General features: G+C 52.0%; 116 protein-coding genes, 5 tRNA genes, 4 other RNA genes and 2 riboswitches (1 of these 127 cut by a window edge). Of the genes, 71 read left to right on the forward strand and 54 right to left on the reverse strand.

Annotation, left to right across the window (positions count from 1 at the left end):
- From FHP88_RS03775 to FHP88_RS03795, 5 genes are all read right to left on the reverse strand, one after another.
- Nucleotides 1-120, reverse strand: a 120-nt coding sequence (locus FHP88_RS03775) for a GTP-binding protein (RefSeq protein ID WP_260843183.1), incomplete at its 3' end; no start/stop codon positions are given.
- A 77-nt stretch (nt 121-197) separates the two neighbouring features.
- Nucleotides 198-273 (reverse strand) — tRNA-Thr (locus tag FHP88_RS03780).
- Between the two features lie 29 nt (nt 274-302).
- Nucleotides 303-376, reverse strand: a tRNA-Gly gene (locus FHP88_RS03785).
- A gap of 50 nt (nt 377-426) precedes the next feature.
- Nucleotides 427-559, reverse strand: a non-coding RNA gene (locus FHP88_RS03790) — RtT sRNA.
- Between the two features lie 46 nt (nt 560-605).
- Nucleotides 606-690: transfer RNA gene (locus tag FHP88_RS03795), tRNA-Tyr, on the reverse strand.
- 380 nt (nt 691-1070) lie between these two features.
- Here FHP88_RS03795 and FHP88_RS03800 point away from each other — a divergent pair.
- Entirely contained in the window at nt 1071-2324 is a 1254-nt protein-coding gene (locus tag FHP88_RS03800) for an OmpP1/FadL family transporter (protein ID WP_144357670.1), read from the forward strand.
- Nucleotides 2325-2405: 81 nt separating this feature from the next.
- Here FHP88_RS03800 and pth read toward each other — a convergent pair whose 3' ends face one another.
- The 3 genes from pth to FHP88_RS03815 all read right to left on the reverse strand — a co-directional run bounded on the left by pth (nt 2406) and on the right by FHP88_RS03815 (nt 4747).
- Nucleotides 2406-2999, reverse strand: coding sequence for an aminoacyl-tRNA hydrolase (gene pth / locus FHP88_RS03805; RefSeq protein ID WP_186297594.1), 594 nt, complete (start codon nt 2997-2999; stop codon nt 2406-2408).
- Nucleotides 3000-3092: 93 nt separating this feature from the next.
- Nucleotides 3093-3722 (reverse strand): 50S ribosomal protein L25/general stress protein Ctc, encoded by a 630-nt coding sequence (locus FHP88_RS03810; RefSeq protein WP_186297595.1) that lies wholly within the window; start codon nt 3720-3722, stop codon nt 3093-3095.
- A 71-nt stretch (nt 3723-3793) separates the two neighbouring features.
- The gene (locus FHP88_RS03815) at nt 3794-4747 is read right to left on the reverse strand and encodes a ribose-phosphate diphosphokinase (protein WP_144357672.1); all 954 of its coding nucleotides are present in this window, start codon (nt 4745-4747) and stop codon (nt 3794-3796) included.
- Between the two features lie 38 nt (nt 4748-4785).
- Here FHP88_RS03815 and FHP88_RS19090 point away from each other — a divergent pair, with 38 nt between their 5' ends.
- Nucleotides 4786-4962 (forward strand): hypothetical protein, encoded by a 177-nt coding sequence (locus FHP88_RS19090; RefSeq protein ID WP_186297596.1) that lies wholly within the window; start codon nt 4786-4788, stop codon nt 4960-4962.
- A 50-nt stretch (nt 4963-5012) separates the two neighbouring features.
- Here the strand turns inward: FHP88_RS19090 and FHP88_RS03820 are convergent.
- The 3 genes from FHP88_RS03820 to FHP88_RS03830 form a co-directional block, all read right to left on the reverse strand.
- Nucleotides 5013-5087, reverse strand: a tRNA-Gln gene (locus FHP88_RS03820).
- Complete coding sequence (gene ispE, locus FHP88_RS03825; protein WP_144357673.1) at nt 5066-5944, reverse strand: 4-(cytidine 5'-diphospho)-2-C-methyl-D-erythritol kinase; 879 nt, start codon at nt 5942-5944, stop codon at nt 5066-5068. The genes FHP88_RS03820 and ispE overlap by 22 nt, the downstream gene beginning before the upstream one ends.
- 84 nt (nt 5945-6028) lie before the next feature.
- Nucleotides 6029-7783, reverse strand: coding sequence for a tetratricopeptide repeat protein (locus FHP88_RS03830; RefSeq protein WP_144357674.1), 1755 nt, complete (start codon nt 7781-7783; stop codon nt 6029-6031).
- Between the two features lie 250 nt (nt 7784-8033).
- Here FHP88_RS03830 and hemA point away from each other — a divergent pair, with 250 nt between their 5' ends.
- The 7 genes from hemA to FHP88_RS03865 all read left to right on the forward strand — a co-directional run bounded on the left by hemA (nt 8034) and on the right by FHP88_RS03865 (nt 14016).
- A complete protein-coding gene (hemA, locus tag FHP88_RS03835) occupies nt 8034-9299 on the forward strand; it encodes a glutamyl-tRNA reductase (protein ID WP_144357675.1) in 1266 nt (421 codons plus the stop codon).
- The gene (gene prfA, locus FHP88_RS03840; RefSeq protein ID WP_144357676.1) at nt 9296-10381 is read left to right on the forward strand and encodes a peptide chain release factor 1; all 1086 of its coding nucleotides are present in this window, start codon (nt 9296-9298) and stop codon (nt 10379-10381) included. Before hemA ends, prfA begins: the two co-directional genes overlap by 4 nt.
- A gap of 26 nt (nt 10382-10407) precedes the next feature.
- A complete protein-coding gene (gene prmC / locus FHP88_RS03845) occupies nt 10408-11271 on the forward strand; it encodes a peptide chain release factor N(5)-glutamine methyltransferase (RefSeq protein ID WP_144357677.1) in 864 nt (287 codons plus the stop codon).
- 80 nt (nt 11272-11351) lie between these two features.
- Nucleotides 11352-11762 (forward strand): hypothetical protein, encoded by a 411-nt coding sequence (locus tag FHP88_RS03850; RefSeq protein WP_144357678.1) that lies wholly within the window; start codon nt 11352-11354, stop codon nt 11760-11762.
- Between the two features lie 95 nt (nt 11763-11857).
- Nucleotides 11858-12601, forward strand: a complete 744-nt coding sequence (locus FHP88_RS03855) for a HesA/MoeB/ThiF family protein (protein ID WP_144358222.1) — start codon at nt 11858-11860, stop codon at nt 12599-12601.
- Nucleotides 12602-12607: 6 nt separating this feature from the next.
- Nucleotides 12608-13219 carry a class I SAM-dependent methyltransferase gene (locus FHP88_RS03860; RefSeq protein ID WP_144357679.1) on the forward strand — a complete coding sequence of 204 codons (612 nt, stop codon included), beginning with the start codon at nt 12608-12610 and terminating at the stop codon, nt 13217-13219.
- A 176-nt stretch (nt 13220-13395) separates the two neighbouring features.
- Nucleotides 13396-14016, forward strand: a complete 621-nt coding sequence (locus tag FHP88_RS03865; protein ID WP_186297597.1) for an ANTAR domain-containing response regulator — start codon at nt 13396-13398, stop codon at nt 14014-14016.
- Between the two features lie 64 nt (nt 14017-14080).
- Here FHP88_RS03865 and gatB read toward each other — a convergent pair whose 3' ends face one another.
- From gatB to gatC, 3 genes are read right to left on the reverse strand one after another with little or no spacing between them, the layout of a single operon-like run.
- Nucleotides 14081-15523, reverse strand: a complete 1443-nt coding sequence (gene gatB / locus FHP88_RS03870) for an Asp-tRNA(Asn)/Glu-tRNA(Gln) amidotransferase subunit GatB (protein ID WP_144357681.1) — start codon at nt 15521-15523, stop codon at nt 14081-14083.
- A gap of 25 nt (nt 15524-15548) precedes the next feature.
- A complete protein-coding gene (gene gatA / locus FHP88_RS03875; RefSeq protein ID WP_144357682.1) occupies nt 15549-17003 on the reverse strand; it encodes an Asp-tRNA(Asn)/Glu-tRNA(Gln) amidotransferase subunit GatA in 1455 nt (484 codons plus the stop codon).
- Nucleotides 17004-17056: 53 nt separating this feature from the next.
- Complete coding sequence (gene gatC, locus FHP88_RS03880) at nt 17057-17344, reverse strand: Asp-tRNA(Asn)/Glu-tRNA(Gln) amidotransferase subunit GatC (RefSeq protein WP_144357683.1); 288 nt, start codon at nt 17342-17344, stop codon at nt 17057-17059.
- Nucleotides 17345-17668: 324 nt separating this feature from the next.
- Here gatC and FHP88_RS03885 point away from each other — a divergent pair, with 324 nt between their 5' ends.
- From FHP88_RS03885 to FHP88_RS03945, 13 genes are all read left to right on the forward strand, one after another.
- Nucleotides 17669-18718 (forward strand): rod shape-determining protein, encoded by a 1050-nt coding sequence (locus FHP88_RS03885; RefSeq protein WP_144357684.1) that lies wholly within the window; start codon nt 17669-17671, stop codon nt 18716-18718.
- A 52-nt stretch (nt 18719-18770) separates the two neighbouring features.
- Entirely contained in the window at nt 18771-19670 is a 900-nt protein-coding gene (gene mreC / locus FHP88_RS03890) for a rod shape-determining protein MreC (protein ID WP_260843184.1), read from the forward strand.
- Nucleotides 19667-20155: a rod shape-determining protein MreD gene (gene mreD / locus FHP88_RS03895; RefSeq protein ID WP_144357686.1), complete on the forward strand. Its 489-nt coding sequence runs from the start codon at nt 19667-19669 to the stop codon at nt 20153-20155. The genes mreC and mreD overlap by 4 nt, the downstream gene beginning before the upstream one ends.
- A 4-nt stretch (nt 20156-20159) precedes the next feature.
- Complete coding sequence (mrdA, locus tag FHP88_RS03900) at nt 20160-22004, forward strand: penicillin-binding protein 2 (RefSeq protein WP_144357687.1); 1845 nt, start codon at nt 20160-20162, stop codon at nt 22002-22004.
- A complete protein-coding gene (gene rodA, locus FHP88_RS03905; protein WP_144357688.1) occupies nt 22004-23140 on the forward strand; it encodes a rod shape-determining protein RodA in 1137 nt (378 codons plus the stop codon). Before mrdA ends, rodA begins: the two co-directional genes overlap by 1 nt.
- A 50-nt stretch (nt 23141-23190) precedes the next feature.
- A complete protein-coding gene (gene mltB / locus FHP88_RS03910) occupies nt 23191-24195 on the forward strand; it encodes a lytic murein transglycosylase B (protein ID WP_144357689.1) in 1005 nt (334 codons plus the stop codon).
- Nucleotides 24192-25037, forward strand: a complete 846-nt coding sequence (locus tag FHP88_RS03915; protein WP_260843155.1) for a septal ring lytic transglycosylase RlpA family protein — start codon at nt 24192-24194, stop codon at nt 25035-25037. The genes mltB and FHP88_RS03915 overlap by 4 nt, the downstream gene beginning before the upstream one ends.
- 167 nt (nt 25038-25204) lie before the next feature.
- The gene (locus FHP88_RS03920) at nt 25205-26359 is read left to right on the forward strand and encodes a D-alanyl-D-alanine carboxypeptidase family protein (protein WP_144357690.1); all 1155 of its coding nucleotides are present in this window, start codon (nt 25205-25207) and stop codon (nt 26357-26359) included.
- A 19-nt stretch (nt 26360-26378) separates the two neighbouring features.
- Nucleotides 26379-27254 carry a D-amino acid aminotransferase gene (locus tag FHP88_RS03925; RefSeq protein WP_144357691.1) on the forward strand — a complete coding sequence of 292 codons (876 nt, stop codon included), beginning with the start codon at nt 26379-26381 and terminating at the stop codon, nt 27252-27254.
- 4 nt (nt 27255-27258) lie between these two features.
- Entirely contained in the window at nt 27259-27531 is a 273-nt protein-coding gene (locus FHP88_RS03930; RefSeq protein ID WP_144357692.1) for a YbeD family protein, read from the forward strand.
- Entirely contained in the window at nt 27531-28190 is a 660-nt protein-coding gene (gene lipB, locus FHP88_RS03935) for a lipoyl(octanoyl) transferase LipB (protein ID WP_144357694.1), read from the forward strand. Before FHP88_RS03930 ends, lipB begins: the two co-directional genes overlap by 1 nt.
- The gene (gene lipA, locus FHP88_RS03940; protein ID WP_144357695.1) at nt 28187-29167 is read left to right on the forward strand and encodes a lipoyl synthase; all 981 of its coding nucleotides are present in this window, start codon (nt 28187-28189) and stop codon (nt 29165-29167) included. The genes lipB and lipA overlap by 4 nt, the downstream gene beginning before the upstream one ends.
- Before the next feature lie 9 nt (nt 29168-29176).
- A complete protein-coding gene (locus FHP88_RS03945; protein ID WP_144357696.1) occupies nt 29177-29935 on the forward strand; it encodes a YdcF family protein in 759 nt (252 codons plus the stop codon).
- A gap of 25 nt (nt 29936-29960) precedes the next feature.
- Here the strand turns inward: FHP88_RS03945 and murI are convergent, their stop codons facing one another.
- Nucleotides 29961-30791: a glutamate racemase gene (murI, locus tag FHP88_RS03950; protein WP_313957280.1), complete on the reverse strand. Its 831-nt coding sequence runs from the start codon at nt 30789-30791 to the stop codon at nt 29961-29963.
- Nucleotides 30766-31209 (reverse strand): FxsA family protein, encoded by a 444-nt coding sequence (locus FHP88_RS03955; RefSeq protein WP_144357697.1) that lies wholly within the window; start codon nt 31207-31209, stop codon nt 30766-30768. Before FHP88_RS03955 ends, murI begins: the two co-directional genes overlap by 26 nt.
- A 97-nt stretch (nt 31210-31306) precedes the next feature.
- On the opposite strand from FHP88_RS03955, the gene cutA reads away from it, so the two are divergent.
- The 13 genes from cutA to purD all read left to right on the forward strand — a co-directional run bounded on the left by cutA (nt 31307) and on the right by purD (nt 44344).
- Nucleotides 31307-31636 carry a divalent-cation tolerance protein CutA gene (gene cutA / locus FHP88_RS03960; RefSeq protein WP_144357699.1) on the forward strand — a complete coding sequence of 110 codons (330 nt, stop codon included), beginning with the start codon at nt 31307-31309 and terminating at the stop codon, nt 31634-31636.
- Entirely contained in the window at nt 31615-33933 is a 2319-nt protein-coding gene (locus FHP88_RS03965) for a protein-disulfide reductase DsbD (RefSeq protein WP_144357700.1), read from the forward strand. Before cutA ends, FHP88_RS03965 begins: the two co-directional genes overlap by 22 nt.
- Nucleotides 33930-34451, forward strand: a complete 522-nt coding sequence (locus tag FHP88_RS03970; RefSeq protein ID WP_144357702.1) for a TlpA family protein disulfide reductase — start codon at nt 33930-33932, stop codon at nt 34449-34451. Before FHP88_RS03965 ends, FHP88_RS03970 begins: the two co-directional genes overlap by 4 nt.
- 209 nt (nt 34452-34660) lie before the next feature.
- Nucleotides 34661-35101 carry a type II 3-dehydroquinate dehydratase gene (aroQ, locus tag FHP88_RS03975; RefSeq protein WP_144357704.1) on the forward strand — a complete coding sequence of 147 codons (441 nt, stop codon included), beginning with the start codon at nt 34661-34663 and terminating at the stop codon, nt 35099-35101.
- Nucleotides 35102-35129: 28 nt separating this feature from the next.
- A complete protein-coding gene (gene accB, locus FHP88_RS03980; protein WP_144357705.1) occupies nt 35130-35579 on the forward strand; it encodes an acetyl-CoA carboxylase biotin carboxyl carrier protein in 450 nt (149 codons plus the stop codon).
- A gap of 13 nt (nt 35580-35592) precedes the next feature.
- Complete coding sequence (accC, locus tag FHP88_RS03985) at nt 35593-36933, forward strand: acetyl-CoA carboxylase biotin carboxylase subunit (protein WP_144357707.1); 1341 nt, start codon at nt 35593-35595, stop codon at nt 36931-36933.
- Between the two features lie 50 nt (nt 36934-36983).
- The gene (gene prmA / locus FHP88_RS03990) at nt 36984-37862 is read left to right on the forward strand and encodes a 50S ribosomal protein L11 methyltransferase (RefSeq protein WP_144357708.1); all 879 of its coding nucleotides are present in this window, start codon (nt 36984-36986) and stop codon (nt 37860-37862) included.
- A gap of 12 nt (nt 37863-37874) precedes the next feature.
- Entirely contained in the window at nt 37875-39005 is a 1131-nt protein-coding gene (locus FHP88_RS03995) for a DUF3426 domain-containing protein (protein WP_144357710.1), read from the forward strand.
- Between the two features lie 236 nt (nt 39006-39241).
- Nucleotides 39242-40228, forward strand: coding sequence for a tRNA dihydrouridine synthase DusB (gene dusB, locus FHP88_RS04000; RefSeq protein ID WP_144357712.1), 987 nt, complete (start codon nt 39242-39244; stop codon nt 40226-40228).
- On the forward strand, nt 40225-40521 hold the full coding sequence (gene fis, locus FHP88_RS04005; protein ID WP_144357713.1) for a DNA-binding transcriptional regulator Fis: 297 nt from the start codon (nt 40225-40227) through the stop codon (nt 40519-40521). The genes dusB and fis overlap by 4 nt, the downstream gene beginning before the upstream one ends.
- Nucleotides 40522-40609: 88 nt before the next feature.
- Nucleotides 40610-42169 (forward strand): bifunctional phosphoribosylaminoimidazolecarboxamide formyltransferase/IMP cyclohydrolase, encoded by a 1560-nt coding sequence (purH, locus tag FHP88_RS04010; RefSeq protein WP_144357714.1) that lies wholly within the window; start codon nt 40610-40612, stop codon nt 42167-42169.
- Between the two features lie 59 nt (nt 42170-42228).
- Complete coding sequence (gene lpxA / locus FHP88_RS04015; protein ID WP_144357716.1) at nt 42229-43005, forward strand: acyl-ACP--UDP-N-acetylglucosamine O-acyltransferase; 777 nt, start codon at nt 42229-42231, stop codon at nt 43003-43005.
- Between the two features lie 46 nt (nt 43006-43051).
- Nucleotides 43052-44344, forward strand: coding sequence for a phosphoribosylamine--glycine ligase (gene purD, locus FHP88_RS04020; protein WP_144357717.1), 1293 nt, complete (start codon nt 43052-43054; stop codon nt 44342-44344).
- A 30-nt stretch (nt 44345-44374) separates the two neighbouring features.
- Here purD and FHP88_RS04025 read toward each other — a convergent pair whose 3' ends face one another.
- Nucleotides 44375-45358 (reverse strand): aminoglycoside phosphotransferase family protein, encoded by a 984-nt coding sequence (locus FHP88_RS04025; RefSeq protein ID WP_144357719.1) that lies wholly within the window; start codon nt 45356-45358, stop codon nt 44375-44377.
- 230 nt (nt 45359-45588) lie between these two features.
- On the opposite strand from FHP88_RS04025, the gene lptD reads away from it, so the two are divergent.
- The 3 genes from lptD to pdxA are packed head-to-tail and all read left to right on the forward strand — an operon-like array spanning nt 45589 to nt 50716.
- A complete protein-coding gene (gene lptD, locus FHP88_RS04030) occupies nt 45589-48378 on the forward strand; it encodes an LPS-assembly protein LptD (protein ID WP_144357721.1) in 2790 nt (929 codons plus the stop codon).
- Nucleotides 48379-48419: 41 nt separating this feature from the next.
- The gene (locus FHP88_RS04035; RefSeq protein ID WP_144358225.1) at nt 48420-49709 is read left to right on the forward strand and encodes a peptidylprolyl isomerase; all 1290 of its coding nucleotides are present in this window, start codon (nt 48420-48422) and stop codon (nt 49707-49709) included.
- Between the two features lie 14 nt (nt 49710-49723).
- The gene (gene pdxA, locus FHP88_RS04040) at nt 49724-50716 is read left to right on the forward strand and encodes a 4-hydroxythreonine-4-phosphate dehydrogenase PdxA (RefSeq protein ID WP_144357722.1); all 993 of its coding nucleotides are present in this window, start codon (nt 49724-49726) and stop codon (nt 50714-50716) included.
- 134 nt (nt 50717-50850) lie between these two features.
- Here pdxA and FHP88_RS04045 read toward each other — a convergent pair whose 3' ends face one another.
- Nucleotides 50851-51204, reverse strand: coding sequence for a TusE/DsrC/DsvC family sulfur relay protein (locus tag FHP88_RS04045; protein WP_144357724.1), 354 nt, complete (start codon nt 51202-51204; stop codon nt 50851-50853).
- A gap of 182 nt (nt 51205-51386) precedes the next feature.
- Here FHP88_RS04045 and cysB point away from each other — a divergent pair, with 182 nt between their 5' ends.
- Both cysB and FHP88_RS04055 read left to right on the forward strand, forming a co-directional pair.
- Entirely contained in the window at nt 51387-52361 is a 975-nt protein-coding gene (gene cysB, locus FHP88_RS04050; protein WP_144357725.1) for an HTH-type transcriptional regulator CysB, read from the forward strand.
- Nucleotides 52362-52608: 247 nt separating this feature from the next.
- Complete coding sequence (locus FHP88_RS04055) at nt 52609-52995, forward strand: hypothetical protein (RefSeq protein ID WP_144357727.1); 387 nt, start codon at nt 52609-52611, stop codon at nt 52993-52995.
- A gap of 88 nt (nt 52996-53083) precedes the next feature.
- Here the strand turns inward: FHP88_RS04055 and FHP88_RS04060 are convergent, their stop codons facing one another.
- The 4 genes from FHP88_RS04060 to FHP88_RS04070 form a co-directional block, all read right to left on the reverse strand.
- Nucleotides 53084-54199: a DegT/DnrJ/EryC1/StrS family aminotransferase gene (locus FHP88_RS04060; RefSeq protein WP_260843156.1), complete on the reverse strand. Its 1116-nt coding sequence runs from the start codon at nt 54197-54199 to the stop codon at nt 53084-53086.
- A gap of 98 nt (nt 54200-54297) precedes the next feature.
- Nucleotides 54298-55245 (reverse strand): Gfo/Idh/MocA family protein, encoded by a 948-nt coding sequence (locus FHP88_RS04065; RefSeq protein WP_144357729.1) that lies wholly within the window; start codon nt 55243-55245, stop codon nt 54298-54300.
- 103 nt (nt 55246-55348) lie between these two features.
- Nucleotides 55349-55513, reverse strand: a complete 165-nt coding sequence (locus tag FHP88_RS19095) for a hypothetical protein (RefSeq protein WP_186297598.1) — start codon at nt 55511-55513, stop codon at nt 55349-55351.
- Between the two features lie 207 nt (nt 55514-55720).
- Nucleotides 55721-56176: an ankyrin repeat domain-containing protein gene (locus tag FHP88_RS04070; RefSeq protein ID WP_186297599.1), complete on the reverse strand. Its 456-nt coding sequence runs from the start codon at nt 56174-56176 to the stop codon at nt 55721-55723.
- A gap of 149 nt (nt 56177-56325) precedes the next feature.
- On the opposite strand from FHP88_RS04070, the gene apaG reads away from it, so the two are divergent.
- Genes apaG through FHP88_RS04085 form a run of 3 tightly spaced genes read left to right on the forward strand, consistent with a single transcriptional unit; the run spans nt 56326 to nt 58193 of the window.
- On the forward strand, nt 56326-56709 hold the full coding sequence (apaG, locus tag FHP88_RS04075; RefSeq protein WP_144358227.1) for a Co2+/Mg2+ efflux protein ApaG: 384 nt from the start codon (nt 56326-56328) through the stop codon (nt 56707-56709).
- A gap of 11 nt (nt 56710-56720) precedes the next feature.
- A complete protein-coding gene (locus tag FHP88_RS04080; protein ID WP_144357731.1) occupies nt 56721-57344 on the forward strand; it encodes a DUF2238 domain-containing protein in 624 nt (207 codons plus the stop codon).
- Between the two features lie 15 nt (nt 57345-57359).
- Complete coding sequence (locus FHP88_RS04085; protein ID WP_144357733.1) at nt 57360-58193, forward strand: symmetrical bis(5'-nucleosyl)-tetraphosphatase; 834 nt, start codon at nt 57360-57362, stop codon at nt 58191-58193.
- A 71-nt stretch (nt 58194-58264) separates the two neighbouring features.
- Here the strand turns inward: FHP88_RS04085 and FHP88_RS04090 are convergent, their stop codons facing one another.
- Genes FHP88_RS04090 through lgt form a run of 3 tightly spaced genes read right to left on the reverse strand, consistent with a single transcriptional unit; the run spans nt 58265 to nt 60447 of the window.
- Nucleotides 58265-58768 (reverse strand): dihydrofolate reductase, encoded by a 504-nt coding sequence (locus FHP88_RS04090; RefSeq protein ID WP_144357734.1) that lies wholly within the window; start codon nt 58766-58768, stop codon nt 58265-58267.
- Between the two features lie 38 nt (nt 58769-58806).
- Complete coding sequence (locus FHP88_RS04095) at nt 58807-59601, reverse strand: thymidylate synthase (RefSeq protein WP_144357736.1); 795 nt, start codon at nt 59599-59601, stop codon at nt 58807-58809.
- A 3-nt stretch (nt 59602-59604) separates the two neighbouring features.
- Complete coding sequence (gene lgt, locus FHP88_RS04100; RefSeq protein ID WP_144357737.1) at nt 59605-60447, reverse strand: prolipoprotein diacylglyceryl transferase; 843 nt, start codon at nt 60445-60447, stop codon at nt 59605-59607.
- 123 nt (nt 60448-60570) lie between these two features.
- Between lgt and FHP88_RS04105 the strand changes: the two genes are divergently transcribed.
- Nucleotides 60571-60924 (forward strand): hypothetical protein, encoded by a 354-nt coding sequence (locus tag FHP88_RS04105; RefSeq protein ID WP_144357739.1) that lies wholly within the window; start codon nt 60571-60573, stop codon nt 60922-60924.
- 399 nt (nt 60925-61323) lie between these two features.
- Nucleotides 61324-61662, forward strand: a complete 339-nt coding sequence (locus tag FHP88_RS04110) for a helix-turn-helix domain-containing protein (protein ID WP_144357740.1) — start codon at nt 61324-61326, stop codon at nt 61660-61662.
- 43 nt (nt 61663-61705) lie between these two features.
- Here the strand turns inward: FHP88_RS04110 and FHP88_RS04115 are convergent, their stop codons facing one another.
- Nucleotides 61706-62902, reverse strand: coding sequence for a class I SAM-dependent rRNA methyltransferase (locus FHP88_RS04115; RefSeq protein WP_144357742.1), 1197 nt, complete (start codon nt 62900-62902; stop codon nt 61706-61708).
- A gap of 121 nt (nt 62903-63023) precedes the next feature.
- Here FHP88_RS04115 and FHP88_RS04120 point away from each other — a divergent pair, with 121 nt between their 5' ends.
- The 7 genes from FHP88_RS04120 to metA all read left to right on the forward strand — a co-directional run bounded on the left by FHP88_RS04120 (nt 63024) and on the right by metA (nt 71301).
- Nucleotides 63024-63569: a PadR family transcriptional regulator gene (locus FHP88_RS04120; RefSeq protein WP_144357743.1), complete on the forward strand. Its 546-nt coding sequence runs from the start codon at nt 63024-63026 to the stop codon at nt 63567-63569.
- Nucleotides 63566-64591, forward strand: a complete 1026-nt coding sequence (locus tag FHP88_RS04125) for an efflux RND transporter periplasmic adaptor subunit (protein ID WP_186297600.1) — start codon at nt 63566-63568, stop codon at nt 64589-64591. Before FHP88_RS04120 ends, FHP88_RS04125 begins: the two co-directional genes overlap by 4 nt.
- 1 nt (nt 64592) lies before the next feature.
- A complete protein-coding gene (locus FHP88_RS04130; protein WP_144357746.1) occupies nt 64593-67727 on the forward strand; it encodes an efflux RND transporter permease subunit in 3135 nt (1044 codons plus the stop codon).
- 81 nt (nt 67728-67808) lie between these two features.
- Complete coding sequence (locus FHP88_RS04135) at nt 67809-68144, forward strand: hypothetical protein (protein WP_144357748.1); 336 nt, start codon at nt 67809-67811, stop codon at nt 68142-68144.
- On the forward strand, nt 68145-69302 hold the full coding sequence (locus FHP88_RS04140; RefSeq protein WP_144357749.1) for an MFS transporter: 1158 nt from the start codon (nt 68145-68147) through the stop codon (nt 69300-69302).
- A 61-nt stretch (nt 69303-69363) separates the two neighbouring features.
- Nucleotides 69364-70218 carry an ATPase gene (locus tag FHP88_RS04145; RefSeq protein ID WP_144357750.1) on the forward strand — a complete coding sequence of 285 codons (855 nt, stop codon included), beginning with the start codon at nt 69364-69366 and terminating at the stop codon, nt 70216-70218.
- Between the two features lie 12 nt (nt 70219-70230).
- Complete coding sequence (metA, locus tag FHP88_RS04150; protein ID WP_144357752.1) at nt 70231-71301, forward strand: homoserine O-succinyltransferase MetA; 1071 nt, start codon at nt 70231-70233, stop codon at nt 71299-71301.
- On the opposite strand, the gene FHP88_RS04155 is transcribed toward metA, so the two are convergent.
- Nucleotides 71285-72397 (reverse strand): HD domain-containing phosphohydrolase, encoded by a 1113-nt coding sequence (locus FHP88_RS04155; protein WP_144357754.1) that lies wholly within the window; start codon nt 72395-72397, stop codon nt 71285-71287. The genes metA and FHP88_RS04155 overlap by 17 nt on opposite strands.
- A 347-nt stretch (nt 72398-72744) precedes the next feature.
- On the opposite strand from FHP88_RS04155, the gene FHP88_RS04160 reads away from it, so the two are divergent.
- From FHP88_RS04160 to FHP88_RS04175, 4 genes are all read left to right on the forward strand, one after another.
- Complete coding sequence (locus FHP88_RS04160; protein WP_144357756.1) at nt 72745-74865, forward strand: thioredoxin domain-containing protein; 2121 nt, start codon at nt 72745-72747, stop codon at nt 74863-74865.
- A 109-nt stretch (nt 74866-74974) separates the two neighbouring features.
- Nucleotides 74975-75520: an RNA polymerase sigma factor gene (locus FHP88_RS04165; protein WP_144357758.1), complete on the forward strand. Its 546-nt coding sequence runs from the start codon at nt 74975-74977 to the stop codon at nt 75518-75520.
- Entirely contained in the window at nt 75517-76227 is a 711-nt protein-coding gene (locus tag FHP88_RS04170; protein ID WP_144357760.1) for a hypothetical protein, read from the forward strand. The genes FHP88_RS04165 and FHP88_RS04170 overlap by 4 nt, the downstream gene beginning before the upstream one ends.
- An 89-nt stretch (nt 76228-76316) precedes the next feature.
- Nucleotides 76317-76754 carry a DsrE family protein gene (locus FHP88_RS04175; protein WP_144357761.1) on the forward strand — a complete coding sequence of 146 codons (438 nt, stop codon included), beginning with the start codon at nt 76317-76319 and terminating at the stop codon, nt 76752-76754.
- A 76-nt stretch (nt 76755-76830) separates the two neighbouring features.
- Here the strand turns inward: FHP88_RS04175 and FHP88_RS04180 are convergent, their stop codons facing one another.
- From FHP88_RS04180 to gcvT, 13 genes are all read right to left on the reverse strand, one after another.
- Complete coding sequence (locus FHP88_RS04180; protein ID WP_144357763.1) at nt 76831-77868, reverse strand: ACP S-malonyltransferase; 1038 nt, start codon at nt 77866-77868, stop codon at nt 76831-76833.
- A complete protein-coding gene (locus tag FHP88_RS04185; RefSeq protein WP_335341560.1) occupies nt 77865-80084 on the reverse strand; it encodes a thiamine pyrophosphate-dependent enzyme in 2220 nt (739 codons plus the stop codon). Before FHP88_RS04185 ends, FHP88_RS04180 begins: the two co-directional genes overlap by 4 nt.
- 37 nt (nt 80085-80121) lie before the next feature.
- Nucleotides 80122-80754, reverse strand: coding sequence for a LysE family translocator (locus FHP88_RS04190; RefSeq protein WP_144357764.1), 633 nt, complete (start codon nt 80752-80754; stop codon nt 80122-80124).
- Nucleotides 80751-81206, reverse strand: coding sequence for a molybdopterin synthase catalytic subunit MoaE (gene moaE / locus FHP88_RS04195; RefSeq protein WP_144357765.1), 456 nt, complete (start codon nt 81204-81206; stop codon nt 80751-80753). The genes FHP88_RS04190 and moaE overlap by 4 nt, the downstream gene beginning before the upstream one ends.
- Nucleotides 81207-81308: 102 nt before the next feature.
- The gene (gene moaD, locus FHP88_RS04200; protein ID WP_144357766.1) at nt 81309-81563 is read right to left on the reverse strand and encodes a molybdopterin converting factor subunit 1; all 255 of its coding nucleotides are present in this window, start codon (nt 81561-81563) and stop codon (nt 81309-81311) included.
- Entirely contained in the window at nt 81560-82807 is a 1248-nt protein-coding gene (glp, locus tag FHP88_RS04205; RefSeq protein ID WP_144357767.1) for a gephyrin-like molybdotransferase Glp, read from the reverse strand. Before glp ends, moaD begins: the two co-directional genes overlap by 4 nt.
- Before the next feature lie 38 nt (nt 82808-82845).
- Complete coding sequence (gene moaB, locus FHP88_RS04210; RefSeq protein ID WP_144357768.1) at nt 82846-83364, reverse strand: molybdenum cofactor biosynthesis protein B; 519 nt, start codon at nt 83362-83364, stop codon at nt 82846-82848.
- A gap of 23 nt (nt 83365-83387) precedes the next feature.
- Nucleotides 83388-84320, reverse strand: a complete 933-nt coding sequence (locus tag FHP88_RS04215; RefSeq protein WP_144357769.1) for a carbohydrate kinase family protein — start codon at nt 84318-84320, stop codon at nt 83388-83390.
- A 99-nt stretch (nt 84321-84419) separates the two neighbouring features.
- Complete coding sequence (locus FHP88_RS04220) at nt 84420-84782, reverse strand: diacylglycerol kinase (RefSeq protein WP_144357770.1); 363 nt, start codon at nt 84780-84782, stop codon at nt 84420-84422.
- Nucleotides 84783-86237, reverse strand: coding sequence for an aminomethyl-transferring glycine dehydrogenase subunit GcvPB (gene gcvPB / locus FHP88_RS04225; RefSeq protein WP_144357771.1), 1455 nt, complete (start codon nt 86235-86237; stop codon nt 84783-84785).
- Nucleotides 86238-86255: 18 nt separating this feature from the next.
- Nucleotides 86256-87653, reverse strand: a complete 1398-nt coding sequence (gene gcvPA, locus FHP88_RS04230) for an aminomethyl-transferring glycine dehydrogenase subunit GcvPA (RefSeq protein ID WP_144357772.1) — start codon at nt 87651-87653, stop codon at nt 86256-86258.
- Between the two features lie 16 nt (nt 87654-87669).
- On the reverse strand, nt 87670-88065 hold the full coding sequence (gcvH, locus tag FHP88_RS04235; RefSeq protein ID WP_144357773.1) for a glycine cleavage system protein GcvH: 396 nt from the start codon (nt 88063-88065) through the stop codon (nt 87670-87672).
- A gap of 48 nt (nt 88066-88113) precedes the next feature.
- Nucleotides 88114-89205 (reverse strand): glycine cleavage system aminomethyltransferase GcvT, encoded by a 1092-nt coding sequence (gcvT, locus tag FHP88_RS04240; RefSeq protein ID WP_144357774.1) that lies wholly within the window; start codon nt 89203-89205, stop codon nt 88114-88116.
- Nucleotides 89206-89260: 55 nt separating this feature from the next.
- Nucleotides 89261-89356, reverse strand: a riboswitch (glycine riboswitch).
- A 15-nt stretch (nt 89357-89371) separates the two neighbouring features.
- A riboswitch (glycine riboswitch) is annotated at nt 89372-89460 on the reverse strand.
- A 174-nt stretch (nt 89461-89634) separates the two neighbouring features.
- Between gcvT and FHP88_RS04245 the strand changes: the two genes are divergently transcribed.
- The 3 genes from FHP88_RS04245 to FHP88_RS04255 all read left to right on the forward strand — a co-directional run bounded on the left by FHP88_RS04245 (nt 89635) and on the right by FHP88_RS04255 (nt 93491).
- Complete coding sequence (locus FHP88_RS04245) at nt 89635-90651, forward strand: Fe(3+) ABC transporter substrate-binding protein (protein WP_144357775.1); 1017 nt, start codon at nt 89635-89637, stop codon at nt 90649-90651.
- Nucleotides 90652-90829: 178 nt separating this feature from the next.
- A complete protein-coding gene (locus FHP88_RS04250) occupies nt 90830-92446 on the forward strand; it encodes an ABC transporter permease (RefSeq protein ID WP_144358229.1) in 1617 nt (538 codons plus the stop codon).
- The gene (locus tag FHP88_RS04255) at nt 92430-93491 is read left to right on the forward strand and encodes an ABC transporter ATP-binding protein (RefSeq protein WP_144357776.1); all 1062 of its coding nucleotides are present in this window, start codon (nt 92430-92432) and stop codon (nt 93489-93491) included. The genes FHP88_RS04250 and FHP88_RS04255 overlap by 17 nt, the downstream gene beginning before the upstream one ends.
- 4 nt (nt 93492-93495) lie before the next feature.
- Here the strand turns inward: FHP88_RS04255 and pepP are convergent, their stop codons facing one another.
- Nucleotides 93496-94803 (reverse strand): Xaa-Pro aminopeptidase, encoded by a 1308-nt coding sequence (gene pepP / locus FHP88_RS04260; RefSeq protein ID WP_144357777.1) that lies wholly within the window; start codon nt 94801-94803, stop codon nt 93496-93498.
- The gene (locus tag FHP88_RS04265) at nt 94800-95354 is read right to left on the reverse strand and encodes a UPF0149 family protein (protein ID WP_144357778.1); all 555 of its coding nucleotides are present in this window, start codon (nt 95352-95354) and stop codon (nt 94800-94802) included. Before FHP88_RS04265 ends, pepP begins: the two co-directional genes overlap by 4 nt.
- A gap of 152 nt (nt 95355-95506) precedes the next feature.
- Between FHP88_RS04265 and FHP88_RS04270 the strand changes: the two genes are divergently transcribed.
- From FHP88_RS04270 to FHP88_RS19270, 5 genes are all read left to right on the forward strand, one after another.
- Nucleotides 95507-95737 (forward strand): TIGR02449 family protein, encoded by a 231-nt coding sequence (locus FHP88_RS04270; RefSeq protein ID WP_144357779.1) that lies wholly within the window; start codon nt 95507-95509, stop codon nt 95735-95737.
- 73 nt (nt 95738-95810) lie between these two features.
- Nucleotides 95811-96125 (forward strand): cell division protein ZapA, encoded by a 315-nt coding sequence (locus tag FHP88_RS04275; RefSeq protein WP_144357780.1) that lies wholly within the window; start codon nt 95811-95813, stop codon nt 96123-96125.
- A gap of 29 nt (nt 96126-96154) precedes the next feature.
- Nucleotides 96155-96338, forward strand: a non-coding RNA gene (gene ssrS / locus FHP88_RS04280) — 6S RNA.
- 21 nt (nt 96339-96359) lie between these two features.
- Nucleotides 96360-96953, forward strand: a complete 594-nt coding sequence (locus FHP88_RS04285; RefSeq protein ID WP_144357781.1) for a 5-formyltetrahydrofolate cyclo-ligase — start codon at nt 96360-96362, stop codon at nt 96951-96953.
- A gap of 181 nt (nt 96954-97134) precedes the next feature.
- Nucleotides 97135-97647 (forward strand): histidine biosynthesis protein HisIE, encoded by a 513-nt coding sequence (locus FHP88_RS19270; RefSeq protein ID WP_144357782.1) that lies wholly within the window; start codon nt 97135-97137, stop codon nt 97645-97647.
- Between the two features lie 102 nt (nt 97648-97749).
- Here FHP88_RS19270 and ilvA read toward each other — a convergent pair whose 3' ends face one another.
- Nucleotides 97750-99288 carry a threonine ammonia-lyase, biosynthetic gene (gene ilvA, locus FHP88_RS04295; protein WP_144357783.1) on the reverse strand — a complete coding sequence of 513 codons (1539 nt, stop codon included), beginning with the start codon at nt 99286-99288 and terminating at the stop codon, nt 97750-97752.
- A gap of 202 nt (nt 99289-99490) precedes the next feature.
- On the opposite strand from ilvA, the gene rpiA reads away from it, so the two are divergent.
- Nucleotides 99491-100144, forward strand: a complete 654-nt coding sequence (gene rpiA, locus FHP88_RS04300; RefSeq protein ID WP_144357784.1) for a ribose-5-phosphate isomerase RpiA — start codon at nt 99491-99493, stop codon at nt 100142-100144.
- A 198-nt stretch (nt 100145-100342) separates the two neighbouring features.
- The gene (locus tag FHP88_RS04305; protein ID WP_186297601.1) at nt 100343-101404 is read left to right on the forward strand and encodes a radical SAM protein; all 1062 of its coding nucleotides are present in this window, start codon (nt 100343-100345) and stop codon (nt 101402-101404) included.
- 155 nt (nt 101405-101559) lie between these two features.
- On the opposite strand, the gene FHP88_RS04310 is transcribed toward FHP88_RS04305, so the two are convergent.
- The 7 genes from FHP88_RS04310 to rplM form a co-directional block, all read right to left on the reverse strand.
- Nucleotides 101560-102501: a porin gene (locus FHP88_RS04310; RefSeq protein WP_144357786.1), complete on the reverse strand. Its 942-nt coding sequence runs from the start codon at nt 102499-102501 to the stop codon at nt 101560-101562.
- A gap of 580 nt (nt 102502-103081) precedes the next feature.
- Nucleotides 103082-104410 (reverse strand): Fic family protein, encoded by a 1329-nt coding sequence (locus tag FHP88_RS04315; RefSeq protein ID WP_186297602.1) that lies wholly within the window; start codon nt 104408-104410, stop codon nt 103082-103084.
- A gap of 233 nt (nt 104411-104643) precedes the next feature.
- Nucleotides 104644-104769: non-coding RNA, RtT sRNA (locus tag FHP88_RS04320), on the reverse strand.
- Between the two features lie 201 nt (nt 104770-104970).
- A non-coding RNA gene (locus FHP88_RS04325) (RtT sRNA) lies at nt 104971-105097 on the reverse strand.
- Between the two features lie 40 nt (nt 105098-105137).
- A tRNA-Gln gene (locus tag FHP88_RS04330) sits at nt 105138-105211 on the reverse strand.
- Nucleotides 105212-105245: 34 nt separating this feature from the next.
- Nucleotides 105246-105638, reverse strand: coding sequence for a 30S ribosomal protein S9 (gene rpsI, locus FHP88_RS04335; protein ID WP_144357788.1), 393 nt, complete (start codon nt 105636-105638; stop codon nt 105246-105248).
- 23 nt (nt 105639-105661) lie between these two features.
- Nucleotides 105662-106090 (reverse strand): 50S ribosomal protein L13, encoded by a 429-nt coding sequence (rplM, locus tag FHP88_RS04340; protein WP_144357789.1) that lies wholly within the window; start codon nt 106088-106090, stop codon nt 105662-105664.
- A 414-nt stretch (nt 106091-106504) separates the two neighbouring features.
- Here rplM and FHP88_RS04345 point away from each other — a divergent pair, with 414 nt between their 5' ends.
- The 3 genes from FHP88_RS04345 to nspC all read left to right on the forward strand — a co-directional run bounded on the left by FHP88_RS04345 (nt 106505) and on the right by nspC (nt 110248).
- Nucleotides 106505-107686: a (Fe-S)-binding protein gene (locus FHP88_RS04345; protein WP_186297603.1), complete on the forward strand. Its 1182-nt coding sequence runs from the start codon at nt 106505-106507 to the stop codon at nt 107684-107686.
- Nucleotides 107687-107885: 199 nt separating this feature from the next.
- Nucleotides 107886-109100 (forward strand): saccharopine dehydrogenase family protein, encoded by a 1215-nt coding sequence (locus tag FHP88_RS04350; protein ID WP_144357791.1) that lies wholly within the window; start codon nt 107886-107888, stop codon nt 109098-109100.
- A 17-nt stretch (nt 109101-109117) separates the two neighbouring features.
- Complete coding sequence (gene nspC / locus FHP88_RS04355; RefSeq protein WP_144357792.1) at nt 109118-110248, forward strand: carboxynorspermidine decarboxylase; 1131 nt, start codon at nt 109118-109120, stop codon at nt 110246-110248.
- Between the two features lie 118 nt (nt 110249-110366).
- Here the strand turns inward: nspC and FHP88_RS04360 are convergent, their stop codons facing one another.
- The gene (locus FHP88_RS04360; RefSeq protein ID WP_144357793.1) at nt 110367-110783 is read right to left on the reverse strand and encodes an OsmC family protein; all 417 of its coding nucleotides are present in this window, start codon (nt 110781-110783) and stop codon (nt 110367-110369) included.
- 117 nt (nt 110784-110900) lie between these two features.
- Between FHP88_RS04360 and crp the strand changes: the two genes are divergently transcribed.
- Nucleotides 110901-111554, forward strand: a complete 654-nt coding sequence (crp, locus tag FHP88_RS04365; protein WP_144357794.1) for a cAMP-activated global transcriptional regulator CRP — start codon at nt 110901-110903, stop codon at nt 111552-111554.
- Here the strand turns inward: crp and FHP88_RS04370 are convergent, their stop codons facing one another.
- From FHP88_RS04370 to FHP88_RS04380, 3 genes are all read right to left on the reverse strand, one after another.
- A complete protein-coding gene (locus tag FHP88_RS04370; protein WP_144357795.1) occupies nt 111555-112559 on the reverse strand; it encodes a hypothetical protein in 1005 nt (334 codons plus the stop codon). It lies immediately after the preceding gene.
- Between the two features lie 71 nt (nt 112560-112630).
- The gene (locus FHP88_RS04375; protein ID WP_144357796.1) at nt 112631-113077 is read right to left on the reverse strand and encodes an NfeD family protein; all 447 of its coding nucleotides are present in this window, start codon (nt 113075-113077) and stop codon (nt 112631-112633) included.
- Nucleotides 113077-114000 carry an SPFH domain-containing protein gene (locus tag FHP88_RS04380; protein ID WP_144357797.1) on the reverse strand — a complete coding sequence of 308 codons (924 nt, stop codon included), beginning with the start codon at nt 113998-114000 and terminating at the stop codon, nt 113077-113079. Before FHP88_RS04380 ends, FHP88_RS04375 begins: the two co-directional genes overlap by 1 nt.
- A gap of 277 nt (nt 114001-114277) precedes the next feature.
- On the opposite strand from FHP88_RS04380, the gene FHP88_RS04385 reads away from it, so the two are divergent.
- A protein-coding gene (locus FHP88_RS04385; RefSeq protein ID WP_144357798.1) for an efflux RND transporter periplasmic adaptor subunit crosses the window boundary here: on the forward strand, nt 114278-114955 show its 5' portion. 366 nt of this gene lie beyond the right edge of the window; 678 of the gene's 1044 nt are visible here — the first part of the coding sequence; it begins with the start codon at nt 114278-114280; the stop codon falls past the right edge of the window.

Raw genomic sequence — 114955 nt, forward strand, 5'->3', positions numbered from 1 at the left:
ACGCGCTTCTGCCATCACTTTCGTGATCGCCGCCGTCAACGTGGTCTTACCGTGGTCAACGTGACCAATGGTTCCCACGTTTACGTGGGGTTTTGTACGCTCGAATTTTTCCTTGGACATCGACTCAATCTCCGAAAGGCTCGCTTTTTAACTATTTAGAAAAATTAGCCTGCTCATCTTGAGCTAGACTCGATTAATGGAGCCCATGAGCAGATTTGAACTGCTGACCTCACCCTTACCAAGGGTGTGCTCTACCAACTGAGCTACATGGGCCTTACTACTTACTCGAAATTATCGAATAATGGAGCGGGTGATGGGAATCGAACCCACGTATTCAGCTTGGAAGGCTGAAGTTCTACCATTGAACTACACCCGCGCAACCAAGCGACGGATCGCTCACCAAAACCACATCAAAACAAAATAATATGATGGAGAGGGGAGGATTACTCAGGCCTGCGGCCTTTGCCCTCCGGGCCGTCGCGCTACGCGCAACGTTCGGGTCGCTACGCTCCCCGTCGAACCTCTTATCGGCTCGCCTCCTCCCCCACAATCAATGCAGGAGAGCCTTCCACTCACCACGCCACAGAGCGCGGTACAAATTAAGTTGGTGGAGGGGGGAGGATTCGAACCTCCGAAGGCGGAGCCGTCAGATTTACAGTCTGATCCCTTTGGCCACTCGGGAACCCCTCCACGAAGCCCGGCATTCTGCAAGATTGGCAGATTGCTGTCAACTAATTTTCTGGGGATTTACTCAACTTTATTCATCCACTTTCACTGCAAGCGAGGCAATCATAAACCACATCTCAATTGCCGCGCCTACCCGACAATGGCAACAACGCATTGTGGTAAACCATTAGACGCATAACCAAATACCAGCAAAATCTCATATAAATACAATAAGTACATAATATTCTAATATTTTTTCTAGTTGACATGGGCGCAATCCATACGCAATATTGCGATCACTGATCCCCATTAATAGAAATAAAGCAAATATTTATTCACAAAAAAATATTTATGCACAAGCGCATTTAATAGCGTCAGGCATATTTTCCGGAGGAATACAAAAGATGCATTTTAAAAAACAGTTGCTTGCCGCAGCAATCACAACACTCGCTAGCTCAGCCGTTTGGGCTACCAACGGTTATGCACCACATGGTATTGGGCAAAAGGCAAAGGGCATGGGCGGTGCTGGCGTTGCATTTACCCAAGACACACTCGCCGGTGGCATTAATCCCGCCGGGATGGTTCATCAAGGCAACAGCATGGATCTCGGCATTGAGCTGTTTCGCCCCATACGCAAAACAACCCTTAGTGGCACACCTGGCGGCTTCTCCGATGGGACATTCGACAGCGACGGAAAAAGACATTTCCTGATCCCTGAGTTTGGCTATAACCGCATGATCAATAGCAACATGTCATTCGGCGTATCCGTATTTGGAACGGGTGGAATGAACACCACCTACAAAGGAGGAATCCCTCTATTCAACGGAACTGGCACCAATGTCGGAATTGATCTTGCCCAGCTTTTTGTTGTTCCGACACTCTCTTACAAAATCAATGAAGACCACTCAGTAGGCGTCGGCCTCAATCTTGCCGCCCAGAGATTTATGGCGACCGGACTGGCGAATTTCGCGGGATCATCATCAGATGCAGCCCATCTGACTGACAAAGGAAAAGACTACTCCTACGGCGTAGGTCTCCGACTAGGCTGGATGGGGAAGGTTAGCGATGCAGTAACACTGGGTGCAACTTATCAGACTAAAACCCGCATGTCTGAATTCGATGAATACGCAGGTCTTTTTGCTGAGCAAGGTGATTTCGACATACCTGAAAACTATGCTCTCGGTATCGCGGTGCAAGCAACACCAAAGCTAACCATCGCTTTTGACGTAATGCGCATCAACTACAGCAGCGTAAACTCCGTCGGCAATCCACTTGCCAACCTGCTTTCAGGAAACCCTCTTGGCTCAAGCATGGGGCCTGGTTTCGGCTGGGAAGATCAGACCACATATAAGCTTGGCTTCGCCTATGATTACAGTGACAAACTAACGCTTCGCGCCGGCTGGAACCATGGTGACGCACCAATCCCTAGCTCCCAGACAATGTTCAATATCCTTGCCCCTGCAACTGTCGAAGATCATATTACTCTAGGCGCAAGCTGGGATCTTGGCGATGGAATGGAGGTCACTGCTACCTATATGCACGCACTGGAAAATAAAATTACCGGCCCCGGATCTATACCTGCCGGCTTTGGTGGCGGGAACGCAGACATAGAAATGTATCAAGATTCCTTTGGACTCGGGTTTTCCTGGGACATGTAATACAAATATTGCGCAAAACAATAAGGCGGTCATTTGACCGCCTTATTGTTAAGCCTCAATAGCATCATGGCTTGGGCTCATTTAGCTCACAACATGCAATCGATTCATTGCCCGCTGAAATTCTCCCTTTAGCAACTCTGGCAAGACCCGCTTACAATCATCGAGTAATCGCTCAATAGCCTCAGCCTCCTGCTTTGACGGCCTTCCTAAAACATAATTAACTACTTGAGCGGCGCTTCCTGGGTGATCGATACCTATCCTGAGACGCCAAAAATCCTTACTGCCCATGGCGCTTACGATATCCCGAAGGCCGTTATGCCCCGCATGGCCACCCCCAAATTTCAGTCGCGCAATGCCTGGAGCCATATCCAGCTCATCGTGCGCAACCAGAATTTGATCAAGGGGAATCTTGTAATACTTCGCAATACTTGAAACAGACTGGCCACTGCGATTCATAAAGGTTGAAGGCTTTAGTAGCCAACATTCGCGCCCCCCGACCAGGATACGCGCCACCTGTCCATGGAATTTTGAATCCACCTTAAACGTCACGCCATACTTTTCGGCCAAATGATCCAGAAACCAGAAACCCGCGTTATGACGAGTAGCGGCATAATCGGCACCAGGATTCCCCAGGCCGACGATCAGACGTATAGGCTGTGTTGGGTGCGTACTCATATCAGGCAATAATTTGCTATATGCACGACGCTAGCGAAAGGTAACAGCAGGGTCGGGCAGAGCGCCCGACCCAATTTAGGAATGCGGACCAAATTACTCCTCAGCCGCACCCTCATCTTCTTCATCAGCCACTTCTTCAGACTCCACATGCGGAGCATGAATTGAAACAACCTGCACGTCATTGACCTCATCCTGCATAAGTGCAGGCAGCTCAACACCTTTAGGTAGTGTAACTTCAGATAGCATGATCGCGTCACCCACGCCAAGGCCCGAAATATCAACGGAAATATATTCAGGCAGGTCGCCCGGTAGACAGCTGACCTCAACATCAGTCAGAAGATGTGAAACCACACCCCCTTCTTTAACACCTTTTGCCGCTTCTTCACCCACGAAGTGTAACGGGACATTGGTCTTCAACTTCTCTTTGGCGCTGACCCTGAGGAAATCTGCATGCATGATAATGGGCCGTGAGGGATGGCGCTGCAGATCTTTCAAGATCACCTGCTCTGACTTCCCATCAACCTTAAGTGTAAGGATGTGTGAATAAAATGCCTCATGCTCTAAGCGCTGAATCAGTTGATTCTGAACCATTGAGATCATGGCTGGATCCTTATGGGCACCATAAACAACACCCGGAACCAGGTTCGCATGACGCAGGCGGCGGCTCGCACCTTTCCCCGTGTCAGTGCGCTTCTGCGCTTCTACTGTAAAGATATCTTTCATGATTTTCTCCAAATCATCTGTTTAAATAATCACCACCACTCCGCGACCAGAAGGGTAGTGAAGGAATAAAATCACTCCATAAAGAGTGAAGTAACCGACTCATCCAGCGCAATCCTGCGCAAGGTTTCTGCCAATAATTCAGCGATGCAGATTTGTCGTATACGACTACACTGCCGCGCCTCTTCGTGCAGTTGGATCGTATTGGATACCACCAACTGATCCAGCACAGAATTCTCAATATTACTGATCGCCGGCCCAGACAGGACTGGGTGTGTACAGTATGCAATCACCTGCTCGGCACCACGTTCTTTGAGCGCCTGCGCCGCCTTACACAGGGTACCGGCTGTATCAACCATGTCATCAATCAAAACACAGGTACGGCCTTCGACATCACCAATGATATTCATCACCTGGGCGTCATTTGCCTTAGGACGACGTTTATCGATAATCGCCAAGTCAGCATCATCAAGCTGCTTGGCAAGTGCCCTGGCGCGTACCACGCCACCCACATCGGGAGATACCACCATCAGGTTTGGGTATTCCTGTCGCCAAACATCGCCCAGCAATACGGGTAGGGCATAGATGTTATCCACCGGTATATCAAAAAAGCCCTGAATCTGATCGGCATGCAGATCGACCGTCACCACTCTATTAGCACCGGCAGCCGCAATCTGCTTCGCCACCAGCCGCGCAGTAATGGGCACGCGAGCTGAACGCGGACGACGATCCTGCCGCGCATAGCCAAAATAGGGAATTACTGCCGTAATCCGCTCAGCGGACGCCCAGCGTAGCGCATCAATCAGGACAAGCAATTCCATGAGATTGTCATTCGTCGGCTGCGAAGTACTTTGAATGACGTAAACATCTCGCCCTCGAACACTCTCCTGGATTTCAGCCATGGCTTCACCATCACTGAAACAACCCACAATCGCCTTACCCATTCGCACATTGAGTCGGGAGACAATCTCGCTAACGAGGCCAGGATTGGAATTCCCGGAAAATACCATTACGCCACTATCTGGCATTGCGAGCCCTCTTTACCTTTAAATCAATGGGAACCAGCATGACTGCCCTGAAGATTCTGGCCTTTGCTGAGCAATACGTCCAAGCACTGCCCTGCGAAATATTCATAAATACAGCTCGGGCGGTAGAATTACTCCGGGCTTACGCCCTTCGCCCCTTCGGGGTCAGCGGCAAAGCCGCTGTTGGACTCGCTTTCGCTCATCACTCGAACCTGTAGGTTCTCACCCTTCCGCCCCGGCAAATGCCATGGGTATGCCTAAATTAATATGGCTGGGGCGGTAGGATTCGAACCTACGTATGCCTGGATCAAAACCAGGTGCCTAGCCGCTTGGCGACGCCCCAATATTCTGTTTAGAACTTAATAGCTGCATCAAAGGTGAATAATCCAACCCTTGAGCGACAAATGCCTGGAATTGTTCCGGCACTTGCATAAAAACATGGCGAGCAGCAATTTCACTCTCAAACGCAGCAAATACACAACCGCCTGTGCCTGTTAACTGGGCTGAAGCAAATAATGCCAGCCAATCAAAGGCTTCTTTAACCTGCCGATAGTGCTTGAGCACCACAGGAAGACAATCGTTTCCCTGTCTGCCCGCAAGAAAGTCGCGTATTGTCGTTCGAGGAGCGTTCCGTGTCAATTGCGGATCGCGAAAAACCTCAGCCGTTGAAACATGACAGTCCGGGACCAACACCACATACCATGCATCGGGCAATTGTATGGGTGTCAACTCCTCACCCACCCCCTCTGCCCAAGCGGCCTTGCCTTGTATAAAGACCGGAACGTCAGCACCCAACTCCAGACCCAGAGACACTAACTTATCAATGGGGTAATCGGCGCCCCAAAGATGATTAAGCGCCACCAGCACAGTCGCGGCATCAGAACTTCCCCCACCTAAACCACCACCCATGGGAATATTTTTCACTAGAGCGATATCGACGCCCTTCGCACACCCCGCTGCACGCTGAAGCAACTGAGCCGCACGAATGATGAGGTCATCTGATTCTACAATCGACTCATTGCCTGAGAGTCGCCGAATAATACCATCATGTCGGAGTTTAAAACCGAGCTGATCACTAAAATCTATAAAGCGAAATACTGTCTGTAGCAGATGGTATCCGTCCTGCCTACGACCGACGATCTTGAGCATCAGATTGAGCTTGGCCGGTGCCGGCCACCAATCAAAATCTTGGTGTTTCATAAAAACCGTGGTAGTTAGGATAGGAGTTCAAGGGCACTCGTAAGCCTTTGTTTATGTGGATATGCAGCAAAGAAGGCACAGCCATTACATCTTAAGCCGCTGCATGACCTCTAGAACATGCTTACTATCGGGCGTCTTTTCCAGTACATCCTGCCAAACCTTTTCCGCCTGCAGTCGATCCCCTGACACCCAAAGCACTTCACCCAAATGTGCGGCTATCTCGGCATCCGGTAGCTTGGCGAACGCTTGTTGTAAATACTTGATGGCCTCCTCATGACGCCCCATCCGGTAGAGCACCCACCCCATACTATCCATAATAGGAGCTGAGTCCGGCTTAAGTACCAGCGCTCGCTGGATATATTCCAAGGCCTCTTTAAACCTGTCAGTCTGATCAGCCAGTGTGTAGCCAAGCGCATTAAGCGCATCTGCATGTTTGGGATCACTGGCGATCACTTTCAGCATATCCTGCTCCAGAATATCCACTCGATTCTGCGAGGCCGCATAAAGTCCCCGCGCATAGAGCAACTCATTACTCTCCGGCATCGCCCCCAAGGCTGTATCGAACAACATCATCACCTGCTCGACGGTTCCGTGTTCACGTAGCAGTTCTGCTTCGATGAGATAGTATCGCGCAGCGTCGGCAGGATTTTGAATTCGCATTCGCTGAAGCCAGTCTTGCGCCTGACTGATATCACCCTCTGCTACCATCAGTCGAACAATGCGCGCCTCGGCCTCATCACTGAACTCACCGCTCGTAACCCGTTGATACCATTTTATGGCGCTTTCCGGCTGAGCTTTATTCTCCTCAATTCGACCCAGATAATAGGCTGCGGTGTCTACCTGCTTTCCAATACTAATCAACTGTAGAAAATGCTTTCTCGCCTCGTCATCCTTACCCAGTTCAAGGGCAATGAGTCCCAGCCAGTAGCCCGCCCCACCCATCTCTTTTTCGATTTCTTCGAGAAGGAGAAACTGCTCGTACGCCAGGGGCAATTCTTTATATTCAACCAACAAACGGGCATAGGCTGAAACAAGATGGGGATCTGACGGGAATTTTCTGACTGCATCAGCCAGGGTTTCTCTGGCCTTATCTCTCTTCTCCTCGGCGATATAGACCCGGCTTAAAACCAGATAACCCCGCGGCCATTCTGGATGCTCAGAAACCAGACCAGAGGCCTCCGCTTCAGCGTCGGCATACTTTTTATCAACCAAGGCTGCGATCGCCAGGGCGTAACGTCCCCGCGGATCCCCTGGAAACTCGGCGACTAACCGACGCATCAAATCTACGGCTGACTCTCTTTTTAACTCACGATTTACAGCAGCCATGACATTCAGGAAGCCATTCTCATCGTTGTCTTCGCTAATCTGTACGATAGCCTTGAGATGATCAAAGACCATGGCATCCTGATTCTTACGCAACATCAGCACGACAACCAACTGCCTGGCCGTCATATCCTCGGGTGCCAACTTCACCCACAGATGGGCCGCTTTCAGCGCGCGATCATCATCCTCCACATGAAGCGCCAAACGGGTTGCGCGCTCAGCAGACTGCGTATCACCCGACAACAACGCCGCTTGAAACTGGTATTCATAAGCATCTTTCAATGCCCCTCGTTGGGCGGCAACCTCGCCAGCCAACAGATTAAAGATGATATCTGAAGTCAACTCAGGAACTGTCGCCTGCCGGAAGGATGCTTGTGAGTGATCGCTGTTATTCGAAGAACCGGGTGTCACAGTCTGACTTTGAGACTCCAGAGGCTTCTTGACCCCAGAGGATTGGCAAGAAACAAGAAAACCGATAAGGGAGAACAGAAGCACCCGCTGTAACAACTGCCGCATCAATTTTACACCTAAAAATGCGCCCTTTATTGGGCCTGATATGAGAATAGATAATAACTGAGTTTACAGCCAACAGGCTTATTTTCGCACTATGCAAAAGCGATGCGACTTGTATTTAACCTTTTGATAATACAAAATTTCACTTTCGTAAGTCCTCCGCTCTGTGGCTTGTGTGTAAAATCGACCCAAACAGGAATCGAATTCACACCCACCTCACTAGTGGGACTACCCAATTACGCGATAAGTTCACATGGCACTAATCACACTCGGCCTTAATCACAAGACAGCACCCCTTGATATTCGCGAGCGCCTCACTTTTGGCCCCGATATCATTGTGGCAGCACTGCGCAGCCTGTCGGAAAAAACCGCCGTAGAAGAAGCCGTCATCCTGTCGACATGCAACCGCACTGAACTCTACTGCGCACACACCCATTCGGGTCGAGAGGAGATCTGTGCCTGGCTAGGGGAGTTTCATGGCCTTGAAGAAGAAACCATATCACCCTTCCTCTACAGCCATACCGATCAGGAGTGCGTGCGTCATCTTCTAAAGGTCGCCAGCGGCCTGGATTCAATGGTTCTCGGTGAACCGCAGATTCTTGGCCAGGTCAAGCAGTCGTTCCAAACGGCATCTGACGCCTCCACTACCGGCAAGTTTCTGGGGAAACTCTTCCAACACACATTCTCGGTCGCCAAACAGGTAAGAACCGATACGGCTATTGGCCATAGCCCAGTTTCTGTCGCTTTTGCTGCGGTAAGCCTAGCCCGCCAAATTTTCAGTGACCTCTCACAACAGACGGCACTCCTCATCGGCGCCGGGGAAACCATCGAGCTCGCAGCACGGCATCTGCACCAGCATGGTGTAGGACGCATTATTGTCGCCAACCGGACACTTGAAAAGGCCCATACGTTAGCCAATCAGTTCAATGGCTATGCCATTAGCCTGACGGAGATACCGACCCATCTCCCCGAAGCTGACATCGTGATTTCATCAACTGCCAGCCCCCTGCCGGTTGTTGGCAAAGGAACGGTTGAAAGTGCGCTCAAAAAGCGCAAACACCAACCGATCTTCATGGTGGATATTGCAGTACCCAGAGACATAGAGGCCGAAGTAAGTGAATTAAACGACGTCTACCTCTATACGGTCGATGACTTGCAAGAAGTCATACAAGAAAATCTACGCTCCCGGCAAGAAGCGGCGGAACAAGCTGTAGAGATCGTGGACCTGCATGTCGATGAATTCATGGGCTGGCTTCGCTCTCTGGATGCGGTGGGCATGATTCAGGATTACCGGAAGCAGGCAGAGCTCATGCGGGACGAAGTACTGGAACGCGCACTGAAGCAGATGCAGGCGGGTAAATCACCCGAGGAGAGCATGCGTTTTCTTGCCCACACATTGACCAACAAACTGCTTCATACCCCAAGCACACAGATACGACAGGCCGGTTTTGAAGGGCAGTCAGATCTATTGGAAGCAGCTAACACCCTTTTTCAGATCAACGAAAATAATTCTAAATGAAGGCATCCATACGCGGTAGGCTGGAGCAAATTGCTGAACGGTTTGAAGAGATTACCGCCCTCCTTGCGGAGCCTGAAATCCAGAACAATCAGAATAAGTTTCGCGAACTAAGTCGGGAATACGCCCTGATTGAGCCCGTAGTTGCATGCTTTAATCATTATCGCGAACTTGAGCAGGATGTTGTTAGCACACGAGAGATGCTCAACGACCCTGAGATGGCCGACCTGGCCAAAGAGGAACTGGCATTAGCAGAAAACCGGGCGCAGGAACTGGAGCCCGAACTCCAGCTGCTACTAATCCCGGCGGACCCGAATGATCAACGCAATATCTTCCTTGAGGTTCGGGCAGGTACGGGCGGTGCCGAAGCGGCCCTGTTCGCCGGCGATCTTCTGCGCATGTATCTTCGCTATGCTGAGCAGATGGGATGGCGCACTGAAACCATCAGTCAGACACTCGGCGAGCAGGGTGGGTACAAGGAGGTTGTTGTCCGTGTCTCAGGGCAGAACGTCTACTCTCGCCTCAAATTTGAATCAGGAACTCACCGCGTACAACGGGTACCCGAAACCGAGTCCCAGGGCAGGGTACACACCTCGGCCTGCACCGTGGCCATCTTACCCGAAGCGGCAGAAATCGATCACATTGAGATCGGTGCGAATGATCTGCGCATTGATACCTTTCGGGCCTCTGGTGCCGGCGGACAGCACGTCAATAAAACCGACTCTGCGGTTCGCATCACCCACCTCCCTACCGGGATTGTGGTGGAGTGCCAGGATGAGCGGTCACAACATAAAAACAAGGCGCGAGCACTCTCACTGCTACAGGCAAAACTGCTCTCAGGCGTCCAACAGAAACAGGCCAGTGAACGCGCAGAGTCCCGTAAACTCCAAGTCGGCAGCGGTGATCGCTCAGAGCGCATTCGCACCTACAACTTCCCACAAAATCGACTCACCGACCATCGAATCAATCTGACCCTGTATAAACTGGACGAAGTCATGACCGGGGCAATCGATCAGGTCGTTGATCCGCTAACACAAGAGCATCAGGCCGAGCAACTCTCTTCTCTAGCCAATAACGAAGGCTAATTACAGCACTGAGTTAGGCAGGTGACATGATATCTGACGCATCACAGACCATTGCGATGGCCCTGAGCGAGGCCAGCCAGGAGGCCAGGGCTTCCCGGCTTGAGGCGGAGGTGCTACTGGCACACACGCTAAATTGCAGCCGTAGCCATCTCTACACTTGGCCAGAACAGCATCTGACAGAACAGCAGTCGCAGACCTTTTCCAGTCTGATTGGGAGGCGCCTCGCGGGTGAACCTATCGCCTATATCACTGGCACCCGAGAATTCTGGTCACTCACATTGAGTGTGACGCCCGACACGCTCATCCCCCGCCCTGAAACCGAATTAATGGTGGAACGGTCCCTGGAGATCCTACAGACCAAACCCACCGCACGAATCGCAGACCTGGGGACGGGAAGTGGCGCAATTGCCGCCGCACTGGCCAGCGAGTTACCGGAAAGCCAGATCACGGCGACCGACAACTCAGTCAAAGCCCTTTCCGTTGCCCAGGCCAACTTTGAAGATCTGGGCCTGCAGAACATTCAGACCAGTCTTGGTCACTGGCTTACGGCACTCCCGAACGCCGAGCCCTTTGACCTGATACTTTGCAACCCACCTTATGTGGCTGAATATGACCCCCATCTTCAGGAAGACGGCTTACCCTGGGAACCGGCTTCAGCGCTCGTATCTGGAAAGGACGGCTTGGATGATATCAGACAGCTGATCAAGAACGCGCCACTGTGCCTCGCCCCGCAGGGCTGGCTGATTCTCGAACATGGATTTGACCAGGGAAGCGCCGTACGCCAGCTCTTTTCTGAGGCAGGATATCAAGAAGTTATCACTCATCATGATCTGGAACAGCGAGAACGATTGACTGAGGGCAGAAGACCGATAGATGATGGAAACTGCTGAAGAAAATAATAACCTTTAGATTCGCATTGAAATATCTGAAGATCTCTTGATAATTTCTGTATACCGTTTAGGATCAAGTTATGGAATCAGACGATAGCGATATCATAAAGCACCGTGAGATAGTCTTTACGGAACTACACCCCGATCCGCAGCAGGCCCATACAGCGGCAAGTGTGCTTCAGGACATTGAGGGCGTTGTTGAGGTCTTTGTCGAAAACCATCTTCATCTTAAAATACGCTATCACGTACTGAAGATTTCCCTTGAGCAGATCGAAAACGCCTTGATCGAGTGCGGATTCCATCTTAGCAGTAAACTCATCTACAAGATTTCACGCGCGCTCTATTACTACACTGAAGAGATACAGCGGGTGAATAATGGTTGCAGTGATGAGGATCACAACAGTACGCGCAAAATTTTCATCAATCGCTACGAAAATCGAACACATGGCTGCTCAGACACGCGACCTGAGCACTGGCGAAAATACCTGTAGCAGGATCCTACAGCAGATACTTCCCTTTCAGGGGGCACATTGGCAGGAGATGCCATTGCGGCCACGCCTGAGCAGAGATGAATGACCTGCACTTTATGAACGACGAGCAACTACTTCGTTACAGCCGACAAATCATGCTCCCCTCGATTGGTATCGAAGGACAAGAGAAACTCCTCAACTCCAGAGTACTCCTCTTTGGACTGGGCGGGCTGGGATCACCCATTGCTATGTATTTAGCGGCCGCCGGGATTGGCGAATTGGTGCTGGTCGATTTTGATCGGGTAGATATCACTAATCTGCAACGACAAATCATCCACACCACGGGATCGGTTGGCCAACTTAAAGTGGATTCAGCCAGACAAGCCCTGCGTGCAATCAACCCAGATTGCCGTATCGATACCGTCTCTTCCCGGCTTGAGGGCAGCGACCTCGAACGCGAAGTCAAGCGGGCTGACTTGGTCATTGATGGCACTGACAATTTCACCACCCGATTTGCCATCAATGATGCCTGCGTGGCTCACCAGAAACCCCTCGTATCCGGCGCTGCCATTCGCATGGAAGGACAGGTGTCTGTCTTCACAGGCCAACCAGACCAACCCTGTTACCGCTGCCTCTATGGCAGTGCTGCCGAACTGGACGAGACCTGTTCTTCGAATGGGGTACTCTCACCGTTGGTGGGTATCATTGGAAGTGTACAAGCCGTCGAAGCCATCAAAATATTGGCCCAAGCCGGCACCCCATTGATAGGCCGTCTGCTGGTACTTGATGCGTTAGAGATGCAGTGGCGAACCCTTAAACTCAAAAAAGACCCCGCCTGCAAGACATGCGGCCAGAAATAGAGACTTATGACAACACCTGCCATCTCTGCGGAAAAGGCCCGCTATCTAAACTCGCTTCGTCAGGACATCGCCTTCAGTGAGACCCTACGGGGAGAAATGCTACAGTTTCAGACCACTTGGGGACTCTTCTCGCCCAAATCCATCGACGAAGGGAGCCGGCTATTACTCGACTACATGGAAGTGGGGGAGAATGACGATACACTGGATCTCGGATGTGGCTATGGGCCACTGGGCCTCACACTGGCCCGCCTGGCACCTAACGGCACCAGTGTGCTGGTGGACAAAGACTATGTGGCGGTTGAATACAGTCGGAAAAATGCTGAACTGAACGGCATCAGAAATACAGAAATCTTTCTCAGCAATGGATTTTCCGAGGTAGGCAACAGACAATTTGATCTGATTGCCTCTAATTTACCCGCAAAAACCGGCAAAGAACTCTACTATCTCTACTTTTATGATGCCCTGATGCGCATGAAGCCTGGTGCCCGGTTTTATGTAGTGACGATCACAGGGCTGAGAAAATTTATCCAGAAGGCCTTCATCGAAGTTTTTGGAAACTACGAAAAACTTAAACAAGGCAAGACGTACACGGTTGCTGTGGCAACACTTGAAAAGTAGAAAGCGCCACCTCTTTAGCCCAAACACACCCAAGGTTTGGGCATTAAGCGAATATACTTTATAATCCTTACATGGACTGGCGGCCGACCGGGGGGACGGTTAATACTCTTCTGATACTGAGCCTGGCACACAAACAGAGCACAGGCCATTTATCAAGGACATATCTGTATATCCCTATGAATCCCTACAAAATCCTGGTTGCCGACGACGACATCTTTACCCTCACCAGCATTACAAGTGGTCTAAAAAAAGCGGGCTATGAGATACTATCCGCCCCAGATGGGGCGATTGCCGTGCAACTGGGCCTCCAGGAGCAACCAGATTTGGCTATCCTGGATATACGCATGCCAGGAATGAGTGGCATAGACGTCGCCCGAAAGCTACGGGCCGATGGTCGCATCAATACCCTGTTTTTAAGCGCCTATAGCGACAAAGATGTGGTTGAACTGGCCACCCAGGAGGGCGCGCTCGGCTATCTGGTCAAACCCATTAATATCCAACAGCTGGTCCCGGCCATAGAGGCCGCCCTGAAACGCTCTGCAGAACTTAATGAATTACAACAAAAAGAGGTAGACCTGACTGATGCTATTACTAGAAACCGGGAGATCAGTGTTGCCGTCGGTATTTATATGGAGCGTTTTTCGGTCAATGAACAGAGCGCCTTTGATGCCCTCCGCAACTACGCTCGACATGAAAGAATGAAGCTCGCATCCCTGTCCAAAGAACTTATACAGGAATCCGATTCACGGGACACACTATTCAAAGCGATCCACTGTCATCACCAAAAGGCTCACTAACCCCATTGAAAATAAACAAAAATGCCGGGGCATAGCCCGGCACCTTGCATACATTTTTTGCCGTTTAAGCGGAGAGTTTTTTCAGCAGCAGTTCATTCACCTGCTGTGGATTGGCCTTACCCTTGGACTGTTTCATCACTTGGCCGACAAAGAAGCCTAGCATTTTTGGGCGCTTCTTCTCATCAGCATTGCGATAGTTCTCCACCTGATCGACATTGGCTGCCAATACCTCATCCACAACACGCTCTATGGCACCCGTATCAGTAATCTGCTTGAGGCCTTTGGCCTCAATAATCTGATCGGCACCACCTTCACCAGCCAACATGGCTTCAAACACCTGTTTGGCAATCTTTCCAGAAATGGTGTTATCCACAATACGCAACAACATCTGCCCAAGCGCTTCAGCACTCACAGGACTCTCAGCAAGCCCGAGTCCCGCCTTATTCAGTGAACCCGACAGTTCACCCATCACCCAGTTGGCGGTCAGCTTCGCATCCCCCGCGACCTTTGCGGCCTGTTCAAAGTAATCTGCCAAATCCTTACCAGACGTCAGAAAGACAGCATCATACTCACTCAGACCGTAAGCTTCGGAGAATCTTTTCCGTTTCGCTTCTGGCAACTCTGGCATGGCCGCCCTGATTGATTCGATCAGATCCGCGTCCAGCTCCACGGGTAACAGATCCGGGTCTGGGAAATAACGATAATCATTGGCCTCCTCTTTGGAGCGCATGGAGCGGGTTTCATCCTTATCCGCATCATAGAGCCTCGTCTCCTGTACTACTTCACCGCCTGCCTCTATAAGATCAATCTGACGCTCGACCTCTATATTTATGGCACGCTCCAGAAATCGAAACGAATTGAGATTCTTTAGCTCAGCTCTCGTCCCCAATGGCCCACCGAATGGACGGACCGAAACATTAGCATCACAGCGGAACGATCCCTCTTGCATATTGCCGTCGCAGATACCGAGATATTGCACAAGTTGATGAATCTTCTTGGCATAGGCCACGGCCTCCTTGGCTGAACGCATATCGGGTTCTGAAACGATCTCAAGTAAAGGCGTACCCGCCCGATTCAGATCAACACCGGTCATGCCGTGAAAATCCTCATGCAGCGATTTACCTGCATCCTCTTCCAAGTGTGCACGGGTAACACCGATCGTTCTGCGCACCCCGTCATCCAACTCAATCTCAACTTCACCCTTACCAACGATTGGCAGCTCAAACTGACTGATTTGATAGCCTTTGGGGAGGTCAGGATAAAAATAGTTTTTACGCGCAAATACAGATCGCTCACCAATTTCCGCATTAATAGCCACGCCAAAGGTGACGGCCATCCGAACCGCCTCTCTATTAAGCACCGGCAACACACCTGGCATGCCCAGATCAACATTACAGGCCTGGGTATTCGGCGCAGAGCCAAAAGCGGTAGATGCCCCGGAAAAAATCTTCGACTTGGTGGCCAACTGGGCATGAATTTCAAGCCCGATCACTGTTTCCCATTGCATAATCTGTCTCTACATTCCCAATCTGTTATTCAAACCCGGCAGGGCTCGCACTGTGCCAATCGGTCTCTTGCTGCAGGCGATGCGCCACATTCAGCAGCTTGGCCTCTTCAAAATAGTTGCCTATCAGCTGCAGTCCCACAGGCATGCCACCCACCGGCTGAACCGGAATGGACATACCGGGCAAACCGGCTAGATTCACCGCAATGGTATAGATATCGGAGAGGTACATGGTAACGGGATCATCGGCCTTTTCACCAATCCCAAATGCAGTCGATGGTGCAGTCGGCCCCATGATCACATCCACCTGGTTGAAGGCGGCGCGGAAATCATCGGAAATGAGATGGCGAATCTTCTGCGCCTTGAGATAGTACGCGTCATAATAGCCGGCTGAGAGGGCATAGGTCCCGATCATAATGCGCCGCTTGACCTCAGCCCCAAAACCTTCACCTCGTGAACGCTTGTATAGATCCTCCAGATCCTTTGGCTCACTACAACGATGGCCAAAGCGAACACCATCGAAGCGTGACAAGTTGGAGGAGCACTCGGCAGGTGCTACCACATAATAGGTCGGCACACCCAGATGGGTATTCGGCAAGCTGATATCCACAAGCTCTGCACCCATGCTGACATATTCATTCAGAGCTAATTGAATGGAGGCCTCAATATTGGCGTCGAGCCCACCCCCGAAATACTCCTTAGGCACACCAATACGCAGCCCTCTCAGATCATCACCCAGCGTAGCTGAATAATCCGGAACAGCCGCTTCAGCACTGGTGGAATCCCGCCCATCAAAACCGGCCATCACCTGAAGCATGGCGGCGGCATCCTCCGCTGTTCGTGCCATGGGGCCGCCCTGATCCAATGACGATGCGAAGGCGATCATGCCATAACGCGAAACCCGACCATAAGTCGGCTTTAAGCCCGTGATACCACAGAATGAAGCCGGCTGACGAATGGACCCCCCGGTATCCGTACCCGTTGCAGCAACACACAATCTGGCCGCCACTGCAGCCGCCGAGCCACCCGATGAACCACCCGGCACGGCGCTTTCTTTCCAGGGGTTCCGGACCGGCCCATAGAAGCTGTTCTCATTGGAAGAGCCCATGGCAAACTCATCCATATTGGTCTTCCCCAGCATCACCGCCCCAGCCTGCTTGAACTGAGAGACCACGTGAGCATCGTAGGGCGCGACAAACTTATCCAGCATTTTCGAACCACAGCTGGTTTTAATCCCCTGGGTGCAGAAAATATCTTTGTGCGCTATTGGTATGCCTGCCAGCAACGACGTATGACCTCCTTTAAGCCGCTGATCAGCCAGTTCAGCCTCTTGCAGGGCCTGCTCTTCACAGACCGTAACGAAGCTATTAAGCCCTGAATTAAAACTGGAAACCCGCTTCAAGTAGGTGCGTGTCAGCTCAACACTGGAGAAGTCACCCGCGCGCAAACCCCGCGCCAGCTCAGAAATCGTTTTGTTATACATTCAATCAATCCATCAAAACAGGCAAATCAATTATCCCGAATTTATTCAGGCCACTACTCAATCACCCGGGGAACCAGATAGAGGCCATCCTCAGTAAAGGGCGCGATCGATTGGAACAGCTCTCGCTGATCCTGCTCAGTCACCCTATCTTCTCTGAGTCGCTGAACCATATGCAGCGGATGCGCCATTGGCTCAACACCTTCCGTGTCCGCCTGATCCATCTGTTCAACCAGATTCAAAATATTCGACAAATCAGAAGCGACTGCATCCAGTTCGTCATTGCTCACTGACAAGCGGGCCAAATGAGCTATCTTCTCAACATCGGATCGTTCCAGAGACATAGATTCCTCAAACTTACAGGTAATGGATTCGACGATATAGGGGTCAGGCGAATCCCGGGGAGACCACAAAAACGAATACCTTTTGCGGCTACTTTTCCAGGATATTTTTGTCTTTTGTTTCCAAGAGGGGGAAATTAACACATTTAACCGCATGCGTGCAGGTGCAGAAATGATAAACTACCCCTCAATTATGGATATTTTCAGGCAGAGTTCCTTGCCCAAGCCCCCCTGCGATTGCTAGATTACGTCTTTTCTCGGGGCATCAGGATGGAAGCGGCGCCCTGTAATAATTAACGACACACCGCATGGGATATCAATTTCGCAATGTTCAGACGTATACGCGGACTTTTCTCCAATGATCTGTCGATAGATCTTGGAACAGCAAACACCCTGATTTATGCACGAGGCAAAGGCATCGTGCTCAATGAACCCTCTGTTGTGGCCATCCGCACCGACAGAGGACCAGGCGGCGGCAAATCTGTTGCTGCCGTGGGTGAAGAAGCAAAACGAATGCTGGGTCGCACGCCCAACAACATCACCGCAATCAGGCCCATGAAAGATGGCGTCATTGCCGACTTCACTGTCACAGAAAAAATGTTACAGCACTTCATTCACAAGGTGCATGAAGCCAAACTTATTCGTCCAAGTCCGCGGGTGCTGGTCTGCGTTCCCTGCGGCTCGACCCAGGTGGAGCGCAGGGCGATCAGGGAATCCGCAGCAGGCGCAGGGGCTCGAGAGGTCTACCTGATTGAAGAACCGATGTCAGCCGCAATCGGCGCCGGTCTCCCGGTCAATGAGGCCAGGGGCTCCATGGTCCTGGATATTGGCGGCGGCACATCCGAAGTTGCCATCATCTCCCTCAACGGCATTGTCTATTCCAACTCCGTCCGTGTCGGCGGTGATCGCTTCGATGAGGCAATCATCAACTATGTGCGCCGTAACTACGGCACCCTGATTGGTGAAGCAACTGCCGAGCGTATTAAAAAAGAGATTGGCTCCGCCTTTCCTGGTAATGAAGTCAAGGAGATGGAGATCAAAGGCCGCAATCTGGCTGAAGGCATCCCGCGCAGCTTCACCCTGAGCAGCAACGAGATTCTTGAAGCAATGCAGGAGCCACTGTCAGGCATTGTAGGTGCTGTGAAGGCCGCTCTGGAGCAGACCCCCCCTGAACTGGGTGCCGATGTAGCCGAATGCGGTATCGTGCTAACAGGCGGTGGTGCACTGTTACGAGATATAGACCGTCTGCTGGAAGAGGAGACAGGCTTGCCCGTACTTATTGCGGAAGACCCCCTCACCTGCGTTGCCCGTGGCGGTGGCCGGGCACTGGAGATGTTGGATGAGCGGGGCGGCGAACTGCTGTTCTCACTGGAGTAATTGCCGTCAGGCGCTGATCAAGAGTCAAAGAGGCTGATCCCCCATTAAGCCGATCTTTACACAAGGTCCGTCGATTACCTTCCGCGTCATCTTAGCCGTGGTGTTTTCGCTCGTCTTGATGATCATCGATCACCGCCAACACCACCTGGAATCGGTCAGGTCGGCGCTCTCAACGGTGATCTACCCGCTGCAATATGTGGCCAATCTACCCCTCTCAATCGGTCACTGGGCCTCAGAAACATTTGCCACCCGCACCCGCCTCCAGGACGAGAACCGAAACCTTAAAAAAGAGAATCTTTTGCTCCAGGGGCGCCAGCAGAAGCTGGCCGCCCTGGAAGCTGAGAATATGCGCCTGCGGGATCTTTTGGACTCCTCATTCAAAATCGGCGACCGGGTTCTAATTGCGGAGTTGATCGCCGTAGACATGGACCCCTATCGTCAACTCGTGCTGTTGAACAAGGGGTCGAGTTCCGGCATTTTCAAGGGGCAGCCCGTGCTGCATGCCAATGCGGTGATGGGACAGGTCGTCCATGTCAATCGCTTCACCTCCTCCGTACTGATGATTACGGATGCCAGCCACGCCCTACCCATCCAGGTCAATCGCAATGGGTTACGTACCGTGGCAATAGGAAGTGGGCGCATCAACGAGCTGGAATTACCCAATCTGCCCAACAATGCTGACATAGAGGTGGGCGACCTGCTGGTAACCTCTGGTCTGGGTGGACGCTTTCCCTCCGGCTATCCAGTGGCCGTAGTCACCTCCATTATTCGAGAACCCGGGGAACCCTTTGCACGAATAAAGGCCCAGCCCAGCGCCCATCTGGAGCGAGCACGTGAGGCACTATTAGTATGGACCCTGACCCCACCAGAGCAGACTGACACCACTCCGCAACTGGAACCTGAAAAAGAGGTCGAATCCACAACTGAACCTGTGCCGAGGGATAACCCATGACGCTTTCCCCCAGACAAGGCACCATCGTCATTGTCGGCAGTTTCTTTGTCGCCTTGCTGCTGGCCATTCTGCCGCTACCCGACTGGGCACAAATGCTGAGACCCCAGTGGTATACCCTTGTACTGATTTATTGGGTGTTGGCCTTGCCACACCGAGTGGGTGTTGCTGTTGGTTGGGTGACCGGTATTACCGTGGATGTCCTGACAGGAACCCTACTGGGCCAACACGCCCTCTCACTGGCGCTGATTGCCTATATTGTCTTTGAGATGCACTTGCGCATTCGTCTTTTCCCTTTGTGGCAACAATCCTTGACCATCCTGGTACTGTTGCTATTGGAAAAACTGATCTCGCTGTGGGTAATCGGGGCCGTGGCACAACCCACGCCACCACTTACCTATTGGGCCCCGCCACTGGTCGGCATGCTTTTATGGCCCTGGATCTATATTATCCTGCGTGATTTACGACGCAAGTTCCAAGTAAGCTAACAAGATGTACCCGAGCACGCTTAAAGACTATCTGCGTGAAAGCCGGTTATTTCGATCGCGCGCCATTATTGCCGCACTGATTGTGCTCTTGCTACTGATACTGTTGGTTATGCACTTGGCAACGCTGCAGATAGTCGATCATACTCACTTCACCACCCTTTCGCGAGACAACCGGGTAAAGGTGGAACCACTCCCACCGACCCGCGGGCTGATCTATGATCGAAACGGCGTCATTTTGGCGCAAAACCTGCCTACTCATAGCCTCGAAATCACCCCCGAGCGGGTAAAAGATCTGGACAAAACCCTGGAAGAGCTGGGCAAGCTGGTTCCCATCAGTGATAACGACCTTAAACGCTTCAAACGACTTAAAAGTCATCAACGGCGCTTTGATAGCATTCCTATTCGGGTACAGCTAACCGACGAAGAGGTGGCACGCTTTGCGGTCAATCGTCACCTGTTTCCCGGGGTAGACATACAGGCCAAACTGCTACGGGACTACCCGCTGAAAGACATAACAGCCCATATCCTGGGTTATGTGGGCCGTATCAATAAAAAAGAGCTTCAGGAAATCGATAACTCAAGCTACTCCGGTACAACACATATCGGCAAAAACGGGGTGGAAAAATATTATGAAGAAGCCCTGCATGGAGAAGTCGGTTTACAGCAAGTAGAGGTCAATGCACTGGGGCGGGTCATTCGGGTGCTAGAGAATAAGCCTCCACAGCCCGGAAAGGACCTGCATCTTACACTGGATGCCACATTGCAGCGTGTCGCAATGCAAGCATTCGGTGAGGATAATGGCGCAGCCGTGGCCATCAATCCGGAAAATGGCGACATCCTTGCCATGGTGAGTAAGCCTGGCTTTGACCCCAATCTGTTTGTTGAGGGCATCTCCTCTGCTGACTATAACGCCCTACAGACATCAGAGGACAATCCACTGTTCAATCGCGCCATTCGGGGACAATATCCACCAGGATCTACCATCAAACCCTTTATTGGACTCGCCGGCCTGGAGAGTGGCGTGATCAGTGCCACACAGAAAAAATTCTGTCCCGGTTTTTTCCAACTGCCAAATCACAGCCATAAATACCGCGACTGGAAAAAGACCGGACATGGCGCTGTAGACCTGAATGACGCTATCACCCAATCCTGTGATGTGTACTATTACGATCTAGCGCTGCAACTAGGGATAGACAAACTTGCAGAATACCTTGCTCCTTTTGGGTTCGGTGAAAAAACCGGGGTCGACATTACCGGTGAGCTTGGCGGTTTATTGCCCTCGCGTGAATGGAAGAAGGCGGCAAAAAAGCAGCCGTGGTATCCAGGTGAAACGTTGATTACCGGGATAGGTCAAGGCTATTTCCTGACCACCCCGCTGCAACTGGCAAGCGCCACAGCAACGCTTGCAGAACAGGGAATACGCTTGCAACCCAGAATCGTAAAATCTATTGCACAAAGCAATGAGGCGACACCTACTGATCAGCCCGTAACCAGACATCCGCCCGTGACAAAACGCTCTGAATCCAATTGGGACGCCATGCTCTCCGCCATGTTGCAGGTCACGGAAGGACTGCGAGGAACGGCGAGAAACATTCGCAACGATCACTATCGAATTGCTGGCAAAACGGGAACTGCTCAAGTATTTACGGTCAAACAGGAAGAGAAATACGACGAAGATAAGATCGATAAGAAGATGCGAGACCATGCCCTGTTTATGGCGTTTGCCCCGGCGGAGAATCCGAAGATTGCAGTCGCAATCATTATTGAGAATGGCGGTCATGGTGGTTCCGTGGCCGCACCTATAGCGAAAGCCATCATGGACCACCATCTGCTACAGGGAAAGCAATAATGGCGCATTACAAACCGAGCGGCCTGCCAGAATCGAATCCTACCCGGGCCGAAGGCATTCTGGCCGATCTACATCTCGATCTTCCCCTGCTGACCGGACTGCTACTACTTTGCAGCTTTGGTCTGCTGGTGCTATACAGCGCTAGTGGTCAGGACATGGCGGTTATTGAACGCCAATTAATCCGCCTTGGCGTTGCCTTTGTTGTGATGATTGCCGTGGCCCAAGTCAGACCATCCACACTGAGACGCTGGGCGCCCTGGCTGTTCGCGGCAGGCATCTTAATGCTAATCGCCGTACTGGTCGCAGGCCAGGTGGGCAAGGGCGCACAGCGCTGGCTCAATCTTGGATTCTTTAGATTCCAACCCTCAGAGATGGTCAAACTGGCCGTCCCTATGATGATCGCCTGGTTTTTAGCGGAGAAATCACTGCCGCCCAAATGGAGTCGCCTCGCGATGGCCGGCGTGATGATTTTGATCCCGGTTATGTTGATTGCCCGACAGCCAGATCTTGGCACCTCCCTTCTGGTGGCCAGTGCAGGCATCTTTGTGCTCTTTATGGCGGGCTTGAGTTGGCGTTTTATGGGCGGAATGATTATCACGGCCATACCCGTTGCCTGGGTCCTCTGGGAGTGGGGCATGCGGGAATACCAGCGCAACCGGGTGCTGACCTTTCTGAATCCAGAACGTGACCCGCTGGGCACCGGCTATCACATCATTCAATCAAAAATCGCCATCGGCTCAGGCGGCCTTTATGGCAAGGGTTGGCTAAATGGCACGCAATCCTATCTTGAATTTCTTCCCGAAGGGACCACAGACTTCATCTTCGCCGTTTTGGCGGAAGAGTTCGGTTTCATAGGCATTTTGGCGCTGCTCGCCATCTACATATTCATCATCCTTCGCGGCCTCTATATCGCCGCCCAGGCCCAGGACACTTACAGCCGACTCCTGGGGGGTGCCATCACACTGGTGTTCTTTGTTTATCTCTTTGTAAACACCGGCATGGTTAGCGGAATCTTGCCAGTGGTCGGCGTGCCCCTCCCTCTGGTGAGTTATGGCGGCACCTCGTTGGTGACCATCATGGCCGGTTTCGGTATCCTGATGTCCATACACACACATCGGAAGCTACTACCGACATAGGATTCACACCGAACACCGGTTTGATTGCGAATAACATAAGGAAAGCAGGCATGTTTCACACCTTCTCAACCATCAGACTACTCATCGTCTTGCTTTTCATAAGCAGCGCCAGCCAGACTGCCAATGCCGGGAGTGAATACGATGAACTGATTCAGGAGCTGGTGGCCGAAAAAGGTTACGAGGCCGAAAATCTGAGAAAAATACTGGCTGATGCGAAACGCAGCCAACAGGTGATTGATAGCCTTAACCGACCGGCAGAAACCATCCACACATGGAAAACTTATCGCCGCATTTTCCTGAAACCCAATCGGATTGAAGAGGGTGTTGCCTATTGGAAGAAACATCGAGTCCATTTGGATAAAGCCGAGGAAATCTACGGCGTTGCACCCGAGATCATTGTAGCCATCATTGGCGTAGAAACCCTATACGGAAAGCGACCAGGCACGACCAGCATTCTGGATGCCCTATATACTCAAGCCTACCACTACCCCAAGCGCTACCAATTTGGCCGCGCGCAACTGAAGGCCTTTCTGCAAATTCTTATGGAAGAAGAGATGGACCCCTCCATGGCACTCGGCTCCTATGCCGGCGCAATGGGTACACCACAATTTATCCCGACGAGCTTTCTCAGTTTCGCAGTGGATTTTAACGGTGACAAGAAACGGGATATCTGGGGTAATGATGCAGACGTCATAGGCAGTGTGGCCAACTATTTTAACAAGCACCAGTGGCGCAAGGGTGAAGCCGTTGCATTCAGAACCGAAAGCATAGCGCCGACCCATCCACTCTACGTGGAATCAGCCCAAAGGGCCGCAAAACCGGATACACCACTCAGCACTATTAAAGAGGCCGGAATAGCAGCACCTGATCCTGCGGATGAGAGTACCCTGACAAAAATCATCCAGCTCAAAGGGGCAGAAGGTGATGAATTCTGGCTGGGCATGCACAATTTCTACGTCATCACTCGATATAATCACAGCAATCTATACGCCATGGCGGTGTATCAGCTGAGTCAGGAGATCCTGGCGCTTAAACACAGCCTGGAAAAACAGTGACACGAAATCAGTTCATCCATACGCTTTTACTCTGTCTGATCGGCGCCACGCTGATTACAGCCTGCTCAAGATCACCCATTATCCCGGGCTTTCCTGAGTCCGAAGACAGCGCACCCAGCAGGCGGCTCAATCCCGACACCATTGCCGACGCCACACCTCGCACAGAACCGCGAAGTCGACGTGGCAACCCGCAATCCTATGTGGTCAGAGGCCAGCGGTATTATACACTGGAGCACAGCCAGGGTTATGTGGAAAAGGGGATTGCTTCCTGGTATGGCACCAAGTTCCATGGCCGTTCAACCAGCAGTGGCGAACCCTATGACATGTACGCCATGACGGCGGCGCATAAAAGTCTGCCTCTGCCGACTTACGTTCGGGTGACTAATTTGCGCAACGGCCGATCAGCCATCGTCAAGGTGAACGACCGCGGCCCCTTCCATGACAATCGGATTATCGATCTCTCTTATGCTGCAGCCACAAAACTTGGCATACTCGGTCAAGGCACTGGCCTCGTTGAGGTTAAGGCGCTGGACCCCCGCCAACCACAGCAGCTCGCTTCATCGGCATCTCCCCATCCAGCCAGTATTCAGGCACAACGCACCAAAGAGCCTGATCTGTTTATTCAGGTGGGCGCATTCAGCAGCCGGCAAAATGCCAATCAGCTGAGCCATAGACTGACCAATTCTCTCGGAGAGCAGGTCCGTATCCAGGAGATTGAGAACCAGGGAAAGCGAATATTCCGGGTTCAAATCGGCCCTTTAGCCAGTGTCGAACAAGTGGACAGCCTCAGCCTCAATCTCCCCAAGCTGGGGATTGCAGAGACCCAGGTCATTATCGACTGAGTAGAGTTTAGGCTATACGACAACTGATTTGAGGTTCAATCTTGTAACAGTGTGGCAAAGACAGTTTTAGGGCATTTTTCAGGTTAGAATAAGCCGCTTTCGATAGAACTCTGCCTGTTGAGTGCTGTCTCTAGATACCTCAGGCTCAAGTAACCAAAAGGATTAAAATGTTCCAAAGCCCCATCAGAAAAAAGACCACCCCCCTCCTCACCCTCATCTGGTTCTGCCTGTTCGCCACTGCTGCGTCAGGGGCCCCCGTACCTGCACCGCCTACCGTTGCGGGCACAGGGCATCTGCTGATTGATTATGACAGTGGCCGCATTCTCTCTTCCAAGAACGCTGATCAACCCCTGGAACCCGCCAGTCTGACCAAAATCATGACGGCCTATGTGGTACTCAGGGAGATTCAGGGTGGACACGTTACGTTGCAAGACCAGGTTCTGGTAAGTAAAAAGGCCTGGCGCACACCAGGCTCCAGAATGTTTATTGAAGTAGGCAAGAAAGTGGCGCTGGAAACGCTATTAAAGGGGATGATCATTCAGTCGGGCAATGATGCAAGTGTGGCCTTGGCAGAACATGTCGCGGGCAGCGAAGAGACCTTCGCCAATTTAATGAATGAGCATGCCCAACGACTCGGCATGATAAACACCCATTTCGTTAATAGCACCGGTTTGCCGGCTGACAATCACCACACCACGGCACAGGATATTGCCCTCGTGACTGCTGCGACCATTAGAGAATACCCTGATTTTTATCAATGGTATGCGACCAAGGATTTTACCTTTAATGACATCACGCAGAAAAATCGCAACCGCCTGCTGTGGCGTGATGACGCGGTTGATGGCGTAAAAACCGGACATACTGATGCAGCAGGTTACTGCCTGGTCGCCTCAGGAAAGAAAGATGGCATGCGCCTTATCTCAGTTGTCATGGGCACCCAGAGTGAAGATGCCCGAGCCAAGGAGAGCCAGGCCCTACTCAATTATGGCTTCCGTTTTTTTGAAACCCATCGCCTATATGGCGCCGGCGACAAACTGACCACCACCCGTGTTTGGAAGGGCAGTCAGGAGCGATTAAGTCTAGGGGTTGAAAAAGATCTCTATATCACCATACCCAGACGACAATACAAAAACCTGGATGCCAGCATGACGATCAATCCAAAGCTGATAGCTCCTGTGGTCATGGGTGCTGCGTTTGGCAAGGTCAATATAGCTTTGGAAGGCGAAACTGTGCTGGAGGCTAATTTGGTAGCCCTGGAATCAATCCCAGAAGGGGGGATTCTGCAAAATATCAAAGACACTGTGCTGCTTTGGATGGAATAGAGAACCCAGAGAACATGTTATGAATGAAGCACAGCCTGACATCTACCTCAACGGCCAGTTTCTGAGACCAGAAGAGGGAAAAATTTCGGTCATGGACCGGGGATTTCTGTTCGGCGACGGTGTCTATGAGGTAATTCCTTGCTATGCGGGCCGGCTTTTCCGACTAGAACACCACCTGCAACGCCTGGATAGTAGCCTGCACGCTATTCACATGACCAACCCCTTGAGCACGGCGGAGTGGCAAGCGATTCTGCAACGATTGATCCAGCAGTTACCCGGCACCGATCAATCGGTCTATCTACAGATCACGCGCGGCTCCACAGGAAAGCGCGATCATGCGATCCCAAAAGAGATTCAGCCTACGCTGTTTGCCATGACGCAACCCGCCATCTACCCGGATGAAGCCAGCCTGACCAATGGCGTGAAGGCTATTACGCTCCAAGACAATCGCTGGCATCGATGCAACATAAAGGCCATCACACTCCTGGCGAACGTCTTACTTCGCAGTGAGGCCATGGATCATGGGGCCTCCGAAGCGATCCTGATCCGCGATGGGCAGGCCGTGGAGGGTGCTACGAGCAATATTTTCATTGTGAAAAAACAACGGATCATCACACCACCCAAGAGTGAACATTTACTCCCGGGAATTACTCGCGACCTGGTCCTTGAGCTTGCTGGACAACAGGGGATGCCATTTGAGGAGTCAGCGATCAGTGAGCAAGCGCTCAACGAAGCCGATGAGATCTGGCTTACCAGCTCAAGCAAGGAGGTGATGGCCGTCGTTGAACTGAACGGACAAAGGGTTGGAAATGGTAAACCTGGCCCCATTTATAGTCAGATAGCCAATCATTATCAGGCCTACAAAAACCTTCTACGAAAAGGCAGCACCCTTTAGAGCCATGAATCAAGAGAACCAGACACTACTTGAGTTCCCCTGTGAATTTTCCGTAAAGGCCATGGGGCTCTCCAGTCACCCCGATTTCGAGACACTAATCCTGGAGATTGTTTCGCTCCATGTACCAGATCTGACCGCGCAGAACTGCCGAACCAGGCAAAGCAAGAACGGGAAATACCTTTCTGTCTCCGTTACTTTCCAGGCCACCAGCAAGACCCAGTTGGATGCTATCTACTACGCCCTCACGGATCACACCGATGTCGTCATGAGCCTCTGATGGTTTACAGCCCCTCTCCACCCCTGATTAAACAGTTGGGCCTGCAGCCCTACGAACCAGTCTGGCAACAGATGCAGGCGTTCACCAATGAACGCAATGAAGACACCCCGGATGAGATCTGGCTAGTAGAACATCACCCTGTGTTTACCCTGGGACAAGCCGGCAAGCCAGAACATCTGCTCGACCCCGGTACTATTCCAGTAGTGCAAACCGATCGAGGAGGCCAGGTTACCTATCACGGGCCGGGCCAACTGGTCTGCTATTTAATGCTTAACCTGCGCAGACACAAACTGGGCGTACGTCAACTGGTCACACTGATTGAACAGAGCATCATCGACCTGTTGCAGGATTACAATATCAACTCCGCTGCTCGCCCAGACGCCCCCGGTGTCTATGTGAAACAAGAAAAGATTGCCGCCCTCGGCTTACGGGTCAGACACGGCTGTAGTTTTCATGGTCTGAGCCTTAATATCGACATGGATCTAGAGCCCTTCAGTCGCATCAATCCCTGTGGTTATCCCGACATGAAGGTGACCCAAATGCGTGATTTAACAGCCGGGGCAACCATTGCAACCGTCTCTGACGGGCTGCTCAAACATATTTTTCTGAGACTCGGTTACAATAACACTGATCTCACCACAGCCAGAGCCCCCTTATGAGCAACCCAAAGGATCACAACGCCCCGTCCCGCGCTACCCCGGAAACCCACCAGCGTGGCGAAGATAAGCTGGCGAGAATACCTATCAAGGTAGAGCAGACCAAGACCATGCCACGCAAGCCCTCCTGGATCAGGGTAAAAATGCCGAGCGGTGAGCGGGTCAATGAGATCAAGAAAATCCTTCGACAGAGCAAACTCAGTTCTGTCTGCGAAGAGGCCGCCTGCCCTAACTTGGGGGAATGCTTTAGTCACGGCACGGCTACTTTCATGATTATGGGAGACATCTGTACCCGGCGCTGCCCCTTCTGCGATGTGGCACACGGAAAGCCACTGCCACTGGATCCAGCTGAACCGACCGAACTGGCAGAAGCCGTTAAAGCAATGAAACTACGCTATGTAGTCATCACCTCAGTTGACCGGGATGACCTGCGAGACGGCGGTGCCGCACATTTTGTAAACTGCATCAGGGCACTGCGCGATACGAATCCGGAGACACAAGTCGAAATACTGGTTCCAGACTTCAGGGGACGCATCGGCGTTGCACTGGATGCGTTTGATGCCATCTTGCCAGACGTGTTCAATCACAATCTGGAGACCATCCCTCGACTCTACCGGCAGGCCAGACCGGGTGCCGATTACCAGGGCTCACTCGACCTACTGGCGCAATTCAAAGAGCGACATCCGAATGTCCAAACTAAATCTGGCCTGATGCTGGGATTGGGCGAAACCAATGACGAGGTACTTGCCGTTATGCAAGACCTGCGCAACCATAACGTCAACATGTTAACCTTGGGTCAGTACCTGCAACCCAGCAGGGATCATCTGGCGGTTGAGCGGTTCGTAACACCTGAAGAATTTGATCAGCTGCGCCAACAGGGGGAGGCTATGGGTTTTGCAAATGTCGCCAGTGGGCCCATGGTACGCTCGTCTTATCATGCTGACCTACAGGCCAATCCATTACTGAATACCCATAACTAGGAGTAACCAATGAATCAGGAGATCGTCTGGACCCTTAAAACCCTGATATTGCCACCAGGCATTCTGGTTATAATCGGTCTCCTTGGTTTCATTCTAGCCAGGCGTTTCATTGGCAAGCTGCTCCTGCTGATCACGCTCGCCGCACTCTATCTTTTCTCCACTCCCTACCTGTCAAAGCAGTTAATGGGCAGCCTGGAGATCGTCGCTGCGTTGACGGACGCACAGATACAAAGCAGCAAGGCACAAGCCATTGTGGTGCTCGGCGCGGGACGCCGGGAAGCCGCACCAGAATATGGCGGTGCCGATACGGTCAACTCCCTGCACCTTGAAAGACTTCGTTATGCCGCGTGGCTCTCAAAGAAGAGTCGGCTACCGCTGATTACCAGTGGAGGGACGCCAAGGAGTAACGGACCCAGCGAGGCCACAATGGCCCGTGATGTACTGGAAAAAGAGTTTGGCGCAACCGTACTGTTTGCAGAGGAGCAGAGTCGGACGACACGGGATCAAGCACTGATACTGAAAGACCTGCTGGAAAAACGAGGCATCCGTAAGATCCTTCTGGTCACCCACGCCTGGCATATGCTCCGTTCACTCGATGTGTTTGAAGCGGCCGGTATTGAGGTTACACCTGCACCCACCGCCTTTGCCCATACCCGATCGAGTAACGACACCTACTTCGACTGGCTCCCGACTGCCAAAGCATTCTACGACAGTTATTTCGCACTCCATGAACATCTGGGGCGGGTATGGTATCGGTTACTGGAATAAGGTGAGAGACCGACCAACACCCGGATCAACAGAAGCCCTCCGGCAACCGATCTACCGAAAGAGGCTGCGGCCATAGACGCCCAACCTGTGTGACCATCTGCGAGGGATCGCCGCTACTCCAGAAACGTATCGTACCTGAATTGTCTGCATCGCCCAGCAGTGACAACCTCTGTAAACGTCGCTGCAACTCTAACGCGATGGCCTGGCCGGTATCCACCAGTACGATCCCAGGACCCGTCACCTCACGGATGATGGGCGCCAAAAAAGGATAATGCGTACAACCCAACACCAAGGTATCTGCACCCTGCCGGAGCAGCGGCTCCACTGCGGCGCCGACCAGGGTGCGCGTCTGATCGGAAAACAAATCACCCTGCTCGATCTGCTCTACCCAGCCATGGCAGGGCTGTACAATAACCTGCTGTGATGCGCCGTGCTCGACCACTAACCGCTTGAACTTCTCACTCCCCAGCGTGCCTTCTGTGGCCAAGACCCCCACAATGCCGCTTCGACTCTGGCTGATCGCCGGCTTTACCCCGGGCTCAACACCAATCACAGGCAAGCTAAACTCATCTCTAAGCGCAACGATGGCCGCTGCAGTTGCAGTATTACAGGCAACGACTATAGCCTTGACGCCCTGATCAACCAAAAAACGGGCAATTATTCGCGCACGCTCGATAACATAGCTTGACGATCTTGGGCCATAGGGCAGATGACCGGTATCGGCGACATAAATGAGCGATTCAGACGGCAAATGCTGATGGATATGCCTCAGGACCGAGAGTCCTCCAATACCGGAGTCGAATACACCGATTGGCGTCGCACACGCCTGATCAATCATCATCCCGGTGATACTCACCCTCAATCACCCTATGTTCAGCGGATTTAGGTGGCACAGCACCTTCCGCAGGATGCAGGGCACCCGAACGCTTAAGAAAGCCGACAATCATCGCCCGCCTGATCGGTGGCACAAGGGCCAGGAAACCGAATAAATCTGTAAAAAATCCCGGTAAGAGCAGCAAAATACCACTTAACAACAGCACTACCCCCTCCAGCATCTCAACGGCGGGCACCTCACCCCGATCCATGCCCGCCCGTACCCGCATCGCGGTTGAAAAACCCTGAATACGCACGAGCAGCCCCCCCAGCACGGCGGTAAAGATGGTCAGGGTGATGGTGGGGAGCGCCCCGATCTGGGAACCCACCTCAATGAGGAAATAGAGTTCAACCAGCGGGATACCGACAAACAGGAGTAGAATAAGAGCAAGCGGATTCATGGACGCAGAGCTTACGCTCAGCAACCCTACGATTCAAGGGAGCATCCAGGCAACATTAGCTTTTGCGCGTTAACTAACATTGCTGTATCTTCCGCAAATGTCTGTGGACAAGCTTCTGATTTACTGTACCTGCCCAGACCGGGCAAGCGCCGACAGGATCGCCGGCCACCTGGTCACGAAACGACTTGCCGCATGCGTCAGCATCACGGCTCCGGTCACTTCGATTTATACATGGCAGGATAAGCTTGAGACGGCGGAAGAGCACCTGTTACTGATCAAGACAAGCCAATCGCGCTATGCTGAGCTGGAACAGGCCATCCTATCCGTCCATCCCTATGAACTTCCGGAGATCATCGCAGTCCCTATAGAACGGGGGCTACCGTCCTATCTCCACTGGATTGATGAATGTATAGAACAACAAGACTAACTCTAATTCGCCTCCTGCTACTCCTACTCCTGATCCCCGGTCTAGCGGCATCCCAATCTGAAAATGATTACCTGCTCCCACAAGAGGCCTTCCGACTTACAGCACAGGCCGAAGGCCCTGAGTTCGTTCAGATCACCTGGCAAATAGCCGAGGGATACTACCTTTATCGCAGCAAGATCAAACTCAGCAGCGAATCAGCCGATATCACACTGGGCGAAGCGACGTTCCCCAAAGGAAAAATAAAACAGGATCCATACTTTGGTGATATGGAGGTCTATCGAAACAGTGTTTCGATAAGGGTTCCTGTTCAGCGCAGTAACAGCGCTGCGAATGTCCTACCCCTGATGACAGTCTCCCAAGGCTGTGCAGATGCCGGTCTCTGCTATCCACCACAGAAGGAAAAGGTATCCATTCAACTCCCCCCTCTTACTGCTCAGCCACTGACACCCGCCCTGTCATCCCTGAGCAATCTGGGTCAATCACTAGGACTAGAACAAGAGGATGAGATCCTGACACCGGATCAGGCCTATCAATTCTCAGCCCAGGTAGAGGGGCCTGATCGCATCAGGCTACTGTGGCAGATTGCTGATGGCACCTACCTCTATCAGGACAAATTGAACATCGCTTTGGAAAACGCTGAGGGCGTTCAGCTCGGAGCCTACCAACTCCCTGAAGCAGAGATAAAGCAGGATGCCCTGAGGCCCGACGGCACCTATGGTGACTTACCGGTCTATCACAACGAAATCAATCTCCCGCTCACACTGCTGCGCACTCAATCTGCGGCTACCGGGATCACACTAAAAGTAGGTTATCAAGGCTGTGCTGAGGCCGGCGTCTGCTATCCGCCAATCCGCAAAACCGTCGCACTGCAGCTCCCAGCCACGGCAAGCAATTCGACAGGCAGCAGTGCTTTAAAGCAGGCCCAGCAACAGCTGATCGCCAGCCAATCGGCAGCACCCCTAGCACTGACAGCAGCCCCCGAGGCACCGCTCTCTGAACTGGATGAGATTGCCTCAACCCTGGCAGGAGGAAGTACCTGGTTAGTCATACTGGTCTTCTTCGGCCTTGGGCTCGCGCTCTCGCTCACGCCCTGTGTATTCCCGATGATCCCGATCCTTTCGGGTATCATTGCCGGCCAAGGCAGCAACATGACCACCAAAAAAGCCTTTGTGCTTTCACTGGTTTATGTGCTGGCCATGTCTCTCACCTACACCGCTGCTGGCGTACTGGCGGGCATGTTTGGGCAGAATCTGCAGGCCGCTTTCCAAAACCCCTGGATACTCAGCTTCTTTGCCCTGGTATTTGTGCTACTGGCGCTCTCCATGTTCGGCTTCTATGAACTTCAGCTACCCAGCCGCTGGCAGAGCAAATTGGCCGAGACCAGTAACAAACAATCAGGGGGGAGTTTAACCGGCGTGGCCATCATGGGCTTCTTGTCCGCCCTAATAGTAGGCCCCTGTGTGGCGCCGCCATTGGCCGGGGCTCTGATCTATATCGGACAGACGGGGGATGCCCTGCTAGGTGGTCTGGCGCTCTTCGCTCTGGCAATGGGCATGGGAGCCCCGCTGATCATCATTGGCACCTCTGCAGGAAAGTATCTACCAAGGGCCGGCAGCTGGATGGATCGGGTTAAGGCCGTATTTGGCGTAGGGATGCTGGCCGTCGCAATTATCATGCTTGAGCGCATTCTACCTGCCGCAGTCTCGCTGTTGCTTTGGGGCATGCTGATGGTTGTCAGCGCCATTTACCTCGGCGCATTGCGAGAGTTGGCCGTTGAGGCATCGGGATGGGACCGCCTCTGGAAAGGCCTGGGCGTGGTAATACTGATCTATGGCACACTCATGCTGGTCGGTGCAGCGGCCGGTGGCAAAGACACCCTACAGCCGCTTCGGGGATTGATTGCATCCAGTGGCGGCAGCGAGGCTGCGCACCTGCAATTCAAACGCATTAAAAGCGTCGCTGATCTACAACGGGAAGTGAATGCGGCCAGCGCTGCAGGCCAACCGGTGATGCTGGACTTTTATGCAGACTGGTGTGTCTCCTGCAAAGAGATGGAGCGCTACACCTTCAGTGACCCCAAGGTAATCTCTGCCCTTTCAGGCACGCGCCTATTGCAGGCCGATGTAACGGCCAATGATGAGCAAGACATCGCACTGCTGCAGGGTCACTTCGGGCTACCAGGTCCACCCAGCATCATGTTTTACGGGCGCGATGGGAAAGAACGGAAAGGCTTCCGCGTAGTGGGATTCAAAGGCCCAGAAGAGTTTGCCAAACACGTGAGTAACGCACTGCAATGAACAACCGAGTGATCAATAACCTCCTCTTAATCCCCCTACTGCTGGCGCTACTTATCGGTTGTGAGCAGGAAAAACCCAAGCTGAATATGACAGGCAAGGCAGAAACACAGCTCCCTGAATTCAGCTTTGCTGACCTGGAGGGCGTTCAACATAGCAGCGCAGAATGGAAGGGGAAGATTCTTGTAGTGAATTACTGGGCAACCTGGTGTCCTCCCTGCCGCAAGGAGATGCCGCTGTTTATTGAAACCCAGAAAGCCTACGGTGATAAAGGGGTGCAATTTGTTGGGATTGCCATTGATGATCCCCATATGGTGCAGGATTTTGTGGATGTATTTGATATCAATTTCCCCATATTGATAGGCGACGCAGATGCCATCAGGCTTTCTAACAGAATGGGTAACCGATTCGACTCTCTACCTTTTACGGCTATCTTTGACCGGGAAGGCAAAACCCGCCACGTCCAAGCCGGAGAGATGAGCCAAGCGCACCTCGATAAACAACTTATTCCGCTGTTATAACGAGCGCACTTGGATAAAACAAAGTCTTTCACGTAGCTACACCCACAACAATACATTAATTCCTGTTTTATTTTCGCCAAACGTGATGTGATCTTCGTTAAAATCTGGACAAACTGACTCAGCTCGGTCAAAATTCATCAAACTCTAGCGAAAAAAGCAGTAAACTCCGCGCACCCTTTTGGCGCACACCATCTGTCAGGTAGGCAACAATGGCAACCATTCTTGTATTGAACGGACCCAACCTAAATCTTTTAGGGACCCGGGAGCCCGATCTATACGGCCACGAGACGCTTGCCGACATCGAAGAGCGGCTACACCATCTCACCCAGGGTGCCGGGCATGACCTGACGTTCACACAAAGCAATGCAGAGCATGAACTGATTGATCGCATCCATCGCGCCCGCGATGAACAGATCGCCTTCATCATATTCAATCCCGCAGCCTTTACCCATACCAGTGTGGCACTTCGCGATGCCCTACTGGGAGTGAACATACCCTTTATAGAAGTGCACCTCTCAAACGTTCACGCCCGTGAATCGTTCAGAAAGCACTCCTATTTTTCCGATATCGCAGAAGGTGTCATTAGCGGTCTTGGCGTGCAGAGCTATGAACTCGCACTTGCTACCGCACTGAAACGCCTCAGCACTTAACCAAATAAAAACAGGATTGATAATCACAATGGATATCCGCAAAGTTAAAAAATTGATCGAACTCATCGAAGAATCTGATGTTGCTGAGATCGAAATCCATGAAGGCGAAGAGTCTGTACGTATCAGCCGTAACAGTTCAGCCGCTCCCATGATGGCCTATGCGGCACCACAAGCACCCGCTGTTGCCACCTCACCTGCACCGGCGCATCATGAACCCGCAAAAGAAGTGGCTGCCAAAATCACAGGCCATCAGATCCTGTCACCCATGGTGGGCACGTTCTACCGCGCACCCACGCCGACCTCCAAGAATTTTGTAGAAGTTGGACAACACGTGAGTGCTGGCGAGACCCTCTGTATTATTGAGGCGATGAAAATCCTTAACCAGATAGAGAGCGACAAATCCGGCGTCATCACCCAGATCCTGGTGGACAACGGCCAACCTGTGGAATACAACGAGCCACTGTTCATCGTTGAGTAAGGGCCCTGTTGCTATGATCGAAAAAATCGTCATCGCCAATCGGGGCGAAATCGCACTCCGAATCCTGCGCGCCTGTCGTGAACTGGGCATAAAAACCGTTGCCGTTCACTCTGAAGCAGATCGCGACCTGAAACATGTACGCCTGGCGGATGAAACCGTCTGCATCGGGCCCGCACCTTCTGCTGGCAGCTACCTGCAGATTCACTCTATTATCAGTGCTGCCGAAGTCACCGACGCCGTCGCGATCCACCCCGGCTACGGCTTTTTGTCCGAGAATGCCGACTTTGCCGAACGCGTAGAAGAGAGTGGGTTCATCTTCATCGGCCCCAAGCCTGAAACCATTCGCATGATGGGTGACAAGATCACCGCCATTGAGGCAATGAAGGCCGCGGGTGTGCCCTGCGTTCCAGGATCAGATGGACCACTGGACGGGAACGAGGCCAGAACACTGCAAATGGCCAAAGATATCGGCTATCCGGTCATCATCAAAGCGGCCGGCGGTGGCGGTGGTCGCGGCATGCGCGTCGTCCATTCCGAGGCCACGCTACTCAATGCCATCTCCCTGACTAAGGCCGAGGCGGGATCTGCTTTTGGCAATGACACCGTTTACATGGAAAAGTACTTGGAAAATCCTCGCCATGTGGAGTTCCAGGTTCTGTCCGATACCCTAGGCAACGCTATACACCTTGGAGAGCGTGACTGCTCCATGCAGCGCCGCCATCAGAAAGTGGTTGAAGAGGCTCCAGCCCCAGGCATTTCAGAAGAACTGCGTAATCGATTAGGCGAGCGCTGCGCTGAGGCCTGTCGTACCATCGGTTACCGCGGGGCAGGCACGTTCGAGTTCCTCTATGAAAATGGCGAGTTCTATTTCATTGAAATGAACACCCGAGTTCAGGTGGAACACCCCGTTACCGAGATGATCACCGGTGTCGACATTGTCAAGGAACAACTACGGATCGCCGCTGGCGAGGCACTTGCATACAAACAATCTGACATCAAAATACGCGGCCATGCCATTGAATGCCGTATCAACGCAGAAGACCCAGAGACCTTCATGCCTTGCCCGGGCAACATCACCCATCTGCATATACCGGGTGGGCCGGGGATTCGTGTCGATACCCATATCTATGATGGATACCGTGTTCCTCCCTATTATGACTCGATGATTGGCAAACTGATTGCCCATGGAGAGACGCGCGAATCAGCACTCGCCCGTATGAAGACCGCCCTTTCGGAGATGGTCATCGACGGCATCAAGACCAACATCCCTCTACAACAGCGCATCATGCAGGATGAAGCCTTTGCCAGGGGCGGAGCCAACATTCATTACCTGGAAAAGAAACTGGGTATTTAGTACGCAACAGTTCGGGACGGAGCTCTCCGTCCCGTGAAGCGGAGTAGCACATGCCCTGGATTCAGGCTCACCTCACCACCAGCAAAGATCAGGCGCCGCTTATAGAGTTGCTGTTTGAAAGCCTGAACGCCTTCTCCACCACGCTGGAGGATGCTGAAGACGAACCCTTATTGGAGCCGAAACCAGGCGAAGCGCCCATCTGGAAAGTAACACGCGTTACAGGCCTGTTTGAGGGTGATATTGACTCTGACGACCTGCGCAACCGCATTAATCATGCACTCAACAGTGACGTTACCCCGACACTGACGCTCGAAATCCTTGAGGACCAAGAGTGGGAACGCGTCTGGTTGGAAAATTTTCATGCCATGTCCTTTGGCAGACGACTTTGGATCTGCCCTGAAGGCAAACAGACTGATCAGAAAGATGCCATTGTGGTCGAACTCGACCCCGGCCTTGCCTTTGGCACAGGGACCCATCCAACCACCGGACTCTGCCTACAGTGGTTGGATCGTACCCCACTGGAAGGCCTTGAACTGATCGATTTTGGCTGTGGTTCGGGAATTTTGGCAGTCGCGGCCCTAAAACTGGGGGCCGAACGGGTCTACGCGACAGACCATGATCCACAAGCCATCCAGGCGACGGAAGCGAATGCACAAAAGAATAAGGTAAGTGAGCGATTGCAACTCTGTAGCGACAGCCATCTGATTCCTCATCCCGTTGACATTGTTCTGGCCAACATCCTGGCAGGCACCCTGATTGAACTCCAGCAGCTCCTCGCCAGCCTGACTAAGCAGGGCGGCAAAATCGTGCTCTCCGGCATATTGAGCGAACAAGCCGAGAGAGTACGCAACTGCTACAATGATCACTTTGATATGGCCCCACCCATCCAACAGGAAGAGTGGGTTCTGTTGGAAGGTGTCAAACGCTGAGCGAGTCGCAATTTGTATACACAATGCCCCCACTGTCACACCCTGTTTCGCATCAGCGCTGATCAACTGAAGGCTGCCGCGGGCAAGGCACACTGCTGTCGCTGTGACCAGGTATTCAGCGCCCTGAACAACCTGCGGGAGCGAGAGCCTGAGCATGAAGATACCTGGCCAGAGTCCCGCTTTATCGACGACCTGCCTGAGGAGCAAAACCTCGAACTCCCCTTCGATGACCCGGTTGACTCGCCACACCAGGAATTACACAGCGGACTCACAGATCTTCTACGGACTTTACAGATCAATCCCGAGCCAACCCCTTTCGAAGAGACAGAGACCGATGACGCCGAGCACTTGGCCATTGATGATGATCGCGATCCATTCGAGCCCGCTTACGATCTGAATGACGGCGAGCTGGATAGCGTCCAGATTGGCCTGGATTCACGTTTTTGCGGCCCGCTAATGGCGATGCCAACGGATGAGGACAATTCAGAGCAAGCCAATAGCGATACAGCTGAGCCTGATGTCATTGATGCCGACACTGAACCCAGCATCGAACCAACCACTGCGCTGACGGATGAGGATGAAGCACTCTTGCCATTCCCCGTTCCTGACAACCTTCCCGAGTTACAACCAACGGAACAACAAGCCCTGTCAGTTGAAGATACCCTGGCGTCTCCAGGGCATAGCAGGGGTACTTTTGGCTGGTCCGTTGTCATAGTGATCTTATTACTGCTGGTGATAGGCCAACTCAGCTGGTTTGGCCGCAGCCAACTCTTGCAGTATCCGGCCGGCCGACAGGCCATGGAACAAGTCTGTGAAATGCTCTCCTGTCAACTACCCCCCCGGAGAGATCCTGCAAAAATCGCCGTAGTCTCACGTTCGATCAGCACGCACCCCGATTTTGAGGACACCCTGCTGGTCATGCTGACACTGCGCAACCAAGCTGCGTTCGAGCAACCTTTTCCAACACTTGAACTCAGCTTACTGGACAGCGCCGGCGCCTTGATCGCAAGACGAAGCTTCAGTCCAGAAGAGTACCACAGATCATCCGACAGACTGATTCAACCCGGTGTACCCGAATCACTCAAGCTGGAATTACAAGACCCGGGAGCCGAAGTCGTCGGTTTCCAGTTTGACTTCTACTAGGAGGCTGCTGGGTTTATCCGTTTGAAGCAAAAACGATTGAGGCGAAGCAAATCAGTTTATGGACGAAGCGAATAGTGGGCCTATTTAACGCGCTCCATAACTGAGCTGACTGTCACCCAGGGGGCTGCAGCCAAACAGCGTTAAATCCAACCGCCTCCTTGTCCCAACCTGAAGATCGTCGTACCATACCGGCCCGTTCAGAGCGCGTACCAAGCAATAAAGACCCTGTTACAATAATGCAAATCGGACCCTACCAACTGGATAACAATCTTTTGGTTGCCCCAATGGCAGGGGTCACTGATCGACCGTTTCGTCAGCTCTGCCGTAGCCTTGGCGCCGGCATGGCGGTCTCTGAGATGATCTCATCCAACTCGGCCCTACGAGGAACACCCAAGACCGTCAGGCGACTTGATTTTGCGGGGGAGCCCGGCCCGATCTCTGTGCAAATCCTCGGTGCCGATCCCTATACCATGGCCGAAGCGGCCAAAATCAACGTCGGGCACGGCGCCCAAATCATTGACATTAATATGGGCTGTCCAGCCAAAAAAGTCTGCAAGGTAGCCGCTGGCTCTGCCCTGCTGATGAATCCACCTCTCGTAAGGCAAATTCTTGAAGCTGTTGTTCAAGCAGTAGAGGTCCCTGTCACACTGAAGATCAGAACAGGCTGGGATCAGGCGAACAGAAACGGCCTTGAGATTGCTCAGATTGCCGAAGCCAGTGGAATTGCTGCCCTGGCCATCCACGGCAGAACCCGGGTCTGCGGTTACTCCGGGGAGGCGGAATATGAAACGATTCGCTCAATCAAACAGCACGTCAGGATTCCAATTATTGCCAACGGGGACATCGACTCGCCCGAAAAGGCAAAAAAGGTACTGGAACTGACCGGTGCCGATGCTATTATGATCGGCCGGGCCGCTCAAGGGCGACCCTGGATCTTTCGCGAAATAGCACATTACCTCGAATCAGGGGAAAAACATTCTGCTCCACAACCGGAGTGGATTCGCGATATCCTATTGGGACATCTGGAGAATCTGTACGCGTTTTACGGCGAATTTCAGGGGGTGCGAATAGCACGAAAGCATATCGCCTGGTACAGCAAGACCCAGCAGGGAGGGGCGCTTTTTAGACAGCGCATTAATACAACCGACTCAGCGGAAAAACAAATGGCCCTGATCACCGAGTTCTTCGATCAGTTGGTTAAAAATAAGGAGCGGGCAGCATGACCATGGAAGCCTTACTGGCACAAGACTCAAATAAACCACAATTTTCTGTGGCAAAAAACAAGGCGACTGAACCACTGAGAGAATGTGTCCGCAACGCCCTGTCAGGCTATTTCAAACAGTTAGACGGCCACAGCACCGCCAATATCTATCAGATGGTGCTGGCCGAAGTTGAGCAGCCACTTTTGGAAACCGTCATGATGCATACTGAGGGCAATCAGACACGTGCCGCCGAAATACTGGGCATCAGTCGCAGCACGCTGAGAAAAAAATTGGCCCTCTACGATCTCGACTGAAGCTATAGGCAGACAATTTACACAAACTTCTAAACGCGGCCCTGTGGCCGCGTTTCCATTAACATCCAGCAAAAGCAGGATCAGGACTATGACAGCAATCACCCGAGCCCTCATCAGTGTTTCAGATAAAACCGGTATCATCGAGTTTGCTCAGGCACTCCAGCAACGCGGCATCGAGATCCTCTCGACTGGCGGCACGGCGCGCCTTCTAAGCGAACAAAGTATTCCGGTCACCGAAGTCTCTGAGCACACCGGCTTCCCCGAAATGATGGACGGACGGGTCAAAACCCTGCATCCTAAAATTCACGGCGGTATTTTGGGGCGGCGCGGCATTGATGATGCCGTCATGCAATCTAATGACATTGCCCCAATCGACATGATTGTTGTCAACCTCTATCCGTTTGAACAGACGGTTGCTAACCCAGATTGTGATCTGCCAACCGCCATTGAAAACATCGACATTGGCGGCCCTACTATGTTGCGTGCCGCGGCCAAGAACCATAAAGATGTCACGGTCATTGTCGATGCTGAGGACTACACCCGCGTACTGGAAGAGATGGATCAAAATAACGGTGCGGTAACCTCTGCAACGCGCTTTGATCTGGCGGTGAAGACCTTTGAGCATACCTCCAATTATGATGGTGCAATTGCCAACTACCTGGGCTGTCGACTGAGTACGGAAACAACCGATTTCCCACGTACCATTAATCTGCAATATCGCCAGGTCCAGACCATGCGCTATGGCGAGAACCCACACCAGAAAGCGGCATTCTTTGTTGAGCGCGACCAGAATGAAGCCTGCATCTCTACCGCCAGACAGCTACAGGGGAAAGAGCTCTCCTATAACAACATCGCCGACACCGATGCTGCACTGGAGTGTGTAAAACAGTTCCATGAGGCTCCCACCTGCGTCATTGTTAAACATGCCAATCCCTGTGGCGTCGCCTTTGGTAGCAATCTGACAGAGGCCTATGATCGTGCATTCAGCACCGATCCTGAATCCGCCTTTGGCGGCATTATTGCCGTCAATCAGGAATTGGATGGCGCGACCGCACAAGCCATTGTCGATCGGCAATTCGTCGAAGTGATCATCGCCCCTAGCGTCTCACAAGAAGCGATAGGCATCATCGCCGAAAAGAAAAACGTCAGACTGCTGACCTGTGGTGAATGGAACAAAGAGTCACTGCATCGATTCGATATGAAGCGGGTCAATGGTGGCCTATTGGTTCAGGACGCCGATCTTCAACTGCACAACGACCTGAAAGTCGTTACCAAGCGCGCCCCAACAGCCAAAGAGATGGAAGACCTGCTCTTCACTTGGCGGGTGGCTAAATATGTTAAATCCAATGCCATTGTTTATGGAAAAGATGGCATGACCGTTGGCGTTGGCGCGGGACAGATGAGCCGTGTTAACTCTGCACGCATCGCTGGGATCAAGGCAGAACATGCTGGACTGGTCGTACCCGGTTCTGTCATGGCCTCTGACGCCTTCTTCCCGTTCCGGGATGGCTTGGACAATGCCGCTGAAGCCGGTATTCGCGCCGTCATCCAACCCGGCGGCTCAATGCGTGATGACGAGGTGATTGCCGCCGCCGATGAACATGACATCGCCATGGTATTCACTGGCATGCGTCACTTCCGCCACTAACAGAGCTGGCTACGGGTGTACGCCCAACCAAGTAACACCCGTAGCCGCCAATAAGCCTCATGAATATTCATCCGACCGCCCTTGTTGATCAACGCGCCCAACTTCACGACAGCGTCGAGGTAGGCCCTTATTCGATCATCGAAGCCGATGTTGTAATTGGCCCTGGTTGCAAAATTGAGAGTAGTGTACGCATCTTCCAAGGCACACAGCTTGGCGAGAATAACAGGGTATACCACGGTGCAGTACTCGGCTGTGAACCTCAAGACCTGGGTTTCACGATAGAGAAAAGCCGACCCCTGATAGTTGGCAACAACAATCATTTCAAAGAAGGGGTCAACATCAGTCGTGGCGTTAAGACAGACGGCGGAACACAGGTCGGTGACAATAACTATTTCATGTGCGGTTTCCATGCCGGCCATGACTGTCATCTTGGCAATCACAATGTATTCGGCCCCAACAGCACCATTGCGGGCCATGTGGAACTGGGCGATCGAATCTTTATCTCCGGCCTGGTAGCGATACATCAATTCTGCTTTATTGGCGACTACGCCATGATTGCTGGTTGCACAAAAGTGGTGAAGGACATCCCACCTTATGTTACTTGCGATGGCAACCCCGCCCGCATCATTGGCCTCAACAGCATTGGCTTGCGACGCGCTGGAATTTCTGCAGAAAACAGGGCAGCGATCAAGCAGACATATAAGACGATCTATCACGACAATCTTAATATCAGCCAGGCATTGGCTGCATTGAAAGAGCGTGCCCCTACAACCGAGACTGAAGCTATCATCCGCTTTTTCGAACAGAGTGATCGTGGCGTCACTACTCATCGATGAACCAAGAGCTACACCATTTTTCAGACATGACCCAAGGCAATCCATCATGAACATCCTGATTATCGGCGGCGGCGGACGTGAACACGCACTGGCCTGGAAGGCATCCCAATCCCCACTGGCGGAGAAGATTTTTCTGGCACCGGGTAACGCCGGCACTGCGCTTGAGCCCGGCATGGAAAATGTTCCGATCAGTGTTGAGGATATTGACGCGCTGGTAGCATTTGCCCAACGCCAGGATATTGGCCTGACAATCGTCGGCCCAGAAGCACCGCTGGTACTGGGCGTGGTCGATGCGTTCACTGCGGCTGGGCTGAAATGCTTCGGCCCTACACAAGGCGCGGCGCAACTGGAGGGTTCCAAGGCTTTCACCAAAGATTTTCTGGCGCGCCACAATATTCCTACCGCCGCCTATGGCAACTTCACCGAAATCAATGATGCACTCGCCTACCTAAAGCAAGTGGGTGTACCCATCGTAATCAAGGCCGACGGCCTTGCTGCCGGTAAAGGCGTAATCATCGCTACCGATATGGCAACAGCAGAAGAGACCGTTCGCGACATGCTTTCGGGTAACAGTTTTGGTGATGCTGGCCACCGCGTGGTCATAGAGGAGTTTTTAACCGGCGAAGAGGCCAGCTTCATTGTAATGGTCGATGGTGAGCATATCCTGCCAATGGCCAGCTCACAGGACCATAAGGCCCGGGATAATGGCGACAAGGGCCCAAACACGGGCGGCATGGGTGCCTACTCCCCCGCACCGGTAGTCACCCCCGAGATGCATGATCGAATCATGCATGAGGTCATCATTCCAACAGTGCAAGGTATGGCCTCAGAAGGACTCCCCTACACCGGTTTCCTCTATGCCGGGGTGATGATTAACGCTGACGGCATACCGAAAGTGCTGGAGTACAACTGCCGGTTTGGCGACCCTGAGACGCAGCCCATTATGCTGCGCATGAAATCCGACATTGTCGCTCACTGCCTTGCTGCACTGGAGGGACAATTGGACCAAGAGCAAACAGAGTGGGATCCCCGCGCTTCACTAGGTGTTGTACTGGCGGCGGGAGGCTATCCTGAAGCCTATAATAAGGGCGACATTATTAACGGCCTGCCAACCACTGCGACCGAAGGCGAAAAGGTTTTTCATGCCGGGACCAGCGAGCAGAACGGAGCCGTCGTCACAGCAGGTGGACGTGTATTATGCGTAACCGCCTTAGGCGAAACTGTCGCCGTGGCCCAGCAGCGCGCCTACAAGCTTATCCAACAAATCAACTGGGACGGTGTCTACTACCGCACGGATATTGGCTATCGCGCTATTGCACGCGAACAAGCCAAGGAATAACACCTCATAACGCCCTCCCAAGTGGAGGGCTTACAATCCTGGCAACACACGTCGCTTGATGAACGCACCCAATCCTGCCATCTCTGGATAACGACTAGCCACTTCCACGATGTAATTCAGTGTCCGGGGAACATCCTTGAGATAGCCAGACTTACCATCGCGATGATTTAATCGGGCAAAAATGCCACTGGCCTTTAGATGTCGCTGCACACCCATCAGATCAAACCAACGTAAAAACCGCCCTTCATCCTGCGGCCTGATTACGCCCGATTGCACGGCCAGTTGAAAATAACCCATTGCCCAATCTTGTACCCGCTCGACAGGCCAGGCGATATAACAATCCTTGAGCAAAGAAACCAGATCGTAGGTTACAGGACCCACTACCGCATCCTGAAAATCCAGAATCCCCGGCGAGGGCGATGCACTCACCAGTAGATTTCTGCTGTGGTAATCCCGATGTACACACACTTGTGGTTGCTCAAGTGCCGCACCTATCAGTTGATGAAAACTCTCATTGAGCATGGCATGTTCTTGAGCGGTCAACTGTAAACCCAGATGGGTACCCACCAGCCAATCGGTAAACAGCATCATCTCACGCCCAAGCATCTCGGCATCATACCGAGGCAGTGTTTCTTGTGGGCCTATGGACTGGATAACGATCAAGGCGGCCAGCGCATCCCCATAGAGGCGATCAGCACTTTCACTATTCAAAACATCCAAATAGTGGGTCGAGCCCAAATCTTCGAGCAGAATAAAACCCTGTTCAAGATCAACCGCATAAATTTCCGGCACATGCAGTCCGAGTAAACCTAACTGCCTGGCCAACTCAACAAAGGCGCGACAATCCTCTTTATCCGGTGGCGCATCCATAGCAATACGCGACGCCTGACCATGCTCCGTTATCCGAAAGTAACGTCGAAAGCTCGCATCATCCGAGGCCGGCGCTATTTTGCTAACCCCCAAACCCACTGTGTCGCTTAACCAGGCTCCGAGTAACTCTATTCTTTTTGGCATTATCCCATCCAAACTGCAGCTCCGGGAGCGATGAAAGCACGCTACTCATCGATTTAAAGAGACCACGGCCATTGAAGAAAAGGTGATTCTATGCGATTTTATGCTGTTCTTGCCACGACCTCTCTGAATAAGAGGATACAGGGCAAGCCGCCAGGGGAGCGGCACAGGGTATGGCGGAGGAAACGAGGCCATACTGATTCCACAAAATAGAACAATCATAGAGACTTGCCGTGCCTGGAAAAAGAAGGATTCTGCCTCTTGCCATCAGTGGTTTACTGTTGGTTCCTACCGCTCAAGCCGCCCCGAAGTGGGATTGCCGCGCCACCAGCAACGGCGATTGGGAATGTTTTCAAGACGGTGTACCCGTTGCCCCCGAAACCACTCGCCTGGAACCCAGGCCAGCGCCCGTTGAGCCCGTAGCACCTGTACCCTCAGAACCTGAATCTGTTACAACGCAGGAAGAAGCGGTCACCCAGGCAGTTGAAGAACCCAAAGCACCCGAAGGCGCACCGCTTGTAGCGCCTCAAGCCACCGAGGAATCGTCAAGTCAGACATCCTCTATCGCGGTTACTGAGGAACGCACAGAAACGCCATCCACTGAGGTGACCAAAGAGCAAGTGCCCGCCCAAACGGAAACACATAAGGCTGAGACCGAGCAAACGCCACCCGAGACCGATACGACTACCACGCCGCCAGAAACCGCCATAGCAGAAAAACCAGTAGAGCAGATCGAACCTGCCACTGCCAGACAGGAAGCGCCCAAAGCGCCTGAGCCGGAACAGCCAGCAGATGTAGTAACTACCGATCCCGAACCACGGCCTGCACTGCCTATCGCATCAAGCACCAGCCATCGGATTGATCGCGGGCTCGATTGGAATCAGTGTGGCATCAAGACTCCCAGGACAGTTCAGCAAACTACTTTGAGTCAAGATGACACGACTCACATAGAAGCCGATGCGGCCGATCTCTATCGCACAGAAAACAGGGCTGTGTTTACTGGCAATGTAAAACTCGATCGCGGCAACGATAAGCTTGAAGCTGATAATATCTCTTACTTAAAGGAGAGCAATATCCTGGACGCCGAAGGTAATGTCTACCTGGAACAACCGGGACTGCGTGTTACCAGCAATAAACTACACTACGACCTGGAGAATCAGCAGGGCAACGCCGACCGGGCGGAATTCCGCCTGACCGACCCGGTTGCACGAGGTACGGCTACGACAGCGGAAATAATTAATGCAAATCAGTCCCGCTATACCCAAGTTAACTATACCACCTGCCAACCAGGGAACAGTGACTGGCTGATTGAAGCCGAGGAAATGGAGATAGACCAGGCAACTGGCGTGGGTGTGGCGCGTAATACCAAGCTGCGTTTTAAGGGCGTACCGTTTATTTACCTCCCCTACGCGAGCTTCCCTATTGATGACCGCAGAAAATCGGGCTTTTTGCCGCCATCCATAGGCACATCGGAAAATACTGGGGCGGATATTTCAATCCCCTACTATTTCAACATTGCCCCCCAAATGGACGCCACATTCACACCGCGCATCATGAGCAAGCGGGGCTTATTACTTGGTGGCGAATTCCGTTATCTGGCAGAAAAGAGCCAAGGGACAATAAAGGCTGAATTACTGCCCAGCGACTCTGAGCAAGGACCGGGGGAAAACGACACCCGCGGCGCCTTAAACGTGGAGCTTAATGGTACGCCTGCTACTGCTTGGCGCTATGACATCGACCTTAACTACGTTTCGGATAAGGATTACATCGATGACTTAGGGACCAGCCTGGCAGCCACCAGCGTCAAACATCAAGAGCGACGCGGCGACATTCAGTATCAAGGCGCAGGCTGGAGCTTTCTTGGTCGAGCGCAACAATACCAGACCATCGATCGATTGACGGCCATCAACGACCGTCCCTACAGTCGACTACCTCAGTTGCTTGTTAATCTTGAAAAGCCCGACCAATCGATGGGCCTAACCTACCACCTTCAATCTGAGTATGTGAATTTCGGCCACAGTTCAGACACCAAAGTTAAAGGATCACGGCTTGACCTACAGCCCGGCATCAGTTTGCCAATGCGGCGTCCCTGGGGCTTTCTAACACCCAAGCTGAGTCTTCGACATACCCATTACAATTTAGAAAATCAGACGACTGGCCTAAATGACAACCCCAGCCGCACACTCCCCACACTGAGTATCGATAGCGGACTCTACTTCGAACGCGACGCCAACTGGTTTGGGAATGCCATAACCCAAACGCTGGAGCCTCGACTCTACTACCTCTATACCCCAAAAGAGGATCAGAGCGACATACCGGATTTTGACACGGCAACCCTTGACTTCAGTTTCGCCAACCTGTTTCGTGAAAACCGCTTCAGCGGATCAGACAAAGTGGGCGATGCCAATCAACTGACTACGGCATTGACCTCACGAAGCCTCAGCAGTGAGACAGGCGAGGAACTCTTTAGGGCCAGCATTGGTCAGATATCCTACTTCCGAGATCGGGATGTTCAGTTGCAATCGGGCGGCGCCGCGGTCAATGATGACAGTTCATCTATTGTTGCCGAGGTGGCCACCACATTGAGTAGCAACTGGCGCATGCAGGCCGGGCTGCAGTGGAATCCACATTCAAGCAGCAATGCAACAGAAAAGAGCGCCTTTGGCCTGCACTATCTCGATGAGAAACAGCGTATCCTGAACCTGACCTATCGGCATACCAATGGATCAATCGAGCAGACTGACCTCTCAGCACGCTGGCCAATCAACCATCAATTCCATGCTGTGGGCCGTTGGAATTACTCCTTGTTACACAATAAGACCATGGAAGCCTTCGCCGGAATTGAGTATGACAGCTGCTGCTGGGTCAGCCGATTTATTGTTAGGAATTACCGCTCAGACGCAAACTCAGAGGGAAACCTGGCGCTGTTCCTACAGCTTGAGCTGAAAGGACTCACCAGCCTGGGCGACAAAATTGATCAATTCCTTGAACGCGGAATCCTTGGCTACCGCACTGACAACTGACAAACACATACATGATCACCAGACAGTCTATATTTAAAGGCATGAGCGCTTTGCTCATGACGCTTATCATCCCTTTTGGCCTAATAAACCCGGCACATAGCGAGACCGTAAAACCGGTAGATGAAATAATTGCCGTAGTGGATGATGACATCATCGTACGCAGTGAGTTAGAGAGCGAAATAATAAAGATCGTCACTCAATTGCGTCAGCAAGAACAACGCTTGCCACCCAGATCCGTTCTCGAAAAGCAGGTACTCGGCCGACTAATTTTAAAGAAACTGCAGCTCGCCGCCGCCGCACGCGCTGGTATTAATGTCAGTGAAGATATTGTTGCTCAGGCGATCAACAATATTGCCCAGAACAATAATCTAAGCTTGTCTGAATTTCGTCAAACCCTGGAGCAGGGCGGCATCAGCTTCCGCACTTTTCGAAAAGGGATTCAGGAAGAGATCATCATGCAGCGGCTACAGGATCAGGAAGTACGCCGCCGCATTCGAATCACCGACCAGGAAGTTGACGCATTCATTGCTCGGCAGGCCAGCAGCGTAGGAGAACGTTCCGCGTATGAGCTACAGCATATCCTCATAGCAACCCCAGAAGCCGCCTCACCCGAACAGATGAAGCGTGCCCGCGAACGCGCTGAATCAATCGTCACATCACTACGCAATGGTGCAGAATTTGCCGATATCGCCATCACGGAATCGGATGGCCGACAAGCACTAGAGGGCGGTGACCTTGGCTGGCGTAAAGCCAATCAATTGCCCACTCTATTTGTTGACCTCGTGATTAACATGGAGCGGGGAGAAATCAGTGACCCGATTCGTACCGCCAGCGGCTATCACATTATCCGCCTCAATGACTATAAGGGCGGTGACCGAAAGATCATCACCCAAAGCCAGGTCAGACACATTCTGATCAGCACCAATGAAGTCACCTCTAACAGCGATGCCAAAACACGCCTGGAACAATTGCGTCAACGCATCATAGGTGGCGATGACTTCGCGGCACTGGCCCGCTCACATTCTGATGACAAATCCTCTGCGATTAAGGGTGGCGACCTTGGCTGGATAACTCCTGGCGCACTCCTCCCCCGATTCGAAGAAGAGATTGAAAAACTTTCCCCTGGAGAGCTTACTGAACCGTTCCGTACCGAGTTTGGCTGGCACCTGGCTCAACTGATTGAGCGACGCCAGCACGACAGCACGGCGGAGATTCAGAAGGCCGAGGCCAGAAAGGCCATCAGCAATCGAAAGACAGCAGAAGAGGGGGAACTCTATTTACGGCGCCTTAAAGATGAGGCCTATATCGATATTCGGCTGGGCGATTCCTGAAAGGCCGTCATGAGATGATTGACCAACAGGCCCCTTTGGCGTTCACTCCAGGCGATCCTGCCGGTGTCGGCCCTGATCTCTGTGTACAGCTGGCTCAACAAGAACGAGACTATCCGCTTGTCGCCGTCTGCTCAGCGGAAATGCTCTACGCGCGCGCCGAGCGGCTCACCTTACCGCTCTCAATCAATCACTTTGACCCGTCCGCACCTGTTTCCCGAATGGCCGGATCACTGACAGTATTCCCTATGGATCTGCATGCCCCAGCAGAACCTGGGAGACTGAATAAATCGAATGCCGCCTATGTACTTGAAACGCTTACCCAGGCCACGCAGTACTGTATGGATGGTCAATTCAGCGCACTGGTCACCGGCCCCATTCATAAAGGTATCATTAACGATGCCGGGTTCAGCTTCTCAGGGCATACCGAGTTTTTAGCGGAATTGACTACAAGCTATCCGGTGATGATGCTCACCTGCCCTGGTCTCCGTGTCGCCTTGGCCACAACGCATTTGCCCTTGAAGGATGTCAGTGCCGCCATCACACAGACATCGCTGGGACAGGTAATAAACATCTTACATCGTGATCTGGTCGCTCGTTTCGGCATTCCCAATCCCCATATACTTGTCTGCGGACTAAATCCACACGCTGGAGAAGGGGGACATCTGGGGATGGAAGAGATTGATACCATTATTCCCACGTTGAACCGATTGAGGGATAGGGGCATGCAGCTAGTGGGGCCCTTACCAGCGGACACACTGTTTACACCAAGCCACCTAGAACAGGCCGATGCCGTATTGGCGATGTATCACGACCAGGGACTTCCCGTCTTAAAGCATCTGGGGTTCGGTAATGCCGTCAATATCACATTGGGCTTACCCATCATCCGTACCTCCGTTGATCACGGGACTGCTTTAGATCTGGCCGGTACGGGAAAGGCCAATCCAGGTAGCTTGTACACGGCCATTGAAGCAGCCAACCAATTGGTACTGGCCACTCACCGCCCATAGCCCAAACCTCAGAGCAAAAAAAAGCCCGGACGAACCGGGCAAAGGGAGGTATAACTCATTGAAAGGTAAACCTTAATTCAGCACCGCCTTTCGGCACTCTGCACAGACTTGAATCTGTGTAGAAAAAATATGACTCAGCCCATATAGGCCTTTGCCTCTTCGCCAGGATTCGGCAAGCCAGCAATGCGCCAGACCTGCAAGCAGCCCCCAAAAAGATCCTTTACTTCCTCTTTTGAGAGTTCACTACTACGACATATCCGGCGCATTGGCGGTATGGCACCAAGCCTGAGAAAACGATCTCTAACAAAATGGATCACTCTCCAGTGCGCCGATTCCAAAGGGGCAACGCCTTCCAGCTCGGCCAAGGTTTCTGCCAATTGATCATCCCAGATCGAATCGTTAAGCAGAAAACCATCCTCATCGAATCTGACGCCGGCCAACACAGAAGCAAAATTTGCGGACTCGCTAATACTCTGTACTACGCTCATTACAATGTTTCCTACAATGTAAATAGTTCTGTTAAGGTTCGGCCCATTCCTTACCAAACAAAAACTGATTACTTGCACAAAACTATAGCGCGGCGTGACAATACATCAAAATAACTTTTACGTCTATAGAAATAGTTGATCGATCTAAAACAAATGAGAATTATTATACTTATGGAAACCCTATGAAACTTCAGCAGCTCCGCTTTCTTCTGGCAGTAGCCCAGAATGACTTGAATATCACAGCAGCAGCAGAGCGGCTTTTCACCTCACAACCCGGGGTTAGCAAGCAGATCCGGCTGCTTGAAGAGGAGCTGGGTGTCACTATTTTTGAACGCACAGGCCGTCAACTGACAGGCATTACCGATGCAGGAAAAGCCATAATTGCGCGCGCCGAGGCGGTTCTCAGGGAAGTGGACTCCATTCGAGACGTGGCAAGTGAGTTTAGTGATCCACACACAGGCAGCCTTTCCATTGCCACCACACATACGCAGGCACGTTATGTGCTCCCACCCATTATAAAGGCATTTCGTGCTCGTTATCCTTCGGTAGACCTCCAGATGCACCAGGGCAACCCCGAGCAAATCTCCGAAATGGCGGCCGGAGGGACTGTCGACTTTGCCATCGCCACAGAAGCAACCGTAGATTTTGGCAACCTGATTATGATGCCCTGTTATCACTGGAACAGAACCATTATTACCCCCTGCGACCACCCCCTGCGGGATGTTGTCCCACTGACGCTTGAAGCTGTTGCCGAATACCCGATAGTGACTTATGTTTTTGGCTTTACCGGGCGGTCGCAACTCGACCAATCCTTCAGGAGGCTTGATCTGGAGCCCAATGTGGTCTTCACCGCAACCGATGCCGATGTCATTAAGACCTATGTTCGCCTTGGCGTAGGCATCGGCATTCTGGCCAAAATGGCCTATAACCCTGAACAGGATAAAGATCTCTGTTCACTTGACGCGACCCACCTGTTCCCCTCAAGTACAACGCGTCTGGGCTTCAGGCCCGGTTTATTCCTGCGTGCTTACCACTATGACTTCATCACCCTGTTTGCTTCCCACCTTACTAGAGATCTCGTGGAGCAAGCGGTGGAGGCTGCATCAGAACAAGAACGTAGCGCTTTGTTTAACGGATTAACACTGCAGGAGTACTAGACACCCTGGCACGTGTTATCTGGCCGGCGACTCCTCCACAAATCACGAGGTCTTAATGTGGGCAATCGACGCCTCTAAATGAGTGCCTGACAGTCGTATAGAAACTGTTGTCGAATTCATTTTTTTAAAATAAGATCAGGCCGTCTTTGGCCCTATCTGTACCTCGCTGACTATAGGTCCTGACAGCTATAATCAGCAGCCACTGGATCTGCTACTCAAGTAATAAGTTGACTGATGTGGGGAAAGCATGAGCAAAAAGAATTATTGGCACGGCTATCTTGAGGCTGGCGCAAAAAGCTCACCTGTATTACGCGATCTGACGCTTGAAACGGGAAATGAATCTACCATTTACCTCTTCTCACTGAAGCGTAATAAGATTCTGGAGTTTCAGATCAACATTGTTGAACCTAAGTTACGCGAACTGACTGAAGATGAGGCAAGTCTGGTAAGCGTATTGAACTCAGGCTACAACAAAGCGAAAAAAGACTTCACACCACGCGGTTCGTTGCGTATGAAGCAGGTTGAAATAACCCCCCAGCCCAGCACAACAGCAGAGACAGAGTTCGATGATATTGATGTCGCAGATCTGGATGTGGACCTGGATATCGACGATATGGAAATAGACGACGATTAATCCGTCATATCATTAGATCAGATAAGACAGATTGATGCTGACGAAAACAGTACGCCGGCCACACCCTGATTGTGGTCGGCACGTTTCACTAGACAGCCGCCACCAAATCACATACCTGGTCGACCTGCGATTCCCGCATCGCTGGGAAGATAGGCAACGACAGTGTCTCTCCACATACCCGATCAACCACAGGCAGATCACCTGGCTGATAGCCCAACCCTGAATAAATCGTCTGCAGATGCAATCCTACTGGATAGCACTGGCTATTACCGATTTTATGATCATTTAGGTGAGCCCGCAGGGCATCACGTCGGGGATGCTTAATGGTATATAAATTAAACGCATGACGTCCCTTTGCAGGGCGTACAGGTGTAATCAGGTCCATACCAGCAAGTCGTTCATCATACCAGGCGGCCACCTGGAGTCTCGCTGCGATGTCCTGCTCCAGCTTCTCTAGTTTCAACCGGAGCAGGGCCGCCTGAACCTCATCCAGGCGGCTGTTGTAGCCTAATTCATCATGGGTAAAGGGCGCCGTGGCCCCATGATTCCGCAATTTAAGTAGACGATCCCTGATCACCTCATCACTGGTGGTGATCAATCCACCATCACCATAGCACCCCAACACTTTAGTTGGGTAAAAACTAAAGCAGCCCGCATCACCCATGCTCCCCACCACCGCATCACCATGCCGCGCGCCAAAGGCCTGGGCGGCATCTTCCAGCAAACGCAGTCCATGAGTATCCGCCAACGCCCCCAATCTACTCATATCCGCTGGATTACCAAAGATATGGACCGGCAATATCGCCTTGGTTTTGTCACCGATACGCGACGCCACACTCCCAGGATCAAGATTAAAGCTCGCCTCATCTATATCGGCAAATACAGGTATTGCTCCGACGATAGAGATCGCCTCAGCCGTGGCGAAGAAGGTAAAGGGGGAGGTAATCACCTCATCACCTGGCCCAATATCCATCGCACGAAGCGACAACACCAAGGCATCCGTACCATTCGCAACGGCTACTGCATACTGGCTACCCACATAAGCCGCCGCCTCCTGCTCAAAGGCCCGCACATTGGGACCCAGAATAAAGGCACCACCCGCACCTATCTCCTCTATCCGGCTGAACCAAGCTTGCTGTAACGACAGAAACTCATCCTGCAAACTGAGATAGGGCACACCCGGGGTTACAGATTTATCTGTCATAACATCATCCAAAGGTAAAAGGTGGTTTTTGCAGCCTCACCCCTGAATAGCCCAAAGAGGTGAGACTATGAATAATCCTGTGATAGAAAGTAAATCGATCAGGAGGCGAGACGCTCGAGTATCTCAGCTTTAACACGCATGGCAACATCCAGCGCTTCCAGTCCTACCACACCATCCACAAGGGGCGGCGTCCCAGATTGAACCGACTCAATAAAAGCCAAGAGCTCCGCATCCAGCGGTTTGACCGGATCAATGTCCAGACGCTCCATCACCACCTCCGGCCAAGCCTCTCCGGGTCGTGGTTTGGGGTAGGCAGTCTCAATTCGCTGGTCGATAAAGTCGAGTGACTCATAGCGATTCTCTTCGAACACACGGATGCGGCGCATCCTTTTCTCAGATACTCGACTGGCAATCACATTCGCAACCGTGCCATTGGCAAATTCCAGACGGGCATTGGCAATATCGACATGCGATGTTAATACCGGCGTTCCAACCGCAGAGATGGCGGTTATTTCCGACTTAACCAGTGAGAGTATGATATCGATATCATGGATCATGAGGTCAGACACAACATCCACATCAGTGGCCCGCTCAACAAAGCCCCCCATGCGATGCGCCTCAATAAATCGTGGCTTATGGATGCGATCAGCCAAGGCCATCACCCCTGCATTAAAACGCTCGAGGTGACCAATCTGCAGAATCACCCCGGCCTCCTGAGCCAACCGAACGATCTCCTTACCCTGCTCTACAGTGGATGCGATGGGCTTTTCCAGCAACATATGGATGCCGGCCTGAAGAAAAGGACGCGCTTCATCAAGATGGGCCGAGGTCGGGACCACAATGCTGACCGCATCTACTTTACCCAGTAAATCAAGACCGTTTGAATAAGCCGTACAACCGCACTCATCGGCCACTTTGGCAGCGGTTTCAGCATTCACATCTACCACGCCAACCAGCTCGACGTTATCCATGCGGGAATAGATCAGGGCGTGAAAACGCCCCAGATACCCGACACCAACCACACCCACTCGCAATTTATTACTCATTGATCACCCGAACTGGACACAATACTGTTCGTGTATGGTACTACGAACCTGAAAACCGGGCGATTTTAAACCATTCAGACACTCGGGGGCAGCTTTTAGGCCTCTATCTGTAGCGTTGTTCGCTATAAGTCTGATCCTGATCAATTGATATAGTGTGATCCAGCAGATGAAAATGCACCGCCACTGTGGCTAAGAGGGCTGAACCGATGAGGGATAGCATAATGAGCAGGAAGTCAGGTTTGCGGCGATGGTGATGGGATCTGAACATGGACACCTCCCTCTTTGCCTAATCGTCTATAGATTGAATGTCAAAGAGAGTCAAATAGACTGAATACGGAGGAATAATGGAATAATTACATAGTGCAGGGATTGATCTACTTCACATCCTCAAGTGGCTGACTGCAGTGAAAATCAATAAATGCGACGCCTCGCACAGGCAAATCTGACCTGCGGCACAACAGGACTGAAAATAGCGTCAATTGTCACCCCCTTCGGTGGCACCCGCCTCCTCCAGCAGTTTCACTACGGCCATGTACTTTCCCAGATTCGCCCGTTTCAACGCACCCGCCCCGGCCTTATTTTTTAAATTCACATCGGCCCCGGCCTGTATCAGTGTCATGACGGCAGCCTCATGGCCAAAAGCCGCCGCATCCATCAACGCGCTGTTACCCGCCCCATCGACAGCATTTACATCGGCTCCAGACGCCAACAAGGCCTTGATTGTCCGCGCATTACCATTAAACGCCGCCAGCAACAGAGCCGGACGCCCGGCGCCATTCTTGGCATTGGCATCAGCCCCTTGAGCCAGCAGAGTTTTGACCTGTTGCTCCTGCCCAAGACTGGCAGCAGCCAACAAAAACTGATTGGGATCCGCTGACCAGGCATTCAGCGAGACACCAAGGAGAAGAAGTAACAGTAGTCTCATGTACATCGGTAACATCCTTGAAAGACTTCATCGGCTAAGACGATTACACTAGTGAGCGACCGAACAACAAAAATCTGAAGCCACCAGGTTACCCCTAAGCAGCAGATTTCAGATAAACTTTAGCGGCAGAACAAGGCTAAGATCACGCCAAAATGATGACAAAAGCACAACAAAATAGTATTCAAGTAGACGTCAGTACCCACTACATTGAAGGCCAGTCTAATCCGGCGGAAGATAACTATGTCTTCTCCTACACCATCACCATTCGCAACACAGGCAGTACGGGCGCGCAACTGATCAGCCGCCACTGGTTGATTACGGATGCGGACGGAGGCGTCCAGGAGGTATTTGGTGAAGGCGTAGTGGGGCAACAACCTTTCTTACAACCCGGCGAGGACTTCAGTTACACCAGCGGCACCAGCATCTCCACGCCGGTAGGGACCATGCAAGGAAGCTATCAAATGCGTTCGGAAGCGGGCATTACTTTCGAGGCGCCTATATCGCCTTTCACGCTCGCGATGCCACATATTCTTCACTGACCCCCCAAAAGATGCGTATCAAGCAATCAGCTTCCCGTGAACCGGTAATCCTGCTTGTGGCTGTAGCCATCTGCCTGGCGGTGAGTGCAATTGACCCGGTAGCTGACCGACTCACATGGTTCCTTGAAACGGTACCGGTGATGATAGGCATATTTCTGCTGCTATGGACAAGAAATACATTCCCGCTTACCCACCTACTTTACAGATTACTTGCGCTACATGCTCTCATCCTGATGGTGGGGGGTTACTATACATACGCGGAAGTGCCACTGTTCAACTGGCTCCGCGACACGCTTGATCTGACTCGAAACCACTATGACCGCGTGGGCCATCTGGCCCAGGGGTTTATTCCGGCAATTCTCACCAGAGAGATCCTCCTGCGACGCTCGCCATTACAACAGGATGGCTGGCTATTCCTTGTCGTAACAAGTATTTGCCTCGCCTTCTCGGCCTTTTATGAGATGATCGAATGGTGGACCGCATTGATTAGTGAGGAGGCGGCTGAAGCCTTCTTGGGTACCCAGGGCGATACATGGGATACTCAGTGGGATATGTTCCTGGCCCTGATTGGTGCATTGTCAGCTCAACGGCTACTTGGACGAACCCATGATCGACAACTTGCGAAAATGACATGATAGATAGGCAATAATATGGCGCTGTATGCCATTGGAGATGTGCAGGGCTGTTACAAAGATCTGTTGCAGCTACTGAAGAAAATTGATTTCAAAGCCGACCGGGATACGCTCTGGTTCGCGGGTGATCTGGTAAACCGCGGCCCGGACTCACTCAAAACACTGCGCTTTGTAAAAAATCTGGGCGATGGGGCCATAACTGTACTCGGCAACCACGACCTACACCTGCTCGCCATGTCACAGGGCAACTTGAAGCATGCCGAAAAAGATCACACCCTTAAGGAAATACTCAAGGCGAAAGACCGTGAAGAGCTGTTGGACTGGTTGCGCCATCGCCCCCTGATGCACCACTGTGAAGAACGGGGCTACAGTCTGATTCACGCCGGCCTGCCACCACAATGGGATCTGCCCACGGCACTGAAATGCGCTCATGAAGTTGAAGCTACACTGCGCAGTGATGCGGTGGCTGATTTTTGCCAGCAGATGTACGGCAACGAGCCCCACTGTTGGTCAGAAACACTGGAGGGAATTGACCGCTTGCGATTTATTACCAACTGTTTCACCCGACTGCGTTTTTGCGACAAAGAGGGAAATTTAGCCCTGCGTGAAAAGCGCGCACCGGGTCACCAGGCAGCGAACTACTTACCCTGGTATGAGGTACCCAATCGTGCCACACAGGGCAAGCGCATCCTGTTTGGCCACTGGTCTACACTGGGCTATCAAACATGTAATGACACCTGGTGCCTGGATACCGGCTGTCTCTGGGGGGGTAAATTGACTGCCCTGCAGATTCGCAAGGAGAAGCCTCCACGCCCTCTGCAGGTCTCTTGCAGTGGCTATAGAAAGCCGTAAATTCAGTAAGAATTATTTGTTAGTAGTAGGGGTCTGACGCAACCTAACCCCACGAAAAAAACCTGGCTAGATCAGCCGGCGGCACGCTCCAATTCAAGGAAGGTATAGTCGAATAGATTGCGCTCATCGGACTGATGGGTACTGCGCGCCACCTCCCGCCACTCTTCCTCCGGATAGCTTGGAAAAAAGGCATCCCCCTGCACTGCGGTATGCACCAGCGTCAGGTAGAGGCGATCAGCTGAAGCAAGCATCTGCCGATACAGATTGGCTCCACCCACTATCATTACTTCATCGACCGGGCCAGCCGCTGCAAGTGCTTGCTCAATACTGTGAACAACCTGGCAACCCTCAGCCCGATAATTCACATTACCAGTAATCACTATATGCGGCCGATCAGGCAACAGCCCAGGCAGCGACTCCCAAGTCTTGCGGCCCATAATAATCGGCTTACCTACCGTTAGTTTCTTGAAATGCTGAAGATCGGCCGGCAAACGCCATGGTAGTTGATTATCGCATCCAATGACGCGACCCTCATCCATAGCCGCAATAAGCGAAATTTTTGGTGCTTTATTCATAGCCGATATTTCATCACGAAATGGGTAGTACTAGTATCTCAAACGGCCACCGGCGCTTTAATGTGTGGATGACACTCATAGTCACTCAAGGTGAAATCATCATAGACAAAATCAAACAATGAAGTAACAGCGGGATTTAGCTGCATCAGAGGTAACGCATACGGCGTCCGCGAAAGCTGAGCGCGCACTTGCTCGAGATGATTTGAATAGAGATGAGCATCCCCAAATGTATGCACAAAATCACCCGGCTTAAGCCCTGTCACCTGGGCAATCATCATGGTCAGCAAGGCGTAAGAGGCAATGTTAAAGGGAACGCCTAGAAAGATATCCGCACTGCGCTGGTAGAGCTGACAAGAGAGCCGACCCTCCGCCACATAAAACTGAAACAGGCAGTGGCAGGGAGGCAGGGCCATCCGCTCCACATCCGCAGGATTCCAGGCGGTCACCATCAAACGGCGCGAATCCGGGTTGTTGCGGATCTGCTCCACCAATTGACTTACCTGATCAATAGAACCGCCATTAGGGGTTGGCCAGGAGCGCCACTGAGCCCCGTACACAGGCCCCAGATTACCGTCTTCATCCGCCCAATCATCCCAAATACTGACGCCATGTTCTTTCAGATAGCGGATATTAGTCTCTCCCTTTAGGAACCAGAGCAGTTCATGAATAATAGAACGAAGATGCAATTTTTTGGTTGTAACCATCGGAAATCCATCCGCAAGGTTAAACCGCATCTGGTAGCCAAAAACACTCATCGTACCGGTGCCGGTTCTGTCCTCTTTACGAGTACCGTTCTCTAACACATGACGCATAAGGTCTAGATATTGGCGCATAATTCAGCCTGTTTGTGTGCGATTTCGAAAAGCCAGCCCGATCAGGACAACCCCTGACAGCAGCATAGGTAATGTCAGAATCTGACCCATCGTGAGCCAGTCAAAGGCCAGATACCCCAGATGCGCATCTGGCATGCGGACAAACTCAATGGCAAAGCGGAACACCCCATAGCAGATCAGAAACAGCCCTGACACCGCCATCGCCGGACGCGGTTTTGCCGAGTAAATCCAGAGAATAAGGAACATGACCACACCCTCCAGGAGGGCCTCGTAGAGCTGATTAGGGTGCAGCGGCGGCGACATTAAGGTTCCGGTAGGGAGTTGCAGTTTATCTTGGCACAAAGCAACAAACCGCTCACAGGAGACCTGCATCGCCCAAGGGACAGACCCTGGGCCTCCCCACAATTCACCATTGATAAAATTTCCGATACGGCCAGCGCCCAGACCGATAGGAATTAGGGGAGCGATAAAGTCGGTTGCCTGAAAAAAGCCTTTTTGATGGCGGCGCCCAAACAGCCACATGGCGATCAGCACCCCGATCAGACCACCGTGAAAAGACATGCCACCCTGCCAGATCCGGAGAATAGACAAGGGATCCCGCTGCAGATCCGCAAAACCGTAGAACAGCACATAGCCAAGCCGCCCACCCAAAACGACGCCCAGGGTGATATAAAACAACAGGTCATCTACTTGCTGAGGCGTCCAACCCGAGTCAGGCTTGGCTGCTCGTACCCTTCCAAGCCACCAGCCACCCACGAATCCCACGAGATACATGGCACCATACCAATGAACTGCGAGTGGGCCGATGGAAAACAGCACAGGATCAATTGATGGGTAGGTCAACATAGGGCGATATCTTAGGGGTAGGTTTTAAAAAATTCATCTCAAACTTTCATTTATGGAAAGCGCTACTATTAACAGATCAATAGACCGCACTGTTCGACCGCCAACTTATCGGAGTGTTCACTCATGAGATTTGCCATCATCTTATTGTTATTCTTTTCTTGCCCGCTCTTTGCCGGCAATGTGGAAGTCGTTTCAGCCCAGATCGATAAAACCGGCAACGGACATTACCATATCCAGGTTACTCTTCGCCACGCGGATACAGGATGGGAACACTATGCTAACGCCTGGCGCGTGCTGTCACCCGACGGAAGCATGCTTGGCGAGAGAGTGCTCTATCACCCGCATGTCAACGAACAACCTTTTACCCGCACCCTCTCCGGCGTTTCAATTCCTGCAGGAACCGCCTACATTGAGATTGAGGGAGAGGACACAAAACACGGCCCAAGCAAGCAGCGGCTAAGAATTGAGTTGAAATGACAAGCGAAAAAAACGACTTGGATCAATTGTTTTGCTTCTTTGTTAATAATTTTGACATGATTTTTTCTGACGGTAGGGACAGCTTTAGGAAAAAGGGTTATGCTTAGCGAAGGCTGATTATTGTCATAAGATGATAATTTCCTTGGTATTAGTAATTGAATTCACTAATACCCAATTAAGTCAGTAATAACTTAATTGGCAGGGGGCTCCTAAACTGACAAAGCTGAAAGGCATTGAACCAAACTTAACCTGAGGTAACTATCTAAGGTCATCCATACCCAAAAAATTTGGCATGGATACGGGAATGTGACCAAGGCCTGAAAAAAAGACCTAAGAATGGTAATCAGTTTAAGAAACAGGAGCTATACTCGTAGTAGGCAAACAACAGGTTGAAGAAAAATGACTAATGAGAATCCCCAAAACCCCGGGAATCTGGGTCAGCGGATGCGCTTCAGACGCCAGGAAAAAGGATGGACACAGGAGCAACTCGCTGTTCGTGCCGGCACCAATCAGGCCGTTATACAGAAGATTGAGAATGGGAAGAGTCTACGCCCCAGAAAGATCGACCAAATAGCCGCCGTGTTGGATGTAAATCCCGCTTGGTTGATGTTTGGCGATGAACTGGCCGCATCAATTCCACCTGATGCTATGGCAATAGCCGAGGCATGGCATGCCATGCCGGAACCGCACAAATCACGAATCCGCCAAGAGATCATGAATCTCTCATCGACCGATTAACACTCACCTCCCTTGTGCTGTTATCAGCACAAGGGAGTCTTCGTTAAAATGTCGGTAACACCCGAAGATAGAAGCACTTCAGGTAGGCTGTCTCGGCAATGGCCGGGTGAACGGGATGATCTGGCGCCTGAAAACCACGTTCCAGCAACTGCAGCGACCTATCAGTATGCCGGGCTGCCTGTTGAATCTCCTGTAACAGTGACGACTCACTCATGTGATGGGAACAGGAAGATGAAATCAGCATCCCATCTTTATTCAGCAGTTGCAGTGCCAACTGATTAAGCCGGCGATAAGCCAAAGTTCCCTGTTTAGTGTCTTTTTTACGCTTGATAAAGGCTGGCGGATCTACCAGCACCACATCAAACCGTTCATTCGCCAACCGCAGTTCACGCAATGCATCGAAGGCATCGCCCTGAAGACCCGCCACACGCTCAGCCACACCGTTAAGCTGCGCATTCCCATCGACTGCATCTAACGCACTGCTCGATGCATCGACACAGATCACTTCCGTAGCACCCTTCACCGCCGCCTGCACACCCCATGCGCCGATATAGCTACAAACATCCAGCACCCTTTTTCCCTGAATATAGGGAATCATACGCCCCCGATTGACCGCCTGATCAAAGAACCAGCCCGTCTTCTGTCCACCTTGAGATGGCACGTTAAACCGAACACCATGCTCCTCAACCGTCAAGACGTCCGGCCAACCACCCAACGCATCCTCTACATAAGGTGCCAAGCCCTCAAGCTCTCGAGAGGCGGTGTCGTTTCGAAAAAGCACACCTGCCGGCTTTAACACTTTTTCAACCGCCGCAAGAATATCCGACTTCATCCGCTCCATGCCGGCCGTGGTGATCTGAATGACCAAGTAATCACCAAAACGATCGATTACCAATCCAGGTAGACCATCACTCTCTCCAAACACCAGTCGGTAAAACGGCTGTGTATAAAGCCGCTCCCGCAGACTCAAGGCCACTTTAAGCCGATGAACCATGAGTGAACCATTAACCGGATGCTTATGATCACGACTGACTATTCGCGCGCTAATCAGTGAGTGCGGATTCACATACCCAGTACCAAGCAACTTCCCTTTATCATTAAAAATCTCAACCAGCTGACCGGGCTCCATACCTTGCAAAGGTGTTACAGCCGTATCGATTTCATTACTGTAAATCCAGCAGTGACCCGCCCGTAAGCGTCGGTCTTCATTTTTCTTCAATCGTAAAGGCGCAAAAGTCATAGCAGGATTTCCAGGTGGTCATAGATGGGTAACAGAGCGAGCGCAAGACTAGCAGATTTGACAAGCCAGCGCCTCATTATTTATATTGAGCCGACATATAACGATCCGATATATATTAACAATGAATACCAATCACCTCTGCCTCGGGATATTGAGTCTCGGCGATGCCAGTGGATACGAGATAAAAAAGGCCTTTGAAGAGACCTTCAGCCATTTTCAGGCAACCAGTTTTGGCTCTATCTACCCCGCTCTTGCAAAGTTAACCGAACAGGGATTGGTCAGCTTCCATGAAGAGACCCAGGAAAAACGCCCGACAAAAAAAGTGTTTACCATCACCCAAGAGGGTCAAGCCCATTTCTATCAGACGCTGTTGAAAGCGGAACCTACAGAGCAGTATCGCAGTGACTTCCTCTTCCTGATGATGTTTGCCCACCTGATGCCACGGGAGCATATTGAGGCACTACTGAACAAGCAGACTGACCACCTTAAAATGGAACTTGGCATCCTGGAAAGAATCATTACTGAATGCCAAACGCTAACACCTGGTATGCGCTTTACCCTGGAGTACGGAATCATCGGAAATCGGGCCTTGTTGGAACTGATGCAACAACGCAGCATGCCATTAATCGAAGAGATCGACGCGGCAAGGAGCCCGCAAGCGCTATGAACTACCCCCTCACACTGGCCAAACTACTCGGTGGCCTCCTACTGGTTGCATTTTCCCTAACCGGCCATGCAGAGAAAAAAGTAACCCAGGTCACCACCGCTAAACTGGCCGATATCACTTTTTTTCAGACCTATACCGCACCAGCCACGACCCTGAGTCTGAACGAGAGCCGCGTCAGTGCTGAAACCAGCGGCAAGATCCTCAAGATACCTGTTCGGGTAGGTGATTCCGTTGCTAAAGGTGAACTGCTGGCAGCCCTTGATTGCCAGGAAAACAGCTTTCGAGTAACACGTGCAGAGGCCGGACTGACCAGTATCGAAGCGCGTGTCACTCTGGCAAATCAGCAAATCAAGCGCACGAAATCTTTGATTAAAACCAGCAGTGTCTCGGAAGAGCGGTTAAACCAGCAGCAGGCAGACCTTCAGGTAGCCCTTGCCGATCGCAGCGCTCAATATACCACCATCGCCGAGGCCAGACTGAATCAGGCGCGCTGTCTTATTACTGCCCCCTTTACCGGCATTGTCAGAGAGCGCCTCGCAGGCGAGGGGGAGTGGATTAATCCGGGACAACCAATAATCCAACTGATTGACAAGGAGCGACTGGAGATTTCCGCACAGATCTCTGTTGACCTGATTGATACCCTACAGCAAACCGACAAGATTCAGCTTGAAACCAACCAGGGTAATTATGGGGTCGCTATTAGACAGGTCGTCCCGACCGTTGAGTCACTGGGGCGTAACAGGGAAGTGCGTTTGCAGTTTACGGATGGGCAAGCACTGCCGGGTAGCAGTGGCCGTCTGACCTGGCAATCCACCCAACCCTACGTTCCGGCGGATATCCCGGTAAGAAGGGATAAGCAACTTGGACTGTTCCTGCTGGATCAGGAAAAGGCCCGCTTCCATCCTTTGGCAAATGCACTGGAGGGCCATCCTGCACGCGTTGATCTGCCGAGCAATGTTGAAGTGATCATGGAGGGGCGACAGGCGCTGAATAACGGCGATAGCATAGAGCAGGCAAACTGAGATGCTGGGTCGCTTTTTCAACAATCATGTCTTAGCCAACCTGACGTTTGGTCTGGTGCTTGTCGTAGGCTTCCTCTCCTATAATCTGATGCCCAGGGAACAGGACCCCAGTATCAATTTCAACTGGATTGATATCACCACCGTGCTCCCGGGTGCTGCTGCCGCCGATGTGGAAAAACGGGTCACCGAGGTGCTGGAAAAGAAGATCCGCACCCTCTCGGATATCAAGTTTGTCTCCAGCACCAGCCGGGAGAGCATCTCCAGCATCCTGGTGCGCTTTGAAGACATTCCCCCTGAGGTCTTTGATAAGCGGGTGGCCGATCTAAGGCGCGAGGTACAAAACGCCGATGATGAATTACCGGACAATGCCACCACGCCCTTTGTTTTTGAGATCACTACCGCCAATGCGTTCCCCAGCGCCACCCTCGCCATTGTCGGTCCGGCAGATGATGAAAATCTGCGGCGCCAAGCCGAGAATGTGAAAAAAGATATTGAACGAATCAAGGGGGTTGACCGCATCCTCGACACCGCACTGCGCGACCCGGAACTGCAAATCAACTTTTATCCAGAACGCCTCGAAAATGCCGGCGTCTCTCCCAGTCAGCTGGCCGATACTGTCGCACGGACATTTCAAGATCTGGCGGCTGGAAGCGCCCGGGTGAATGACCAAAACTGGCTGGTGCGGATCATTGGCCAGGACAGCAATCCTGAATATCTCGCCGCTCTGCCGGTACTGGGGGCGACAGGCGAGGTCCCACTTGGGGATCTGGCCCAGGTGGTCCGCGCCCGGGAGAAGCAGGACAAAGTCGTGTTCTACCAGAACCAACCCGCTGTCATGCTGGCCATCACCAAAAAGGAGAGCGCCAACACACTGGAGCTGGTGCAGCAGATTGCCGATTACGTGGAGACACGGAATCAATTCACGGATAAGACCGGGGTCAGGGTGGTACTGATCGACGACCAGACCGAAATTACCCGTAATGCGCTCAATATTATGCAGACCAACGCCCTACTGGGATTGATTATGGTGCTGTTTGTGACCTGGCTATTTCTGGGTACGCGCATATCGCTACTCACCACCATCGGCATCCCGTTTATCCTGGCCGGCACCTTTCTGGTACTCAACAGCATTGATCAGACCCTCAACGTCAGCGTCCTTTTGGGTGTAGTGATCAGTCTCGGCATGCTGGTGGATGACGCCGTGGTAGTGGTGGAGTCGATCTACTATCGCCTGCAACGTGGCATGGCGACACTCCCCGCTACACTGGAGGCGTTGCGTGAGGTGGTGGCCCCGGTCACCACCGCCGTCCTCACCACCATGGCCGCCTTCCTGCCGCTGATGCTGCTGCCCGGCATCCTTGGTAAGTTCATGCTGATTATTCCCCTGGTGGTCACTATCGCCTTGGCAATCAGCCTGATTGAGGCCTACTGGATGCTGCCAGCCCATATACTCGGTGCCAACATCAGCTTCAAGAACCCTTCTCGCATGCAGCGGTGGCGTACCAACGCACTGCACTGGGTTCGGGTGAAATACACACTCATGCTGGTGCGCGCCCTGCGCTGGCCGAAAAGCATACTACTCAGTGTTCTCCTAATGTTCATTGGGGCATTTATTGCAACGGGCAATGGGCTTGTGAAGATCGATTTTTTCGCCACCGACCCCATCCGCCTGTTCTACGTCAGTCTTGAGATGCCAGCTGGCACGCCTCTCGAGGTAACCCGTGATAAGGTTTTGCAAGTTGAAGAGAAGATCCGTAACAAGATCCTGCCGGGCGAAACACGCAATATCCTCAGCTATGCTGGACAACTCTTTACCGAAACCGCGCCCTTCTTCGGTGACCACTATGGACAGGTGCTGATAGCCCTCAATCCGAAGACCGATGAACTTCGCAGTGTCGATGGGATGATCGAATCGATGCGCAGCGACATTGAATCCACTGCAGGTCCGGACAAAATATCCTTCCTCCGTCTGGCAGGTGGCCCGCCCACCTCCAAACCCATTTTGGTCAAAGTGCGCGGCGATGATACTGAGATCATCCGCCAGGCGGTCAAAGACCTAAAGCAGATCATGAAGCTGGACCCGGCCATCCGGGACATTACCGACGATGACAGCCAGGGACAGATGGAGCTGGCACTGCGGGTGAATCAGGATGCGGCACGCCGGGCCGGCATCAGCCCGGCCGAGGTAACCCGCACCTTACGACTGCTCGTGGACGGTGAGATCGTCAGCAAGATGCAGGACCAGGGGGAAGAGCTGGAGATCCGGGTACGCGCTTTGCCCCGCACGCTATCGACCATCACTGAACCTGGAAACTTTACCCTGTCATTGCCCAACGGCGGGCGTATCGCACTCAAGGAGCTGGTACACAGCGAGACAGGCCCCAGCATTAACAGTATTCGCCACTATAACTTCCGTCGCACAATTACCGTGGAAGCGGATCTTGACAAAACCCTCACCGATACTGTGACGGCCAACAAGGCCATTCAAGACGGATGGGGCAAGATTGCCCAGCGCTATCCCAGCATCAATCTCGACTTCTCTGGTGAGCTAGATGATATCCAGGAGAGTATCGACTCTATTGCCGTACTGTTCCTGTTTGGTATCGGCCTGATGTACCTAATTCTCGGCACCCAGTTCAAGAGCTATTTCCAGCCCCTGATGATCCTGGCAACCGTTCCCATGGCCTTCACCGGCGTGGTGATCGGACTGGCCATTACCAGCAACCCGCTCAGCCTGTTCACCCTCTACGGCGTGGTCGCTCTGGCCGGTATTGCGGTCAATGCGGCAATCGTATTGATCTCCGCGGCCAACGAACGCCTGAATCGCGGCATGAGCGTACTGCATGCCACGCTGTATGCCGCCCGGCGGCGGGTAATCCCGATCCTGATCACCTCCATGACCACAATCGCCGGACTCTTCTCCCTAGCCACCGGCCTGGGTGGATCGTCCCTGATGTGGGGACCGGTGGCCACGGCCATTGTCTGGGGGCTGGCGGTCTCTACGGTATTGACCCTGTTCGTGATCCCGCTGCTTTATCGCCTGTTCATGGGTAATCGCTGGGTCTCAGAGCAACGAATACGGGCCAATCAACGCCACCAATCCAAGCTTCAGGCGGCGCCGGAAAATCGTATATAATGCCCAGCCTTGCGCCAGCCCATGACCACTACAGTCATGGGCTGGCGGCGTTTTAAATGACGACTGACTATACTGCTATCTATGAGCAATCCATTTACCGCCGCCTGGAGCGAACAGGGCCATCTGATCTGTCTGGGACGCTGGGAGATCAGCTATCAGGGCCGACCCCTGGAGATCCCCCAGCCCAAAGCCGAAGAAGATATGGGCACCTACGGTATCTACTCTTTCCTCTATCCGGATGACCCGGAATTTGCAGAAGGACTGAATGAAGATGACTGGGTGCTGGAGAACATCGACTGGCTGAGCGACCTGTTTATTGAGAACGACATCCCCATTGATGAGCAGCACGCCCGCTGGTTCTACCAAGCGGTCAACGGCAGTGACTGGCGTTGCGGCAGTTGTGGTGGCTGCACCTGAATGAGTGAGCACTCACCCCTGCGTCTGCAGCTCGTCGTCTTTGCCCTGGTCGCGGCCTCCTTCACCAATATCTATCTGACTCAACCGGTGCTGCCGGTGTTGCAGGCCGAGTTCGTTGCTGACACCCTGCTAGTCTCCTATACCGTGGCCGCAGTCATCCTGGGCATTGCCCTCTCCAATCTACCGTTTGGCGTGCTGGTGGATCGACTGCCGATACAGCCGATCATCCTCATCGGCGGTATTGCGGTGGCCATTGCTGGACTGATCTGCGCAACCACCCATAACATCTGGCTGCTAATTGGCGCTCGTTTTGTACAAGGCCTGTTTATCCCGGCACTGACCACCTGCCTTGCCGCTTATCTGGCCAAGAGCCTGCCCATAGAACGACTCAATGTCGTCATGGGGTCCTATGTCTCCGCCACGGTCGTGGGTGGACTCGGCGGTCGGCTACTCGGCGGCTGGATTCATCCGCCACTGCATTGGCGTTACGCCTTTGTCTCCGCTGCCGTGCTGATTCTGATCGCCACCTTTGCGGCCCTGCGCATCCTGCCCAGTCAACCTAAGGCCACAACCACCTCACTGGAACAGCCGCGTTTCCTATCACTGTTAAAACGTTGGGAGTTGGTACGCATCTACCTGGCCGCGGCCGGCGGGTTCTTTATCTTTTCATCGGTGTTTAATTATCTGCCCTTTAGGCTGGCAGCCGCTCCTTTCAGCTTCTCCACCGAGCTAATCACCCTGCTCTATCTGGTCTATGTGATGGGCATTTTCATGGGCCCCCTCTCGGGCAGGATCAGCAACCGCATCGGCAGTGGTTACACCCTGATGGGTGGCACGTTGCTTCTCGGGGTATCAATCACCCTCACCCTGCTACCTTACATCAGCGCTATCATTCTCGGTCTACTGGGCCTGTGCGCCGGTTTTTTTGCCGTGCACGCCGCTGCTGTCGGATCGCTCAATCGGCGACTGACTGGGGGCCAGGGCCGAGCCAACGCACTCTATGTACTGTTCTACTACGTGGGTGGTTGGATAGGCATCACCGCCAGCGGCTTCGCCTATACCCAGTGGGGCTGGCAGGGTGTCATTCTCATCTGCTTACTCCTGTTGTTACTTCCTTTTATGGCAGGAATAGGAGAGCAAAGGGACGCCTCCCGCTAATTTCGGGTATATTATTCGGCCTTAAGAGCAACCTTAACCTGATTAGAGAAGACTGTACGCCGTGAAGTTGAGCCTGGAAGAGTTCCGTAACTGGAAAAACAAGAGTATCACCCTGCTGGGCATGTCCGGCGTGGGCAAGACGCACCTCTCCAAGATGATGCGCCGCTATAACTGGTTCCACTACTCTGGGGACTACCGCATCGGCACCCGTTATCTGGATGAGTCTATTCTCGACACCATCAAGCAGGAGGCGATGCAGGTCCCTTTCCTGCGCGATCTGCTACGCAAGGACTGGATCTATATCCGCAACAACATCAAGGTGGATGACCTGGGCCCAGTCCTCTCCTATGTCGGAAAACTGGGTAATCCAGAACTGGGCGGCGTACCGCTGGGGGCGTTCCAGCAACGCCAGGCAGAGTACCGCACGGCCGAAATCAACGCCATGCGGGACGTGCCGGAGTTTATCCACAAGGCACGGGATATCTATGGCTACCAGCACTTTGTCAATGATGTAGGGGGCAGTCTGTGCGACATGGAAGCGCCTGGGGTGATTGACCTGCTGGCAGAGCACAGCCTGATTCTCTACATCCAGGCCACCGAGGCCGATGAAGAGGCCGAACTAATCCGGCGTGCCCAGAACGATCCGAAACCGCTCTACTTCAGACCTGAATTTCTGCGTCAGCAGGTGCAGGCCTACCTGAAAGAGCAGGGATTGGCCTATGCCGCCGAGATGGACCCGGATGATTTCACCCGATGGGTCTTCCCCCATCTGTTCCGTTCCCGCATTCCGCGTTATGAAGCGATTGCGGAGCCGCTCGGCTATACCGTCACCTCCTATGAGGTCAACCAGGTAAGGGACGAAGCCGATTTTCTTGCCCTGCTGGAACTGGCCATATCACGCAAACAAACGCCTTGATCGGGAGCCATCATGCCACTGGTATCACATAATAATCTGCCGACCTTTGACCGATTGAGAAACGCGGGCCAGACCGTACTGGAACCGGATCGCGCCAAACACCAGGATATTCGTGAACTGCATATCGGCCTGCTGAACATGATGCCGGATGGCGCACTGGAGCCAACCGAGCGACAGTTCTTTCAGCTGGTCGGCGAAAGCAACCCCATTGCCCAGTTCTACGTACACCCTTTTACCCTGGATGAACTACCCCGGGGCGAGAAGGCACGGAAACATATTGAGCAGTTCTATGATCCGCTGGAAAAGATCCAGGAAGAGGGGCTGGATGCCCTGATCATCACTGGCGCCACACCCATCCACCCTAACCTCTCGGACGAGCCCTTCTGGGAACCGTTGGAGCGCGTTGTGGAGTGGGCCTATAACAATGTGACGTCCACCCTCTGCTCCTGCCTGGCCACCCACGCCGTTCTGGAGGCCCGCCATGCCACCAAACGGCGACCACTGGGTTATAAGCGCTGGGGGGTCTTTCCACACCGGGTGGTTAATCGCCACCATCCCCTTACCAATGATGTGAATACCCGGTTTGATGTACCGCACTCCCGATTCAACGAGATTTCACGGCAGCAGTTCGAGGATGCCGGGCTGCATATCCTGGCAGAGAGTGAAGAGGCCGGTGTCCACCTGGCCGTCAGCCAGGACGGTTTCCGCATGGTCTATTTCCAGGGACACCCGGAGTACGAGACCATCAGCCTGCTGAAAGAGTACAAGCGTGAGGTATTGGTCTACGCCGCCGGCAAACGGGACAGCTATCCGCCCTTCCCGGACAACTACTTCATGGCCCGAGAACGGGCCATACTGGATGAATACCAGCTCAATCTCGAACGCTCACTGGCCGACGGCACCGAACCCCCTGAGTTCCCCGAGGGCCTGATTGCTCACGAAGTGGATAACACGTGGCATGATACCGCTGAGGGGATCGTCGGTAACTGGATGGGTCTGGTCTACCAGATCACCAACAGTGATCGCCGCCTGCCCTTTATGGACGGCATCGATCCAGGCAATCCGCTTAATCTGAAGCGCTAGGGATATCCTCGTCGCGATCCTTGAAGCAGTCGTGGATCTCACGCAGCTCACCGATGTGATCCAACAGTGGCGCAACGCAGAGCGGGTCAAACATACTGCCTGACTTCGCCTGCAGGTAGTCGATCGCCTCCTCAAAACTCCAGGCCGGTTTGTAGGAGCGCCGGGTGGTGAGTGCATCCAGCACATCCGCTACGGCGGTTATCCGTCCCTCCAGAGGGATGGCTTCGCCGGCCAACCCATTCGGATAGCCCGTCCCGTCAAACCGCTCATGGTGGGTGCCAATAATATTTCTCAGGATATCGATATGGGCCAGATGGCCGAGGTCAAACTCATCAACCACTGAGTCGATAATCTCCAGACCGGAAAGTACGTGAATCTTGGCCGCTTCATACTCATCCGGACTCAGTTCACCCCGTTTCAGCAAAATGTTGTCAGGCACACCGATCTTGCCAATATCATGCATGGGGGCGTATTGCAGCACGAACTCGATATACTCATCCGAAAGATCTATCTGCGGGGCCAGCTTGAACGCAATGAACTGGGCATAACGGCCGACACGACGAATATGGCAGGCCGTCTCGCTGTCACGCTTGAGTGCCAGGTGCCGAACCGTATTCAGGGCCCCCCTGAGGATGTAGATGGGTGCCAGTTGATTGGTGATAATGGCACTGATCAGTTCGGTATAGACTGCCAGGTAGCGCACCATGGTCTCGGTAAAATAGTTGGAACGGTCCGCATCAAAAAAGAGAAAACCAATCAGATGATCATTGCCATAGAGTGGCATGGTATAGCTTGAGGCAAAGCCCGCCTCAATCAGCCATTGGGTATGGGGTGATAGCGGTTGGGGTTGATCCCTGAGATCTTGTTTAATACGTGGACTGTGCTGCTCTGCCAACTGTTTGAGAGAAGGCACTTCAGACAATTTGGCACTGTAGTTCTGTAGCTGCCGCTGCCCATCACCGCTGTTGACGAAGGTGTTAAGCCGATCCGTTTCATGATCATAGACCGCAACGGCGAGACGGCTGAGATGGGGCCAACTAGCCCTCAGCTCACTGTGTAAATGAATAATGCGCTCACCAACCAGATCCCAACTCATAACAGCACTCTTCTTATAAAATTTTTCTTATTGATAATCAGACCTGACACAAAAATGTACAACGCACTGACAGAGATGCGTTACGGAGTAAAGCCCATCCCAGGCATAATATCCATCGGCACATAAAGACCATTAATTGAGGTATAGCCCAGGAAATAAAATAATTCCAGGGCACTTCTCAAAAATCCTTTTGCATTGCACTGTGGGATTGGACAGATCCTGTGCGTGCGTGAAATCACCAGGATTTACGTTGTTGAAGCATCTATAGTTTATGTCATGATCCCTAATACATTGGCCGTATACGACGCTACAATCCCTTCTCCCCGAACAGCTCAACAGGAAATGACATGTCCGCGAACCGCTTGAGAGAGTGCACCAGCCCCTACCTGCAACAGCACGCTGACAACCCCGTGGATTGGTATCCCTGGGGAGAAGAGGCACTCGCCAGGGCACACGCAGAAGATAAGCCGATACTCCTCTCCATTGGCTACTCGGCCTGCCATTGGTGCCATGTCATGGCGCATGAATCCTTCGAAGACCCGGCCACTGCCGAGGTCATGAATCGCCTCTTTATCAACATCAAGGTGGATCGCGAAGAACGGCCCGACCTGGACAAGGTATATCAGTCCGCCCATCAACTGCTGGCACAGCGCCCCGGCGGATGGCCGCTGACGGTCTTTCTCACACCTGATGACCAAACGCCGTTTTTTGCCGGCACCTATTTCCCTGATGAGGAGCGCCACGGCCTTCCCGCCTTTATGGGTGTATTGCAAAATATCTCCAACGCGTTTCATGAACAGCGGGCTGACATCAAGGAGCAGAACAAGGCCCTGATACGGGCCATTAATCAGATTGACCCGATTGCCACAGGCAAGGCCACTCCACTTGACTCAGCTCCCCTGGAGACAGCACGACAACAACTGGCCAGCGGATTTGATGAAACCCATGGCGGATTTGGCCGCGCGCCCAAATTTCCCCACCCAAGCAGTCTGGAACAGCTGTTGCGCCACTGGGCTGCCACAGGCACGCAAGACCCCCGTTCACTCTATATGGCGGATTTCACTCTCACCCGCATGGCGCTTGGCGGCATCAACGACCAACTGGCGGGTGGGTTTTGTCGCTACTCGGTGGATGATCGCTGGATGATCCCCCACTTTGAAAAGATGCTCTATGACAACGGCCCGCTATTGGCCCTCTATGCCGATCTATGGCAAGCCACAGGCAAATCGCTGTTCAAGGATACTGCGCTGAAGACCGCCCAGTGGGTCATTGAGGAGATGCAATCGCCAGAAGGGGGATTCTATTCATCGCTGGATGCCGACAGTGAAGGAGAAGAAGGGCGCTTTTACGCCTGGAGTAACGAAGAGGTCAAACAACTGTTAGACGAAGATGAATACCGCCACGTCAGTCGTTATTACGGACTGGACCAGGAACCCAATTTTGAAGGTAAATGGCATCTGCATTGTCAAACAGATATCGCCACATTGAACCACGAACTGGGGAGTACATCTGAGCAGGCACGCAATCTTCTTGAACAGGCGAAACTGAAACTACTGGCTCAGCGGGCACACCGCATCCGACCAGGACGGGATGAGAAGATCCTCACCACCTGGAATGCCCTCATGATCAAGGGCCTGGCCAGGGCAGGGCGTCTCCTGGAGAGACCAGAACTGATCGCTGCAGCACAGCAGGCGGTTGGTTTCATTCGAGACAAACTCTGGCAGGATCAACACCTCCTGGCCTCATACAAGGATGGACGCGCCAACTTCAATGGCTATCTGGATGACTATGTAAATCTGATAGATGCACTGATTGAATTACTTCAGGCCGAGTGGAACAACGCCACACTCCAATTCGCAACCGATCTGACTGACATCATCCTGGAGCGTTTTGAAGACAAAGACCAAGGCGGCTTCTATTTTACTGCCAATGACCATGAGCAGCTGATCTACCGGCCAAAACCCTTCGGCGACGAATCAATCCCGGCAGGTAACGGTGTCGCCGCGGCTGTACTGACACGACTCGGCCACCTACTCGGTGAAACCCGGTACCTCAAGGCCGCTGAGCGCACCCTGCACTGCACCTGGGATCAACTCAAGCAATTCCCCCACGCCTACTGCACCCTGCTGCAATCTCTGGATGAACTGCTCAATCCTACCGAAATAATCATCCTGCGTGGTGAACCCGATACCCTTTTACCTTGGATTAAAAGGGCACACCAACACTACGCCCCCCGGCGTATGACATTGGCCATACCATCGGCTACGACCGATCTCCCAAAAGCCCTTTCGGTGAAACAGCCCGCAGGAGAGGTTGTCGCTTACCTCTGCCACGGAACCCACTGCGACGCACCCATCATCTCACTCGAAGATTTCAATTCAGCACTGAGCAGCACTGAGGCAGCGGCTCATGATAAGAGCCAGCGATTTGATGGGGCCGTAGGCTCTTTTAAACGATTCCGAGAGTAGCTAAAGAACCCAAACTGCAAAACCCACAGCAGCGAACGAAAAAAAATGGAATAAATCCATCGGCGCCTGCGTCTAACGGGCAGTAAAGAAAAAGGGGGAGCAGGTTTTAATGTTTAACGGCTGGCTCACAGAACGAAGCAACAGGCAGCGGTTGGCGGCACTGAGTCCACGACTCAGGCGTCTTGCTTTTGCCTGGTGTGGCGATGAACACCTAGCCGATGACCTGACCCAGGAGACACTAGCCAAGGCCCTCTCCAGCCTTCATACGCTCAAGCGTGACAATGCCCTGGAAGGCTGGGCCTTTGCCATCCTGGCCAACTGTTTTCGAGACCACTGCCGGCGCAGCAGGGCAACGGATCCCTTTGAAGAGCATGCAGATGATTCGCAACTCTCCTCCGATGATCAGATCACTCAACAGCAGAACGTGTTGCGCGTCCAGCAAGCCATTGCCAGGCTTAGCCCTCCACAACGCGAGGTGCTGCTGCTGGTCGACCTGGAGTCCTGCAGCTATGCAGAAGTTGCCGATATCCTTGGCATACCGGTTGGCACGGTCATGAGCCGATTGAGCCGCGCCCGACAAACACTTAAACAATTTCTGCAACCGGTCAAGCGCACGCAGACTACCAACCGGCCATTCATGGAGCGGATTAAATGAGTGACTTCCATTACAGCGATGACCAACTCAACGCCTTCGTCGATGATGAAATGGCAGCCAATGAACGGCTGGAGATATTAAGTGCCGCCGCGGGTTCAGATTCACTTCGTGCCCGAATAGTGGAGTTGCAGTACCTCAAAGAGTCTACTCGAAACGCCTTCCCTCTCCACACGGAGAGGCCGACAACAAGTCGGCCATCTCGGGGGCTCTTTACCCGTTACTTGGCCGCAGCCGCCATCGGAGGCCTCTCACTCTTTGCTGTATTGGCATCCACTGGCCATATACAGGCAACCAGAGAACCCGTCCTGGTGACGCTCAATAACACCCCATCCTCATCACAACAGACCCGCGTGGTATTTCACATAAGCAGTGATCGCCAACAGGATGCTTCGCTGTTGTTGGATCAGGTGGAGCTTGTAATGCAGGAACACCAGAGCAACGGCCGCCCCATTCGACTCGAAGTCGTGGCCAATAACCAGGGACTACGCATGCTGCAACAAGGGCGTTCACCCGTAGCTGAACGCATCAGACAGTTACACGCCGTCTATCCACAGCTGATATTCGCCGCCTGCGGCAATACCCTTGAACGCATGACTCAAGAGACTGGAGAAAAAATAGACATCCTTCCCGAAGCGATCATCATTCGCTCAGGTGTCTCCTATATTACCCGGCGCCAGCAAATCGGCTGGAGCTATATTAAGGTCTGAAATCAACACCCCGGATCATTAAGGGTGGTAGTGGCCGTGCATAAAAGAGCCGCAAAAGTCAGACTCACACACCAAAGAGAGGACGTTATATGAAAATATTATCCCGAGGCTTAATGACCCTGATACTCATTGCCGGCTTGTTTGGCGGACAAGCTGTGATGGCGGAGGCTAAGGCACCCCACAAGATTGTCATCCAAGTCAGCACAGATGAACCCCGCACTCAGCAGATTGCATTGAATAACGCCGTTAACCTGCAAAAGGCCCTGGGACAAGATAACGTTGTCATCGAGATCGTCGCCTATGGTCCAGGCTTGGGTATGTTGACCAGTACGTCACCCCAAGGTGAACGCATCTCTAGCCTGGCGATGCAGGACATCCAATTCAGTGCCTGCGGTAATACGATGAAGGGCGTTGAGAAAAAGACCGGCAAAATGCCAGTACTTCTGGATGGCGTTAAAGTAGTGGAGGCCGGTGTCTTACGTATTATGGAGTTGCAGGAACAAGGCTATGCCTATGTCAGGCCCTGAGTTGATCACACTGTAAATTTGGATGTGCCGAGCCAATTGCTCGGCGCATCCATTTCAGCATCCAATATGACCCTTCTTAATTCACCACCCGTGACCGTTGCTCTTCTTGGCCCATCGCCAACAGGAACGGATCATCACTCTGGCGCTGTTTGAATAGAGGCTTGTTTGAAAGCCCCAGCCAGTTGTGTTTGATCAACGCCTGTCCGATAGGGGCACCCAGTGTGCTGCCCGGACCCAGCAGTATCAATTTATCGGGTGCAAACTCCTTTATTGCCACCTCAATGACTGAGGAGAAGTTATACGGAGCCACCACTTGATGGCCCAGTGTGTAGTCATACAGGGCATGAATGTCAGTCGCAAACGGTTGCCAGATATGCCCTCGACCATCAATCAGCGGCAAGGCTGGCCGGGTAAATAACTTGGACGAAAGCATTGACTTGGCACGGCTTGATACCGATGCCAAAAGCGGCGTATGAAAGGCCGCATGCTTGGCCAACATAAGGGGATAACGACCGTCTACCGGGGGCAATCTTGATTTCAACTCATTGAGTGCCGATTGGTTCGCGCCAATGACCATTAAACCACCCAGATCAATTGAGAGGTAGGCCTCACAGTCAGCGAGCTGATTAACGGCTGCCACCTGTTGCAGTAACTGCTCTCTCATGGCGGGAACCGGCCGCCATGCCTCATCGACAACGGGGTAGACCAACTGCCCACCAATAACACCCTCCTGCATCATCGAGCCCATGCTATTAACGACCTTGATGGCCGTCTCAGCATCAAGCGCCTGTGCCGCCGCCAGTGCCAGATACCACCCCATAGAGTTCCCGGTTACCGCAACAATATCGTATCGGTCCCGATCAATGTCAGCGAAATCTCCAAGCGCACAGGCGTAGATAAGTGCCGAGGCATTCTCCCCGACGCCGTGGCGATTAAGTGAGTAGCTGGCGCTACCATCCAGCGCTTCAATGCTGGGCTGACCCAGTCCTTGCCGATAATGATCGATAGCGGCTATGAACGCTTTTTTATCCGCATGGTAACGTCCCCAATAACCCAGCTCTTCCCGGTTATAAGTCCCCCGCCCAGGACAGATCACCACGGCCGTCTGTTTCATCGAACACCCCCCAGCAATGCAAGGGCCGCACTCACAATCTGCTGTTTGTCCGGTAAAACCAGATTGGCCGCTTCAGCCAGTGGAATAAAGCTGTCTTCCGCCGTCACCCGGGCTATCCGATGCTCTCCAGGGGCCTGTTCTGTCAACAGGGTTACCAAGGCTTCACTGATGGACCCCGTTCGGCGGCACTCATCCACAATCAAGACATCCCGGCAGGGTGCAGCGGCCTTGATTAATCCCGCCTCATCCAGGGGCGCCAGCCAACGCAGATCAATCAAACGCAACGCAACGCCATGTTCCTGCTCCAATACCCTGGCGGCCTGTCGCGAAAGATAATAACCATTGCCATAACTCATAATACAGAGATCCGTACCTTCCCCCTGGCAACCAAACTGACTCAGTGCGATAGGTTCACCTTCAGTAGGCGATTGATAGATCGACGCCCAGAGATCGTCACCCGCCTCATGAAGATCCCGCGTCATGTAGAGCGCAATAGGTTCAATAAAGATCACTACGCGACGCTGCTCATGTGCCAGCGCCACACAACGGCGGAGCATCTGCACGGCATCCGCCCCATTGGATGGGCAAGCGATCACCACACCGGGTATGTCCCGAAACACCGCAAATGAGTTGTCATTATGAAAGTGGCCACCAAATCCTTTTTGGTAGGCAAGCCCGGCAATGCGTATCACCATCGGGTTAGTGTATTGTCCCCCTGAGAAGAACGAGAGGGTCGCCGCTTCACCACGGATCTGATCCTCCGCGTTATGCACATAGGCCAGAAACTGGATCTCGGGAATGGGTAAAAAACCGGTGTGGGCCAGGCCTATTGCCAGCCCAAGAATACTCTGCTCATCCAGCAGGGTATTGATTACCCGATGCGCGCCGAACTTATCAAACAGCCCGGTCGTGACGCTATATACACCACCCTTCTTTCCAACGTCCTCACCACACACCACACTGTGGGGATATTCCAACAGGATATCGGCCAGCGCCAGATTAATCAGGCGCGCCATATTCTGCGGCTTATTCAGTTGACGCAGATCTTTTCCCAGCATCGCTTCCCGGGTCTTGCTATCAACCTCGGGTATCTCGCCATACTTCTGCGCCACGGGTATCACCGAGGCCATCACCTCCTCTGCTGTCTGCAGCTTGGGACGTTTGATCGCCAGTTCAGCTATCCGGGCGACGCGCTGCTCTATCTGTGAATTCAACTGGCAAATCGCTTCTGCAGAAAGCATTCCATGATCCAGCAATAGACGGGCCGAATGCAGCAGCGGATCGTGCAGCTCATCTGCTTCAACCTGCTGCAACGCGCGATAACTGACCTCGGTATCCGAGCCGGCATGCCCCATCAAGCGAACGGCCCGCATATGCAAAAAGACGGGCTTACGAAAACGCCGGGCATAGCGAATAGCTTCCTTAACACCACGGGTACAATCCAGCAGGTCAGTGCCGTCACAATAAATGTAATGCAATCCGGCCCGACCAGAAAAACTGGCATGAATCCAACCTTTAGGTGTCGAGGTCGAGATGCCAATGCCGTTATCTTCACAAACAAACACAATGGGCATAGGCGAGTTTTGGTAGGCCGCCCAGGAGGCCGCATTGATCGCACCCTGCGCTGTAGAGTGATTGGCTGAGGCATCCCCAAAGTTACACAGAATCACGCTATCAGCGGGAAAGGGCTTACCATCGGGCAGTAGCACCTGTGCAAGACCCAAACCATGGGCAGCGCCCATTGCCTTCGGCAGGTGAGAGGCGATGGTGCTGGTCTGCGGCGGTACCCACAGGGTTTTGCTACCAAGCACCTTATGTCGACCACCGGAGATCGGATCTTCCTTTGATGCCGCAAACGAGAGCAGCATGTCATACAGGGGCGTCTCCCCCGGCCGCTGCTTACTACGTTGAATCAATAACGCCCCACTGCGATAATGCAGGAACGCCATATCGGTGATCCGGAACAGCTTGCCCAAAACCGCATTGCCTTCATGCCCGGCACTGCCGATGGTGTAAAAACTCTCGTTGCGCGCCCGCAACTTGCGGGATTGATAATCAAGATGACGACTCATCAGCTGACTCTCGAACAGATCAACGACTTCTGCAGGTGTCAGATCAACATCCTTTGGCTTAAGTTGAATAACAGCATCAGGCAAATCACCGCTCATCACGCGCTCGGGAAAACGTGACTCAATAATTTCTGCTCGGGTTTTCAACTAGCCATCCTCTCGTGAAATGTAAGAGATCCCTTTTTTATCCTAGGGCCAACCAGACACCGACTCCCATCATCAAAGTGCCCGCCAGCCTGTTGAGTATGCGCACATTGCCACTCTTTTGCAGAAACAGACTCAGGGTCCGCCCTCCACTGGCGTAAAGTATCAGGCAAAGAAACTCAATAAACAGAATCAAACTGAGCAGCACGCCGAGTTGGGGAAACATCGGTTGCTGATCATTGATAAATGGGGGTAGTAGAGAGATGAAAAACGCCCATCCCTTGGGATTGGCAACTGCAGTGACAAAACCCTGTACAGCGAGCATAGACCGAGTAGCGCGATCATGACGCGGAGAAACAAGATCGATGGCCATCCTGCCGCGCGAAAGCCACATCTGCACACCCAGGTAGACCAGATAGCCGCCACCGATGTATTTGAAAACTTCAAATGCCAGTGGATAGCGCAACATCACCGTGGCCACACCAATGACGGCTGCCGCAGCCACCAAACCAACACCGACCAACTCACCTGCCATCATCCAGAAGGTACGCCGCACACCAATGGTCATCCCCATAGTCAGGGAGAGCGTCATACACATACCCGGTGTTATGGAGACGACAAAGAAGGTCGGAATAAAGATGGCCAACAACGAGAGATTGAGAGCCGAGCTCATTGTTTCCAGCGACTCTCCGCTTGGTCATCGGAGTGACGTGCATCAACCCAACGCTCACCATCAGGTGTCTGCTCTTTCTTCCAGAAGGGGGCGCGGGTCTTCAAATAATCGATGATAAATTCACAGGCCTGGAAGGCCTCTCCACGATGGGCGCTGGCAACGGCCACCAACACAATGGGATCCAACGGCTGTAACGGCCCAACCCGGTGAACAACACGAATACCCATCAGATCCCAGCGCTCATCAGCCTCATCAACAATCGCCTGAAGTGCCCTCTCGGTCATGCCTGGATAGTGTTCCAGGGTCATGGTGGAGACGGTATCACCCTCATTGATATCCCGCATCTGTCCAACAAAAGTCACAACCGCACCGATCCCCGGAGAAGCCAATCGTAACTCCTCCTGAATGGTTGTCATGTCGAAGGGCTCTTTCTGGACCTTGATCTGATTCATGATAATTACCGTAGCGAGTGGAATCGAAGTAATAAGCGATCAGTTAAGCCTGTAATCCGAACACCTTATCTCTAAGATTAAAGGTAGTTCAAAATGGGCGTTTTACCCGCCAGTAACCGGCGGGAAGAAGGCCACCTCATCCCCATCACTGACAGGGGCATCCATGTCACACATCTCCTGATTAACAGCGGCCAGAACCGTCTGCCCATCTCCAAACACATCCTGCCAAACCCCACCTCGCAGCCTTAATAGTGCGACAACAGCGCCCACCGTAGCGATTTCAGGTGCATAGTCAAGGGTCTCAGAAGCTGTTTTAAGCTCCTCACGCAACCGGGCAAAAAAAAGCACATTGATCATTTGAGTAGCTCGCTAAAAGGTAAAAACTGCACCATCTCACCACGCGCCAGGGTCTGCTGCTCAGGCAAGATGGCCAAGCCATTGGCCCAGGTCAGTGAATTGAGCACCCCTGATGAGCGGCTGGAAAAGAGACTGATCTGCGCCTGCCCCTGATCATCAAGGTTCAGCTGGGCCCGCGCGAACTCACGGCGTTTCTCGGCCTTCGGCCAGTCGAAATCTGCCTTAGCCAAGAGTGGGGTAGGGACCACCATCGCTTCATTCACACCCTGAGACTTAAGGATGAAGGGCCGGGCAAACAGCAAAAATGTAACGAACAGTGAGACTGGATTGCCTGGCGTCCCAATAAAAGGCGTCCCTTGAATATGCCCAAATGCCAATGGCTTTCCGGGTCTAATGGCAATCTTCCACATATCCAGCGAGCCCAATTTTTCCACCGCTGGCTTGAGATGATCTTCCTCTCCAACGGATACACCGCCCGAGGTCATCACCAGATCAGCCTGTGCCGCAGCGGAAGTGAGTGCAGCACAGGTTGCATCAAAGGTGTCTTCAACAATACCCAGGCTGACCAGCTCACAACCCAGCGCCTGTAACAGGGCCTGCATGGTGTATTCATTGGAGTTATAGATCTGTCCTGGCCCTAACGGCTGACCCGGATTGATCAGCTCATCGCCCGAAGAGAAGAGCGCCACTTTAAGGCGACGATAAACCTTCAACTCACCCACGCCAACGGAAGCCGCCAAGCCGATATGCTGTGCACCCAGTCGGGTACCCGTCTGCAACACTTCCTGACCTATCTGGGTGTCTTCTCCAGCCAAACGAATATTGGCTCCAGGAGCTACCACCTCAGAGATGATGACACTCTCACCCGCCTGCTCACATACCTCTTGAATCACAACAGCATTGGCATTAGGGGGTACAGGCGCGCCAGTAAAAATGCGTGCCGCGGTACCCGCCGCCAAAGGGATTGGAGCCGCACCGGCAGGGATACGTTGTGAGACAACTAGCTTTGTTCCCACCGCCGGGACATCAGCGGTGTTCACCGCATAACCATCCATCGCACTGTTATCCCAGGGCGGCATATTTATCTGGCTTACTACGGATTCAGCAAGGACGCGTCCATTAGCCTCCGCCAGGGATACCGTTTCAGTTTCCCCAACCGCTTTCGCATGGGAAAGCAACAGGGTCAGCGCCTCTTCAAGCGGCTTCAGGCAATCCGTTACCGCATCACAACCACAATCACTCATTGATCAACCCTCTAAAAACTCTTTATTTGGGGCGGTATTCAGGCCCTGAACATCTGCGCGAAATTACATGGACGCGTGCGATGATCCAACTGCGGATTCAGAATCTTGTCCCAGCCGGTTCTACAGGCCCCCGTGGATCCCGGCAGACAAAAAATCAACGTCTGGTTGGTCAATCCACCAATGGCGCGGGACTGGATGGCCGATGCACCAATCTCGTCCAATGAAACATGCCGAAAAAGCTCGCCAAATCCTTCAATGGATTTCTCCAGCAAGGGCATGACGGCTTCAGGTGTACTGTCACGTCCGGTAATACCGGTACCGCCGGTACTGATGACAACATGCACCTCAGGATCAGCAATCCAGCGTGAGAAGATGGCGCGCATCTGATAGACATCATCCTTAACAATGGCTTTTTCAACCACTTTATGGCCCGCAGCCTCAGCACCCTCTTTCAGGATTTTGCCCGACTTATCGGTCTCTTCCGTCCGGGTATCTGATATCGTGAGTACAGCAATGTTTAAAGGTACGAAACCTGATTCGTCGTAATGTCCACTCATATCGATTCTCTTAAAGTTTCAGTTTAGAGGCTGTAGCCGAAGGCGATATTGAAGCACTGACTGAACTCATCACACAAAAAACGGTGATTCTGGGTCCCGGCCTCCTCAATCTTGATTGCCCCCATCAAAGAGGCGATACGCCCGGTTGTCTCCCAATCCATACTATTCATCAAACCATACAACAGGCCGGCCCGATACGCATCACCACAACCTGTGGGGTCAATGACATTGGCAACCGGTGCAGCCGGAATCTCATAGACTTTTTTGCGGGTATAAATCAACGAGCCTTCACCACCCCGGGTGATTACGACCGCTTCAACCTCTTGCGCCATCTGCTCAGGTGTGAGCCCGGTACGATCTTGCATTAACTTGGCTTCATAGTCATTGAACGCCAACCAGGTCGCCTGCTGCATAAATCGAGTCAGGTCATCACCGTCAAACATCGGCATACCCTGACCGGGATCGAAAATAAAGGGGATTCCCTGCTCAACAAACTGCTGTGCATGCTCAATCATCCCCTGCCGACCATCGGGAGAGACGATACCAATGGTACAGCCCTTCGCCTCTTCTACCTTGACCAGATGGGAGCGGTTCATGGCACCAGGATGAAAGGCTGTAATCTGGTTGTCGTCACGATCTGTGGTGATATAGGCTTGGGCCGTATAACTGTCCGCAATAACCCGAATGTGGTCCCGGCTCAGCTCATTCTCATCCATCCATTCAGCATAGGCGCCAAAATCGGCACCCACTGTGGCCATTGCCTTGCCTTCGCCACCTAACAACTTCAGGTTATAGGCAATATTACCGGCACAGCCGCCAAACTCTCTCCGCAGCTCAGGCACCAGAAAGGAGACATTGAGAATATGCACCTGCTCTGGAAGAATGTGATTCTTGAATTGGTCCTGAAAGACCATAATGGTATCGAAGGCCATAGAGCCACAAATCAAAGCAGACATGCCATCCTCCTTAGTTTTTATTAAGCGGGGAATTCTACACCGTTAGCCGAGGAATTGTGTAGGAAGTAGACAGCGGATACGGAGGGTATGTGATCCAGGTCAGGTGAGCAACACCAGTCCCCAGGTCAACAGTGCCAAGACAATGGAAAGAAACACGGCTGCCGAGCCCATATCCTTAGCTCGACCCGACAGCTCATGCTGCTCACCACCAAACCGATCGACTACGGCCTCAATGGCAGAATTGACCAACTCCATCAACAGCACCAATAATAGGCTGCCAAGCAGTAGCGCTCGTTCCACACCGCTGTTACCTAAATATAGCGCCAGGGGCAGCAGCGGAACCAAGGCGAGCAGCTCTTGACGAAAGGCCGCCTCATGTTGATAACACGCCTTGAATCCCGCCATGGAATAACCAGCGGCGTTGATGATCCGCTGCAACCCTGTAACCTTCTGGTTGGCCATCTATTCGGCTACCGGACTCCAGGCCAGATCCAGCTCCCTTGCCGCCTTCACATCATCCAGTCGTTTAACCGGCATCGTGTGAGGGGCACCCTTGACCAGCTCAGGGTCCTCTGTCGCCTCTTCAAGGATACTGCGCATGGCGTCGATAAAATCATCCAAGGTTGCCTTATCCTCTGTTTCAGTTGGTTCAATCAGCAGACACTCTGGCACCAATAGCGGGAAGTAAGTGGTCGGTGCATGGAATCCATAATCCAGCAGTCGTTTGGCAAAATCCATGGTATTGACACCCAACTCTTTTGCCTGTTTTTTCAGGGTAATAATAAACTCATGGGTCGCCCGGCGTTGGGGATAAGCCGCCTGAAATCCCATTGCCTGAAGCTGCTTGAGCATATAGTTGGCATTCAGCGTTGAGTACTCGGCTACGCGAGGCATCCCTTCACGTCCCAGCATACGGGCATAGATATAGGCCCGTATCAACACACCGGCGTTACCCGCAAAAGCTGTCAGTCTGCCGATACTCTCTGGGCGATCCTTCTCTGTGATCCAGGTGAACTGATCACCCTCTTTTGCCACCATGGGTACTGGCAAGTAAGGCACCAGTCGCTCACTCACACCCACGGGCCCAGCACCCGGGCCTCCACCACCGTGGGGGGTAGAGAACGTCTTATGCAAGTTCATATGGATGACGTCGAACCCCATCTTACCCGGACGCACCTTGCCCAGAATGGCATTGAGGTTGGCACCATCGTAGTAAAGCAGGCCACCCGCTTCATGTACGGTGCGGGCAATGGCTTCAATCTTGCGATCAAACACGCCCAATGTGGAGGGGTTGGTCAGCATGATGCCCGCCGTCTGAGGACCCACAACCGCCTTTAGCGCCTCAAGGTCCACATCACCATCAGGGCCTGTCGGGATCTCGCGTACCTTGTAACCACACATCACGGCGGTAGCCGGGTTGGTGCCATGGGCCGCATCGGGGGCCAATATCTCACAACGCGCGGTATCGCCCCGGGCATCGTGATAGGCCTTGATCATGGCAACACCCGCGAATTCACCCTGGGCGCCTGCAGCAGGACTCAATGAAACGGCCTCCATTCCGGTCACTTCCCTGAGCATTTCCTGTAACTCGTAGAGACACGCCATAAAACCCTGACTATGACTCTCAGGTGCCTCAGGGTGTCGCGCTAACAAACCCGGCAAACTGGCCAGACTGTTGCAGGCACGTGGATTATATTTCATGGTGCAGGAACCCAGCGGATAAAACTGGGTATCGATCGAGAAGTTCTTGCGTGAGAGACGCGTATAGTGTCTGACCGCCTGCATCTCGGAGACTTCAGGCAGGGCCGCCGACCGCTTGCGGCGGAACTGCGCCGGAATGGCGCTGACATCTGCGCGCGTCAATGGCGCTTGAGCGGTTGCCTTGCGGCCGGCTTTTGATTGTTCAAAGATCAACATGTTTTCAGATTCTCCAGCTCACTCTTTTGGCACCAGTCCACAGGTCACACCCCCCTGCAACTGGATGACTCGCTCAAGTTTTTGCGCATAGGCCGCAATCTCATCCTCAGTCCGCTTTTCAGTGGCGCAGACCAGCAGGGCGTTGCCCAACTCCGGATAATCCGCTGATAGATCAAAGCCACCCAGAACATTATGGGCTGCCAAGGAGCGCAAAATACCTTTTGCTGGCGCCGGCAGGCGCACTACACGCTCATGGAATGCGGGCTGTTCAAACATCACCTCCACACCGGGAATCGCCGTCAGCACCTCAACCAGATGCCGGGTATTCTGGAAGGATGCAGCTGCGGCACGCTCTAATCCCTCACTGCCCAGCAAGGCCATATGTATGGTTGCTGCAGTGACCATCAATCCCTGATTCGTGCAAATATTTGAGGTCGCTTTAGATCGGCGAATATGCTGTTCTCGTGCCTGCAGGGTCAAGGAGTAACCCACCTTGCCATCCAGATCGACCGTACGGCCGATGATGCGTCCGGGCATCTGCCTAACCTGTGCTATCTTGCAGCAGAGAAACCCGAAATAGGGACCACCAGATGCAAGCGGCGCACCGAGCGGTTGACCCTCTCCACAACAGATATCCGCGCCGGCCTCACCCCATAATCCAGGCGGTGTCAGTAACGCCAAGGCGAGCGGATTCACCACACCAACCGCTAAAGCACCGTTGGCATGGGCCCAGTTGGTCAGTGCATCAACATCTTCCAGCACACCAAAAAAATTGGGCTGCGGTATCACGAGCGCGGCAAAATCTTCACCCGCATATTGTTCGAGCACTGCCAGATTAGTTTGGCCGCTCTTCGGATCAAACGCCACTTCGACCAATTCGATTTGCTGATTCCGCACAATATTGTGCACTACACGACGATAAGCCGGATGTACTGTCCGCGGCATGAGTACACGCTTTGACTTGGATTTGCGGTTAGCGCGAACAGACATCAGCACAGCTTCCGCCAGTGCCGAGGCTCCGTCGTAGAGCGATGCATTAGAGGCATCCATGCCTGTCAGCGCCACCATCATAGATTGAAATTCATAGAGCAGCTGGAGCGTTCCCTGACTCGCCTCCGCCTGATAGGGGGTGTAGGCGGTATAGAACTCGCCCCGGGTGGTCAATTGCCACACTGCCGCAGGGATATGATGATCATAGGCACCGGCCCCAATGAAGCAGCTGGGTTCCCCATCCTGCAGGGAGCGCTTGCCCATCAACTGGGTGATTTCCATCTCCGACAGAGCTGTCGGAATGGCATCCAGCTGAGTCAGCTTCAGGTTTTCTGGAATTTCATCAAAAAGCTCATCAATGGAGGCGGCTCCAATAGCCACCAGCATCTCCTGAACCTCTTCTTCTGTATGGGGGATAAAAGGCATTTCGTTGCAAATCCTCTCAGTGCTCTTCTGATTCCACAATCTCTGTATAGGCTTCTGCATCCAGCAGATCTTCCAGTTGTGCCGGATCAGAGAGCTTCACCTGGAACAGCCAGCCATCGCCAAAGGCATCCTGATTGACCGTCTCAGGGGCATCAGCCAGCGCTTCATTCACCGCAATCACCTCACCGGAGACGGGACTGTAGACATCAGAAGCGGCTTTCACCGATTCAACCACTGCGCACTCGTTACCGGCATCGACCGTATCACCGACCTCTGGCAACTCGACAAATACCAGATCACCCAGCAATTCCTGTGCATGTTCGGTGATACCTATGACCACAGTGCCATCTTCTTCATCACGCACCCACTCGTGACTCGTAGCATATTTCAGATCATTGGGTACATTGCTCATCTCTCGGCCCTCATTTTGATTTTTAAAATTGACTGTCTTGTGAGCTGATCATAGCTCTACGCGAATCTTTCCGTTGCGCACAAAGGGCGGAGCTACCACCTTTGCGGCCACACGTTTACCCCTGATTTCAACATCACAATGCTCCATCACACCGGCCTCAACCCTCGCCAGGGCGATCGACTTTTCCAGTGTAGGCGAAAAACCACCCGAGGTAATCTCACCAACCTCACGATCACCGACAAATATCTTTTGATGATCCCTCAGCACGCCTCGGCCAGTCAAAACCAGCCCGACAAAACATCTGTTGCTTGGATTTTCCCGATTAACCTCAATCGCCTCACGCCCAATAAACTGACGCTCAGCCGGCTCCCAGGCAATAGTCCAGTTCAAACCAGCTTCCAAGGGACTAATGGATTCATCCATATCAGAACCATAAAGATTCATACCTGCTTCCAGACGCAAGGTATCCCGTGCCCCAAGGCCACTCGGTTGAACACCCGCATCGGCCAACGCTTGCCAGAATGCAACGGCCTTAGACTCTGGCAACACGACTTCAAAGCCATCCTCTCCGGTATAGCCCGTTCGCCCAACAAACCAGTCACCCTTCGTTGCCGCATAAAAGGGTTTTAGATCTGCCGCCGAAGCACTCAGGTTTTCAGGCAATAGGGGTAGCGCCTTCATACGTGCATTGGGACCCTGGACTGCAATCATTGCGAGATCCTTGCGTGGCTTCACATCAACACCGAAGGCGGGCGCTTGTTTGGATAGCCAGGCCACATCCTTCTCCGTAGTGCCAGCATTAACCACCATACGAAACCAGGTTTCATTCATAAAGTAGACGATGAGGTCATCAATGACACCGCCTTCGGGATTGAGCATGCAGGAGTAGAGCGCCTTACCAGGCTCTTTCAATCTGGCAACATCATTAGCCAGGAGATGGCGAAGAAAATCACGGACACGCTCACCCGTCAGATCGACCACCGTCATATGACAGACATCGAACATGCCGGCGTCCCTACGGACGGCGTGGTGCTCTTCCAGTTGTGAACCATAATGCAACGGCATATCCCAGCCACCAAAGGGCACGATGCGGGCACCCATTGCATTATGAATATCGAATAGAATGGTTCTGTTTCCCATGGGATTCTCCACCAGATTAAACACAAAAAAAGGCGGCGCAAGAATACACACCCTGCGCCGCCCCTCTGTCCTAAACCTGAGAGTTTGAAACCGGATAAACCAGCCCCTGCCCCGTCGGTGGGCCTCACGGCCACTCTCCAGAGACAACCCGGAAGGATATTATCCTCCCCACCCTGCGGTCCTTTTGCCTGAGCGATTCCGGACGGTTTGCGCCTTCGGCCCCGGCGTATAGCCGGCCTCTCCCACAGGGGTTTGGATTGAGTGACCGACTATACCCTCAAGAAACGGCTTTGCCAACAAAAGAGGGGAGGAGGAAGATCCCACAAAACGCTAAAAAAATGAGGGAAATTGCCTAAAGGCTATTGATAACGAGAATGATTCTTAATACAATGCAGGCCATCGACAATACTCAACCGGAGTCACCAACCAATGAAGTCATCTGTAAAGCTGGCCATCCTCACCACCACACTTACCCTCTCGGCCAGCGCAATGGCGACCGAGGTCAATGTCTATTCTGCTCGAAAAGAGGCGCTGATCAAACCCTTGCTGGATCAATTCACCAGCGCAAGCGGGATCAAGGTCAATCTGGTGACAGGCAAGGCCGACGCCCTACTGAAACGCCTGAAAAGCGAAGGCGCCAACTCGCCGGCCGATCTTTTCATTACGACTGATGCCGGTCGCCTACACCGCGCTAAAGAGGCGGATGTATTACAACCCATCTCGTCTGAAAAACTGGATGCTGCTATTCCCGCAAGCTACCGCGACCCAGAGGGGTACTGGCACGGCCTCTCTGTCCGCGCCCGCGTCATCACTTACATAAAAGACAAGGTCGACCCAAAATCCCTCTCAAGCTATGAAGGCTTGGCAGACGACAAATGGAAGGGGCGTATCTGCATTAGGGGCTCGGGAAACATCTACAATCAATCACTCGTGGCCTCAATGATTGAGGCCAACGGAGAAGCCGCCACCCAAGCCTGGGCGGAGGGATTTGTCAGCAACTTTGCCCGCCCACCGAAGGGCGGTGACCGTGATCAGGTTAAAGCGGCTGCCGCTGGCGTTTGCGACTTGGCCATCGTGAACACCTATTATCTTGGCGCAATGATTCACAGCAAAGATGAAAACGAGCGAACGGCCGCATCTAAAGTCGCCCTTTTCTGGCCCAACCAATCTGATCGAGGTGCTCACGTCAACATCAGTGGCGCAGGCATTACTAAATCATCCAAGAACAAAGACGCCGCGATCAAACTTATGGAGTTTCTCGCAAGTGACGAGTCTCAAGCATGGTATGCCAGCGTCAACCACGAGTACCCGGTCAAGAGCGGTGTTGAATGGTCCGCTACTTTGAAGACATGGGATACTTTCAAGGCCGACTCCCTGAATCTTTCACAGTTAGGAAAAAATAATCCGACTGCCGTTAAACTGATGGATAAAGCCGGCTGGAAATAACACAACAGGAAGACTCCATGCACTATTGCACTATAGTGCGCCTAGCCAGAGAATAGTGCTTAACAGATCAACGCCACCCCAAGGGTGGCGTTGATGCTTTTAATTTCAGCCACTCAACTGCGGTGACCCAGTGACGACTTGGGGACAAAGTAGAGCAACCGCGCCTCTCTACTGGCGCATGGGAATACTGGGCATTGCAAGCCTGATCGCCTTACCGGTGGTCGTGGTTGCGAGCTACGGATTTCAGCCAGCAGGGGAGGTATGGCAGCACCTCGCCAATACGGTGCTGACGGATTATGTCTCCAACTCGCTGATCCTGATGGCTGAAGTGGCTATCGGAACGCTGTTGCTGGGTGTTTCCACCGCCTGGCTCACCACCATGTGCCGCTTTCCCGGCCGCCGAATTTTCGAATGGGCACTGCTACTGCCAATGGCCATGCCGGCCTATATCATCGCTTACACCTATACCGGGATGTTTGATGTTGCAGGTCCAATTCAGAGCAGCCTGCGTGAATGGCTCAACCTCCAGTATGGCGAGTACTGGTTCCCAGATATCCGCTCACTCTGGGGTGCTGGTGCCATGTTGTCGCTTACCCTTTATCCTTATGTCTATCTACTCTCGCGTGCCGCATTCCTGGAGCAGTCGGTCTGTGTCCTGGAAGTCAGTCGCTCACTGGGTAATGGCCCTTGGCGTACCTTCTTCCGTGTTGCTCTGCCACTCGCCAGGCCCGCCGTAGTCGCCGGACTGAGCCTGGCATTAATGGAAACGCTTGCTGACTATGGCACCGTCCAATACTTCGGCATAGCGACTTTCACCACCGGCATCTTCCGCACTTGGTTCGGCATGGATGACAGTGCTGCAGCCGCTCAACTCTCGACCGCACTCCTGGTCTTTGTGTTCACCCTGGTACTGCTGGAGCGCTGGTCTCGCCGCAAAATGCGCTACCACCATTCGGGCCAGCGTCACCAATCCCTCCCCGGTTTCGTACTGCAGCGTCATCAGAAATTTGGGGCCATACTGATCTGCTCCTGCACACTCTTTTTCGGCTTCTTACTTCCGGCCGGCCAACTGGCCTACTGGGCCGTGAAAACACGCTACATGATCAATGCCGACTTTCTACAGCTCACACTGAACACGATCAGCCTCGCCGCAGGAACAGCCCTATTGGCGCTCCTATTGGCGCTACTGATGGGCTACGGCCGAAGACTCAGTCCGGACAGATTCACTATAAGCGCTGTCAGGGTTGCAGGTATGGGTTATGCGGTGCCTGGAACGGTCATTGCCGTAGGTGTAATGCTACCTTTCGCGTGGATCGATAATAGCGTAGACCACTGGATGCAGATGCAATTTGGCATCTCGACAGGGTTGCTGCTCAGCGGCACACTGGTCGCACTGGTATCTGCCTATCTCGTACGTTTTCTTGCGGTATCGCTGCAAACAGTTGAAGCGGGACTTGGGAAAATCAAGCAAACGATTGATGAAAGCGCCCGCACCTTAGGCGCAACACCCGGACAAGTATTAGGTAAAATCCATCTCCCCATGCTCAAGGGCAGTCTGCTGACAGCCATTCTACTCGTGTTTGTAGATGTCATGAAGGAGTTACCAGCCACCTTGGTGCTGCGTCCGTTCAACTTCAACACACTGGCTGTTAGGGCCTTCGAACTGGCTTCAGATGAGCGTTTGATGGACTCTGCCAGTGCAGCATTGACGATTGTACTCGCGGGAATACTTCCAGTTATCCTACTAAGTCGATCGATTCGGAATTCACGAGATAAAAATGATACCCCGACTTGAACTGAACAATGTCTCTATCGCCTTCGACTCAACGGCCGTTGTCCGGCAGGTCAGTCTGCAATTACCCGAAGGTGACATCGGCTCACTATTGGGCCCAAGTGGTTGTGGCAAGACAACACTGCTGCGCGCCATAGCCGGATTTGAGCAGCTACAACAAGGCAGTATCGCTTTGCATGGTAAATGTGTCAGTAGCGAGCAGCTGATGATTGCGCCGGAGAAACGGCGAGTCGGCATGGTTTTTCAGGACTTCGCCTTGTTCCCACACCTCAGTGTTGCCGACAATATCGCCTTTGGACTCAACGGCCAGTCAAGCCAACAGAAACGAGCACGAATCGCAGAACTTCTTAAGCTAGTCGGCCTTTCCGAACTGTCCAACCAGCACCCCCACCAACTCTCTGGCGGGCAACAACAACGCGTGGCGCTTGCTCGGGCCATGGCACCAAGACCTGAGATACTGTTATTGGACGAACCCTTCTCAGCCCTCGATCCCGAACTGCGCGGTCAATTGGCGACGGAAGTGCGCCTCTTACTTAAACAGGATGGCATTACCGCGATACTGGTGACGCATGATCAGACCGAAGCATTCGCCATGGCCGATCAGATCGGCGTCATGCATCAAGGTGCATTGCATCAATGGGACAACAGCTACAATCTCTATCATCACCCAGCGACCACATTCGTGGCCGATTTTATTGGCCGCGGCACACTGCTCACGATTGTAGTTGCCGACAAAAACAGCATCGACACCCCGTTTGGCCGGCTAAGCGGGAAATTGCCTCCAGGCAGTGAGCCGGGCGGTCGATTGCAGCTTCTATTACGGCCCGACGATCTGCACCTCACCACTAAGCAAGATGGTATTCGTGCACAGATCATTGAGCGTCTTTTTCAGGGAGCGGACTACCTTTACACCCTCCAGCTCGATTCAGGTGATCGATTCCACTGTCTGGCACCGAGTCATCAACAGCACAATAAGGGCGATACCGTCACCCTCAAACTGGACATTCAAGATCTGGTGCTATTCTCAGATGACGGACTAGCGCTCTAATTGATCATGCCGCCATTAAGGCTTCAATCTCTTCAACGGTCTTCGGAACATCTTTCGAAAGGATATCGTAGCCATCCTTGGTCACCAGCAAATCATCTTCAATTCGAATACCAATATTCCACCACTTCTTGGCAACCCCTTTAGCACCCGCAGGCATATAGATGCCGGGCTCTACCGTAAGGACCATGCCAGGCTCCAGCAGACGCCACTTACCATCTATCTTGTAATCCCCGACATCATGCACATCCATTCCCAGCCAATGGCCAGCCCGGTGCATATAGAAGGGTTTATAAGCCTCATTCTTGATCAGGGTAGAGACTCGCCCCTTAAGTATGCCTAACTCAACCAATCCCTTGGTGATCACCTTCACCACCGCATCATGTGGATCATTCCAGTGATTACCCGGACGCACTTTCTCAATAGCTGCCGCTTGAGATTTCAAGACCAGCTCATAAAGTGCCCGCTGTTCAGGTGAAAATCTTCCATTGACCGGAAAGGTACGGGTAATATCAGACGCATAGTAGTCATACTCACACCCGGCATCGATCAACAGTAGATCGCCCGACTTCAACTCGGCACTGTTCTCGACATAGTGCAGGATACAACCGTTCGCTCCACCACCGACAATTGGCGTATAAGCCTGATATCGACCACCGTTTTTTGCGCATTCATGCACCAATTCGGCTTCAACCTGCCATTCCATCAGACCGGGGCGGCAATACTGCATGGCACGCTTGTGTGCCTTGGCCGATATCTTGGCGGCTGTTCGCATCGCCTTTATCTCAGAGCGGCTCTTATACAGGCGCATGTCATGCAGATAGTGATCCAGCGCCACAAATTCGATAGGCCCATGCACGCCTGCGCGGCCCTGATTTCGAATGGTACTGATCCACTCAGACATCTGCTTATCCAACTCATGATTGCAACCCATGGCATAAAAGACCCGCTCACTCTGCTCAATCATTCGTGGCAATATGTCATTCAGATCACCAATGGGAAAGGAGTCATCTGCACCATAGACCTCACAGGCACCCTCCTGCCCAGCACGCAGGCCATTCCAGGTCTCTTTCTCCATATCCCGCTCACGACAAAACAGCACATACTCCGCCTGCTTTCGTCCAGGAATCAATACAGCCACGGCTTCCGGCTCTGGAAATCCCGTCAGGTAGTGGAAATCACTATCGGGACGATAGGGATAGTCCGCATCTCTATTGCGTATAGAGATGGGGGCTGAGGGCAGTATGGCAATACTGCCAGGCCCCATCATACGCATCAGTTGCTTACGTCGGCGTTTGAATTCACTGACTGTCATGAGCGCTCCGATTCATCGGCTACCATTTCTGAATGCACCAGCATGGCAGCTACCCAGATAAATTCCGTAATCTCCATCAACGCCTCCTCATCCTCTTCTGCACCCTGCAAATGCTCAACATCCATGCGTGTGATCTCAGCCAAGGCATTCAGTGCATCCTGAGTCTCTTCCGAGAATTGATGATCAGAAGGCAATCCAGCCACGCCAACACCATAGAGAAAACCCTGACACCAATCGGCTACAGCAGATGCTCGCAACGTCAAAGCTTGATCATCGTCAGGTAGAAAGGGGGTAAACCCCAGTCCAGGGCCGGATACGGCCACCCTCGTTTCGTCATACAAAATCTTAAGTGATCCGGCGCATTCACGTACCAAGAGATCCGCCGCAGTAGCCTCATCAAACAGTTCAGCAAACCAGCGCGCTTCCGCATCACCCCTGCCCGCACAGATCAGACCACACAAAATACCGTGGACCTCAGCACCCGAACTCTCAATATCAGCCGACGCTAACTGTCGCTCCACCCGTTCATAATTTAGACTGCTTTCGGTCATGTATAATTTTTCTCTTGAAAGTGCATATACTCAGGAATATCGCCATCGATTTATTCCATCCCTCGCCAGATGGAATACCTGGTTGACATAATATAGTATCATGGCTATTGATAACGTTGACCCGCGCGATAACGCGCTCTATATTGAAGCGTATGAACTTAAATGACCCCAACTCCACTTCTGAACTGGATCTCAATAAGCTTGAGACACAAGTCGATGAGCTGATCCGCACTATTAGCCGCCTGAAAGAGGAAAACAGAAACCTCCGGGGCAAGCAACAAGAGCTGATGTCAGAACGCGCCGAGCTCATCGAGAAAACTGAACTCGCAAGAAGTCGCGTTGAGGCAATGATATCCCGTTTACGTACCATCGAAACCGGCTAAGCAACGAGACCCAAGCATTACTCAAGAACAAGCCACCTCTAATTATCCATAATCAGATCCCGAGCATACAATAGTGAGCGAAAACAGCATCCCCGTTACTGTGCATATACTGGATAAGGAGTATCGAGTTGCCTGCAAACAAGGTGAAGAGGATAGCCTTATAGCCACCGCCCGCTTTGTAGACATGAAGATGCGAGAGATACGCTCCAGTGGCAAAGTATTGGGCACCGACAGAATCGCCGTGATGACGGCACTCAACCTCGCACACGAACTTCTCGATAAGCAATCTCAAAAAAATGAGACCGGGCAAAACATGAGCTATCGATTGCGTGCAATGCAGCAAAAAATTGATGCCGCCCTTAGTAAGGAAAATCAGCTAGATCTTTAAACTCAATAGAGGTAGCCTATTCTTACAGGTATCCCCTGCGGTGTTTGTAAGCAAATTGGGTATTTTCTTGAGCCTATTCATTACCCCGGGGACTTAATAGGAATGACATTGTGCATGTCCGCCTCGAGCGGAAAGCCTTAATCTTCCTTGTTGTCCCCACTTGAGCCTACCGGTTCAAGAACGATGATTTGCTACGGCACAGGTGGGGGATACCTTATTTACTTCTACCTACCCATGAATAACCCAGCTAAATTACGTAAATCTATTCGCGCTCACAGAAGAGCGCTGTCCAAACAGCAGAAAAGGCGCAATAGCCTTGCAGCCTGCCGTCATTTCATTAATACCCTCGCGCTCATTCGCTGTAAAAAAATCGCCCTGTATCTCGCCGCTGACAGTGAACTTGATCCACAACCACTGCTCAAAAAATTGCTTAGATTAAACAAAACAATCTACCTACCCATCTTAAGACCTGCCAATGTGAATGCACTCTGGTTTTCCGAATACCGCATTAACGATCCTTTACGCAGTAACCGATACGGCATACTCGAACCTAACTATAAACTGAGAAAGCCCATACCAACATGGGGACTCGATCTTATCGTCATGCCATTAGTAGCGTTCAGTAATGACGGAACACGCCTTGGTATGGGCGGAGGCTACTACGACAGGACACTCAGCTACCAAAGTACTCGGCTTAGTTGGATTAAGCCAAAGTTAGTGGGCTATGCACATGAATGTCAGCGCACCCACGCCTTGCCCAAGCGTCATTGGGACATACCATTACATGCCATTATTACTGAGCAAGGCTATCAATCCTTCATCGACTAACATCCGATAACGCAATAAATAACCCGATGACCACCTTCACATCATTTAAAAAAACATAAAACTGCACTTAAAACAAAAAATACACCAAAAAATCTCAAAATATCCGTTATTTACTAGCTTTTTCTGAATACTTTATTATACTCAAACTTGACATTTGCACACCGAGCGTGGAGGAAGCGTAATGGCCGTCAAAAAAGCTGCTAAGAAGAAGACTGCAAAGAAGAAGAGCGCGGTCGCTAAGAAGACCAACAGTAAAAAAACAGTTGCTGCGAAAACTGCAGTAAGCAAAAAGAAAGTGACGGCAAAGAAAAAAGTCGCTGCCAAGAAGAAAGTCGTTAAGAAAAAGGTCGCGAAGAAGAAGGTTGCTGCTAAAAAGAAAGTGGCCAAGAAAAAGGTAGCGAAGAAGAAGGTTGCTACCAAAAAGAAAGTAGCCAAGAAAAAGGTAGCAAAGAAGAAGGTTGCTGCTAAAAAGAAAGTGGCTAAGAAAAAGGTAGCGAAGAAGAAAGTTGCCGCCAAAAAGAAAGTGGCTAAGAAAAAGGTAGCGAAGAAGAAAGTTGCCGCCAAAAAGAAAGTAGCGAAGAAGAAGGTTGCTGCTAAAAAGAAAGTAGCTAAGAAAAAGGTAGCGAAGAAGAAAGCTACTCTTCGCCCTCGTAAGGTTAGGCCTCGCAAAAAAGCCGCTACGAAAGCCGGTTAATTACTCGCTCACAAAAAGGCCCTGTTTCAGGGCCTTTTTGTTAATACTGAAAGCTCAGGACACCAGCGAGATAACGGCATACACGTGCCTGAATAGTGTGGTTTATTGACGCTTTGGGCATTCACCCCCGCATGCAAACAGGCGGTAGGCCAGGTTATCGGTCTCTTCTTCCCACACAAACCCCAGGGCTTTCAAAAAGCCTATAAACTGGCGCTTTTCACCCGGTTCAATCTGAACACCCAGTAAAACCCGACCGTAAGCCGCACCGTGATTTCGATAATGGAAGAGCGATATGTTCCACCGCTTGCCCATCTCTGTAAGAAAATCCAGCAACGCACCAGGCCGCTCAGGAAACTCAAAACGAAACAGCGCCTCATCTCTCACACCCGGTGCATGCCCGCCCACCATATAGCGGATATGCAACTTCGCTGTTTCATTTTCTGTCATATCCACAACCCGGTAACCCTGCCCTAATAAACGAGCTATAACCTGCTCTCGCTCAGATAGCGCATCAGCAAGCTCAATACCAACAAACACATGCGCATGCTTGGAATCAGTAAAACGATAGTTGAACTCCGTTACACTGCGTTTCCCTATAGCGCGACAGAAATTCAAAAAGCTACCAGGCTCTTCGGGTATCTCAACTGCTAACAATACTTCACGTTGCTCACCCAGCTCAGCACGTTCAGCGACATGTCGAAGACGATCAAAATTGATATTAGCCCCGCTCTCAATTGCAACCAAACTCTGATCAACAATTCCTTCGCGTGTGACATACTTTTTCAATCCCGCCACGGCTAATGCACCAGCAGGCTCAGCCACGGTCCGCGTATCATCAAAGACGTCTTTGATGGCCGCACAGATCTCATCCGTTGTAACCAGCACAACCTCATCGACAACTTCCCTGGCCAATCGAAAGGTCTCTTTTCCGATTTTTTTCACGGCGACACCGTCTGCAAAAATACCCACGTGTTTTAGACTGACACGCTTACCCTTGGCCAAGGCACTATGCAAGGTGGGGGCATCTTCAGGTTCAACACCAATCACTTTGACCTGAGGATAGACATACTTTACATAGGCGCCAATCCCACTAATTAACCCACCACCCCCGACAGGAACAAATATGGCATGAGGCGGCCCTGCATGCTGACGTAACAACTCCATGGCGATCGTACCCTGACCCGCTATGACCTCTGGGTCATCAAAGGGATGCACAAAAGTCATATCCTCATCTACAGCCAGTTTTAGCGCATACTCACAAGCCGCATCATATGAGTCACCCCAGAGTACAATCTTTGCACCTAGCGCCTTCACTGATTGCACTTTGATTGTCGGTGTGGTTTTAGGCATCACGATCAATGCCTTTATACCTAGATGACGGGCTGATAACGCGACACCCTGGGCATGGTTTCCAGCCGATGCCGCAATAACCCCTTTTCTTCGCTCGATTTCTGAAAGTGAGCGTATACGGTTATAGGCACCCCGTAACTTAAATGAAAAAACCGGCTGCAGATCTTCCCTTTTCAGGTAGACCTGGTTGCTCAATCGCCGCGTCAAGCGCTCCGCTTTATCCAGCGGGGTTTCACGGACAATATCGTAGATCTGGGCCCGCAGGATCCTCTCTATATAATTTTGTGGCATAAGACCTGACTGATTCTTGTGGTTTATTAAAAGTTAAAAACTACCTTACAGCGAATAATAATCACCGTGCATCAAACTTCCTTATAGATTGGTATAACAATCCTTCTGTTCTGATCCTCAGCAGTTAGCGAAAGGAGTGTTATTATTGTATGCATTTATACATTGACTACTATAGCCAGACTGATTGGTGCGAGGGAAGATAATGAATCAAGATGAACTAAAGCGCATGGCGGCACAGGCGGCCATCGATCATGTAAAGGGCGGCATCATTGGTGTCGGCACAGGATCTACCGTTAATCACTTTATCGATCTATTGGCGGAGATCAAGCACACCATTGAAGGCGCAGTCTCTAGTTCAGAAGTCTCCACCGAGCGAATGAAAGCACACGGTATTCCCGTCTTTGACTTGAACGCCACCGGAGAACTGGACCTTTATGTGGACGGCGCAGACGAATCCACCAAGCATCTGCATTTGATAAAAGGTGGCGGCGGCGCTCTGACACGGGAGAAAATTGTCGCAGGGGCCAGTAAGCGATTTATCTGTATCGCCGATGAAAGCAAGTTGGTCGATATCCTGGGAGAATTCCCACTCCCTGTCGAAGTGATTCCCATGGCCCGCAGCCATGTCGCGAGACAACTCGTAAAACTAGGGGGAACCCCAGTTTGGCGGGACGGCTTTATTACGGACAACGGGAACATTATCCTGGACGTGCATAATCTGCGCATCATGGACCCGGTTAAAACAGAGCAGGATATAAACAATATTGCAGGGGTTGTGACGACAGGGATTTTTGCATTGCGGCCTGCGGATTTGTTGATTCTGGGTTCTCCAAGTGGCGTCACTGTAATAGATTAATAACTCCTTTCATTGATGTGAGAGCCTTATCCTTTATCCCTCCTTGAAGGGACAAAGGCAGCTTGTAACACTTTATTACTGCCACTCCCTTTACCCCGCCTTGCACAGGGATGATATCCATCGAATTTTTGCTATGATATGCGTTCAACGCATACACAGCGCCTCCCCCAATACCTGCAGAAACTAGAGAATACCGATATGTTTAATATGATTATTACTGGCAAATGCTCAAAAAACTGCAGTTTCTGCTTTACGGAAGAGGAAGCCAGGAAGGAAAAAAAATATGACGACATGTCTCTCGACTACATCAAAGAGATTGTCGAAAAGTATGAATATAAAAAGCGGGGGCATGTTCTTAAATTATTGGGGGGAGAGCCCACTGAGCACCCACAATTTCTCGACATCATCGAATACGCTGCCAAAGAGCAGATCCCCGTCTATTTGATCAGTAATTTTCTATTTGGAACGAAAATTCAGGAAGGGATTCTTAAGCACATCGACACATTCACCAGTTTCCTGGTGAATGGCGCCGAACTTGCGGAAAAAAATCGACTTAAAAATTTCGCGAAGAATTTCAACAAAATTGCCTATCAGTTCGCCAGATCCAAACAGGGAGGGAAGCAAAAATTCACCCTCGCGCAAACCATCCCCGATACTCATTATGACGTCATCAACTTCACCGAATATCTAAAGTCACTGAAGCGAGAACTCGACTTTTCAAATCTGGGAAATATCCGTATCGGACTAGGGCTAAGCGGCACCTATCTACTGCACAATAAAAAACTTGGCGACAAAGTGGCGGAAATACTACGCTTTAATCGTGAAAATAGGCTAGGCACGCAGTTTGACTGTCAGTTCCCGCCCTGCATATTCACTGATGAACATTTTAAAGAATTTGAAACGCCCAGTTTCTCTCTCTGGAACAACGTTACGGCCAACCCAGACGCAAAAACCTTCCCAGGCGGGATATGCCACATGCCCGCTTTTGATCTGATGCCGGATGAGACCCTGCTGTACTGCTATCAAACACAATCAGCCATCAGCCCAAAGCTCCCTGATCTGGAAAAATCTGTCGACCCTGAAACTCTGAAAGACTCTTTTATTGGTAAATTAGGGGCCGGCTTGGATCATGTCGTATCACAACGCTTGCGCGCCAGCTATCTTGAAGAGCGTGAAAAACGCCCCACATTAGACGAGTGTAAAAGCTGCCATCTCTACCCACAATACTGCGGGTCACTTTGCCTGGGCTGCTATCTATAACAGGAAAGACCCAATCTAAAACCTACAGCTGTTTTTTTAATTAGCTCGGCATAAAAAGCCACACTCCAAGAATGTGGCTTTTATTTTTTATCGGTAATAAAAAACGGGGTCCGAAGACCCCGTTTTCTTTAACTCACTAAACTGAATAGATCAGATTAGAAGTCGTGACGCAGACCGAGTGCAAACTCGCTTACGTCAACACCACCAGTGGTGTCTTGGCTAGCGTACTCAGCATAAACGCGGGTGCGCTTGCTGAAGCTGTGCTCCAGACCGACAGCCCATGCATCGGTGTCTGCTGCAGCATCATTATCGATCTCACCGATCAGAATACGAGCAGTGTTGTTGCCGAAGTAGGCTTCTGCACCCAACTGCCAAGCTTCCTGGTCAGCTGCGCCGAAATCCCGGTCCTCATAGGCACCAACAATAGCGAAGTTACCGAAATTGTACTTACCAGACAGGCCCAATGTTTCGTTATCGTTTACCGTTGCATTGGTCGCACTGTTAGCTTCGAATGCATTGTAGCCAAGGCCAACGCTCAGAGGACCGTTGTCATATTTCAGGGCCAAGCTCGTACCGTCAACACCGTCTTCGGCATCTGCACCGCTGTTATCAATAACAAAGGCCAGTGACGCACTGAAACCATTCATGTTAGGAGTAACATAAGCCAGTGCATTACCGGTACGGTAGCTGTTCAGAGTCTGACGGAAACCAGCTGAAGGCGCATTCATGATGTTGGTCTTTGCAACTGCACCGTAGTAAGGAGTCCATTGACGACCGATCGCAACAGTACCGAAACCACCGGTCAGGCCAACAAAGCCCAGACGGTTAGTGAAGCCCAGAGAGGTAGAACCACCTTCGGTGGTCTCAGTAGCCCACTCATACTGGAAGATGGCCTTCATGCCATTACCCAGATCTTCGCTACCCTTAACGCCTAGACGTGAGGTACCGTTACCTTTCTCGATATCCCAAGCATCAGTTGTGCCGTTATCGTTGTGGGTCAGAGCGTTATCGATCAGACCATAGATGGTGGTATCTGCGCTTACAGCCATTGGAGCAGCAACAGCTGCAGCGATAGCAATAGAAAGAAGTTTTTTCATTATAGATTCCCGCTAAAAGTAAATTTACGAAAAATGCTGTGCAGGGGAGATACTATTACTCTAATCAGGGGTTTGCAACTCTTTTTTCAAAAAAAACCACAAATATACCGCTTGTTGTATTTTTACTACAAAAATAGATGCCGAAGCACACTATAAAATCGCAAATCCCTATCAATGTAATAAGTTAAGGCGCAATAGCTAGAACTCGCTTGAATATCGTATGGCAGCTGAACCGATATATTTTAATATATGTAGTTTCGCACGCATAAGCCTATTTGCTTTATTTTCACACCCCATACCCAATGAAGGGAAATTTGGCTGGGGACGGAGGATTATTCGGTCTGCAGCCCCATGCTGAAGGGGGGAAGACTAAACAGAAGACACGGAAAACTGGCTTGATCTGCTTCTGCATAGTGTTGATCTGTCAGAAACTGAGTTGTCTTAGGTAAGATTAGCCTGCATCTATAGAAGTGCTATGAAAATGCATGGCTGGATATGATAAGTAGGCGAAATAAGCCGAACGTAATTCAGCTCACGCATAATAGAACCACTAAAAGTCACTACAGCGAACAGTCACTCTTCAAGTATCGCTCTGATATTCAGCAAGTTTTTTTGCCGGCATATATATAACTTGACGTCCTGCCTCAGGATGAAACTCTTCTAAAAGCCCGTGCTTAACCAAGTACTGCAAATCATTTCGTGCCGTAGCTGTCGCAATACTGTGACTCGCCTTATGTGTTTGTACCGTGTATTCCGAATGAGGCTTACGGAGCGCATGGGCAAGCAAGGCTAACTGCCGATAATTGAAATGCCCTTGCGATCTCAACAAACTCTCCACTTCAGCTATCTGTTTTGCTTTGATTTCAAGGTATAACTCAGCGGCCTTGAGCGCCTTTCTAATCACCTCCAACTGATAAGTAATGAAATATGTCGCATCATTATCATCCGACTCTGCATACAAAAAAGAACGCCCATATTGTGCCTGCGAGCGATTTAGAATGGATGATATTGATATGAATTCAAACAACCAATAACCATGCCGAAGCATTGCCCAATAAAACAATGCCCTCGCAGTCCTACCATTTCCATCCATAAAAGGGTGATCATAAGCCAACCAAAAGTGCAAGATGATCGCTCGAATTACAGGGTGTAAAAACTCCCTTTTACCCGCACCATTTGCAAAATCACACATCATCTTTAGCCGACCAGGCAATTCTTCGGCAGGAGGCGGATAATGCAACACATCTCCCGTTGTATTTGACCCAACATGAATTCGCTCATCTTCTGGAGTCTGCAGCCTTCCAACAGCACTTGCTTCCAGTGTCCCCCTGGTCATTCGCCGATGAATCTCCAATACCAACTCAGGCGTTAAATCATCATTCTGGTGATGCCTTATGAATGACATTCCTTCAAGATTATTAAATATCATTCTTTCAGCTTTGTTACTTGGTTTACGCCCACTTCGAAACATGTCCATAGCCGCTTTACGCGTTGTGGATGCCCCTTCTAATTGACTCGATGTGATGGCTTCTTCGATTAACGACCGAACCAGAAACCGTTCTTTTGGCCCTGATTCAGAAATCTGCTTCGGCATAGCAATACGCCCTGCCGCCTTCGAATCGATTTCATGTAAAATCTCCATCGCTCCCGGTATCAAGAGATATGAAAAGGGCGTACTGTCAGTACCAATCAAAGGCAGTATCTTGACACCATTCATTCGGGCTAACTTAATACCCAGCCACCACTGATCCAGCGTTAATCCATCTGGAGGCTCTCGGTGTATTAATTCGGAGTAATGTAGATACTTGCCAGAATCTGTGACCGGAGACATGCCAATCAACTTGAAAAGGCTATCTTTCTTTTCGTCAATTAACGAGCTGATCGTTGGCGCACGCGGGATTGGCTTCATATGCATTGTCAATTATTGAATTATTGACAACATACTGGCAGCAATCCCCATCAACTGTCAATTATTTGATATTTAACACTATAAAGAATAGGTTCAATTCATCAGAAATGAACAGACAGCCTGCCCACTGTATTAGAAATTATTCAGCGGCGATACACACCAAAAAGCGTGATCCATAAGTGCCCCAAAGAAAAAAGGCTTACAGTGCGACGCTGTAGGCCTTTGATCTAATTTGGCTGGGGATGGAGGATTATTCGGCCTGCGACCTCACCCCTACGGGGCGGGCTTCACTCTGTTTCGCCGTGGCGCTGCGCGCCAACCTCGGTGGAGCTTCTCACCCTCCATCCAGTGCCTTTTTAAGCTGATACGAAAAACCCCGCCTGAGCGGGTTGATTCAAAGGGTTCTTCGGTTGATTCTGGGCTGAATGACTGGTGAGATGAAAAATCCTGAATTGAGGCGAAGATTGCAGGCAATAGCAACGCTATTGGCAAAATCTTCAACGAAGAGTCAGGGCTTTTCAGCCAGCGGCCATCAGACCATGAATTGACCGGAGAGCCCCGGGCTGGGGATGGAGGATTATTCGGCCTACGGCCTCACCCCTACGGGGCGGGCTTCACTCCGTTTCGCCGTGGCGCTGCGCGCCGAACCTCGGTGGAGCTTCTCACCCTCCATCCAGAGCCTTTTTAACTGATACGAAAAAACCCGCCTGAGCGGGTTGATTCAATTTGGCTGGGGATGGAGGATTCGAACCTCCACTGACGGAGTCAGAGTCCGTAGTCCTGCCGTTAGACGAATCCCCAATTGCAGGAGTCGGCCAGCGACTCCAACAACGGTTTAGCGTTTTGAGTACTGAGGACGCTTACGCGCCTTGTGCAGGCCAACCTTTTTACGCTCTACCTCACGGGCATCGCGGGTCAGGAAGCCAGCACGTCTCATTGGGCTCTGCAGCGTTTCATCGTATTCCGACAATGCCCGGGCGATACCCAAGCGGATAGCGCCAGCCTGACCGGTAGTGCCACCACCTTTTACTGTGGCTTTAATGTCAACGCTTTTTAGCAGGTCAGCAATACCAAGTGGCTGACGAACAACCATTCGGGCGGTTTCACGGCCAAAGTACTCATCCAGCGGACGACCATTGACAACGATGTTGCCGCTTCCGGCACTCAGGAAGACGCGCGCAGCTGAGCTTTTGCGACGTCCGGTAGCATAATTCTGGGTTTGAGCCATGTTTCTGTTCCGTTATTTGGATTTCAGATATCCAGTGACTGGGGTTGCTGTGCCTGATGTGCATGCTCTGGGCCGGCAAAGACCTTCAGCTTTTTGAACATCGCACGTCCCAGTGGATTCTTGGGCAGCATGCCCTTAACTGCAGCTTCGATCACACGCTCTGGCGCTTTATCCAGCAGCTTTTCAAGACTGATGGATTTCAGGTTGCCAATGTAACCGGTGTGATGATGATACATCTTATCTTGCATTTTATTGCCGGTAACGCGAATTTTTTCGGCATTGACTACTACGATGTAGTCACCCGTATCCACGTGCGGCGTATATTCTGGCTTATGCTTTCCGCGCAAACGCCGTGCTATCTCTGTTGAGAGGCGGCCAAGGGTCTTGTCTGCGGCGTCAACCACGAACCAGTCGCGGCGCACTTCTGCGGGTTTTGCACTTACGGTCGTCATCTGACTTGCTCCAGCGGAGTAACAATACTAGCGCTTTAAAAAAGAGCGCGAATATTACCGGACCCTGCGCACGCTGGCAAGACCCGAATACACTATTTTATATAAAGCTGCCCTCGCAGATCCCTGTGCTTCGCAGCAGACGCCAATCACTGGGCAAAAAAATAGGCGCAGCGGGGACGCTGCGCCATTAAATATTAAACCACCAAAGGAGGATGGGGTACTTAAATTGCAAAGCATTTAAAGTGTTAGAATATTCTAATATATTAGCCACTATGTCAAGACCTTTAATCCTAACCCAAATCAACGCCCACCCCATCATCTATAGCGTCTTGCTGCTGGCATTTCGGCAGCGCACAGGTACAATTTGCCGCCTACTTTAATATATGACTCCTCGTTAATGACCACGTGAACTCAGTGAATCTTTCTGATCTCATCCACGAAGCCGATCGCTGTGTAAAATGCGGTATCTGCCTACCCGTCTGCCCGACCTATCAACTGACACAAGATGAAGGAGATTCACCCCGGGGCCGCATCTCACTCATTCAGGCCCTTGCGAATGGCCATCTCACGAGCGCGGACACCCAATATCATCTCGATCGCTGCTTGAACTGCCTGGCCTGTCAAAGCGCCTGTCCATCGGGCGTCCAGTATGGTGAGCTGATCGATGGCGCTCGCGCAACGGGAAAAACAGGCTGGAAAAAAAGATTCACGCTCAAGCTGATATCACGGCAACCCTATCGCCGATCAAGTCGCGCTGGATTATGGCTATACCGATCCAGTGGCCTTCGAGCACTTTTTAGGCTTATCGGCGGCAAACGCTATCAAAGACTTGATAACCTAATACCGGAGAACGCCAAGGTAGGCTCCTGGGCCAATCTTTATCCCCCAACAACAACACCGCAGGGCCGGGTAGGCCTCTTCACAGGTTGCGTTGGGCGAATCAGCGACCGAACGGCCTTAGATGCCGCCATTAAAGTGCTGACTCGTCTCGGCTTCGAAGTTGCCATCCCCTCTGACCAGGGCTGTTGTGGTGCCCTTCAGCAACATGCTGGAGAATCCCTGGAAGCTCAGCAGATGAGTGAAATCAATATCCAGGCCTTCAAACGCGCGGGACTGGACGCCATCCTCTTTGTTGCCAGTGGCTGTGGCGCCCATCTGGTTAAGCAGTCCTTCGATATCCCTGTGCTGGAAATAACGCAATTTCTCAATCGCTGTCACTGGCCCGCTCAGATCGAGCTCAAGCCATTGCCACATACCGTAGGGCTGCACACACCCTGTTCACTCAAGCACCAACTGAAACTTGCCAGCGAACCCGAACGGCTGCTTCAGCGAATTCCAGGAATTCAGCTAATCACGCTTCAACAGGTCGATTGTTGCGGCGCTGCTGGTAGCTATTTGTTAGAGCAGCCCGCCATGGCGGATGCTTTGCGCCAGAACGCTATCGACAAGATAACACCCATGAACCTACAGTACCTTGCCACCAGCAATAGCGGATGCGCACTGCATCTGGCAGGTGGCCTACGCGAGATAGTCGGGAAACCGCAAATCCTGCAACCCATCGAACTGATTGAAATGAGCCTGAGCATCGACGCATGAATAGAGCAGACTATCGACGCAATCCTTGATAGATTGGTACTATTGTCCACTTTTCTGTGATTGAAGCATCGTTCGCTTGCAATAGGTCATTTGAAGAACGCCAGCACTAAGCGAGAATGTCATATCAAACCGCTAAACTGTAGCGTTCAACGCAACGCGTTAAGCTCTCTTTTTTAAAAACATTAGGAACACACATACAATGAGTACTGTATTGATTATCGGGGCCGGCGGTGTAGGTCGTGTTGTTGTTCATAAATGCGCCCAGATACCGGAAGTGTTCAGCGAGATTCATCTGGCGAGCCGTACGCGCTCAAAATGCGACCAAATTGCTGACGAAGTTAAAGAAAAAACCGGCAGGACAATTCATACAGCCCAGGTAGATGCCGATAATGTGCCGGAGCTGGTCGAGCTGATCAATCAGATCAAGCCCGCCATGGTGATAAACGTCGCACTTCCGTATCAGGACCTCACCATTATGGATGCCTGCCTGGAGACGGGCGTGCATTACCTGGATACCGCCAACTACGAACCACTCGATGAAGCCAAGTTCGAGTATAAATGGCAGTGGGCTTATCGCGAGCGCTTTGAGCAGGCTGGCCTGATGGCATTGCTGGGTTCTGGCTTTGACCCAGGTGTAACCAATGTATTTTGCGCCCATCTACAGAAACACCATTTCGACCAGATCGATACTGTAGACATTCTTGATTGCAATGGGGGCGATCACGGCTACGCCTTTGCGACCAATTTCAACCCGGAGATCAATATTCGCGAGGTAACGGCCAATGGCCGCTATTTCGAGAATGGCACATGGGTAGAAACCCAGCCCATGGAGATCCACCATACTTTTGATTTTGAACAGGTCGGTCCCAAAAAGATGTACCTACTCTATCACGAGGAGATGGAATCGCTCTCCCAAAACATCAAGGGCATTAAACGGATGCGCTTCTGGATGACCTTTGGCGAGGCCTACCTGAAGCACCTCGAGGTATTCCGAAATATTGGCCTCGACTCCATCGAACCCATTATGTTTGAGGGCCGGGAGATCGTGCCTATACAGTTCCTCAAAGCCCTACTACCCGATCCCGCATCCCTGGGTCCCAGGACCACAGGTAAGACCAACATCGGCGTCATCGCCCATGGCTCAAAGGACGGCAAACCCGTTTCACGATACGTCTACAACATCTGTGACCACCAAGAGTGTTATAAAGAGACCTTTGCCCAGGGCGTCTCCTACACCACCGGCGTACCTGCCATGATTGGCGCAATGATGATGCTGACCGGTAACTGGATGAAAGCGGGCGTATGGAATATGGAAGAGTTTGATCCTGATCCCTTCATGGCCGCATTGAACGAGCACGGACTCCCCTGGACCGATATTGAAACCGACATTGATGTCGACTCATTGCCAGAATAAGGGCTAAAGAGAGCAGCATGACACTCGACATCTCACGCATCCCCACCCCCTGCTATGTATTGGAGGAGGAGAAGTTACGTGCCAATCTGAATCTGATGGAGCAGGTTCAGCAGGCCTCTGGTGGAAAAATCATCCTGGCTCTAAAGGGCTACGCCATGTGGAGTACGTTCCCGATCATCCGTGAGGTGTTACACGGCTGCACAGCCAGTTCCCTGAATGAAGCCCGATTAGCAGCTGAAGAATTTGGTAAAGAGGTGCATGTCTATGCCCCTGCTTATACCGACGCCGAGTTCCCGGAAATCTTGAAGCTGGCCCACCACATCACTTTCAACTCTTTCAATCAGTGGGCGAAATTTGGGCAACGTGCACTGGCGGCAGGGGTTTCTTGTGCAATACGGGTCAATCCACAGGTTTCTGAAGTTGCGGTTGATATGTACAACCCCTGCGGCAGTACCTCACGCCTCGGCGTGACACCCGAGGAGTTCCAGCCTGAAGCGCTCGAAGGCATCGAAGGCCTCCATTTCCACGCCCTCTGTGAGTGTGGCGCAGAAAGCCTGGAGAGAACACTGGCCGCATTCGAACAGCACTTTGGCCAGTGGATTCCGCAAATGAAGTGGATCAACTTTGGCGGCGGCCACCTGATGACCCGGGAAGGGTATGATCTTGAGCTGCTTATTCGTTTAGTCAAAGAATTTCGGGAACGTTATGACGTCGAGGTATACCTGGAACCGGGCGGCGCCGTGGGCTGGCAGACCGGACCACTCGTGGCTTCGGTATTAGACATCGTGCACAACAACATGGACATCGCCATACTCGACACCTCCGCCGCCGCGCATATGCCCGATGTCCTGGAGATGCCCTACCGGCCAAAAGTTAGACATGCTGGCGAACCAGGCGAGAAGCCATTTACCTATCGGCTCGGCGGAAACACCTGCCTGGCCGGTGATGTGATTGGTGATTACGCCTTTGACAAACCACTGCAGACGGGCGACAAGATTGTGTTGGAGGATATGATCCACTACACCTTCGTAAAAAACACCACCTTCAATGGCGTCAATCTACCCTCCCTGGCAATTTGGACCGCCAATGATCAGCTACGCATGATTCGTACCTTTGGCTACCAGGAATTCAAGAACCGTCTCTCCTGATTTGTTAGCGGGGAACCGATAAGGGGTCAGAGTCGAGCCGCCCGGCTTAAAGGTATCGTAAAAAGCCTTAAGCGCGGCTCGACTCCGGCCCCTGAAGAAATAGACAGGTAACACTGTATCAATCGGTGACCAACTCGAAGTCGTGACTGATCTCCACCACCTGCCCCAGCATAATGGACGCCGAGCAGTATTTTTCGGCACTCAACTTGACGGCTCTTTCCACGGCCTTTTCTGTCAGGCCGGGTCCCGCCACTTTGAAATGAACATGGATCTTAGTAAAGACCTTGGGATCGGTCTCGGCACGCTCGGCCTCTAACTCCACCTCGCAAAGAGTGATCTCATGTCTGCCCTTGCGCAATATATGCACCACGTCGAACTGAGTACATCCACCCAGCCCCAAAAGCAGCATCTCCATCGGCCGAACACCGAGATTACGACCACCAAAATCAGGAGGGCCGTCCATCACGATGGCATGTCCACTACCCGATTCACCCACCATAAGGGTCTGTTCTACCCATTTTACCCGTGCTTTCATCACATACTCGCAAGTTAATAAAGGTTTGAAGCCTAGCATAGATCGACAATTCGGAAGAGCTAACCTAGAATCCTAGGTGGAACGTTTCATTCCCAGTCCTTAACCAGAAGGTCATACATGAGTATTATCAAGCCACCAGAACAGGATCCCGCTTTTCTCAAGCCTTTTCTATCGTTCTGCCATAGACGCCGCTATCCTGCCAAGACGGACATCATCCATCCGGGCGATCGGGCTGATATTCTCTACTATATAGTGGACGGATCAGTCACTATCCTGATTGAGGATGAAGATGGCAAAGAGATTATCCTTACCTACCTCAACAAAGGCGATTTCATCGGTGAGATGGGACTCTTCCTCGCTCAATCCAATCGCAGCGTACTGGTACGCACCCGTTCCGATTGCATGCTCGCTGAAATCAGCTATGCCCGACTCGAGCAGCTGTTTGATGGTGACCTTCGTGCGCATGCAAAGGATATCCTATATGCGCTGGGTGGTCAGCTAACTCAGCGCTTGATCCATACCAGCCGGAAGGTCGGACACTTGGCTTTTCTGGATGTCACAGGACGCGTAGCAGGCACACTGCTTGAATTGTGCAAACAACCTGACGCCATGACCCATCCCGACGGCATGCAGATTCGCATCACACGCCAGGAGATTGGTCGTATCGTGGGGTGCTCACGGGAAATGGCCGGGCGCGTACTCAAGAACCTGGAGGAACAGGGCCTGGTTTACGTCAAAGGCAAAACCATTGTTGTTTTCGGGACACGCTGATTACTTTCGGGCCGTAGCGGTTTCTCGCTTAAGCTCATCACCGGTACCAAATTCCTTATCGGGACCCGCTGAAATAACCCTATAAACCTGCGCTTCAGGTTCAAACCGGAGCGCAGTACCCCAACCATCTAACATATCCTGCTCACTCATTTTAAGGTCCTGCTGCAGGCGTTCCAGGGTTACCTGAGCTGGATTGAAGCCAGAGCCGTACTGAATCATCCACACGCTCACTGAACGGTTAAGCTGCTCTAGCCGCCGAAGAGTTTGTGCACGCTGAGGGTCGACAGGTACTGCTGGGGCTGTACTGACTACAGGTGTTGGCTCTTCTTCCATAAGCATAGGCATCAGCAACCAAGCAGCCACCACCACGCCGATCAAGCCCGCCAACACGATATACAGCTGATTTTTTTTATTAACCGCAGATTTCTCCTCATCCTTCGAGCGTGTACCAACGCCCCGCTCATAGAATGTTCCTACATTTTCAGAGTCATCTTCCGGCTTGAATTCGGCCACCTCCGGAGAAGAGGCCAATACAATTTCATCACCCGACGAGCGTTCCGGTTTAACAACAGCCATGGGGCGGGTATTGTCATCATCTGGAGTCAGCTCAGGCAAATCGAGTGTCAAAGGTGACTCATCGTTGACTGATGAGGCATCACCACCATGAGAAAAGTCCAGCGTCAATCGCTCACTTGTATCGACCAGCTCAGTGTCAACCTGATCAACCGGGTCGGCCTCGGCGGCTGACTTAATCGGCTTACTCTCCTTGTTACGTACAGGCTCAACAGAACACTCAGCACCACGAAGGATGATCTTCTCCAGCAAACGCTCTGCCTTATCCTTTTCCAGGGCCTTCTTTATCCTGAAACGATCGCCCTGTATCAGATGACCCGCCTGATCCAACGGTATCTTCAAAAGATGAGCGAGCGCTTTCTGAACTTCAGCGTGCTTAAAACCCTTAAGCAGCTTGCCACTGAATACAAGTTGATACTTCGAACTAGACATTTTTATATGTGTGCATAATTACTGAAAACAGCCTAAGGCTAGCATACGCCTATAAATCTTTTCTAGCGGAATCAATCGATCAAGCTCACTTTTAACACCACACCATCGACACCCACGATTTTCACTCGCGATCCAGCAGGACAGTCATCACCGCTGATTTTCCAAGTTGTATCATCGACCTTGATTTTACCCTGGCCATTCACAACCGCCTCAGTAAGGGTAAAAATACGATCTACATACTGCTCCCCCCGACGATTCAATCGCGGCTGATCACTTTTGGTTGGGTTTTTCACCAGATACAGACGCCATGCCACAATGCTTGCCACACTGAACAGTGCAAAGGTGAGGATCTGAATCTCCCAACTCACATCCGGCACCACTAGCAGTATAAAACCGACGATACCAGCAGAAACGGCCATCCATAGAAAGAATGCTCCGGGAGAGAATACCTCCAAGACGATCAATATCACCCCCAGCACCCACCAGTGCCAGTAAGTCGCGTTATCCAGCCACTCCATTACGACTCACTCCGAGCAGTCTTAGCTATTGCCTCTTTAGCAATTTCAGATATCCCTGCAATAGAGCCAATCAGCGACGATGCTTCAAGCGGCATCATTATGATCTTCTGATTTGGGGCAGAGGCAATATCCCGCAGGGCTTCTGTATACTTCTGAGCTATAAAGTAATTAATCGCATTCACATCACCCTTTGCAATCGCCTGCGACACCATCATGGTTGCCTTTGCTTCCGCTTCTGCCAGACGCTCTCTCGCCTCAGCTTCCCGAAAAGCCGCCTCTTTCTCACCTTCCGCCTCAAGAATAGCGGCCTCTTTCTCGCCTTCTGCCTTCAAAATTGCAGCTTGACGATGCCCTTGGGCTTCTAGAATCTGCGCTCGCTTCTCACGCTCCGCCTTCATCTGGCGGGCCATCGAATCGACCAGATCGCGAGGCGGGGAGATATCCTTGATCTCAATACGAGTGACCTTGATACCCCAGGGCGTTGTGGCATCATCCACCACCTCCAGCAACTTGGCATTAATCTGGTCACGCATGGAGAGCAGTTCATCCAGATCCATAGAGCCCATGACCGTTCGCACATTGGTCATGGTCAGATTCAAGATGGCATGGGTCAGCTGGCTCACTTCATAGGCCGCCTTGGCTGCATCCAAAATCTGATAAAAGACCACGCCATCCACGGTGACCATGGCGTTGTCTTTGGTAATCACCTCCTGAGAGGGGACATCCAACACCTGCTCCATCATATTGAGTTTGGCGCCGACAATATCGACCAGGGGGACAATCAGGTTCAGGCCAGGACGAAGCGTCTTGGTATAACGACCAAACCGCTCCACGGTGTACTCCATACCCTGCGGTACCCGCTTGGCACCCAGTACGACAATCACGATAGCCAGCACCAGTACCGCTATTGCAAAGAGCTCCATTATTCTTCTCCATTGTGGGACCAGTCAGAAGTATACCCGTCTTCCCGGGACGAGCGACATGCCTAAGCATTATGAATTATCAATATATGCAACCGATATGCAAAAGTATTACGACAAGCAAAAAATGATGCTCTATCTTGAACCGGGTAGTCGATGTAGGATAAAAGAGTAGAAGGCAAATACGATAAATCATTCAAATAAAAGCTATTTGTTCAGTTTATAGGCTTAGAGATTTCACCTATAGACCATGAACCGCACCCAGGAGATAGAATCTGCCATGACGCATCGCCCTCTTATGCTAATTCTATTTATCCTTATCTGCAGCCCACTGCAGGCTACCGATAGTCTGCTCACTGAAGCGGCAAAGCTGGCAACAATACCCCGGACGTATCAGTTTGATGGCGTGATCGAGGCCACCCAACAATCAACCATCTCCGCGCAAACACAAGGACAGGTGACTGAGATACTGGTGGACGTGGATGACTTTGTCGAACAGGGAAGTGTCATCATTCGCCTGAAAGATACCGAACAACGCGCCCGATTGGATCAAGTCAAAGCTGAGCTAAATGCCGCTATGGCACAACTTCAGGAAGCACGCAAAGAGCACGAGCGCACCCAAGAGATCTTTGCACGCAAACTGGTTGCACAGTCTGCCATGGATAAAGTGACCGCCACTCTGAAGTCAGCAAAGGCTCGCCAGGAAGCGGCCAGTGCAGCACTCTCCCAAGCAGAGGAGCAGCTGGCCTATACCCAGGTACGTGCACCCTATTCAGGCATTGTCACAGATCGACTCATTGAGCTGGGAGAAACCGCCTCGCCAGGTCAACGATTAATCAGCGGAATTTCACTCGAACTACTGCGTGTCAGCGTCGAGATACCCCAAAGCCTGGTAGCAGATATCAGAAAACAAGCTAACGTCGAGGTGATACTCCCGGACAACCGGGTCACTGCGGTC

Origin of the sequence: Sedimenticola selenatireducens, assembly GCF_007625115.1 — a bacterium.
Taxonomy (GTDB): Bacteria; Pseudomonadota; Gammaproteobacteria; order Chromatiales; family Chromatiaceae; genus Sedimenticola; species Sedimenticola selenatireducens_A.

Excerpts from the sequence above, each read along its gene's own strand:
- cysB (WP_144357725.1), top strand. The coding sequence starts at position 51,387 with ATGAAACTTCAGCAGCTCCGCTTTCTTCTGGCAGTAGCCCAGAATGAC.
- FHP88_RS03855 (WP_144358222.1), top strand. The coding sequence starts at position 11,858 with ATGAACGACGAGCAACTACTTCGTTACAGCCGACAAATCATGCTCCCC.
- FHP88_RS04065 (WP_144357729.1), bottom strand. The coding sequence starts at position 55,245 with ATGAGTAATAAATTGCGAGTGGGTGTGGTTGGTGTCGGGTATCTGGGG.
- FHP88_RS04160 (WP_144357756.1), top strand. The coding sequence starts at position 72,745 with ATGTCCGCGAACCGCTTGAGAGAGTGCACCAGCCCCTACCTGCAACAG.
- aroQ (WP_144357704.1), top strand. The coding sequence starts at position 34,661 with ATGGCAACCATTCTTGTATTGAACGGACCCAACCTAAATCTTTTAGGG.
- FHP88_RS04315 (WP_186297602.1), bottom strand. The coding sequence starts at position 104,410 with ATGAAGCCAATCCCGCGTGCGCCAACGATCAGCTCGTTAATTGACGAA.
- FHP88_RS04255 (WP_144357776.1), top strand. The coding sequence starts at position 92,430 with ATGATACCCCGACTTGAACTGAACAATGTCTCTATCGCCTTCGACTCA.
- FHP88_RS04245 (WP_144357775.1), top strand. The coding sequence starts at position 89,635 with ATGAAGTCATCTGTAAAGCTGGCCATCCTCACCACCACACTTACCCTC.
- gcvT (WP_144357774.1), bottom strand. The coding sequence starts at position 89,205 with ATGGGAAACAGAACCATTCTATTCGATATTCATAATGCAATGGGTGCC.
- FHP88_RS19095 (WP_186297598.1), bottom strand. The coding sequence starts at position 55,513 with ATGTTCAGATCCCATCACCATCGCCGCAAACCTGACTTCCTGCTCATT.
- FHP88_RS03830 (WP_144357674.1), bottom strand. The coding sequence starts at position 7,783 with ATGCGGCAGTTGTTACAGCGGGTGCTTCTGTTCTCCCTTATCGGTTTT.
- prmC (WP_144357677.1), top strand. The coding sequence starts at position 10,408 with ATGATATCTGACGCATCACAGACCATTGCGATGGCCCTGAGCGAGGCC.
- FHP88_RS04120 (WP_144357743.1), top strand. The coding sequence starts at position 63,024 with ATGAATACCAATCACCTCTGCCTCGGGATATTGAGTCTCGGCGATGCC.
- FHP88_RS03965 (WP_144357700.1), top strand. The coding sequence starts at position 31,615 with ATGTATAGAACAACAAGACTAACTCTAATTCGCCTCCTGCTACTCCTA.
- FHP88_RS03945 (WP_144357696.1), top strand. The coding sequence starts at position 29,177 with ATGAATCAGGAGATCGTCTGGACCCTTAAAACCCTGATATTGCCACCA.
- FHP88_RS03930 (WP_144357692.1), top strand. The coding sequence starts at position 27,259 with ATGAATCAAGAGAACCAGACACTACTTGAGTTCCCCTGTGAATTTTCC.
- pth (WP_186297594.1), bottom strand. The coding sequence starts at position 2,999 with ATGAGTACGCACCCAACACAGCCTATACGTCTGATCGTCGGCCTGGGG.
- crp (WP_144357794.1), top strand. The coding sequence starts at position 110,901 with ATGAGTATTATCAAGCCACCAGAACAGGATCCCGCTTTTCTCAAGCCT.
- FHP88_RS03885 (WP_144357684.1), top strand. The coding sequence starts at position 17,669 with ATGTTCAGACGTATACGCGGACTTTTCTCCAATGATCTGTCGATAGAT.
- FHP88_RS04175 (WP_144357761.1), top strand. The coding sequence starts at position 76,317 with ATGAAAATATTATCCCGAGGCTTAATGACCCTGATACTCATTGCCGGC.
- cutA (WP_144357699.1), top strand. The coding sequence starts at position 31,307 with ATGTCTGTGGACAAGCTTCTGATTTACTGTACCTGCCCAGACCGGGCA.
- gcvPA (WP_144357772.1), bottom strand. The coding sequence starts at position 87,653 with ATGCCTTTTATCCCCCATACAGAAGAAGAGGTTCAGGAGATGCTGGTG.
- FHP88_RS03800 (WP_144357670.1), top strand. The coding sequence starts at position 1,071 with ATGCATTTTAAAAAACAGTTGCTTGCCGCAGCAATCACAACACTCGCT.
- moaE (WP_144357765.1), bottom strand. The coding sequence starts at position 81,206 with ATGAATCAGATCAAGGTCCAGAAAGAGCCCTTCGACATGACAACCATT.
- gcvH (WP_144357773.1), bottom strand. The coding sequence starts at position 88,065 with ATGAGCAATGTACCCAATGATCTGAAATATGCTACGAGTCACGAGTGG.
- glp (WP_144357767.1), bottom strand. The coding sequence starts at position 82,807 with ATGAGTGATTGTGGTTGTGATGCGGTAACGGATTGCCTGAAGCCGCTT.
- FHP88_RS04085 (WP_144357733.1), top strand. The coding sequence starts at position 57,360 with ATGGCGCTGTATGCCATTGGAGATGTGCAGGGCTGTTACAAAGATCTG.
- FHP88_RS04070 (WP_186297599.1), bottom strand. The coding sequence starts at position 56,176 with ATGTACATGAGACTACTGTTACTTCTTCTCCTTGGTGTCTCGCTGAAT.
- FHP88_RS19270 (WP_144357782.1), top strand. The coding sequence starts at position 97,135 with ATGGCCGTCAAAAAAGCTGCTAAGAAGAAGACTGCAAAGAAGAAGAGC.
- FHP88_RS03865 (WP_186297597.1), top strand. The coding sequence starts at position 13,396 with ATGAATCCCTACAAAATCCTGGTTGCCGACGACGACATCTTTACCCTC.
- FHP88_RS04170 (WP_144357760.1), top strand. The coding sequence starts at position 75,517 with ATGAGTGACTTCCATTACAGCGATGACCAACTCAACGCCTTCGTCGAT.
- FHP88_RS03810 (WP_186297595.1), bottom strand. The coding sequence starts at position 3,722 with ATGAAAGATATCTTTACAGTAGAAGCGCAGAAGCGCACTGACACGGGG.
- FHP88_RS04105 (WP_144357739.1), top strand. The coding sequence starts at position 60,571 with ATGAGATTTGCCATCATCTTATTGTTATTCTTTTCTTGCCCGCTCTTT.
- prmA (WP_144357708.1), top strand. The coding sequence starts at position 36,984 with ATGCCCTGGATTCAGGCTCACCTCACCACCAGCAAAGATCAGGCGCCG.
- mreD (WP_144357686.1), top strand. The coding sequence starts at position 19,667 with ATGACGCTTTCCCCCAGACAAGGCACCATCGTCATTGTCGGCAGTTTC.
- rplM (WP_144357789.1), bottom strand. The coding sequence starts at position 106,090 with ATGACGACCGTAAGTGCAAAACCCGCAGAAGTGCGCCGCGACTGGTTC.
- FHP88_RS04180 (WP_144357763.1), bottom strand. The coding sequence starts at position 77,868 with ATGAAACAGACGGCCGTGGTGATCTGTCCTGGGCGGGGGACTTATAAC.
- mrdA (WP_144357687.1), top strand. The coding sequence starts at position 20,160 with ATGTACCCGAGCACGCTTAAAGACTATCTGCGTGAAAGCCGGTTATTT.
- FHP88_RS04190 (WP_144357764.1), bottom strand. The coding sequence starts at position 80,754 with ATGAGCTCGGCTCTCAATCTCTCGTTGTTGGCCATCTTTATTCCGACC.
- gatB (WP_144357681.1), bottom strand. The coding sequence starts at position 15,523 with ATGCAATGGGAAACAGTGATCGGGCTTGAAATTCATGCCCAGTTGGCC.
- FHP88_RS04090 (WP_144357734.1), bottom strand. The coding sequence starts at position 58,768 with ATGAATAAAGCACCAAAAATTTCGCTTATTGCGGCTATGGATGAGGGT.
- apaG (WP_144358227.1), top strand. The coding sequence starts at position 56,326 with ATGACAAAAGCACAACAAAATAGTATTCAAGTAGACGTCAGTACCCAC.
- purH (WP_144357714.1), top strand. The coding sequence starts at position 40,610 with ATGACAGCAATCACCCGAGCCCTCATCAGTGTTTCAGATAAAACCGGT.
- FHP88_RS04265 (WP_144357778.1), bottom strand. The coding sequence starts at position 95,354 with ATGACCGAAAGCAGTCTAAATTATGAACGGGTGGAGCGACAGTTAGCG.
- nspC (WP_144357792.1), top strand. The coding sequence starts at position 109,118 with ATGACACTCGACATCTCACGCATCCCCACCCCCTGCTATGTATTGGAG.
- rodA (WP_144357688.1), top strand. The coding sequence starts at position 22,004 with ATGGCGCATTACAAACCGAGCGGCCTGCCAGAATCGAATCCTACCCGG.
- dusB (WP_144357712.1), top strand. The coding sequence starts at position 39,242 with ATGCAAATCGGACCCTACCAACTGGATAACAATCTTTTGGTTGCCCCA.
- moaD (WP_144357766.1), bottom strand. The coding sequence starts at position 81,563 with ATGATCAATGTGCTTTTTTTTGCCCGGTTGCGTGAGGAGCTTAAAACA.
- FHP88_RS03920 (WP_144357690.1), top strand. The coding sequence starts at position 25,205 with ATGTTCCAAAGCCCCATCAGAAAAAAGACCACCCCCCTCCTCACCCTC.
- rpiA (WP_144357784.1), top strand. The coding sequence starts at position 99,491 with ATGAATCAAGATGAACTAAAGCGCATGGCGGCACAGGCGGCCATCGAT.
- purD (WP_144357717.1), top strand. The coding sequence starts at position 43,052 with ATGAACATCCTGATTATCGGCGGCGGCGGACGTGAACACGCACTGGCC.
- mltB (WP_144357689.1), top strand. The coding sequence starts at position 23,191 with ATGTTTCACACCTTCTCAACCATCAGACTACTCATCGTCTTGCTTTTC.
- hemA (WP_144357675.1), top strand. The coding sequence starts at position 8,034 with ATGGCACTAATCACACTCGGCCTTAATCACAAGACAGCACCCCTTGAT.
- FHP88_RS04165 (WP_144357758.1), top strand. The coding sequence starts at position 74,975 with ATGTTTAACGGCTGGCTCACAGAACGAAGCAACAGGCAGCGGTTGGCG.
- metA (WP_144357752.1), top strand. The coding sequence starts at position 70,231 with ATGCCACTGGTATCACATAATAATCTGCCGACCTTTGACCGATTGAGA.
- FHP88_RS03970 (WP_144357702.1), top strand. The coding sequence starts at position 33,930 with ATGAACAACCGAGTGATCAATAACCTCCTCTTAATCCCCCTACTGCTG.
- FHP88_RS04215 (WP_144357769.1), bottom strand. The coding sequence starts at position 84,320 with ATGTCTGCTTTGATTTGTGGCTCTATGGCCTTCGATACCATTATGGTC.
- FHP88_RS04125 (WP_186297600.1), top strand. The coding sequence starts at position 63,566 with ATGAACTACCCCCTCACACTGGCCAAACTACTCGGTGGCCTCCTACTG.
- FHP88_RS04310 (WP_144357786.1), bottom strand. The coding sequence starts at position 102,501 with ATGAAAAAACTTCTTTCTATTGCTATCGCTGCAGCTGTTGCTGCTCCA.
- FHP88_RS04375 (WP_144357796.1), bottom strand. The coding sequence starts at position 113,077 with ATGGAGTGGCTGGATAACGCGACTTACTGGCACTGGTGGGTGCTGGGG.
- gatA (WP_144357682.1), bottom strand. The coding sequence starts at position 17,003 with ATGTATAACAAAACGATTTCTGAGCTGGCGCGGGGTTTGCGCGCGGGT.
- FHP88_RS03860 (WP_144357679.1), top strand. The coding sequence starts at position 12,608 with ATGACAACACCTGCCATCTCTGCGGAAAAGGCCCGCTATCTAAACTCG.
- FHP88_RS04270 (WP_144357779.1), top strand. The coding sequence starts at position 95,507 with ATGAACTTAAATGACCCCAACTCCACTTCTGAACTGGATCTCAATAAG.
- gatC (WP_144357683.1), bottom strand. The coding sequence starts at position 17,344 with ATGTCTCTGGAACGATCCGATGTTGAGAAGATAGCTCATTTGGCCCGC.
- FHP88_RS04360 (WP_144357793.1), bottom strand. The coding sequence starts at position 110,783 with ATGAAAGCACGGGTAAAATGGGTAGAACAGACCCTTATGGTGGGTGAA.
- FHP88_RS04380 (WP_144357797.1), bottom strand. The coding sequence starts at position 114,000 with ATGGAGCTCTTTGCAATAGCGGTACTGGTGCTGGCTATCGTGATTGTC.
- FHP88_RS04350 (WP_144357791.1), top strand. The coding sequence starts at position 107,886 with ATGAGTACTGTATTGATTATCGGGGCCGGCGGTGTAGGTCGTGTTGTT.
- FHP88_RS03955 (WP_144357697.1), bottom strand. The coding sequence starts at position 31,209 with ATGAATCCGCTTGCTCTTATTCTACTCCTGTTTGTCGGTATCCCGCTG.
- FHP88_RS03850 (WP_144357678.1), top strand. The coding sequence starts at position 11,352 with ATGGAATCAGACGATAGCGATATCATAAAGCACCGTGAGATAGTCTTT.
- FHP88_RS04155 (WP_144357754.1), bottom strand. The coding sequence starts at position 72,397 with ATGAGTTGGGATCTGGTTGGTGAGCGCATTATTCATTTACACAGTGAG.
- FHP88_RS03925 (WP_144357691.1), top strand. The coding sequence starts at position 26,379 with ATGAATGAAGCACAGCCTGACATCTACCTCAACGGCCAGTTTCTGAGA.
- accC (WP_144357707.1), top strand. The coding sequence starts at position 35,593 with ATGATCGAAAAAATCGTCATCGCCAATCGGGGCGAAATCGCACTCCGA.
- FHP88_RS04130 (WP_144357746.1), top strand. The coding sequence starts at position 64,593 with ATGCTGGGTCGCTTTTTCAACAATCATGTCTTAGCCAACCTGACGTTT.
- FHP88_RS19090 (WP_186297596.1), top strand. The coding sequence starts at position 4,786 with ATGACTGCCCTGAAGATTCTGGCCTTTGCTGAGCAATACGTCCAAGCA.
- pepP (WP_144357777.1), bottom strand. The coding sequence starts at position 94,803 with ATGACAGTCAGTGAATTCAAACGCCGACGTAAGCAACTGATGCGTATG.
- moaB (WP_144357768.1), bottom strand. The coding sequence starts at position 83,364 with ATGAGTGGACATTACGACGAATCAGGTTTCGTACCTTTAAACATTGCT.
- FHP88_RS04045 (WP_144357724.1), bottom strand. The coding sequence starts at position 51,204 with ATGAGCGTAGTACAGAGTATTAGCGAGTCCGCAAATTTTGCTTCTGTG.
- ilvA (WP_144357783.1), bottom strand. The coding sequence starts at position 99,288 with ATGCCACAAAATTATATAGAGAGGATCCTGCGGGCCCAGATCTACGAT.
- lpxA (WP_144357716.1), top strand. The coding sequence starts at position 42,229 with ATGAATATTCATCCGACCGCCCTTGTTGATCAACGCGCCCAACTTCAC.
- FHP88_RS04250 (WP_144358229.1), top strand. The coding sequence starts at position 90,830 with ATGGGAATACTGGGCATTGCAAGCCTGATCGCCTTACCGGTGGTCGTG.
- FHP88_RS04135 (WP_144357748.1), top strand. The coding sequence starts at position 67,809 with ATGAGCAATCCATTTACCGCCGCCTGGAGCGAACAGGGCCATCTGATC.
- lgt (WP_144357737.1), bottom strand. The coding sequence starts at position 60,447 with ATGTTGACCTACCCATCAATTGATCCTGTGCTGTTTTCCATCGGCCCA.
- FHP88_RS04140 (WP_144357749.1), top strand. The coding sequence starts at position 68,145 with ATGAGTGAGCACTCACCCCTGCGTCTGCAGCTCGTCGTCTTTGCCCTG.
- FHP88_RS04220 (WP_144357770.1), bottom strand. The coding sequence starts at position 84,782 with ATGGCCAACCAGAAGGTTACAGGGTTGCAGCGGATCATCAACGCCGCT.
- FHP88_RS04025 (WP_144357719.1), bottom strand. The coding sequence starts at position 45,358 with ATGCCAAAAAGAATAGAGTTACTCGGAGCCTGGTTAAGCGACACAGTG.
- FHP88_RS04285 (WP_144357781.1), top strand. The coding sequence starts at position 96,360 with ATGAATAACCCAGCTAAATTACGTAAATCTATTCGCGCTCACAGAAGA.
- FHP88_RS04055 (WP_144357727.1), top strand. The coding sequence starts at position 52,609 with ATGAGCAAAAAGAATTATTGGCACGGCTATCTTGAGGCTGGCGCAAAA.
- FHP88_RS04305 (WP_186297601.1), top strand. The coding sequence starts at position 100,343 with ATGTTTAATATGATTATTACTGGCAAATGCTCAAAAAACTGCAGTTTC.
- FHP88_RS04095 (WP_144357736.1), bottom strand. The coding sequence starts at position 59,601 with ATGCGCCAATATCTAGACCTTATGCGTCATGTGTTAGAGAACGGTACT.
- FHP88_RS04370 (WP_144357795.1), bottom strand. The coding sequence starts at position 112,559 with ATGTCTAGTTCGAAGTATCAACTTGTATTCAGTGGCAAGCTGCTTAAG.
- lipB (WP_144357694.1), top strand. The coding sequence starts at position 27,531 with ATGGTTTACAGCCCCTCTCCACCCCTGATTAAACAGTTGGGCCTGCAG.
- gcvPB (WP_144357771.1), bottom strand. The coding sequence starts at position 86,237 with ATGTTGATCTTTGAACAATCAAAAGCCGGCCGCAAGGCAACCGCTCAA.
- accB (WP_144357705.1), top strand. The coding sequence starts at position 35,130 with ATGGATATCCGCAAAGTTAAAAAATTGATCGAACTCATCGAAGAATCT.
- fis (WP_144357713.1), top strand. The coding sequence starts at position 40,225 with ATGACCATGGAAGCCTTACTGGCACAAGACTCAAATAAACCACAATTT.
- FHP88_RS04080 (WP_144357731.1), top strand. The coding sequence starts at position 56,721 with ATGCGTATCAAGCAATCAGCTTCCCGTGAACCGGTAATCCTGCTTGTG.
- FHP88_RS04035 (WP_144358225.1), top strand. The coding sequence starts at position 48,420 with ATGAGCGCTTTGCTCATGACGCTTATCATCCCTTTTGGCCTAATAAAC.
- prfA (WP_144357676.1), top strand. The coding sequence starts at position 9,296 with ATGAAGGCATCCATACGCGGTAGGCTGGAGCAAATTGCTGAACGGTTT.
- rpsI (WP_144357788.1), bottom strand. The coding sequence starts at position 105,638 with ATGGCTCAAACCCAGAATTATGCTACCGGACGTCGCAAAAGCTCAGCT.
- FHP88_RS04110 (WP_144357740.1), top strand. The coding sequence starts at position 61,324 with ATGACTAATGAGAATCCCCAAAACCCCGGGAATCTGGGTCAGCGGATG.
- pdxA (WP_144357722.1), top strand. The coding sequence starts at position 49,724 with ATGATTGACCAACAGGCCCCTTTGGCGTTCACTCCAGGCGATCCTGCC.
- FHP88_RS04060 (WP_260843156.1), bottom strand. The coding sequence starts at position 54,199 with ATGACAGATAAATCTGTAACCCCGGGTGTGCCCTATCTCAGTTTGCAG.
- FHP88_RS04115 (WP_144357742.1), bottom strand. The coding sequence starts at position 62,902 with ATGACTTTTGCGCCTTTACGATTGAAGAAAAATGAAGACCGACGCTTA.
- ispE (WP_144357673.1), bottom strand. The coding sequence starts at position 5,944 with ATGAAACACCAAGATTTTGATTGGTGGCCGGCACCGGCCAAGCTCAAT.
- lipA (WP_144357695.1), top strand. The coding sequence starts at position 28,187 with ATGAGCAACCCAAAGGATCACAACGCCCCGTCCCGCGCTACCCCGGAA.
- FHP88_RS03815 (WP_144357672.1), bottom strand. The coding sequence starts at position 4,747 with ATGCCAGATAGTGGCGTAATGGTATTTTCCGGGAATTCCAATCCTGGC.